Origin of the sequence: Streptoalloteichus tenebrarius, from assembly GCF_024171885.1 — a bacterium.
In the GTDB taxonomy this organism is placed as follows: domain Bacteria; phylum Actinomycetota; class Actinomycetes; order Mycobacteriales; family Pseudonocardiaceae; genus Streptoalloteichus; species Streptoalloteichus tenebrarius.
In genome coordinates this window covers 1-115,343 of record NZ_JAMTCP010000005.1, presented here as the reverse complement: position 1 = coordinate 115,343, position 115,343 = coordinate 1, and the positions used below count along the sequence as shown (strand labels likewise).

At 73.3% G+C, this 115,343-nt stretch carries 101 protein-coding genes and 1 tRNA gene; 45 read left to right on the top strand and 57 right to left on the bottom strand.

Going from position 1 to position 115,343, the window contains the following annotated elements; translation table 11 throughout:
* Positions 1-2,776: 2,776 nt before the first annotated feature.
* The 3 genes from LX15_RS07330 to LX15_RS07320 form a co-directional block, all read right to left on the bottom strand.
* Positions 2,777-4,432 (bottom strand): outer membrane protein assembly factor BamB family protein, encoded by a 1,656-nt coding sequence (locus tag LX15_RS07330; protein WP_253668734.1) that lies wholly within the window; start codon positions 4,430-4,432, stop codon positions 2,777-2,779.
* A 384-nt stretch (positions 4,433-4,816) separates the two neighbouring features.
* Complete coding sequence (locus LX15_RS07325) at positions 4,817-7,324, bottom strand: glycoside hydrolase family 31 protein (RefSeq protein WP_253668733.1); 2,508 nt, start codon at positions 7,322-7,324, stop codon at positions 4,817-4,819.
* An 82-nt stretch (positions 7,325-7,406) separates the two neighbouring features.
* On the bottom strand, positions 7,407-8,867 hold the full coding sequence (locus LX15_RS07320; RefSeq protein WP_253668732.1) for a dihydrolipoyl dehydrogenase family protein: 1,461 nt from the start codon (positions 8,865-8,867) through the stop codon (positions 7,407-7,409).
* Positions 8,868-9,044: 177 nt separating this feature from the next.
* On the opposite strand from LX15_RS07320, the gene LX15_RS07315 reads away from it, so the two are divergent.
* Positions 9,045-9,410, top strand: coding sequence for a bleomycin resistance protein (locus LX15_RS07315; protein ID WP_253668731.1), 366 nt, complete (start codon positions 9,045-9,047; stop codon positions 9,408-9,410).
* 45 nt (positions 9,411-9,455) lie between these two features.
* On the opposite strand, the gene LX15_RS07310 is transcribed toward LX15_RS07315, so the two are convergent.
* The 3 genes from LX15_RS07310 to LX15_RS07300 are packed head-to-tail and all read right to left on the bottom strand — an operon-like array spanning position 9,456 to position 12,086.
* The gene (locus LX15_RS07310) at positions 9,456-10,208 is read right to left on the bottom strand and encodes a glucose 1-dehydrogenase (protein WP_253668730.1); all 753 of its coding nucleotides are present in this window, start codon (positions 10,206-10,208) and stop codon (positions 9,456-9,458) included.
* A gap of 47 nt (positions 10,209-10,255) precedes the next feature.
* Complete coding sequence (locus tag LX15_RS07305; protein ID WP_253668729.1) at positions 10,256-11,266, bottom strand: aldo/keto reductase; 1,011 nt, start codon at positions 11,264-11,266, stop codon at positions 10,256-10,258.
* Between the two features lie 19 nt (positions 11,267-11,285).
* On the bottom strand, positions 11,286-12,086 hold the full coding sequence (locus tag LX15_RS07300) for an SDR family oxidoreductase (RefSeq protein ID WP_253668728.1): 801 nt from the start codon (positions 12,084-12,086) through the stop codon (positions 11,286-11,288).
* A gap of 154 nt (positions 12,087-12,240) precedes the next feature.
* Between LX15_RS07300 and LX15_RS07295 the strand changes: the two genes are divergently transcribed.
* Complete coding sequence (locus LX15_RS07295) at positions 12,241-13,146, top strand: helix-turn-helix transcriptional regulator (RefSeq protein WP_253668727.1); 906 nt, start codon at positions 12,241-12,243, stop codon at positions 13,144-13,146.
* A gap of 114 nt (positions 13,147-13,260) precedes the next feature.
* Here the strand turns inward: LX15_RS07295 and LX15_RS07290 are convergent, their stop codons facing one another.
* The 10 genes from LX15_RS07290 to LX15_RS07245 form a co-directional block, all read right to left on the bottom strand.
* Positions 13,261-13,602: a hypothetical protein gene (locus tag LX15_RS07290; RefSeq protein WP_253668726.1), complete on the bottom strand. Its 342-nt coding sequence runs from the start codon at positions 13,600-13,602 to the stop codon at positions 13,261-13,263.
* Between the two features lie 48 nt (positions 13,603-13,650).
* Complete coding sequence (locus tag LX15_RS07285) at positions 13,651-14,499, bottom strand: helix-turn-helix domain-containing protein (protein WP_253668725.1); 849 nt, start codon at positions 14,497-14,499, stop codon at positions 13,651-13,653.
* Positions 14,483-14,995, bottom strand: a complete 513-nt coding sequence (locus LX15_RS07280; RefSeq protein ID WP_253668724.1) for a DUF6879 family protein — start codon at positions 14,993-14,995, stop codon at positions 14,483-14,485. The genes LX15_RS07285 and LX15_RS07280 overlap by 17 nt, the downstream gene beginning before the upstream one ends.
* Positions 14,985-15,512: a DUF6879 family protein gene (locus LX15_RS07275; RefSeq protein ID WP_253668723.1), complete on the bottom strand. Its 528-nt coding sequence runs from the start codon at positions 15,510-15,512 to the stop codon at positions 14,985-14,987. The genes LX15_RS07280 and LX15_RS07275 overlap by 11 nt, the downstream gene beginning before the upstream one ends.
* Positions 15,493-16,029: a DUF6879 family protein gene (locus tag LX15_RS07270; RefSeq protein WP_253668722.1), complete on the bottom strand. Its 537-nt coding sequence runs from the start codon at positions 16,027-16,029 to the stop codon at positions 15,493-15,495. Before LX15_RS07270 ends, LX15_RS07275 begins: the two co-directional genes overlap by 20 nt.
* Before the next feature lie 363 nt (positions 16,030-16,392).
* Entirely contained in the window at positions 16,393-18,591 is a 2,199-nt protein-coding gene (locus tag LX15_RS07265; RefSeq protein WP_253668854.1) for a heavy metal translocating P-type ATPase, read from the bottom strand.
* A 154-nt stretch (positions 18,592-18,745) separates the two neighbouring features.
* On the bottom strand, positions 18,746-19,705 hold the full coding sequence (locus LX15_RS07260; RefSeq protein WP_253668721.1) for a DUF8832 domain-containing protein: 960 nt from the start codon (positions 19,703-19,705) through the stop codon (positions 18,746-18,748).
* Between the two features lie 10 nt (positions 19,706-19,715).
* On the bottom strand, positions 19,716-19,925 hold the full coding sequence (locus tag LX15_RS07255) for a heavy-metal-associated domain-containing protein (protein ID WP_253668720.1): 210 nt from the start codon (positions 19,923-19,925) through the stop codon (positions 19,716-19,718).
* Between the two features lie 72 nt (positions 19,926-19,997).
* Positions 19,998-20,279, bottom strand: a complete 282-nt coding sequence (locus LX15_RS07250) for a metal-sensitive transcriptional regulator (RefSeq protein WP_308213422.1) — start codon at positions 20,277-20,279, stop codon at positions 19,998-20,000.
* A gap of 168 nt (positions 20,280-20,447) precedes the next feature.
* On the bottom strand, positions 20,448-20,729 hold the full coding sequence (locus LX15_RS07245) for a metal-sensitive transcriptional regulator (protein ID WP_253668718.1): 282 nt from the start codon (positions 20,727-20,729) through the stop codon (positions 20,448-20,450).
* A 394-nt stretch (positions 20,730-21,123) separates the two neighbouring features.
* On the opposite strand from LX15_RS07245, the gene LX15_RS07240 reads away from it, so the two are divergent.
* The 4 genes from LX15_RS07240 to LX15_RS07225 are packed head-to-tail and all read left to right on the top strand — an operon-like array spanning position 21,124 to position 23,649.
* The gene (locus LX15_RS07240; protein WP_253668717.1) at positions 21,124-21,567 is read left to right on the top strand and encodes a YbaB/EbfC family nucleoid-associated protein; all 444 of its coding nucleotides are present in this window, start codon (positions 21,124-21,126) and stop codon (positions 21,565-21,567) included.
* Positions 21,567-21,929: a hypothetical protein gene (locus tag LX15_RS07235; RefSeq protein ID WP_253668716.1), complete on the top strand. Its 363-nt coding sequence runs from the start codon at positions 21,567-21,569 to the stop codon at positions 21,927-21,929. Before LX15_RS07240 ends, LX15_RS07235 begins: the two co-directional genes overlap by 1 nt.
* On the top strand, positions 21,926-22,948 hold the full coding sequence (locus LX15_RS07230) for a WXG100 family type VII secretion target (protein WP_253668715.1): 1,023 nt from the start codon (positions 21,926-21,928) through the stop codon (positions 22,946-22,948). Before LX15_RS07235 ends, LX15_RS07230 begins: the two co-directional genes overlap by 4 nt.
* Positions 22,942-23,649: a hypothetical protein gene (locus tag LX15_RS07225; protein ID WP_253668714.1), complete on the top strand. Its 708-nt coding sequence runs from the start codon at positions 22,942-22,944 to the stop codon at positions 23,647-23,649. Before LX15_RS07230 ends, LX15_RS07225 begins: the two co-directional genes overlap by 7 nt.
* A 183-nt stretch (positions 23,650-23,832) precedes the next feature.
* Here the strand turns inward: LX15_RS07225 and LX15_RS07220 are convergent, their stop codons facing one another.
* On the bottom strand, positions 23,833-24,846 hold the full coding sequence (locus LX15_RS07220; protein WP_253668713.1) for a phosphatase PAP2 family protein: 1,014 nt from the start codon (positions 24,844-24,846) through the stop codon (positions 23,833-23,835).
* Positions 24,847-25,133: 287 nt separating this feature from the next.
* On the opposite strand from LX15_RS07220, the gene LX15_RS07215 reads away from it, so the two are divergent.
* From LX15_RS07215 to LX15_RS07200, 4 genes are all read left to right on the top strand, one after another.
* Positions 25,134-26,000, top strand: coding sequence for a class II glutamine amidotransferase (locus LX15_RS07215; protein ID WP_253668712.1), 867 nt, complete (start codon positions 25,134-25,136; stop codon positions 25,998-26,000).
* A 22-nt stretch (positions 26,001-26,022) separates the two neighbouring features.
* Positions 26,023-26,559: a DUF6545 domain-containing protein gene (locus tag LX15_RS07210; protein WP_253668711.1), complete on the top strand. Its 537-nt coding sequence runs from the start codon at positions 26,023-26,025 to the stop codon at positions 26,557-26,559.
* 203 nt (positions 26,560-26,762) lie between these two features.
* On the top strand, positions 26,763-27,713 hold the full coding sequence (locus LX15_RS07205; RefSeq protein ID WP_253668710.1) for a universal stress protein: 951 nt from the start codon (positions 26,763-26,765) through the stop codon (positions 27,711-27,713).
* Between the two features lie 177 nt (positions 27,714-27,890).
* Positions 27,891-28,295: an ankyrin repeat domain-containing protein gene (locus LX15_RS07200; RefSeq protein WP_253668709.1), complete on the top strand. Its 405-nt coding sequence runs from the start codon at positions 27,891-27,893 to the stop codon at positions 28,293-28,295.
* A 12-nt stretch (positions 28,296-28,307) separates the two neighbouring features.
* On the opposite strand, the gene LX15_RS07195 is transcribed toward LX15_RS07200, so the two are convergent.
* The 3 genes from LX15_RS07195 to LX15_RS07185 form a co-directional block, all read right to left on the bottom strand.
* Positions 28,308-29,159, bottom strand: coding sequence for a beta/alpha barrel domain-containing protein (locus LX15_RS07195; protein WP_253668708.1), 852 nt, complete (start codon positions 29,157-29,159; stop codon positions 28,308-28,310).
* Positions 29,160-29,179: 20 nt separating this feature from the next.
* Entirely contained in the window at positions 29,180-29,860 is a 681-nt protein-coding gene (locus LX15_RS07190) for a transglutaminase-like domain-containing protein (protein ID WP_253668707.1), read from the bottom strand.
* Between the two features lie 1,751 nt (positions 29,861-31,611).
* Positions 31,612-33,072: an MFS transporter gene (locus tag LX15_RS07185; protein ID WP_253668706.1), complete on the bottom strand. Its 1,461-nt coding sequence runs from the start codon at positions 33,070-33,072 to the stop codon at positions 31,612-31,614.
* A gap of 242 nt (positions 33,073-33,314) precedes the next feature.
* Here LX15_RS07185 and LX15_RS07180 point away from each other — a divergent pair, with 242 nt between their 5' ends.
* Positions 33,315-33,971, top strand: a complete 657-nt coding sequence (locus LX15_RS07180; RefSeq protein ID WP_253668705.1) for a TetR/AcrR family transcriptional regulator — start codon at positions 33,315-33,317, stop codon at positions 33,969-33,971.
* 121 nt (positions 33,972-34,092) lie between these two features.
* On the top strand, positions 34,093-35,403 hold the full coding sequence (locus LX15_RS07175) for a GNAT family N-acetyltransferase (RefSeq protein WP_253668704.1): 1,311 nt from the start codon (positions 34,093-34,095) through the stop codon (positions 35,401-35,403).
* On the opposite strand, the gene LX15_RS07170 is transcribed toward LX15_RS07175, so the two are convergent.
* From LX15_RS07170 to LX15_RS07160, 3 genes are all read right to left on the bottom strand, one after another.
* Positions 35,363-36,286, bottom strand: a complete 924-nt coding sequence (locus tag LX15_RS07170; RefSeq protein ID WP_253668703.1) for a cobalamin-binding protein — start codon at positions 36,284-36,286, stop codon at positions 35,363-35,365. The two genes, LX15_RS07175 and LX15_RS07170, sit on opposite strands and share 41 nt — an antisense overlap.
* 2,396 nt (positions 36,287-38,682) lie before the next feature.
* A tRNA-Glu gene (locus LX15_RS07165) sits at positions 38,683-38,755 on the bottom strand.
* Positions 38,756-38,886: 131 nt separating this feature from the next.
* Positions 38,887-41,634: an ATP-binding protein gene (locus LX15_RS07160; protein WP_253668702.1), complete on the bottom strand. Its 2,748-nt coding sequence runs from the start codon at positions 41,632-41,634 to the stop codon at positions 38,887-38,889.
* 342 nt (positions 41,635-41,976) lie between these two features.
* Here LX15_RS07160 and LX15_RS07155 point away from each other — a divergent pair, with 342 nt between their 5' ends.
* Positions 41,977-43,581: an NAD(P)-dependent oxidoreductase gene (locus LX15_RS07155; RefSeq protein WP_253668701.1), complete on the top strand. Its 1,605-nt coding sequence runs from the start codon at positions 41,977-41,979 to the stop codon at positions 43,579-43,581.
* 37 nt (positions 43,582-43,618) lie between these two features.
* Positions 43,619-44,479 (top strand): class I SAM-dependent methyltransferase, encoded by an 861-nt coding sequence (locus tag LX15_RS07150; RefSeq protein ID WP_253668700.1) that lies wholly within the window; start codon positions 43,619-43,621, stop codon positions 44,477-44,479.
* Between the two features lie 535 nt (positions 44,480-45,014).
* Here LX15_RS07150 and LX15_RS07145 read toward each other — a convergent pair.
* Positions 45,015-46,028 (bottom strand): LysR family transcriptional regulator, encoded by a 1,014-nt coding sequence (locus tag LX15_RS07145; RefSeq protein WP_253668699.1) that lies wholly within the window; start codon positions 46,026-46,028, stop codon positions 45,015-45,017.
* 175 nt (positions 46,029-46,203) lie between these two features.
* On the opposite strand from LX15_RS07145, the gene LX15_RS07140 reads away from it, so the two are divergent.
* Entirely contained in the window at positions 46,204-46,737 is a 534-nt protein-coding gene (locus LX15_RS07140) for a cysteine dioxygenase family protein (protein ID WP_253668698.1), read from the top strand.
* Between the two features lie 275 nt (positions 46,738-47,012).
* Positions 47,013-47,999: a phytoene/squalene synthase family protein gene (locus LX15_RS07135; RefSeq protein WP_253668697.1), complete on the top strand. Its 987-nt coding sequence runs from the start codon at positions 47,013-47,015 to the stop codon at positions 47,997-47,999.
* A 92-nt stretch (positions 48,000-48,091) separates the two neighbouring features.
* On the opposite strand, the gene LX15_RS07130 is transcribed toward LX15_RS07135, so the two are convergent.
* Positions 48,092-48,493: a hypothetical protein gene (locus LX15_RS07130; protein WP_253668696.1), complete on the bottom strand. Its 402-nt coding sequence runs from the start codon at positions 48,491-48,493 to the stop codon at positions 48,092-48,094.
* Between the two features lie 318 nt (positions 48,494-48,811).
* Between LX15_RS07130 and idi the strand changes: the two genes are divergently transcribed.
* On the top strand, positions 48,812-49,351 hold the full coding sequence (gene idi, locus LX15_RS07125; RefSeq protein ID WP_253668695.1) for an isopentenyl-diphosphate Delta-isomerase: 540 nt from the start codon (positions 48,812-48,814) through the stop codon (positions 49,349-49,351).
* Between the two features lie 19 nt (positions 49,352-49,370).
* Here idi and LX15_RS07120 read toward each other — a convergent pair whose 3' ends face one another.
* Entirely contained in the window at positions 49,371-49,916 is a 546-nt protein-coding gene (locus LX15_RS07120) for a hypothetical protein (RefSeq protein WP_253668694.1), read from the bottom strand.
* Positions 49,917-50,445: 529 nt separating this feature from the next.
* Here LX15_RS07120 and LX15_RS07115 point away from each other — a divergent pair.
* Positions 50,446-50,715: a hypothetical protein gene (locus LX15_RS07115; protein WP_253668693.1), complete on the top strand. Its 270-nt coding sequence runs from the start codon at positions 50,446-50,448 to the stop codon at positions 50,713-50,715.
* Between the two features lie 303 nt (positions 50,716-51,018).
* Here LX15_RS07115 and LX15_RS07110 read toward each other — a convergent pair whose 3' ends face one another.
* On the bottom strand, positions 51,019-52,731 hold the full coding sequence (locus LX15_RS07110) for an ABC-ATPase domain-containing protein (RefSeq protein ID WP_253668692.1): 1,713 nt from the start codon (positions 52,729-52,731) through the stop codon (positions 51,019-51,021).
* Between the two features lie 349 nt (positions 52,732-53,080).
* Positions 53,081-54,892, bottom strand: coding sequence for a penicillin-binding transpeptidase domain-containing protein (locus LX15_RS07105; protein ID WP_253668691.1), 1,812 nt, complete (start codon positions 54,890-54,892; stop codon positions 53,081-53,083).
* A gap of 243 nt (positions 54,893-55,135) precedes the next feature.
* Here LX15_RS07105 and LX15_RS07100 point away from each other — a divergent pair, with 243 nt between their 5' ends.
* Positions 55,136-56,434: an MFS transporter gene (locus LX15_RS07100; protein WP_253668690.1), complete on the top strand. Its 1,299-nt coding sequence runs from the start codon at positions 55,136-55,138 to the stop codon at positions 56,432-56,434.
* A 22-nt stretch (positions 56,435-56,456) separates the two neighbouring features.
* Here the strand turns inward: LX15_RS07100 and LX15_RS07095 are convergent, their stop codons facing one another.
* From LX15_RS07095 to LX15_RS07085, 3 genes are all read right to left on the bottom strand, one after another.
* Positions 56,457-57,542, bottom strand: coding sequence for a LacI family DNA-binding transcriptional regulator (locus LX15_RS07095; protein WP_253668689.1), 1,086 nt, complete (start codon positions 57,540-57,542; stop codon positions 56,457-56,459).
* A 1,001-nt stretch (positions 57,543-58,543) separates the two neighbouring features.
* Positions 58,544-59,497 (bottom strand): hypothetical protein, encoded by a 954-nt coding sequence (locus tag LX15_RS07090; protein ID WP_253668688.1) that lies wholly within the window; start codon positions 59,495-59,497, stop codon positions 58,544-58,546.
* 486 nt (positions 59,498-59,983) lie between these two features.
* The gene (locus LX15_RS07085) at positions 59,984-60,307 is read right to left on the bottom strand and encodes a DUF6176 family protein (protein ID WP_253668687.1); all 324 of its coding nucleotides are present in this window, start codon (positions 60,305-60,307) and stop codon (positions 59,984-59,986) included.
* A 216-nt stretch (positions 60,308-60,523) separates the two neighbouring features.
* On the opposite strand from LX15_RS07085, the gene LX15_RS07080 reads away from it, so the two are divergent.
* Positions 60,524-61,516: a M28 family metallopeptidase gene (locus LX15_RS07080; RefSeq protein ID WP_253668686.1), complete on the top strand. Its 993-nt coding sequence runs from the start codon at positions 60,524-60,526 to the stop codon at positions 61,514-61,516.
* A 203-nt stretch (positions 61,517-61,719) separates the two neighbouring features.
* Positions 61,720-62,778, top strand: coding sequence for an XRE family transcriptional regulator (locus LX15_RS07075; protein ID WP_253668685.1), 1,059 nt, complete (start codon positions 61,720-61,722; stop codon positions 62,776-62,778).
* A gap of 1,843 nt (positions 62,779-64,621) precedes the next feature.
* On the opposite strand, the gene LX15_RS07070 is transcribed toward LX15_RS07075, so the two are convergent.
* Positions 64,622-65,899, bottom strand: a complete 1,278-nt coding sequence (locus tag LX15_RS07070) for a peptidoglycan DD-metalloendopeptidase family protein (protein WP_253668684.1) — start codon at positions 65,897-65,899, stop codon at positions 64,622-64,624.
* A 424-nt stretch (positions 65,900-66,323) separates the two neighbouring features.
* Here LX15_RS07070 and LX15_RS07065 point away from each other — a divergent pair, with 424 nt between their 5' ends.
* On the top strand, positions 66,324-67,838 hold the full coding sequence (locus tag LX15_RS07065; protein ID WP_253668683.1) for a nucleobase:cation symporter-2 family protein: 1,515 nt from the start codon (positions 66,324-66,326) through the stop codon (positions 67,836-67,838).
* 1 nt (position 67,839) lies between these two features.
* Positions 67,840-68,733 (top strand): nitroreductase/quinone reductase family protein, encoded by an 894-nt coding sequence (locus LX15_RS07060; protein ID WP_253668682.1) that lies wholly within the window; start codon positions 67,840-67,842, stop codon positions 68,731-68,733.
* Positions 68,734-68,829: 96 nt separating this feature from the next.
* Here LX15_RS07060 and LX15_RS07055 read toward each other — a convergent pair whose 3' ends face one another.
* The 3 genes from LX15_RS07055 to LX15_RS07045 form a co-directional block, all read right to left on the bottom strand.
* A complete protein-coding gene (locus LX15_RS07055; RefSeq protein WP_253668853.1) occupies positions 68,830-69,828 on the bottom strand; it encodes an LCP family protein in 999 nt (332 codons plus the stop codon).
* Positions 69,829-69,957: 129 nt separating this feature from the next.
* Positions 69,958-70,806: a MaoC/PaaZ C-terminal domain-containing protein gene (locus tag LX15_RS07050; protein WP_253668681.1), complete on the bottom strand. Its 849-nt coding sequence runs from the start codon at positions 70,804-70,806 to the stop codon at positions 69,958-69,960.
* 14 nt (positions 70,807-70,820) lie between these two features.
* A complete protein-coding gene (locus LX15_RS07045) occupies positions 70,821-71,990 on the bottom strand; it encodes an acyl-CoA dehydrogenase family protein (protein ID WP_253668680.1) in 1,170 nt (389 codons plus the stop codon).
* A 334-nt stretch (positions 71,991-72,324) separates the two neighbouring features.
* On the opposite strand from LX15_RS07045, the gene LX15_RS07040 reads away from it, so the two are divergent.
* From LX15_RS07040 to LX15_RS07030, 4 genes are all read left to right on the top strand, one after another.
* Positions 72,325-73,044 (top strand): TetR/AcrR family transcriptional regulator, encoded by a 720-nt coding sequence (locus LX15_RS07040; RefSeq protein ID WP_253668679.1) that lies wholly within the window; start codon positions 72,325-72,327, stop codon positions 73,042-73,044.
* A 48-nt stretch (positions 73,045-73,092) separates the two neighbouring features.
* A complete protein-coding gene (locus tag LX15_RS32290; RefSeq protein ID WP_301304165.1) occupies positions 73,093-73,221 on the top strand; it encodes a hypothetical protein in 129 nt (42 codons plus the stop codon).
* 817 nt (positions 73,222-74,038) lie between these two features.
* Positions 74,039-75,814 carry a serine/threonine-protein kinase gene (locus LX15_RS32285; RefSeq protein ID WP_308213421.1) on the top strand — a complete coding sequence of 592 codons (1,776 nt, stop codon included), beginning with the start codon at positions 74,039-74,041 and terminating at the stop codon, positions 75,812-75,814.
* 127 nt (positions 75,815-75,941) lie between these two features.
* Complete coding sequence (locus LX15_RS07030) at positions 75,942-76,958, top strand: PHP domain-containing protein (protein WP_253668678.1); 1,017 nt, start codon at positions 75,942-75,944, stop codon at positions 76,956-76,958.
* Here the strand turns inward: LX15_RS07030 and LX15_RS07025 are convergent.
* The 8 genes from LX15_RS07025 to LX15_RS06990 form a co-directional block, all read right to left on the bottom strand.
* The gene (locus tag LX15_RS07025) at positions 76,936-77,331 is read right to left on the bottom strand and encodes a hypothetical protein (RefSeq protein ID WP_253668677.1); all 396 of its coding nucleotides are present in this window, start codon (positions 77,329-77,331) and stop codon (positions 76,936-76,938) included. The two genes, LX15_RS07030 and LX15_RS07025, sit on opposite strands and share 23 nt — an antisense overlap.
* Before the next feature lie 105 nt (positions 77,332-77,436).
* Positions 77,437-78,147: an HNH endonuclease family protein gene (locus LX15_RS07020; protein WP_253668676.1), complete on the bottom strand. Its 711-nt coding sequence runs from the start codon at positions 78,145-78,147 to the stop codon at positions 77,437-77,439.
* Between the two features lie 245 nt (positions 78,148-78,392).
* Positions 78,393-81,365, bottom strand: coding sequence for a helix-turn-helix transcriptional regulator (locus tag LX15_RS07015; RefSeq protein WP_308213420.1), 2,973 nt, complete (start codon positions 81,363-81,365; stop codon positions 78,393-78,395).
* A gap of 19 nt (positions 81,366-81,384) precedes the next feature.
* The gene (locus LX15_RS07010) at positions 81,385-81,678 is read right to left on the bottom strand and encodes a hypothetical protein (protein ID WP_253668675.1); all 294 of its coding nucleotides are present in this window, start codon (positions 81,676-81,678) and stop codon (positions 81,385-81,387) included.
* Positions 81,679-81,833: 155 nt separating this feature from the next.
* Positions 81,834-82,160, bottom strand: a complete 327-nt coding sequence (locus LX15_RS07005; protein ID WP_253668674.1) for a DUF3817 domain-containing protein — start codon at positions 82,158-82,160, stop codon at positions 81,834-81,836.
* A 35-nt stretch (positions 82,161-82,195) separates the two neighbouring features.
* On the bottom strand, positions 82,196-82,675 hold the full coding sequence (locus LX15_RS07000; protein ID WP_253668673.1) for a hypothetical protein: 480 nt from the start codon (positions 82,673-82,675) through the stop codon (positions 82,196-82,198).
* A gap of 903 nt (positions 82,676-83,578) precedes the next feature.
* Positions 83,579-84,220, bottom strand: coding sequence for a TetR/AcrR family transcriptional regulator (locus LX15_RS06995; RefSeq protein ID WP_253668672.1), 642 nt, complete (start codon positions 84,218-84,220; stop codon positions 83,579-83,581).
* Between the two features lie 64 nt (positions 84,221-84,284).
* Entirely contained in the window at positions 84,285-85,274 is a 990-nt protein-coding gene (locus tag LX15_RS06990; RefSeq protein ID WP_253668671.1) for an LLM class F420-dependent oxidoreductase, read from the bottom strand.
* 468 nt (positions 85,275-85,742) lie between these two features.
* On the opposite strand from LX15_RS06990, the gene LX15_RS06985 reads away from it, so the two are divergent.
* From LX15_RS06985 to LX15_RS06965, 5 genes are all read left to right on the top strand, one after another.
* Positions 85,743-86,237 carry a helix-turn-helix transcriptional regulator gene (locus tag LX15_RS06985; RefSeq protein WP_253668670.1) on the top strand — a complete coding sequence of 165 codons (495 nt, stop codon included), beginning with the start codon at positions 85,743-85,745 and terminating at the stop codon, positions 86,235-86,237.
* Positions 86,238-86,311: 74 nt separating this feature from the next.
* Positions 86,312-86,617, top strand: a complete 306-nt coding sequence (locus LX15_RS06980) for a hypothetical protein (RefSeq protein ID WP_253668669.1) — start codon at positions 86,312-86,314, stop codon at positions 86,615-86,617.
* Between the two features lie 257 nt (positions 86,618-86,874).
* Positions 86,875-87,864: a sensor histidine kinase gene (locus LX15_RS33025; protein ID WP_253668668.1), complete on the top strand. Its 990-nt coding sequence runs from the start codon at positions 86,875-86,877 to the stop codon at positions 87,862-87,864.
* Positions 87,861-88,466 (top strand): response regulator transcription factor, encoded by a 606-nt coding sequence (locus LX15_RS06970; protein WP_253668667.1) that lies wholly within the window; start codon positions 87,861-87,863, stop codon positions 88,464-88,466. Before LX15_RS33025 ends, LX15_RS06970 begins: the two co-directional genes overlap by 4 nt.
* 182 nt (positions 88,467-88,648) lie before the next feature.
* Complete coding sequence (locus tag LX15_RS06965) at positions 88,649-90,103, top strand: amino acid permease (protein WP_253668666.1); 1,455 nt, start codon at positions 88,649-88,651, stop codon at positions 90,101-90,103.
* Here the strand turns inward: LX15_RS06965 and LX15_RS06960 are convergent.
* Positions 90,019-91,296, bottom strand: coding sequence for an MFS transporter (locus LX15_RS06960; RefSeq protein WP_253668665.1), 1,278 nt, complete (start codon positions 91,294-91,296; stop codon positions 90,019-90,021). The two genes, LX15_RS06965 and LX15_RS06960, sit on opposite strands and share 85 nt — an antisense overlap.
* 177 nt (positions 91,297-91,473) lie before the next feature.
* On the opposite strand from LX15_RS06960, the gene LX15_RS06955 reads away from it, so the two are divergent.
* The 3 genes from LX15_RS06955 (at position 91,474) to LX15_RS06945 (ending at position 93,209) form a co-directional block, all read left to right on the top strand.
* On the top strand, positions 91,474-92,172 hold the full coding sequence (locus tag LX15_RS06955) for a TVP38/TMEM64 family protein (RefSeq protein ID WP_253668664.1): 699 nt from the start codon (positions 91,474-91,476) through the stop codon (positions 92,170-92,172).
* A gap of 5 nt (positions 92,173-92,177) precedes the next feature.
* The gene (locus tag LX15_RS06950) at positions 92,178-92,966 is read left to right on the top strand and encodes a GntR family transcriptional regulator (RefSeq protein WP_253668663.1); all 789 of its coding nucleotides are present in this window, start codon (positions 92,178-92,180) and stop codon (positions 92,964-92,966) included.
* 105 nt (positions 92,967-93,071) lie between these two features.
* On the top strand, positions 93,072-93,209 hold the full coding sequence (locus tag LX15_RS06945) for a hypothetical protein (RefSeq protein ID WP_253668662.1): 138 nt from the start codon (positions 93,072-93,074) through the stop codon (positions 93,207-93,209).
* A 154-nt stretch (positions 93,210-93,363) separates the two neighbouring features.
* Here the strand turns inward: LX15_RS06945 and LX15_RS06940 are convergent, their stop codons facing one another.
* From LX15_RS06940 to LX15_RS06925, 4 genes are all read right to left on the bottom strand, one after another.
* Positions 93,364-93,672 carry a hypothetical protein gene (locus LX15_RS06940; RefSeq protein WP_253668661.1) on the bottom strand — a complete coding sequence of 103 codons (309 nt, stop codon included), beginning with the start codon at positions 93,670-93,672 and terminating at the stop codon, positions 93,364-93,366.
* 1 nt (position 93,673) lies between these two features.
* Positions 93,674-94,099, bottom strand: a complete 426-nt coding sequence (locus LX15_RS06935; protein ID WP_253668660.1) for a CBS domain-containing protein — start codon at positions 94,097-94,099, stop codon at positions 93,674-93,676.
* Between the two features lie 160 nt (positions 94,100-94,259).
* Positions 94,260-94,853: a hypothetical protein gene (locus tag LX15_RS06930; protein ID WP_253668659.1), complete on the bottom strand. Its 594-nt coding sequence runs from the start codon at positions 94,851-94,853 to the stop codon at positions 94,260-94,262.
* Positions 94,854-94,879: 26 nt separating this feature from the next.
* Positions 94,880-95,854 (bottom strand): TIGR03557 family F420-dependent LLM class oxidoreductase, encoded by a 975-nt coding sequence (locus LX15_RS06925; RefSeq protein WP_253668658.1) that lies wholly within the window; start codon positions 95,852-95,854, stop codon positions 94,880-94,882.
* 213 nt (positions 95,855-96,067) lie between these two features.
* Here LX15_RS06925 and LX15_RS06920 point away from each other — a divergent pair, with 213 nt between their 5' ends.
* The 6 genes from LX15_RS06920 to LX15_RS06895 all read left to right on the top strand — a co-directional run bounded on the left by LX15_RS06920 (position 96,068) and on the right by LX15_RS06895 (position 100,171).
* Entirely contained in the window at positions 96,068-96,637 is a 570-nt protein-coding gene (locus tag LX15_RS06920) for a hemerythrin domain-containing protein (protein ID WP_253668657.1), read from the top strand.
* 88 nt (positions 96,638-96,725) lie between these two features.
* The gene (locus tag LX15_RS06915) at positions 96,726-97,040 is read left to right on the top strand and encodes a hypothetical protein (protein ID WP_253668656.1); all 315 of its coding nucleotides are present in this window, start codon (positions 96,726-96,728) and stop codon (positions 97,038-97,040) included.
* Between the two features lie 41 nt (positions 97,041-97,081).
* Positions 97,082-98,251 (top strand): Rv2629 family ribosome hibernation factor, encoded by a 1,170-nt coding sequence (locus LX15_RS06910; RefSeq protein WP_253668655.1) that lies wholly within the window; start codon positions 97,082-97,084, stop codon positions 98,249-98,251.
* On the top strand, positions 98,235-98,516 hold the full coding sequence (locus LX15_RS06905) for a hypothetical protein (protein WP_253668865.1): 282 nt from the start codon (positions 98,235-98,237) through the stop codon (positions 98,514-98,516). Before LX15_RS06910 ends, LX15_RS06905 begins: the two co-directional genes overlap by 17 nt.
* 213 nt (positions 98,517-98,729) lie before the next feature.
* A complete protein-coding gene (locus LX15_RS06900; protein WP_253668654.1) occupies positions 98,730-98,948 on the top strand; it encodes a hypothetical protein in 219 nt (72 codons plus the stop codon).
* 899 nt (positions 98,949-99,847) lie between these two features.
* Positions 99,848-100,171, top strand: a complete 324-nt coding sequence (locus LX15_RS06895) for a hypothetical protein (RefSeq protein WP_253668653.1) — start codon at positions 99,848-99,850, stop codon at positions 100,169-100,171.
* A 514-nt stretch (positions 100,172-100,685) separates the two neighbouring features.
* On the opposite strand, the gene LX15_RS06890 is transcribed toward LX15_RS06895, so the two are convergent.
* From LX15_RS06890 to LX15_RS06870, 5 genes are all read right to left on the bottom strand, one after another.
* On the bottom strand, positions 100,686-102,752 hold the full coding sequence (locus LX15_RS06890) for a SpoIIE family protein phosphatase (protein ID WP_253668652.1): 2,067 nt from the start codon (positions 102,750-102,752) through the stop codon (positions 100,686-100,688).
* A gap of 264 nt (positions 102,753-103,016) precedes the next feature.
* A complete protein-coding gene (locus LX15_RS06885) occupies positions 103,017-103,295 on the bottom strand; it encodes a hypothetical protein (protein ID WP_253668651.1) in 279 nt (92 codons plus the stop codon).
* 2,023 nt (positions 103,296-105,318) lie between these two features.
* Positions 105,319-106,137 carry a glycosyltransferase family 2 protein gene (locus LX15_RS06880; RefSeq protein WP_253668650.1) on the bottom strand — a complete coding sequence of 273 codons (819 nt, stop codon included), beginning with the start codon at positions 106,135-106,137 and terminating at the stop codon, positions 105,319-105,321.
* Positions 106,134-107,645 (bottom strand): D-glycero-beta-D-manno-heptose 1-phosphate adenylyltransferase, encoded by a 1,512-nt coding sequence (gene rfaE2 / locus LX15_RS06875; RefSeq protein WP_253668649.1) that lies wholly within the window; start codon positions 107,643-107,645, stop codon positions 106,134-106,136. The genes LX15_RS06880 and rfaE2 overlap by 4 nt, the downstream gene beginning before the upstream one ends.
* Entirely contained in the window at positions 107,642-108,889 is a 1,248-nt protein-coding gene (locus tag LX15_RS06870) for a glycosyltransferase family 9 protein (protein WP_253668648.1), read from the bottom strand. The genes rfaE2 and LX15_RS06870 overlap by 4 nt, the downstream gene beginning before the upstream one ends.
* A 1,152-nt stretch (positions 108,890-110,041) precedes the next feature.
* Between LX15_RS06870 and LX15_RS06865 the strand changes: the two genes are divergently transcribed.
* Complete coding sequence (locus LX15_RS06865; protein WP_253668647.1) at positions 110,042-110,458, top strand: STAS domain-containing protein; 417 nt, start codon at positions 110,042-110,044, stop codon at positions 110,456-110,458.
* A 250-nt stretch (positions 110,459-110,708) separates the two neighbouring features.
* Here the strand turns inward: LX15_RS06865 and LX15_RS06860 are convergent, their stop codons facing one another.
* Entirely contained in the window at positions 110,709-112,178 is a 1,470-nt protein-coding gene (locus LX15_RS06860) for an aldehyde dehydrogenase family protein (RefSeq protein WP_253668646.1), read from the bottom strand.
* A 200-nt stretch (positions 112,179-112,378) separates the two neighbouring features.
* Between LX15_RS06860 and LX15_RS06855 the strand changes: the two genes are divergently transcribed.
* Both LX15_RS06855 and LX15_RS06850 read left to right on the top strand, forming a co-directional pair.
* Positions 112,379-113,578 (top strand): glycosyltransferase family 9 protein, encoded by a 1,200-nt coding sequence (locus tag LX15_RS06855; protein ID WP_253668645.1) that lies wholly within the window; start codon positions 112,379-112,381, stop codon positions 113,576-113,578.
* A 20-nt stretch (positions 113,579-113,598) separates the two neighbouring features.
* Positions 113,599-114,030 carry a ChaB family protein gene (locus LX15_RS06850; protein WP_253668644.1) on the top strand — a complete coding sequence of 144 codons (432 nt, stop codon included), beginning with the start codon at positions 113,599-113,601 and terminating at the stop codon, positions 114,028-114,030.
* 92 nt (positions 114,031-114,122) lie between these two features.
* Here the strand turns inward: LX15_RS06850 and LX15_RS06845 are convergent, their stop codons facing one another.
* Positions 114,123-114,437, bottom strand: a complete 315-nt coding sequence (locus LX15_RS06845; RefSeq protein ID WP_308213419.1) for a hypothetical protein — start codon at positions 114,435-114,437, stop codon at positions 114,123-114,125.
* 46 nt (positions 114,438-114,483) lie between these two features.
* Between LX15_RS06845 and LX15_RS33020 the strand changes: the two genes are divergently transcribed.
* Complete coding sequence (locus LX15_RS33020; protein WP_253668642.1) at positions 114,484-114,918, top strand: Scr1 family TA system antitoxin-like transcriptional regulator; 435 nt, start codon at positions 114,484-114,486, stop codon at positions 114,916-114,918.
* On the opposite strand, the gene LX15_RS06835 is transcribed toward LX15_RS33020, so the two are convergent.
* Complete coding sequence (locus LX15_RS06835) at positions 114,845-115,057, bottom strand: helix-turn-helix domain-containing protein (protein ID WP_253668851.1); 213 nt, start codon at positions 115,055-115,057, stop codon at positions 114,845-114,847. The genes LX15_RS33020 and LX15_RS06835 overlap by 74 nt on opposite strands.
* A 2-nt stretch (positions 115,058-115,059) precedes the next feature.
* Entirely contained in the window at positions 115,060-115,266 is a 207-nt protein-coding gene (locus tag LX15_RS06830; protein WP_253668641.1) for a hypothetical protein, read from the bottom strand.
* Between the last annotated feature and the right edge of the window lie 77 nt (positions 115,267-115,343).

Genomic DNA, 115,343 nt, shown 5'->3' with positions numbered 1-115,343 from the left:
TAGACTCCGCCAGTCCACTCAGGACTAATGATCAGACGAAAAGCACGCTCACCACACCTGATCCAGTCGAGCCGCTGAGAAAACAACACCCGAACTCGACAGAGACCAGTTCTCGCACCGCCCCACTCGGCGCCACACTCCCGGGGTGAACCGCTCTCACGACACCGAGAACCGCACTCCTGAATTCGAGCTACACCGTTTCGGTGAGCCGTCCCCCATCTGACGGGCACCGACCGGGCGTCGACGACGAGACCACTTCGGATTCCCCCGTGCTGACGGACACGCCGGGCCGGTCCGAACTGTCGGGGGCGTGCCCTGGCGTTGAGGGCCGAGACCGCCTGATCCTTCACGGCCGAATTACGGCGACCTCCCCGAACCCCACCGGGCAGCAGCGGCCCGTTTGGCCAGGTGAGGGCGGTAACCGTCGGACAGCGCCTCCGGGTCAGGCGGTCGCGGCACCGGCTTCTGAGGCCGGTGAGGATCGCAAGCTGGCGTGCGAGCCCGCAGCCGAAGCACGGCACGCAGGCAGAACCGGCCCCACAAGCCCCCGGAAGGAGCGGGAGGAACGCAACCCGCTGACGGGACCTGTTGACCATCCCGCTCCGCCCGCAGTGCCGGCCCTACAGACCCGGTGCCGATCACGACGTCGCCCTCGAAGGCGTCATCAGCGCCGCGAAGGTGCAGCACCGGCCTCTGAGGTCATGAGCATCGCAACATGAGCACACCGGGTGGCACATCGTTGGTCTGCGCCAGCACCGGCCCCTCAGGGCCGGCGGGGATCGCAACAGCGAGGACGTGGCGCTGGACAAGCGTCTGCCATGCTCCCCGAGCCCTCCAGGTCCGGTGAGCACCGCAACGACCACGAACAGGCGGCCGATCTCCGGGTGCCGCACGCCCTTCGCTCGCAGCGAGGATCGCGACAACGTTGGGATCTCGGGCACGACCGCTGCGGCAGGCAGCACCAACCCCCTCAGCCGGGAGAAGACCGCAACGGCGGACACCCGGGTCGCAACGGCGGCCGTGGCCGGCAGCACCGGCTCGTCAGGACCGGTAAGGAACACAACTCGCCACGGCAGATCACCGCCAGGCGGCCAGCGACGGCAGCACTGGACCCATCAGTGTCAGCGGAGAACCGCAATCGGCCGCAGGTCCCACCGAGGTGGGGTCGCTCGCCAGTAGCACCGGCCACAGGCCCGGTGAGGATCGCAACCGGGAGCCCAGGGCCGGCAGGGACTGTCGGCGTCGGGCAGCCCTGGGGCCCTCGGCCGGCAAGGATCGCAACAGATTGGCCCCGATGCGGCGGACCACCGTCTCGTGCAGCATCAGCCCCGCGGAGCCGGTGAGGATCGCGACAACAATCCGCCCTGGCCGGCCCCGGGCGCATCGCGCCGGAGCACCACCAGCCCTTCAGGTCTGGCGAGCATCGCGACCCCGTCACCGTCCCGGGCAGCTCGCCGATCGCAGCACCGGCGACCGGCCCGGTGAGGAACACAACATCCACCCCATCCCGCCTCACTGATCGCCTGCCGCAGCACCGGCCCCTCGGCCGGTGAGGATCGCAACCGCCGTGGGCACACCGGCGAGACGCCACCCCGGACAGCACCGACCCCACCGTCGAGGACGACTGTCGATCTGGCGCAGCAGCGGCCGCCTCCGTCGGCGAGAACCGCAAACCGGACGACCGGGCCGCTACAGCAGCCGTGACCATGCAGCACGGCCCCTCAGAACCGGTGATGCTCGCCACCCGCATCTCCCGGCGTTCCCCCGCGCAGGTCTCCTCGACCGCCAAGGATCGCAAAATCGCCCCCAGATGCGGCTCGCCATCGCCTCGCGCAACATCCGCCCCTCAGAGCCGGTGAGGATCGCAACTCATCGAGGCACTCCCCAACGGCACCAACCAGAAGAGCAGCATCGACCCCTCAGGCCGGTGAGGATCGCAGCGTCAGCTCCGGGTGGATCGACGAGAGTGCTGCGGCCCGGCCAGTGAGGATCGCAACCGGGAGCCCAGGGCCGGCAGGGACTGTCGGCCTCGGGCAGCCCCGGTGCCCTCGGCCAGCGAGAACCGCAACAGATCGGCCCCGATGCGGCGGACCATCGTCTCGTGCAGCACCGGCTCTTCGACATCGGTAAGCACCGCAACCCCAGCACTGACCCGGGCAGCTCGCCGATCGCAGCACCGGCGACCGGCCCGGCCAGTGAGGATCGCAACCGGGAGCCCAGGGCCGGCAAGGACTGTCGGCCTCGGGCAGCCCCGGTGCCCTCGACCGGCGAGAACCGCAAACCGGGCACTCGGACCACTACAGCAGCCGTGACCGTGCGGCCCACCCCTCAGAACCGGTGTTGATCGCGACCCTGGCGGTTCAGCAACGAGTGACATTGCGGGACAGCACCGGATCTGAGGCCCGGTCAGGGACGCGATTGGGAGCCCGAAGCCGGCGGGGACTGTCGATCTGGCGCAGCAGCGGCCCCTCGGCCGGCGAGAACCGCAACAGATCGGGCCGGATGCGGCGGGCCTCGTTTCGTTCAGCACAAGCTCCACAGGCCTGGTGGGGATTGCGGCCGCTCCTCGCGCACCAGGTGGCCGGTCTGGTCTCGGCAGCACTGGCTTCTCAGGGCCGGTGAGGGTCGCGGCGCGCAGGCGGCCGGAGGCATGCACCGCTGGCTCCTGCGCAGCAGCACCGGCCACCTCGGCCGGTGAGCAACGCGACAGCCTGTGCTGGTCCACGCGCAGAAAGGGCTCCCCGCCCGGAGGCGGGGAGCCCCAGAGGGAGTGGAGTCAGCGCAGGGAGAACGCCAACAGCACCGATCCCTTGTCCGTCGGGTAGAACTTGCCGAACTGTCCGAAGTAGCCGGAGTTGACGTAGAGCACGCCGTCGGCGACGACCGCGCCACCGCCGCCGGAGATGCCCTGCCCGTGGCCGGGCAGTCCGTTCACGCCCTGGAAGTCCCGGATCGTGTCGAACTCCCACAGGACCCGGCCGTTCTCGGCGGAGTAGGCGCGCATCTTGCCGTCGGCGCTGCCCTCGTAGACCACGCCGGGGCTGGTCGTCACGGCCGGGGTGTTCGCCAGCGCGCAGACGTCGGGGTGTCCGGCGGCTCCCCCGGTGCTGCACCCGTTGGCGGGGTGCTTGGTCTCCCACAGGGTGCGCCCGGTGGCCGGGTCCAGGGCGAACAGCGAACCCGGGTCAGCGAACCAGGTGGCGACGTAGAGCCGGTGCCCGTCGTAGCTCGCGCCCCACTGGACCCCGCCGACGCCGCCGTTGGGCCACGCCTTGCCGAGCTGGCGCTGCCAGACGACCTCGCCGGTGCGGGCGTCGAAGACGTGGTAGACACCGCTCTTCTGGCCGATGCCGACGAGCTTGCGCCCGTTGGCGGTGAAGAGGTTGGGCATCGCGCCGAAGTCGTAGTCGAGGTTGGCGCCCTCGCTGGCTCCCGGGCAGTAGCCGGGCGGCTGGGTCGGGTCGGCGCACAGCGTGCGCCAGACGTCGGGGAAGGTCATCTGCCGCTTCCAGCGCACGGCTCCGGTCGTCGCGTCCAGCGCGAGGACGGTGTCCGTCTCGCCTTCCTTGCCGGTGTAGTTCTGGCCGGTTCCGACGTAGAGCGTCCTGGTGGCCGGGTCGATGACCGGCGAGCTCCACACCCCGCCGCCGGAGGGCTCGAACCGCGCGGCGCCGCTGGGCCAGGTGCCCACCTGCTGGGGCTCTGGCACCGTGTGGTGCCGCCAGACCAGCGCGCCGGTGTCGACGTCCAGCGCGTCGATGTGCCCTCGGAACGTGCAGCAGGCGGTCTCGGGGCCGCCGGCGTTGTCCCCGCTGGACACCCCGACGTACACCCGGCCGCCGAAGACGATCGGCGAGCTGGTCACCACGGCGGCGGGATGGGTGTCGATCCGGGCGTTCCACGCCAGCTTCCCGGTCTTCTGGTCCAGCGCGTACAGGTAGCCGCGGTAGTCGCCGAAGAAGATCTTGCCGTTGGCGACGGCCGGGCTGTCGCGCACGACGGCGATCCCGGTGTCCGGGTCGACCGTGCCGAGGTCGAAGCTCCACCGCGTGGCGCCGGTCTTCGCGTCCACGGCGTAGAACTTCCCGTCGGTGCTGCCGAAGTAGGCGATCCCGCCCACGATCGCGGGCTGGCTCCTGGCGGTGAGCATCCCGGCGAGGTTCGGGTCGTTCGGTCTGGGGTGGGTGAACGCCCACCTGAGCTGGAGATCACCCACGTTCGCGGGCGTGATCCGGCGCTCCGCCCGGTTGGACCGGGAGCCGGAGAGGTCCTTCTGCCAGGTCGGCCAGTCCCGCGACGCGGCGGCGTCGCCCTCCTGACCGGTGTCGGTGGGGTCGGCCGCCGGGCTCACGCCACTGCTGAGCAGGAGCACCGCCAGCGGGGCGGCGAGACAGGCGAGGAGCCGGGTACGCCTTCGTCCGATGACATGCACGTCGTTCCCCCTGATCCCGATGTCATGCGGATCGGATATGGCTGCGGTGGTCGGCATAGCCGGCACCCACGGTGGCAGAGCGGGGTGGACCCGTCGACCCGCCATCTGGTGCGATTCACGCCCGTCGCCCTTGTGCTGCTTGGATTTCCCGTCGTCTCTTGCCGGTTTCTGTCGGCCCCGCCTCCACATTCGACCCGTCATCCTGAGGAGGGGCGCTCCCCAGCCTGGATACGTCACGGCAGATGGTGGACAGGAGTGGCGTCCGGCGCGGGAGTGGACGCGCCCCGCCGAGAATGTCGATCAGGGCAACGCGTTCCGCCCCGGATCGGATCACCGCGATCACCGCGAACGCGGCGAGCGCCGTGGCCCCGAGGACGGCGGCGATCAGTGGGCGCGGCGCGTCGGCCCCTGGTGCCGGAGCAGGGAGTCGAGCCGTTCCACGCGGGCCGGCAGCGCCTGCTCGACCGGCACCGTGATCGGCTGCGAGCACTGGGAGCAGGACAGCAGCGACGAGATCTTCCCCACGGCGAACCCGACGGTCGTGGCCCGCGCGGTGGGGACGGGGGCGGTCCGCACGGTCAGGGTCCGGCTCGCCGGGTCGTAGGAGTAGCCGGGTCCGCTCGCGCTCTGCCCGACGCCGGCCCCGTTCACCCAGACCCCGGTGGGCGGGTCCACGTCCCGGAACCGCGCCGTCCACGCGCGTTTCGCGACCTGGCCGGGGTAGTGCCCCTGCGCGGCGCCGATGGTCAGGTTCCCCGTCTGCCGGCCGTTGTCCTGGTGGTAGCGAATCGGCGTGGTCGCGTGCTGGCCGTGCCGGTAGCCCAGCCCCTCCCCCGCGTCCTCGTAGAGGTCGAACGAGCCCGAGCCGCCGGCGGCCACGTCCAGCGTCACCGCCGTCATGGGCCGCTGGTCGGAGTGGTCCACGTAGTCGGAGCGGGTCGGCAGCACCCCGCCGGCGCGGAGGAACACCGGCATCCGGGACAGGTCGGCGCTGACCGTGGCCGTGCCCGGCCCCGTGTGGCGGCGGCCGGTGAAGTAGTCGACCCACGTGCCCGGCGGGAACCACACCGGGGTGTCCACGGCGCCCGTGCCGGGGCGGGTCACCGGCGCCACGAGGACGTCGTCGCCGTACAGGAACTCGTGTTTGTGGGAGTACGCCTCGTCGTGCTCGGGATAGTTGAGGTAGAGCGGTCGCACTATGGGCAGGCCGGTGTCGTGGGCCTGCCGGGCGAGGGAGTACGAGTAGGGCACCAGACTCGACCGCAGCCGCAGGAAGGCCTCGGCCGACTCCTGCGCGGGGCCGGGGTAGTCCCACGGCAGGCGCAGCCCGTGGTTGGAGTGCAGACGCAGGATCGGTTGGAACGTGCCGAGCTGGATCCACCTGGCGTAGAGGTCGTCGGGGAGCTTCTCCGCGTTGTGCGCCCCGATGTCGTGTGTGACGTAGGGGTTCCCGGTGTTGCCGTGCGCCGCCGTGTAGAACGCGGCGAACGGCAGCAGTTCCCACGAGGAGTTGGTGTCGGCGGTGAAGTGGATGTTGTAGCGGTGTTCGGCCCAGGGTCCCTGCGGGTACTGCTGGCTCTCGCCGTACCCGGTGAACCCGCTGCCGCCGCGCGCGTAGGTGAACCCGCGGAAGCCCCGCTTCTCGTCGCGGAGGGCGTACTGCGCGTTGAGCCAGGTGTCCGGTGTGACGCCCTCGATGTCGGCCCGGCTGCCGTCGCAGCACCAGTCGTTCCACCACAGGCGCACGCCCTGGTCCTCGAAGGGCCGGTGCAGTTCGAAGTACGCGCGCAGTTGCTGCTCGTCGGCCCAGTCGAAGACGTGGCACTCCGTCGGGCAGTCCCCCTTCGGCAGGTCCTTGCCCAGCATCGCCCGCACCTGCGCGTACTTCGGGTCGCGCGGGCTGATGCTGTTGTGGATGTTCAGCGCGACCCGCAGCCCCTGTTTCCGCGCCCACGTCAGGAATCCGGCGGGGTCGGGGAAGAGCTTCCGGTTCCAGTTCCAGCCGTTCCACGGGTCGGGGCTCTTGTAGTCGGTGTCCACGACCAGGACGTCCAACGGGACGCGCCGCGCGCGGAACCGGGGCACCACGTCCTGCTGGAAGTTCGCCGCCGAGTACGGGTGGTAGCGGGAGAACCAGTTGCCGAACGCCCAGCGCGGCAACAACATCGGCGGCCCGGTGAGGTCGCGCAGGTCGCGCAGCCCCTGCCGGTAGTCGTGGCCGTACCCGAAGAAGTAGCCGTCCTGGTAGGGCCGGTCCCTGGGCGCGCGGGGCACGAGCGAGCCGTCCTCGGCCACCAGCGCCGTCCTGCTGTCGTCGAGCAGGTACCAGCCCTCGCGGGAGAGCAGGCCGTCGTGCAGCGGCACCGGGCCGGACGCCAGGTCGAGGCTGCGCCGCCAGCCGCCGAGGTTGCCAGGCGAGGGGGCGCCCGCGCCGGTGCCGTCGGCGAAGCTCGGGCGCGCGGTCACCGCGCGGTCGCCGGCCGTCAGGTCGACCGAAAGGTTGTCGGGACCGAACGGCTCCCCGTCCTGTCGGTGCCGCAGGGTGAGCCGCTCGGTGCGGATGACCCGGGTCCCGTCCTCCACCCACGTGTCGAAGGCGGCGCCGGGGAAGTCGCGGTTGACGGCGTTGAACGACGGGCGGTCCTCGAACCGGCCGTCCCGCGCGTACTCCAGCCGCACCAGGGTCGGCGACAGCACCATGAAACGGGTGGGGCCGTCGACGATCGCCTCCTCGGGCGCCCGCGCGCGCCCCGGCGGCACGGACAGCACGGACGTCGGCGTCGTCGCCGCGGTGGAGACCCCGGCCCCCGGCGATCCCGCCATGCTCAGCGGGAGCACCGTCGTCATCAGCAACGCCAGTGCCCGACCCACAGTCCCGGCGACGCGTCCCACCAGCCCATGGTGGCACCGTCGCCGACCCTCCACTCCGGACGGCCGCCTCACGTGTCGCCGGAAAGGGTTACGCCGCAGGGGATCAGCCGCGCGCATGGAGATCGTCCAGTGCGGACTCGACGGCGCGGTGGAAGGTCGGGTAGGCGTAGATCATGCGGCGCAGGCGTTCCGTCGGGACCTCGCCGTGCACGGCGACGGCGAGCGCGCCGAGCACCTCGCCACCGTACGGCCCGACGACGGTCGCCCCCACCAGCACGCCGCGCTCGGCGTCCTCGACGACCTTGACCAGTCCCGTGCCGGCGCGGTGGATCCACCCCCTGGCCGAGGCCGACAGGTCGGTGCTCCCGGTCCGCACCGTCAGCCCCCGCTCCCTGGCCTGGGCCTCGGTCATCCCGACCGAGGCGACCTCGGGGTCGGTGAAGGTCACCCTGGGCACGGCGCGGTAGTCGGCCCTCTCCCCCTCGCCGTCGCCCGCGCCGGCGTCGCCCCCGCCGCCACCGCCGTCGCCGCCGTCGCCGCCGTCGCCGCCGTCGCCGCCGGAGGCCAGGATGTCGGCGGCGGCGATCCTGGCCTGGTACATCGAGACGTGGGTGAACGCCCCGCGCCCCGTCACGTCGCCCACCGCCCACACACCGGGCGCCAGCCGCATCCGCTCGTCCACGTCCAGGGTCCTGGCGTTCTCGTCCAGCCCCAGCGCGCCCACGCCCAACGCGGCGAGGTCGGTGCGCCGGCCAGCCGCCACGAGCAGGCGTTGGGCGCTCAGCTCCTCCCCGGACTCCAGCGTCGCGGTGAAACCGCCACCGGCCCCGTCGTGGTCGAAGCGCCGCACCTGGACACCGGCCCGCACGGTGATCCCCTCGGCCTCGAAGGCCTTGGTGAGGATCTCCGACGCCTCCGGTTCCTCCCCGGCCAGCAGGCGCTCCTTCACCTCAATCACCGTCACCCGGCTGCCGAACCGGGCGAAGACCTGCGCGAACTCGCAGCCGACCGGTCCGGCGCCCAGGACCAGGAGCGACCCCGGCGCCCGCTCGGCCGCCACCGCGTCCCGGTTCGTCCAGTACGGGGTGTCGGCCAGGCCGTCGATCGGCGGCGCGGTCGGCTCGGTGCCCGGGTTGAGCACGATGGCGCGCCGCGCCCGGAACACCTGATCTCCGTCCGAGGTGGAGACGGTGACCTCGCCGGGCGCGGTGATCCGCCCACGCCCGCGCACGAACCGTCCCCCCGCGTCGGCGAACCGCCGGACCGCGACCCCGTCGTCCCAGTCGTCGGTCGCCTCCCGACGGATGCGGGTCGCGACCGGGGCGAAGTCGGGGCTGGCCTGCGCCGCGCCGGCCAGGCCGTCGACCCGGCGGGCCTCGGCGAGCACGTCGCCCGCGCGCACCATCATCTTGGTGGGGACACAGGCGTAGTACGGGCACTCGCCGCCCAGCAGCCGGGCCTCCACGCCCACGACGTCGAGGCCGGCCCCGGCCAACCGGGTCGCGACGTGCTCCCCGCCGGGTCCCATCCCGACGACCACGACGTCCACGTCCTGTGCGGGCATCGCCACTCCTCTCGGACCGGGGCACCCGCCGGACGGATCACCGGCGTGCCGGACCCCCGCGTGCAGCCCATCACAGGCGGTGCCGGTTCGCAGGGAAGACCCCCGACCGGGCGCATGCGGTGGTGACGGGGCGACGGGACCGCCGGCGTTGTCGGGGGGTGCTGGGATCCTGCCGGCATGACGGTCGTGACGATCCCGATCCTGCCCAGCCCCGACCTCGACGCCACCGCCCGCTTCTACGCCACGCTCGGCTTCACCGCCCAGGAACGGCACCCCGAGTACCTCGTCGCCAGTCGCGCGGACGGCGCCGAGCTGCACTTCTTCCCACACCCGGACATGGACCCGAAGGTCGACGCCGGCGGCTGCTACGTCCGGTTCACCACCGCCGCCGAGGCGCGGGAGCTGCACGACGAGTGGGCCGCGCTCGACCTCGGCGACGCGCGGCTGCACCCGCCGGTCGAGACCGACTACGGCCTGCTGGAGTTCGCGTTGATCGACCCGCACGGGAACCTGCTGCGGATCGGCGGCTTCCTCGGGCGTTGACGCCGGGTGGCGCGTCGCGGGCGCGCCACCCGGCGTCGGGCGGCCTCAGGCCGGGATCGCGCCGACCAGGCCGCCGTCGACCACGAGGTCCTGCCCGTTGACGTAGGCCGCGTCGTCCGAGGCGAGGAAGGCCACGGCGGCGGCGACCTCCTCGGGTCGGCCGAACCGCCGCGCCGCGACCTGGCCGCGCACCTTGGCCGCCTCCTCCGGGTCCAGCGCGTCCTCCGGGTACATCGGGGTGTCGATGTAGCCGGGGCTGACCGAGTTGACCCTGATCCGGCGGTCCGCGAGGTCGGCGGCCAGCGTCCGCGCCAGGTTGTGCGCGGCGGCCTTGGTCGCCGAGTACAGCGAGCACACCGGCAGGCCGCGGTGGAGCGTCCACGACGCGTTGATGACGATCGACCCGCCGTCCGCGAGCAGCGGCAGCGCCTTGTGGACGGTCAGGAACACGCCCCGGAAGTTGACGTCGACCACGTGGTCGAAGTCGGCCTCCGTGAGGTCGGCGAACCGCCTGAACACCCCGACGCCGGCGTTGGCGAACACCACGTCCAGCCGGCCGAACCGGTCGGCGACCCGGCGCGTCAGCTCGTCGGCGTCGGCGGAGCGGGCGACGTCGGCGCGCACCGCCAGCACGCGGTCCCCGCCGTCGAGGGACGCCACGGCGACCCGCAGGCGCTCGTCGTCCCTTCCGGTGATCACCACGTGCGCGCCCTCGTCGAGCAGGCGTCGCGCGGTGGCCAGCCCCATGCCGCTGGTGCCACCCGTGATCAATGCGATCTTGTCCGTGAAACGCTTCATGGTTCCTTCCCACGCCGCCGACGGCGGCGAGAGGCGCGGATGGTGGGTCAGTAGCGGGAGCCGACCGGCGGCGGCGCGGAGTCCAGCTCCGCCAGGTCCTCGGCGGTGAGCGCGAGGTCGACGGCGGCCAGGTTCTCCCGCAGGTGACGCGGGCTCCTCGTGCCGGGGATGGGGATCACGTGCTCGCCCCTGGCCAGCACCCAGGCGAGGGCGACCTGGGCCGGGGTCGCGTCGTGTCGGGCCGCCACCCGGCGCGCCACGTCGACGATCCGCTCGTTGGCCGCGGCCGCGTCCCGCTGGAAACGGGGGTTGGTCGCGCGGAAGTCCCCGTCCTCCAGACCGGACGCGTCCACCGTCCCGGTGAGGAATCCCCGGCCCAGCGGGGAGAAGGGCACGAAGGCCGCGCCGTGCGCCGCGCACCACCCGACGACGTCGCCGACGTCGGCGGCGTCGTCGGCCCCGGCCGCCGCGCCCGCGCCCCGCTCGCCCGGCACCCCGAGCGCGTCCCTGGTCCACAGGGACAGCTCGGACTGGATCGCGGCGACCGGGTGGATCGCGTGCGCCCGCTCCGCCTCAGCGACGGTCACCTCGGACAGGCCCAGACGCCGCGCCTTGCCCTCGGCCACCAGCTCGGCCATCGCGCCCCAGGTCTCCTCCAGCGGGACCGCCGGGTCGACGCGGTGCAGGTAGAGCAGGTCGATGGCCTCGACGCCCAACCGGCGCAGGCTCTCCTCCGCACTCGCCCGGACGTGCCGGGGCGTCCCGTCGCGCCGCATCCGCCGGGCCGCGAGGTCCTCCACGACCAGTCCGGTCTTGGTCGCGACCACCACGTCGTCCCGCAGGTCGGCGATCGCCCGCCCCACCAGGGACTCGTTGTGGCCGTCCCCGTAGACCTGCGCGGTGTCCAGGAAGGAGACGCCGCGCTCCACGGCCTCCCTGATCACCGCCAGCGAGCGGTCGTCGTCCCGCTGGGACTCGGCGTAGCCCCAGCTCATGCCCATGCAGCCCAGCCCGACCGCACCCACCTCGGGTCCGGTGGCCCCCAGTCGCCGTCGCACCGCGCCTCCCCCCGTCGGCTCAGGCCTGCCAGGTCGGCATGATCCGCAGCTTTGGCAGGTTGACCCGGCTCGGCCGGGACACCAGGAACGCCAGCACGTCGGCCAGGTCGCCGGCCTCCAGCGACGGGACCGCCTCGGCGAACTCGTCCAGCGCCGCCTTCGCCTCCGGGTCGCTGACGTTCTCCCGCAGCTCGCTGTCCACCATGCCCGGCTCGATGTTGGTCACCCGGACACCCCGGCCGCCCAGCTCCGCCCGCAGGGTGGCCGAGAACTGGGTGACGGCCGCCTTGGTCGCCGCGTAGACCGCCCAGCCGGGGTAGATGACGTCGGCCGAGACCGAGGAGATGTTCACCAGGTCGGCGGGCGCTCCGGCCTCGGCGGCCGCCAGCAGCGCGGGCACGAACGCGTGCACGACCCGCAGCACGCCGGTGACGTTCAGGTCGATCATCCGCTGCCAGTCGTCGGTCCGACCCTTGTCGATCATCGACGGCAGCGCCACGCCGGCGTTGTTCACCACGAGGTCGACCCGGCCCAGCCGCGCGGCCACCGTCTCGGCCGCCGCGCTCACCTGGTCGGCGTCGGTGACGTCCACCGCGACCGGCAGCGCCTCGCCACCCGCCGCGGCGATCTCCTCGGCCAGCGCGGACAGCCGGTCGGCGCGGCGGGCCAGCAGCGCCACCCGGGCGCCGTCGGCGGCCAGGCGGGACGCGACCGCCGCGCCGATGCCGCTGGACGCCCCGGTGACCACCGCCACCCGCCCGGCCAGCGGCGAGCCGGTCCCGGTGTGCGCGGCCACAGTGGACGAGGTGTTGTGTGCCATCGTTCTCTCCACTCCCCGAAGTCTCGGAAGTCGTTGTGTGCCACCACGATCCGCGACCGTCGCTCGTGGAGGGAGATCCGCTGACGCCTAGGTCCGCCGAGACTGGTTCCGCCAGTACCACCCTCGGCGCGAGTCCACGTTGCAGACTGGTCCCATGAACCGAGGGGACGAGTTGGGGGACTTCCTGGCGTCGCGACGCGCGCGGCTGCGGCCGGAGGACGTGGGGCTGCCGCCCGCCGGCCGCCGCCGGGTGCCCGGGCTGCGGCGCAACGAGGTCGCCCAGCTCGCCGGGGTGAGCGTCGACTACTACATCCGCCTGGAGCAGGGACGCGCCGCCCACCCCTCGTGCGAGGTGCTCAACGCGGTCGCCCGCGCGCTCCAGCTCGACCCCTCCGAACACGACCACCTGATGGCGTTGGCGCAGAACAAACCCCGGCGCCGGCCCGCCCAGCCGAGGAAGGTCCGCGCACAGGTCCAGCACCTGCTCGACGCGATGGACCCGGTTCCGGCGGTCGCCATGAACGGCAGGACCGACGTCGTGGCGTGGAACCGCATGGCCAGCGCCGTGATCGCCGACTTCGGGCGGATGCCGGCGGCCGAGCGCAACATGGCGCGCATGGTGTTCCTCGACCCCGCCGCCGGCGACCACTACCGGGAGTGGCAGAAGGTCGCCGAGGAGACGGTGGCCTACCTGCGGTACTCGGCGGGCCAGCAGCCCGACGACGCCGGCATGGCCGCGCTGGTCGGCGAACTGTCCATGAAGAGCAAGCTGTTCGGCTGCCTGTGGGCCCGGCACGACGTGCGGGACAAGGCACACGGCAGCAAACTGATCCGCCACCCCCTGGTCGGGGACATGACCCTCTTCTACGAGACGCTGGAGCTGCCCGGCGACCCGGGACTCGTGCTGTGCACCTACCACGCGGAGCCGGGCAGTGAGTCGGAGGTTTCCCTGCGCCTGCTGGACTCCCTCACCGCGCACGGGGCCGACGAGATCCGGCCGACGAGGGAACGGGTTCGCCCCGGTGCCGCCGAGACCTCCGGCGGCACCACGGCCGACTGAGGCGGATCAGTCCTCGACGATGGTGATCGAGCCGGTGTTGTCGCAGTTCCCGCATCCCTTGCCCTTGCAGTCACCACAGGTGACCGTGATGTCGGCGAGCATGACGTCCTCCTCTCACAGGCGGAACTTCGCGAGATGGTCACGTGTCCACCGGACACCGAAGAGCCGGAGCGTCTCCGCGCACCACTGCCCCTCGATCGGCACGTTCGGCCACAGGAGCAGGGACTTGGTGAGGGTGCCGTGCCGGACCTCGACCTGGCCGGCGGCCTTCGGCCACACGAAGACGAAGTGGGCGTACATGAAGAGCAGCGCCTCATACCCCTCCCAGAGACCGCGAACCGGCCCCTCGGAGGGAAAAGGCGCCCGATAGATGGTCGTGGTTCGCCCGTTCCGGTAGGTGAAGGTCTCGGCCACGACCCCGGGCGGCAGATTCAGCTCGAACTCAGGGGTGCTCACGACCACAAAGATAGGAACGGCGCGACTCGACCGAAAGGCCGAGTCGCGTCATCGCATAAAGTCGCGCGCGACCGACCGAAGGAATTCCGAGGCTTCCTCACCTCTGATGGCGTGCCCCAGGAAGAACTCGAACAACTCCAGGTGGTACGCGATCTCCTGCGGGTCCCGCAGGGCGACCTCCCCCGAGAACAGTTCGACGGTCACCAGCCGGTCGTCATACACGACGAAGATGTTCATCGGCGGTTCGAGCACCTTCGTGGACTGAAGGATGATCCCGATCTCGACACTCGGTTTCTCCACCAGATCCGCCATGTGCGATAGCTGCCTGACCATCACCTCGGAATCGGCTTGGCGCCAACGAACCGCCTGCTCGGTCATCAGGAAGAAGAAGGTACGCCGTGGATCGTCCAGAACGGCCTGCCGCTGTTGACGGGCCTGAACGATCTTCTCCACGTCACGTTCGGCCTTCAAGGAGACGACTCGGGACAGCACCGAACGGGCGTAATCAGGCACCTGCAACAAACCGGTCGGAATCGCCGGAAGAAAGTGACGGACCGTTCGCGACATCTCTGTCAGGGCACGAAGTTCGTCCTGCTTCCGCCAGAGCCCCACCTTCGCATAGCTTCGCGACGACCTGTAGTCCACGTTCGCGAGGCGAGTAAGGTTCAGAAGCTCCTGAGAAACGGAGGAGTCCACCTCCAGCGCCCTGAGGATGCGCTCAACGTCGACGACTGTGGGAAGTACGCGACCCGTCTCGATCCTGCTGATCTTCGACTGACTCATGTTGCAGCGCGCGGCGAGCCGAACCCCGGACAGGCCAGAAGCCTGGCGGAGGCTCCGGAGCGCCTCCGCCAGGCTTCGTCGCTGATCTTCCTGCCGATCAGGCTCGATACTCACCGAACGGAACTGCCTCCGCCAAGGCGAGGTCCCGCCACTTCAGGTACTGGTCAATGTCCGGCGGCGACTCCAGCAACTCGCGATCGCGCAACGTGCCGTCGGGGTTGAAGTTCAACAGGAGAACAGTGGTCTCGTCGAACAACCAGAAGTCCTGCTGAGGCAGATCCACCTCACGGTCGGTGAGGTCCAGGATGCGGTAGTCCTCACCGGCACGAACGTTCCGGGGAACACCCCACTCCATGAGGTAACGGGTGTAATCAGTGAAGGGCCGACGGACGATCTTGGCCCGGGTCATGGTCTTGCCCGCGCTGGTAGTCTCCTGTACGCGACGTCGCCACTCCAGAGACTGTTCGTCGTCCTTGGGCTGCCCAGCCAGAAACCGACGAACCCGCTCCGCCTCACTCGGAATCGTGTAGACCTGATGCGTCTCCAGCCGAAAAGCGGACTTGGTGAAGTTTTCGAAAAAGTCGCTGAATCCCGCCTTGCTAGCGGACATCGCCGACCTCCAGGACGTACCGGGCGAACGGCACGGACTCAGCCAGCGCGAGGTCCCGCCACCGCAGGTACTGGTCGATGTCTCCCGACCCGACCAACTCATTGTTGACGTGAGTCCCGTCCGGACGGTAGTTGAGCCGGACGGCGGTCTCGTCGTCGAACAACCAGAAGTCCTGCTCCGGCAGGTCAACCTCGCGATCCGTCACGTCGATGATCCGGTACTGCTCACCGGCCTCCACGTTGTCCGGAATACAGACCGACATGAGAAAGCGCGTGTAGTCGGTCAGTGGCCTCCGCACGATCTTCACCCGCGTCATGGTCTTCCCGGCCGCGAGGTTGTTCCTGATCGTCTCGTGCCACCCGTCGTTGTAGCCCTTCGGCGGGGGCTCACCCGCGAGGAACCGGCGCAGGTCCTCCGACTCGTCGGGCATCGCATAGACCTGATGGGCCTCAAGGCGGAACGCCGACTTCCGGAAGTCTCGGAAGTACGCCTCGAACTCACTGTCCGCCAGGGGCATCTGCCACCTCCGCCTGGTACTCCGCGAACGGCACGGACTCGGCCAGCGCGAGGTCCCGCCACCGCAGGTACTGCGTGATGTCTCCCGACTCCACCAGTTCGCGGTTGATCTGGGTTCCGTCGGGACGGTAGTTGAGCCGGACGACGGTCTCGTCGTCGAACAACCAGAAGTCCTGCTCCGGCAGGTCGACCTCGCGCTCGGTCACGTCGATGATCCGGTACTGCTCGCCAGCCGCGACGTTGTCCGGGATGCACCAACTCAGGAGGAACCGCGTGTAGTCCGTCAACGGTCGGCGGATGATCTTCACGCGGGTCATGGTCTTCCCCGCGCTGATGTTGTTCCTGATCGTCTGGTGCCACGGCGAGTTGTGGGCCTCGGGCATCGGCTCACCCGCGAGGAACCGTTGCAGGTCCTCAGCCTCGGCCGGCATCGTGTAAACCTGGTGCGTCTCCAACCGGAAAGCGGACTTCCGGAAGTCACGGAAGTACGCCTGCCACACGTCACCGTCCAAGAACATCAGTAGCCTCCCAGAACAACGCCCGCGGAATCTCCACGGCTCCCTCTCCAACTCCCAACCGCAGCCCCTCGGCCTGGTGAACCAAGTCACCCTGGATCACGATCGTCCCGCGGTCCGACTCGAAGACGGCAGGACAGTCGTTCTCTCGACACGTCCCGGACACCCTTGTCAGCTTCACGTCGCCCCCTTTTCGAAGCAGTGACCGAGAGACTACGCAGCGTGGTCAGCGCGGGGCAAGATCGGGGCGGGGGCTAGTCGCGTGTTCGCATAGACGTCGCCCGACCGGGTGAGTGGTTGCCAGGGTGGGCAGAAGGGGACGCCCGGTGCGATGCGCACCGGGCGTCCCCTTCTGTGGAGCTTTGTTCAGTGGGCGATGGCGCGGAAACCCCGCAGCCGCAAGCTGTTCGTCACCACGAAGACCGACGAGAAGGCCATCGCGGCGCCCGCGATCATCGGGTTGAGAAGGCCGGTGGCGGCCAGCGGCAGAGCGGCCACGTTGTAGGCGAAGGCCCAGAAGAGATTGCCCTTGATGGTGGCGAGGGTCCGGCGGGACAGGCGGATCGCGTCCACGGCCGCGCGCAGGTCGCCCCGCACCAGGGTGAGGTCGCTGGCCTCGATCGCGACATCGGTTCCGGTGCCCATGGCCAGACCGAGGTCGGCCTGGGCGAGCGCGGCGGCGTCGTTCACGCCGTCGCCGACCATGGCGACCACGCGCCCCTCGGACTGCAACCGCTTCACCACGTCGACCTTGTCGGCCGGCAGCACCTCGGCGATCACCTCGTCGATGCCGACGGTCGCGGCGACCGAGCGGGCCACGGCCTCGTTGTCTCCGGTCAGCAGCACCGGGGTCAGGCCGAGCGCCCTGAGCTGGCGCACCGCCTCGGCGGAGGTGGGCTTGACGGTGTCGGCCACCACGAGCACACCGCGCGCCGCGCCGTCCCAGCCGACCAGGACGGCGGTCCGCCCCTCGGCCTCGGCCGCGTCCTTGGCCGCCGTCAACGCGTCGGGCAGCCGCAGGCTCCACTGCTCCAGCAGGGCGGCGCGGCCGACCACCACGGCGTGCCCGTCGACCACGCCCTGCACGCCCAGGCCCTCGACGTTGCCGAACTCCGCCACGCCGGGCAGCTCGCCGACCCGCTCGGCCGCGCCCTCGGCGATGGCCCTGGCGATCGGGTGCTCTGAGGCGTGCTCCAGAGCCCCGGCCAGCCGCAGCACGGTCTCCGCGTCGGTCGACGGGTCGGCCACCACGTCGACCAGGGCCATCTGGCCGGTGGTCACCGTGCCGGTCTTGTCCAGCACCACGGTGTCCACGCGCCGGGTCGACTCCAGCACCTCCGGCCCCTTGATGAGGATGCCGAGCTGGGCGCCGCGCCCGGTGCCGACGAGCAGCGCGGTGGGCGTGGCCAGGCCGAGGGCGCACGGGCAGGCGATGATCAGCACCGCCACGGCCGCGGTGAAGGCGGTGGCCGCCGGAGCGCCGCCGCCGAGCCAGAAGCCGAGGGTGCCCACGGCCAACGCGATCACGACGGGCACGAACACCGCCGAGACGCGGTCGGCGAGCCGCTGGATCTCCGCCTTGCCGTTCTGCGCGTCCTCGACGAGCCTGGCCATCTGCGCGAGCCGCGTGTCCGCGCCGATCCTGGTCGCCAGCACGACCAGCCGGCCGCCCGCGTTCACCGTCGCGCCGACCACCTCGTCGCCCGGACCGACCTCCACCGGCACCGACTCGCCGGTGAGCATGCTCAGGTCGACGGCCGAGCCGCCCTCCTCGACCACGCCGTCGGTGGCGATCTTCTCGCCGGGCCGGACCACGAACCGGTCGCCGACCCGGAGCTGGTCGACCGGCACCCGCTGTTCCCGCCCGTCGCGCAGCACCGCGACGTCCTTGGCCCCCAGTTCCAGCAGCGCCCGCAGGGCGGCGCCCGCCCGGCGCTTGGACCTGGCCTCGAAGTAGCGGCCGGCCAGGATGAAGGTGGTGACGCCGGCGGCCACCTCCAGGTAGATGTTGCCGTCACCGGACATCCGCTGGACGGTCAGGTCGAAGCCGTGCCGCATGCCGGGTCGTCCGGCGCTGCCGAGGAACAGGGCGTAGAGCGACCACAGGAACGCGGCCAGCGTGCCCATGCTGATCAGGGTGTCCATCGTGGCCGCGCCGTGCCGCAGGTTCACCCACGCGGCGCGGTGGAACGGCCACGCTCCCCAGAGGATCACCGGCGCGGCCAGGGTCAGCGACAGCCACTGCCAGTAGGTGAACTGGAGGGCCGGCACCATGGCCAGCACGATCACGGGGACCGAGAGGGCAGCGGAGATCAGCAGCCGGGTGCGCAGCGCGCGGGTCGGGTCCTCCTCCGCCTCGGCCGGTTCCGCGCCGCCGGCGGGTTCGTCCACCTTGGGCGTCGCGGTGTAGCCGGCGGACTCCACTGTGGCCACCAGTTCGCCGGGGTCCATCCCCTTCGGGAAGGACACCCGCGCCTTCTCGGTGGCGAAGTTGACGGTCGCGGTGACGCCGTCCATCTTGTTGAGTTTGCGCTCGACGCGGGCGGCACAGGACGCGCAGGTCATGCCACCGATCGCCAGCTCGATGCTGTCCGTCGCGCCGGTTCGCTGGTCCAGTGCCGAACTCACCGCGTCCTCCCTGTCCGTCCGTGTCGTTGGTGTCGTGGGTGCCGTCGGTGTCGAGGCGCTGCTGAGAGGTGTCCCCTGGTGTCCCCTCGGGCTACCCGTGGCCGCCATGCTCGTCACCGCGCTGGTCGGAGTGTTGGCCACCGTCGCCGTCCGCGCCGGCCGGCGGCGGGGGTGTCGCGCTCTCCTCCCGCGTCGCCACGGTGAACTCGGCCGTCCGCACTGCGTCACCGTGACGGAAGTCGAGGAACAGTCGGTAGGTGCCGGCGGTCGGCACCTCGGCGGAGAAGACCACCCGAGGTCCGGGCGCCGTGCGGCCGTCGCCAGGAGCGCCGTCCGGGCGCACGCGCACGTAGGCGAGGTCGCCCTGGCGGAGGGCGACGAGGTGCCCGTACGCGCCGAGGTGGGGCTGGAGGTCGGTCACTGGCCGGCCGTCCCTGCTCACGTCCACGGTGAGCTGGGAGGTCTGTCCGGGGCGCAGGTCGCCGGTGAGTTCCACGCGGTAGCCGTCGACCTGCGCGGTCCTGGTCGGGAACGGCACGATCGGGTTGTAGGGGCCGGGCGCCTGGAGGTCGACACCCAGGACGACGGCACGCCCGCCGCGCGGCACGAAGTCCGCGAAGGCCCGGTAACTGCCGGCGGCGGGCAGCGTGACCGACACGCGCCAGACACCGTCGGCGGAGAGCTGGGGGTGGAGGTACTGGTAGGCGGTGCCGTCCCGCCGGACGACGACCACGTGCATGCGCTGCCCGTCCTTCTCGTCGAAGGACGTGACGGCCGCGCCGTCGGATCCGGTGACGCGGAACGCGAACTCCTCGGCGACGCCGGGCGTGAAGGTCGTGCGCTCGGGGGACAGGGTGTGACCGTCCCGGCTGGACGCGAGCCCGTCGGGCTCGGTGTCGGCCCTGGGCGCGGCGTCGCCGGGGGCGTGGGAGCCGGGCTCGTGCCCGGCCCCCACGGTGAGCGGTCCGGCGGCGGCGCCCGCCGCCCACGCTCCGGCGAACACGAGCACGAGCGCCGCGCCGTAGGCGGACAGCTTCGTCGCGGTGTTCATCGCCGTGGTCTCAGCTCGCGGCCAGCGCGTAGCCGGCTTCCTCGACCGCGGCGCGCACGTCCTCCACGTTCAGCGGCGCCTCGCTGGTGACGGTCACCCGGCCGCTGGCCACGTCCACCGCGACGTCGCTGACGCCCGGGATGCCGCGCACCTCCTCGCTGACCGAGCTGGCGCAGTGACCGCAGGTCATCCCGGTCACGGTGTAGGTGGTCTCGCACATGGTCGCCTCCAGGAAAGGTGCTGTGAAGGTGGTGTGACGGAGCGGGGTCGGTCGTGGGGCGGAACGCGGGGTTCAGGAGCGGACCAGCCGGGCGATGGCGTCGCTGGCCTCACGCACCTTCGCGTCAGCCACCTCACCACCCTCGGCGATCGCCTGAGCCACACAGTGCCGAAGGTGCTCGTCCACCAAACCCAACGACACCGCCTGCAACGCCTTCGTCGCCGCCGAGATCTGCGTCAACACATCGATGCAGTACTCGTCGTTCTCGATCATCCGCTGCAAGCCACGCACCTGACCCTCGATGCGCCGCAACCGCTTCAGGTAGTCGTCCTTCTCCTTGCTGTAGCCGCGCACGCCCGCCTCCCCTCCGTCGTCGCCCGGTCCGTCCGGACACGACATTTATACCCCTGGGGGGTACAGGTAGGTCAAGTACCCCCCAGGGGTTACCCGGACCACACCGGCCGGGAACGACGACGGGGCTCCGGCCCACCTGGGTCGGAGCCCCGTCGGGACCGTTTCGCGTCAGGACCGCACAAGGCGGGCGATGGCGTCGCTGGCCTCACGCACCTTCGCGTCAGCCACCTCACCACCCTCGGCGATCGCCTGAGCCACACAGTGCCGAAGGTGCTCGTCCACCAAACCCAACGACACCGCCTGCAACGCCTTCGTCGCCGCCGAGATCTGCGTCAACACATCGATGCAGTACTCGTCGTTCTCGATCATCCGCTGCAAGCCACGCACCTGACCCTCGATGCGCCGCAACCGCTTCAGGTAGTCGTCCTTGCGCCCCGTGTAACCGTGCATGTCCCGGCTCCTGTCCTCCCCTGGTCCTGCGTCCGTACGGTACGCGGGTACCGCTCCCGTGGGCACCCTCCGAGAACCAGGACACCGGGAACGACCACCTCCCACCAAACATCCACAGTGGACACAAATCGGACCGGAGAGAGGTCGGAGCGAACCGAACCGACCCACCCCCGCTCCACCCCCGACGCGCCGACCCCCGTGCCTCGGAGCCAGAAGACGGTCACGGAGCGAGACGGAGCACACAGCCGAGACTGGTCCATCTGGACCAAACGGACACCCCCGACCGGGATATCGATGCGAAAGCACACAGTCTCCCGGCTCTCCCCCATCCGGACGCCGCGCTCTGCCAAGCTGCTGGCGCAGGCCCGAGACCACTGATGATGGGGGAAGGACGATGAGCAGCGCCGACGAGTGGTTGCGGAGCGCTTTCGAGGAGAACGAACGCATGCTCCAGCAGGCGACCACTCTCCAGGAGGCGATCAGTGGGGCGCGCGGCACCGCCCGCAGCGCGGACGGCATGGTGAGCGCCACCGTCGCCCCGGGGGGCGCGTTGGTGTCCCTCGATCTGCACGAGCGCGCGGTGGAGATGGGGTCGCGCCGGTTGCAGGCCGCGATCGTCGAGACGATCCACCGCGCCAACGCCGACGCCGCCGCCAAGCTGGAGGAGTTGGTGCGCCCGGTCGTGGGTGACCGGTTCGACGACGCCATGGCCGCGGCCCAGGCCCAGATGCCGCCGGTCCCCGGCCTGCCCGAGCGGCCGGCGGCCCCCCGGCGCGGCGCCGAGCACGCCGAGGACGACGACCTGAGCGAGCAGACCGTCCTGAGGAGCGACTTCTGATGGACTTCACCCTCAAGCCCGCCGCGCTGCGGGCGAAGGCCCGGTACGAGCGGGAGCGGGCCGACGTGATCGAGGCGCTGGCCGAGCAGGTGCAGCAGGCGAGGGCCACCGAGGACTGCTTCGGGCTCATCGGCCAGCACGCCGGGTTCTTCAGCGGCTACGACGACATGGTCAACAAGGTCGAGGAGAACATCCGCAAGGCCGCGGAGTTCCTGCGCACCGCCGCGGACCGACTGGAGGACAGCACCGAGACCTACACCAGCGTCGACAAGGGCTTCGCCGAGCTGTTCGGCAAGGGCGCGGAGGGCGGCGACTTCGACATCCGCAACCACGGCGTGATCGGACCGGGGGCACAACAGTGACGAGTGGACAGCAGTTCTTCGAGCGCGCGGACCCGTGGAAGTCCGACGGCGCCAAGATGGACGTCGTCGACACCTACGACAGCGCCAAGGAGAGCATCAGCAACTTCCAGGACGCGTCGTCGCTGCCCCAGGTGTTCGTGGCCGGCGTCGCGGTCAAGCGGGACGTCGACGACCTGTTGTCCCACCCCATGAAGAGCTTCTGGGACAACGGACTCGGCTTCCTCGTCGAGTGGTGCATGATCCCGTTCCGGCCGCTGTTCGAGCAGGTGACCGGCGACCCCGACCAGATGCGCACCACCGGGGCCGGCTGGGAGCGGATGGCCACCTTCCTCAACCAGCTCGCCGACCAGGACGGGCGGGAGCAGCAGGGCCTGGCCGCGCACTGGGAGGGGCCGGCCGCCCAGGCGCAGGCCAAGCAGAAGGAGGAGTTCCAGCAGGGACTGCGGTCCCTCGCCGACTGCTGCAAGCAGCTCAAGGAGCACCTCGACCAGGTCGCCGACTTCTTCGAGGGCCTGTGGGACATGCTCGTGGACATCGTCCGCGAGTTCGTCGAGAACCTGATCGTCACGTGGCTCGCCGCCCTGGCGACCAGCGCCATCTCGTTCGGCGCGTCCGTGGCCGCCGCGTGGGCCACCTCGGCCGCGCGGATCAGCATCACCCTGTCCCGCATCCTCATGGCCATCAGCAAGGCGCTCCACTGGCTGGTGCGGGCGTTGAAGATACTCAAGCGGATCTCCGGCCGCGTCGAGCAACTGATCAAGGAGCGGAACATCTGGGTCCGCGCGGCATCGCGCGTCTCCGGTGTGACCGCGGCGGTCGGCAGGTACGGCGACCCGATGAAGATGGCCGTCAGGGCCGTCACCGGGCTGACCGGGATGAAGGCCGACAAGGCCGCGATGGCGAGCGGCGCGGAGCTGGCGACGGACCAGGCCGTGCAGGAGGCGGGTGAGTACGCTACCGGCAAGGTGCAACGCAACAACCGCAACCAGGGCAACATGGAGCGTGGATTCACGTGGTGATCCCGACGGAGGCGGAGGCCGGCCTCGTCCGCGACCTGGCGACCCGGACGTGGCTGCGGGGCGACACCCTGCTCGCGACAGCCGGGTGCTGTGAGATCGAGAACGAGCGCTTCCGGGTCCGCGGCCTCGACGCCAGGGGGATCGAGCGGTCGGTCGGCGGCCGGATGGTAGAGGGGTTCATGGACGCCTTCATGGACGACAACACACCTGTGCGCAGCGTGGCCGTCCACGGGGAGCACCCCCGGTGTCTGGCCGTCGGCTGCTACCGGGCGGTGAGCGAGAAGAACGCGTGGCTCGTCGTGACCTCCCACCGGGTCGCCGTCCTCCGGCTGCGTGACCTCCAGGGGGACAGCGGCGACGTGATGAAGGAGTTCTCCGACAGCGTGCGGAACCCCGAGTCCGTGCGCGGGGTGCAGGGGCTGCGCAAGCTGGGCAAGTTCCTGAAGGACGTCGCCGTGGAGTCCGTCCGCGAGGTCCGCCGCCCCCCGCTGACGGAGCGGCCGCAGGACGCGGCCCTGGTCTCCGAGTTCGAGATCAGCCGCGCGGACCTGGTGCGGATCGAGCGGTGGAAGCCCACCCTGATCCCGAACTTCTCGATGGGGCCGCGGCACCTCCAGCTCCACTTCCGGGACGGGTCGTGGGCCAGGGTCCAGACCGACGTGGCCGGCGCGATCGCCATGGCCGGTCCGGAGACCTCCTGAAACCTCGAATCCGCCGCACGGGTGCGGCGCCGTCGGTGTCGTCGCACCTCGGCGCCGCACCCGTGCGGCGTTCGGCGCTCTCCCCGCCTTCCTTCTTCCCCTGACGGCGAGCGTTTTTCCGTGGCGGGGAACGGAATCCATCGGGCACCGTGAGGCCCGGCGCTCCTCATGGAGCGCCGGGCCTCAGGGCTCCCGGGAGAGGATGCCGGGAATGTCGTCGTGCTCCTGCGCGGTCGGCCAGTTCGGCTCGACCCGGTCCGCCGCGCCCCACCCGGTCGCCCCGCGCTTCGTCGGGACGTCCAGTTCGAGTCCCTCCACGACCAACAGGAACCCGAAGCCGACGAGGGCGGCGCCCGCGACCGCCACACTGTGGCCCGCCGCGAGCGCGAGCGTCACGGCGCTCGACGGCGGGGTCTGGTGGTCTCCCAGCACCTCCAGCGCCGCGACCCCGAGGCCGGTCCCGAGCACCAACGCGCCCAGCGCCAGGAGCCCCAGCGGGGCGAGGGCGACGCTGTTCCAGACGACCCGCTCCCGTCGCGACAGCTCCACCCTGGCCGAGGGGCGGCGCGCGAGCAGCAGCAGGACCACGCCGCAGGCCAGGGTCAGCGCGAGCAGGTCGCCGACGAGGACGTCGCCGGGGCGGTGCCACCGGCTGCCGACCGTCTGGACCCCGACGCCGGCGGCCCAGCAGGACGTCACCAGGGCCGTGGCCACGCGGTGGCGTTGCGGGACGACCATCGTGAGGGCGCAGCAGATCGCCGTGGCGACCGCGGCCTGACCACTGGGGAGGCTGTTGTCGTCCCAGGCGCGCCCGGCCGCGGGGTCCAGGTGTGGACGGTCGAGCACGAGGCGCAGGGCCTCGGCCGCCACCGCGGAGCCGACGACCACCGAGGCCGAGGCGACCCCCAGTGCCATACGGCCGCGCAGGACCCCGATCGTGAGCGCGAGCCCCACGGCGAGGCCGAGGGTCAGGACCGTGAGGCCCTCCATCGCGTGCAGCGCGGCGACCCGCGTCCCCACCGGCGGCGAGACCGGGCCGACCAGGGGGAGGTTCTCCAGGCGCTGGCCCGCGCCCGTCCAGACCGAGACCAGGTAGCCGCACACCGCCGCGGCGGCCCCCGCCACCGCGCCCCAGACCGCGCGCACGGCCAACGGCTGGGCCCCGAGCCCCCGGACCGGGGCCGTCTCCACCAGCACCGCCATCACCCCCTGGCCCCCGCCTGACCGGCAGGCTAACCACGACCGGCCGCGCCCGCGTCCACGAAGGACGGTGACCACGCCGACAACCAACCTGTCGAGCGACAGCGGCGGTCAGCGCCTCCCCGGCGTGCCGACGCGCGCCGACGCGCGGGCTGGGTGGGCGCCGACCAGACTGGACCGGGACCGCGGGACCACGGGACGACGGAGATCGGCGGAGTCGGTCGGGTCCGTCGCGTCGCGGGTCGTCAGCCGAGTCCGCTCCTGGGGAGACGAGGAGGCGTGGAATGTGCCGCTGGCTGGCCTACTCGGGAGAACCGATCTTCCTGGACACCCTCGTCGTCCGCCCCAACCACTCGCTGATCGACCAGAGCATGTTCGCCAGGGAGAACTACGTGCCGCACTCCCCGACCACGCGCATGTTCCGGGACGAGGCGCTGCCGACCAACGGGGACGGGTTCGGGCTGGGCTGGTACGGGGATCGCGAGCATCCCGGCCTGTACCGGGACATCCGCCCCGCCTGGAACGACGACAACCTGCACCGCATCGCCGAACAGGTGCGCTCGCCGCTGTTCCTCGCGCACGTGCGCGCGGCGTTCGGCGGGACGATCTCGCGCGAGAACTGCCACCCCTTCACGTGCCAACGGTGGTTGTGGCAGTACAACGGGGAGATCGAGGGGTTCAACCACGTGGCGCGGGACCTCCGGTTCGACGTCGATCCCGCGCTCTACCCGCAGATCCAGGGCGACGCCGACACCGAGACGGCCTTCTTCCTCGCCCTGACCTACGGCCTGGCCGAGGACCCGCCGGCCGCGCTGGGCAGGATGATCGCGCGGGTGGAACGCGCGCAGCGCGAGCACGGTGTGGACGGCGTGTTCCGGTGCACCGGGGCGACCACCGACGGGGAGACGATCTACGCGTGGCGGTACGCCACCGACGACACCGCCAAGACCCTCTACTACAACGCGGGAGCCGCCGCGCTGCGCGCGGCCGGCGGGGACGAGATCCCCATGCCGGAGCACGCCACGATCGTCGTGTCGGAGCCGCTGGAACTGCACTACAGCCACCAGTGGGTGGAGGTTCCGCCGAACACGCTGGTGATCGTGCGTCGCGGGGGCGTCGTCCACACGCGACCGCTGGAGATCCCCCGCTGACCCCCGAACGTCCTGGGCGGCGTTGTTTCGGCCGTTCGTCGCGCTGGCGGCGTTGTTCGAGCCGCGGCCGTTGTGGCGCGACATCACGGCGGCGGTGCCCACCGTGGTCATGGTCGAGGCGCACCGGGGCGTCACCCTGCTCACGGCGCCGAGCCTGCGGGTCTACCGGACCATCATCGAGATCCGGGACGGCCTGCTGTTCCTGCGCAACTACGTGTCGCCCGCGACGCTGGAGGCGGCGCGGGAGCACGTGGTGGCACACGGCGTCGCCGACGACCTGCTGGACGCGACGGTGACGGCGTGTTGGCTCGTCGCGGCGCTCGACGCCCGCCGGCGGGGCGAGGAGCCCCAGCCAGAACCGCCGAACCTGGTCAGCCAGGGCGGGACCCAGCTCGACACCGAGCTGCACTTCCTCCGTCAGCACTCTCCACTCTGCGCATCAGGCCGACGAACAAGGCTTCAGCGAAGGCAGCATGAGGCTGACCGCTCTGGCAGCGTAGAGCGCGACGTCCCGCCGCCCGTCGTACTCCATCTGCTGGCCTCTGGAACAACTCACTGAGCGGCGGACGCCCGACACCGGGGCCGGCGCGGACCGGCGTGGTCCATGCCACGCCGGCGCCGGCCTGCGCGCCGACGCGAGCGGCGCGACCATGGACCCACGGATGATCCCCGGCCGGTCGCGCGCGGGCGCGAGCGGTGGGTCCGGGACGGCCGGGCCGCCCGGGCGGTCGCGGGGACGAGATGGGTCGGATGGAGGTCGCCATGTCCGCTCCGGCGCACGGGGCCGTGGTCGTGGGGTTCGACGGCTCGGAGGTCTCGCGGCAGGCCGCGCTGTGGGCCGCCGCCGAGGCGGACAGCCGGCGCCGCCCGCTGCACCTGCTGCACGCCTTCCACTGGCCCGTCGTCGAGCTGATGCGGCTGCGGCTGCCGGCCGGGGTCGTCGCCGAGGAGCCGGTCCGCGAGTGGGTGGAGGGCGCCGTCGCGGACGTCGCCGACCAGTGCCGGCTCGCCAGGCCGGGCCTGGAGGTGACCACCGGGATCGTGCCCGGCGACCCGGTCGAGGTCCTGGCCGCCGCCAGCGCGCACGCCGAGCTGGTCGTCGTCGGCCACACCGGGCTGACCGCGGCCGAGCGGGTGCTGCTCGGCTCGACCGCGGCGGAGCTGGTGCGGCACGCGACCTGCCCGGTGATCGTGCTGCGCCCGGGGACCACCCCGCCCACCGAGGTGCCGGGGCAGCGGGTGGTGGTGGGCGTGGACGGCTCCGAGGTGAGCCAGCGCGCCATCGAGTTCGGTTTCGACTTCGCCTCGCGGCACGGCCACGAGCTGGTGGCCGTGCACGCGTGGGCCGACCTGCCGCTCGACGCGTTGGCCCCGGTGCGGGTGTGGGACTTCAACTGGGAGGAGGTGCGCTCGGAGGCCCAGGAGCTGCTGTCCACGTCGCTGGCGGGCTTCCAGGAGCGCTACCCCGACGTCCCGCTGCGGCGGCTGGTCACCACGGAACGCCCGGTGGACGCGCTGCTGGAGGCCGCCCACGGCGCCCACGGCCCCCTCGACGCGGAGGGGGCCGAAGGCATCGGCGCCGCCGGGGGCGCCGCCCTGCTGGTCGTGGGCAGCCACGGCCGGGGCGCCCTGGGCAGGGCGTTGCTCGGGTCCGTGAGCCACGCCGTGCTCAACCGCGCGGACTGCCCGGTCGCCGTGCTCCGGCACACCTGAGGCCCTCCCGCCGATCCCCGTCGGGCTCCTCTCTCTTGCTCCTCCCTTCTCGCTTCTCCCCTCTCGCTCCTCCCTTCCTCGTTCCTCGTCTTCGACGCCTTCCCCCGTCACCTCGGCCGACCTCGACCGACACGCGTGCGCGGTTGCCCTGTCAGTGCTGTGTGCGAGGCTGGGGACATGGCGACGACGGACCCTGCCGAGGACCCCGAGGTGCTGGAGCTCGCGGCGAAGCTGTTCGGGCTGGCCCGCACCGGGGACACGGCCACGCTCGCGGCCTACGTGGACGCGGGCGTGCCGGCGAACCTCACCAACGACAAGGGCGACTCCCTGGTGATGCTCGCCGCCTACCACGGTCACGCCGAGACCGTGGCCGCCCTGCTGGCCAGGGGGGCCGACCCGAACCGCGCCAACGACCGGGGGCAGACCCCGCTGGCCGGGGCGACCTTCAAGGGCGAGGTGGACGTGGTGCGGGCGCTGCTCGACGGCGGAGCCGACCCGTGGGCCGGTCAGCCCTCCGCTGTGGACACCGCCCGGATGTTCGGTCGCGCCGACCTGCTCGGGCTGTTCGGCGTGGAGGGCTGACGCCCGGCTCGGCTACACGGCGGGACGGGCGCATCCCCTGGGCAGGAAGGGAACGCGCGCGCCATAGGGCAGCGGGACCGGGGACGCCGCCACCGGGGCGTACGCGCCGCGACGGCCGGAGGGGGTCCGGCGGCGCGGTGTCATCCACTCCTTGACCCAGTGGGTCCGCCAGGCGTGGTGGACCGCCTCAAGCCTGTCCGGATGCAGCCGGCCGTTGCCGACCCGGGTCTCGGCGTCCACGTCGATCCCGTAGAACAGCGGGTGCCGGACGATCGGCGCGATCTCGGCGTCCCTGCGCGCCGAGGCGCCACCCGCCAGCAGGAACGGCCGGCTGAGCCGGTCGGCGACCCTGGCGACGGCCTCCGACGCGCCCTGGTGGCCCTGACCGCCCTGATGCCCGTTGCCGGACTCGGCGTCGATCAGGAACAGGTCCACGCCGGCCCGTTCGTAGGCGGGGACCAGTGACCGCTCCACACAGTCCCCGCCGCGCACGCGGAGGACCTTGACCACGGTCACCGGCTCCTCCCACGGGGGTAACGCGGTCTTGAGCGCGCGGACCGCGCCGGGGCCCTGGTGGCCGTGGAGCTGCACCCAGCGCACGCCGGAGCGCGTGAGGACGTCGCGTAGCCAGCCGACGTCGTCGACCGCCGTGACCAGGACGGGCCGCAGCCGCCGGGTCGCCATGGCGAACGCGGCCAGCCGGAGGAACGCCTCGGCGGACAGCTCCGACCGTCCAGGGTGGACGGTGCGGAGGGCTCCCCTGCCCCCCGCCACGCCGTGCCGCAGGCCGACCAGGTCGACCTCCATCCCGGCGAGCAGCTCGACGTCCGAGGTCCGGACGGCGCCGCAGATCTTGATGCGCATGACCTCACCCCGTCCCTCGGTCAGTCCCGCCCCGCGGCGGCGTCCACCGCCAGCGGGCGCGCCAGGACGGGTCGGGGCTCACCGAACAGCAGCGGGTGCTCGGCGCGCAGCCCCTCGATGACCATGCGGTAGGGCAGGTCGACGAACTCCCCGTAGAACCGCAGGAACTCCATGTGCTGGCGGCCCCGCGCGTCGTAGGGGTGGGGCAGGCCGTCCGACCAGCCGTCAAAGTCCGGCGGGGTGATGCCGAACAGGCGACAGGTCACCCGGTCGAACGCCGGTGAGGCCTTGATCCAGCGGCCGTCCAGCCACATCGAGGTGAGGCAGTGGTAGTGCAGGACGTCGCCGCCCAGGATCGCGCGTAATCGCGGGCTGCTCTGGTGGTTGCGGACGTCGGTGAGGACCAACCGGCTCGGCACGCCCACCGCGCGCAGCACCGCCGCGTACAGGACCGCCTTGTGGACGCACATCCCCCTGCCCCTGCGCAGGACCGCGCTCGCGCGCAGGCCCCTGCGGGACAGGTCCACGTCCTCCAGGTCGTACCGGACGCCGTCCCTGACCGCGTGGAACAGGCGCACGGCCCGCTCCCTCGGGCTCGCGTGGTCCGGCACGACGTCCCTGACGAACCGCCGCACCTCCCGCGACTCGAAGTCCAGGAACTCGGTCGGCTGGGACGCGTTGGCGAATCTTCTCTCCCTCATGGCTCTCCTCCACATCGGACGGCTCGGCTTCCTGCGCCACACCCGCACCGGAGCCGGGGCCGAGGACTCTCGCGATGCGGTCGCACCGGATCCGCCGGGCGTCTCGGTGAGGGGTGGGTGGCGGTGCCCCCTCGGGGTGCCGCCGCCACCGAGGACGCGCACTGCGGACAGCGCTGAGAACACGGTACTCCCGAACACCCGTAGCTTGGCTATAGGCAAATTGGTCGTCTTCTCCTTGTGGCAGAAGAGTTTTCGCGCTCCTCGGTCCCGAACGACGCCCAGTGGACGGGGGTTCGCGGCGTCGCGGAGGGGACGTACATAGTGGGCAGAAGATCAATCCCAGCCTCGTCCTCCGGCTTGGAGGAGGCCCGACGACACGGTTCGGGCGCGACGTTCCCGACGACACACGAGCCCGAATCCGCCTCCCCTCAGGGAGATGCGCGACGGGCGGACGAGCGCCACGACGCCCCGGGAACGGCGATCGCCGAACCGTTGTCGCGCCGGCCGGTTCGGCGGATCCGACAACGCTCGCGCGAACGCCCCTCCCGACGTCCGTCGGAGTCGTTCCGGCTCGCTGGGGGCTCCACCGCCAGGGCGAACGGCCTGCCCCACTCGACGCCGTTTTCCCCGTGCGGGAAAGCGCGTCACGACCGCCCTCCCGCTTGTTTCCGACGCAACGACCTGGAGGTGAGGGCACGCGACAGACCGTCCATCTAGGACAGTTCTCCGGGCCGAAGTGCGCAGGTCGGGTCGCTTTCGCCGATATGGCGACGGTGTTCCGACGCGTGGCTGCCGCCGCGTGTCCCGCACCGCGCGGCGAGGCGGACGGCCCGACGCTCGGCGGGTCCGGAGGGCGAGGAGTGACCCGGCGGTCATCTCCGTGATTCCTCCTGCGCCCTCCACCCGCGCCACTGGTGCGAATCTCCAACCAGTTTCCGCCAACGCCTCCACCGACCGTGCCTGCCGTGGTCCGTGCTCCGGGGGGGCGATGGGAACGCGGCGGAAGCCGTGTCGCCACGGGCATCCAGCTCGCTTCGACTCTGGCGAACCATGCTGCCCATCGAGGGTGGCGGTGCCCGAATGTCGTAGGAGTGGAACCAGGAAGACTCCAGCGCGGGAGCCCTGTCGCCTCACGGGGTTCTTCGCGAAGTCGCCGGCCTCCAGGGCATCTCCGTGAGGCCCGTTGGGTGGCCCGGATCGCGGGGACTCCCTCGCTGCGGCCGCCCCACGCCAGGGGTGGCTCCGGCCCCGGACCGCTCGTCCGGAGTACTGGACCGTCACCGTTCCCACGGCCAGGAGAGCCCAGGAGTGTGGCGATCAGGCGGACCGAACGGATCCGCCGCCCCCGCATGTGAACGGCCATGGTGGACAACGGGGTTGTCCTGATCTCGCGCATATGTTCGATCGCACGGCCCTGTGTGCCTTCCCCTCCGCGCTCAGGAACCCACCCACGCGTCGCCGTCCCTCGCCTGCCGCCTAACGCGTCCGGGGCCGTGAAGGATGGGCCTCGCCAGGAGCTGGCACAGCCATGTGAGGAGCGAACGAGCGCCGCTTCCCACCTCGCCCGCGCGCCCGAGGAGAACACCGCTCCCACCGCGTTCCGGCAAGGCCGAGGGGCTTCCCTCCCCTTCCCGCCTGACCCCACGGGACTACGGCGGCAGCCCCAGAAAAGCGGGGTCCCCGCCCTGGAGAGCGGGGACCCCACTGTCTTGTGTGGACGGCACCGGACGTGCGGCGCGCCCGTTCCGATGTCAACTCACCTCGGACGCCTGACGGGGCTCGGCACCGGGCGGCTCGGTGGCCTCGCTGGCGACCTCGGCGGGGACCTGGGTGGGCCGCCGTCCGGGAAGGACCAGGGAGCAGAGCGCCGCCACCACGAGCAGACATCCGGCCACGGACAGCCCTCTGGCGTAGCCGGCGTCCACGGCCGTGCGCGTCTCCTCCCCGCGCTCGACGAGCCCGGTGGCGCACGCGGTCGAGACCGTCACCAACGCGGCGAGGCCGAGGGAACCGCCGATCTGGCTGGAGCTGTTGAGCAGTCCGGCCGCCAGCCCGGCGTCCTCGGCCGGCACGTCACCGGTCGCCGCCGCCGCGAGCGGGACGTAGCACACGCCGATCCCGACGCTGGCGAGCAGGCTCGGCACGAGGATCTCCACCGGGTAGGCGCCATCCGGTGTGATCAGACCGAACCACAGCAGACCCGCCGCGCCCACCAACGCCCCCGCGCCGACCAGGACACGCGGTCCGAGCCGACCGACCAGGCGGGACGCGAGCCGCGCGCTGACCGCGAATCCGGCCGAGAACGGCAGGAACACCAGCCCGGCCACCGCCGCTCCGCGGTGCTGGATCTGTTGGACGTGCAGCGAGAGGAAGTAGAACGACGCGTACTGTCCGGAGCAGAGCAGCAGCATCACGAGGTTCGCGCCGGCCACCGGGCGGCGCGCGAGGATTCCCCACCGCACCAGCGGATGCCGGGCGATCCTCGCCTCATACCCGACGAAACCGACGAGCAGCACGGCCGCGACCGCGAACGCGCCCACCGTGGCCGCCGAGAGCCACCCGTGCTGGTCGGTGCGCGCGACGGCGAGCGCGAAGACCACGAGTCCCGACGTGGCGAGCACGGCCCCCACCACGTCCAGCCTCCGCCCACCGGTTCCCGCGGGCTCGCGCGGGACGAACCTGGCCGCCAGCACGGGGAACGCCATGATCGGCACGTTGATCAACAGAACCCAGCGCCAACTGAGGAACTCGGTGAGCAGACCGCCCACCAGGACGCCCGCCGCGCCGCCGCCGGCCGCGCACGCGCTCCACGTCGCCAGGGCGCGAGCCCGCCGCACGCCAGGGGGGAACGTCGTGTTGAGGATCGTCAACGCGCAGGGGGCGAGCGCGGCGGCGGCCAGGCCCTGCGCCGCGCGCGCCACCACCAGGTGCACCGCCTCCTGCGCGAGACCTCCGACGAGGCTGGCCACCCCGAACAGCGCCGATCCCGCGACGAGCACGCGTCTCCGGCCGTAGAGGTCGGCGAACCGCCCGCCCAGCAACAGGAAACCCCCGAACGCCAGGCCGTAGGCGTTGATCACCCACTGGAGCGCGGAGTCGTCGAAGCCCAGCGCGTCGCGCATCGCGGGCAGCGCGACGTTGGCGACGGAGCCGTCGAGCGCCACAGTGAACTGGACGGTGCCGACGACCGCCAGCACCCATCCCAGTCTCAAGGGGCTTCCTGTCGCCGCCCCGGTCGAGTCCATCCCGATCACCGCTCCCTTCCCCGCGTCCCCTGGCGCTCGTGGACGGCGGCGCGCCAGGAACGGCTGCGCACCGCGGCCCCGCGCCGCTGTCGGTGGTCCCGTCCGCCGGGGCGCCCACCGAGGCGAGAACTATACGCGTATATTTAGGCCACCCTCACCCGAGGAGGAGACCCTGCGATCCCGACCGCGACGCCGGCGAGAATGGGCCGATGAGCACGCGGTCCAGCACTCCGGGACGCCAGCGGGGCCTCTCCCGCCGGCGGATCGTCGCCCTCGCGCACGAGATCATCGCCAGGGAGGGCGTCGAGGCCCTGTCCATGCGACGGCTCGCCCGCGAGGTGGGCACCACGCCCATGGCGCTCTACCACCACGTGCGGGACAAGGACGAGCTGCTGGCGCTGGTGATGGAGGCGGTGGCGGAGGACCTGCCCCGCCCACCGCTGCCCGAGGACCCCAGGGAGCGGCTCGTCGCCGTCTGCGAGCTGATGCGCGAGGCGTTCCTCCAGCACCCGTGGGTCGTGGCGATCCTGGCCAGGGGCCGCCTCGTCGGCCCGTCCGCGGTGTGGATGACCGAGGAGATCCTCGGTTCCCTGGTGGCCTGCGGCATGACGGTCGAGGAGGCGTTCACCGCCCACCGGACGATCTGGAACTTCACCGCGGGCGACGTGATGGTGACCGCCGCGCTGCGCACCGAGCCGGAGGACCGCTCCCCCACCCACTTCGTCGAGAGCCAGGTCGCCCGGCAGGGGGCCGAGACCCTGCCGCACCTGGGTGCGCTCGTCGGCCGCTCCCGGGAACTGGAGGCCCGATACACCTACCGCGCGGGACTGGAGCAGGTCCTGGACGGCGTGCTGCCCCGACGCTGAACACGCCCGGGTGCGCCACCCCACTGTTGTTTCGGTGAGGTGACACCGCCGCTGGATCGATTTACCCCGTTGTCACCGCGCGCCGCATCGCACGCAACACCGCTCCCCCACGCTCGTCGTCATGGCAGCGCGCACCCCCGCCCACGACGTCACCGCGTCCCACGGCACCCCCGCCCACACCTCCTGGCGACGGGAGATCGTCGAACTCGCGGCCCTGTTCGTCACCGCCGGCGTGGCCCACCTGTTCGCCACCGGTGTCGGCCTGCACGCCTGGGGACCGATCAGCCTGGTCGGGCTCGGCGTGGCGATGGTGGTGGCGACCGTCGTCCACCGCACCTGGCTGGCCCGCCGGGGCCGGCGGCGCGGGACCGCCGAGGGCGCGGTGCTCTGGCGGCTGCGCGCCGCCGTGGACGACACCCCGGGACGGCTGGCCGTGCTCGCCGACAGCCTCGCCCAGCTCCACGTCAACATCCGCACGATGCAGGTCCACCCCACCTACACCGGGACCGTGGACGAGTTCCTCGTGCACGCGCCGGCGACGGTGACCGCCGACGACCTGGCGCACGCCGTCGGCAGGGCCGGCGCCAGGGACGCGCTGGTCACGCCCGCCGACGTGCACGACCTGAACGACACCCCCACCAGGACCCTCACCCTCGCCACGCGGCTGGCCCGCGCGCCGCACGAGCTGCCCGACGTGCTGGCCGCGTTGCTGGGAGCCGACGAGGCGCACCGCAGGAGCCCGGAGGAGGTCGGGCTGCTCGACCCCGCCACCCAGCCGGGCGGCGTCGTGGGGAGCACGATGTACCTGACAGTGCCGGAGCACGGGGTGTTGGTGTTGTCCAGGGCCGGGGTGCCGTTCACCCCCGCCGAGTTCGCCAGGGCCAGGGCCATGGCGGACCTGGCCGTGGCACTGGCACCCGTGCCCCGCCCCGCGACCGACCCGCTGCGCGTCGAGGAGAAGATGATCACGGTCCGCCCGGCGCGACGCGACGACCTCGCCGGCGTGCGCGAGCTGCACTCGCGGTGCTCGGCCGAGACGTTGTACCGGCGGTACCGCCAGGGCGGCCCGCCGCCGGACCGGGAGCTGCGCCGCCTGCTCACGCCCGAGCTGGGGCACGCCCTCGTGGGGGTCGACGACGCCGGCGAGGTGGTCGCGTTGGCCAACCTGATGTGGGACGGCGACCGAGGGGAGATCGCCCTGCTCGTGCGCGACGACCTGCACGGGCGCGGGTTGGGCGGGGACCTGGCCCGACGGCTGGTCGCCGAGGCCAGGGCCGCCGGCCTGCGCGAGGTCTACGCCTGCACGTCCGCCGAGAACACCGCCATGATCCGAACGATGAGGTCCCTCGGCCTGCCCGTGGAGAGCCGGGACGACGGCGGCCAGCTCGTGCTCACGGCGCGGTGGGCAGGCGTCGCGCCTCGGCGGTGGTGACCGCCGGCTCCACCGGCAGGTCGTGCAGGACGTGCGCGAGCACCTCGACGCCGCGCGCCACCCGGGGACCCGGGCGGTTGAAGTAGGCGGGACCGTCCAGCACCCACACCCGTCCCGCCCGGACCGCCGGCAGGTCCGCCCAGCCCGGCCGTTCGGTCAACGACCGCAGCTCGGCCATGGTGCGGTCGGGAGCGAACCCGCACGGCTGGATCACCACCACCTCCGGCCGCGCCTCGACCACCCGGGTCCACTCGATCCGGTCAGTGTGCTCACCGCTGCCGGCCAACAGCGACACCCCGCCGGCCGCCTCGATCTGGTCGGGCACCCAGTGCCCCGCGGGCCACACCGGGTCCAGCCACTCGATCGCGGCGACCGTCGGGCGGGGACGTCCCGCCACCCGCCGGCGCACCGCGTCCACCCTGGCCCGGAGGCGCGCGGCCACCTCCCGGCCCACCTCGGCCACACCCAACGTGGCGGCCACGCTCTCCACGCAGCCGAACACCTCGTCCAACGTCCTCGGCTCCAGGCTGACCACGCGCGTGTCACCCTCCAGCACGCGCACCGCCCGCGCCACGCTCCGGTACGACATCGCGCAGACGTCGCACAGGTCCTGGGTCAGCACCACGTCGGGCCGAAGCTCGGCGAGACGCCCGGTGTCCAGCGTGTACAGCGAGGAGCCGCCGTGCCGGGCTCCGCCGACCGCGTCGGAGATCTCCCGGCTGCCCATCCGCTCGGCGTCGATCCCGCTCGCCGTCACCACCGGGACCGACTCCACCGCGCCCGGCGGCCAGTCACACTCGTGGGTGCGCCCCACGAGCGCGGGCAACAACCCCAGCTCCGCCACGATGTCGGTGGCCGCCGGCAACAACGACACGACGCGCATTCCCCCACCCTAGGCCCCGGAGCGACCGCCGCACAGGCCACCGCCGACCGCTCCCACGGCCCACAGTCCACAGAGCACTCTCCCACCTTGCCCTGTTCTATCCCTTGTGGACACTCCACACTCTCTTCTTCTTCCACACCACCACACCTGACTTCTTGTCCTCACAGGACTGTCCATCCACCACGCCGGCTCCTCCTCGGTATCGACCCGAGGGGGCACGACGGGATGAAGATCATCTGAATGACTGCGGGTGAAGGCGCTTCGGGCCATTCCCAGGCCCACGCGATCGCTCAGGCCGGGGGTTGGCAGGTGGTTGGCGCGAGGAGCCGAAAGCGGGTAGTTATCCACAGGCCGTCGAGTTGTCCACAGCTCGGGCTTTCCCCGCTGCGGCAGCCGGGTCATGCCCGCTAGGCTGGTCGTGGGGTCGCCCCCCAGGGCGGGTGGGGGCTGTCCAGAGAGAGCAGGAACAACATGGCGGACGAGCCCCGCCCATCCGAGCAGCCCCGAGCGGGGCATCCCCATCGGAATGCCGAACACCCGCCACACCCCGACCCCGGGCAACCCTACGGCCCCAGCACGGCCACGCCATTCCCAGAACCACACAAGGCGAAAGCAAAAAAGCCCACGCCCCGTGACCCCGCGAGGCCCCGACCAACACCCAGACCCAGAGCAAGGCGAGCAGCCGACGCCCAGGCCTCAAGCGAAGCCCCAAGGCCCCACCCATGCTCCAGTCCAAATCACCCGCTGCCACAGCCTCGCGCGAAGCACCAAAGCCCCCATGCTCCCGACGAAGGCACGGTGAGCAGGTCCATGGCCAAGGCCCAAGAACGACGTGGTACCCAGGCCTCAAGCGAAGCCCCAAGGCCCCCAGTGCTCCAGAGCAGAGCAAGGTGAGCAGGTCGTACGACAGCCTTACGCGAAGCGCCCGGACCCAAGAACGACGTAGTGCGCAGGCCTCACGCCAACGCCAAAACCCCCAATGTTCCAGAGCAGATCACCGTGAGCAGGCCGCTGCCACAGCCTCGTGCGAAGCGCCAAGGCCCCCAATGTTCCAGGGCACAGCAACGTGAGCAGGTCGTACGACAGCCTTGCGCAAAGCAAGCGCAGAGCAAGGTGACCACGCGATGCGCAGGCCTCGCGCGAAAGCGGAGGCCCCACCCATGCTCCAGGCCAAATCACCCGCTGCCACAGCCTCGTGCGAAGCACCGAGGCCCCGAGGAAGCGCGTGGCCCACAGGCCTTGCGCGAAGCACCAAAGCCCATAGTGCCCAGGCCTCGCGCGAAAGCCGAGGCCCCCAGTGCCCCAGGGCACAGCAAGGTGAGTAGGCCGTGCGACAGCCTCGCGCAAAGCGCCAAGGCACCAAGAAAGTGCGCGGTGCACAGGCCTCACGCGAAGCACCAAAGCCCCCAATGCTTCAGGGCACAGCAACGTGAGCAGGCGGGTGCGACAGCCTCGCGCGAAAGCGGAGGCCCCACCCATGCTCCAGACCAAATCACCCGCTGCCACAGCCTCGTGCGAAGCACCGAGGCCCAAGAACGAGGCGGTGCGCAGGCCTCACGCCAACGCCAAAGCCCCCAATGTCCAAGCAGATCACCGTGAGCAGGCGAGTGCGACAGCCTCGCACGAAGCGCCAAGGCCCCGAGAAAGCGCGTGGCGCGCAGGCCTCACGCGAAGCACCAAAGCCCATAGTGCCCAGGCCTCGCGCGAAAGCCGAGGCCCCCAGTGCCCCAGGGCAGAGCAAGGTGAGTGGGTTGTGCGGCAGCCTTGCGCGAAGCGCCAAGGCCCCACCCATGCTCCAGACCAAATCACCCGCTACCACAGCCTCGTGCGAAGCACCGAGGCCCCCAATGCTCCAGGGCACAGCAAGGTGAGTGGGTTGTGCGACGGCCTTGCGCGAAGCGCCAAGGCCCCCGATGTTCCAGGGCACAGCAACGTGAGTAGACCGTGCGGCAGCCTTGCGCGAAGCGCCAAGGCCCCCAGTGCCCCAGGGCACAGCAAGGTGAGTAGGCCGTGCGACAGCCTCGCGCGAAAGCCGAGGCCCCACCCATGCTCCAGAGCAAATCACCCGCTGCCACAGCCTCGTGCGAAGCACCGAGGCCCCCAATGCTCCAGGGCACAGCAAGGTGAGTGGGTTGTGCGGCAGCCTTGCGCGAAGCGCCAAGGCCCCGAAGAAGCGCGTAGCGCAGGCCTTGCGCGAAGCGCCAAGGCCCACGGTGCAGCAGGCCTCGCGCGAAGCGCCGAGGCCCCGAAAAGGAAAAGGCAACAGGCCCGAGCGAAGCGAAGGGCCAAAAGAAAAGCAACCAGCGGTTCGTGGGGGGTATGGGGGGCTCGGCCCCCCAAAATCATGGCGAAAGGGCCGCGTGCCGAAACCTCGGCACACGGCCCTCCCAGCCCTGTAGCCCCGACGGGATTTGAACCCGCGCTACCGCCTTGAGAGGGCGGCGTCCTAGGCCGCTAGACGACGGGGCCTTGCTCGCTGACGAGGAGAACCGTAACAGATCGCGTCGCCGTGCTCCAAATCGGGGATCACCGGCCGGGGATCGGCGGAGTGGACCGGGGTGGCCGGCGGCCGGGGAAGCCGTTGCGGCGCACGGTGATCCTCAGGATTCGGGCCGGTCGAGGTCGAGGTCGCGGAGCTGGCCCCGGGAGGTGACGCCGAGCTTGGGGAAGACCTTGTAGAGGTGGTAGCCGACGGTGCGGGGGCTGAGGAAGAGCTGGGCGGCGATCTGCTGGTTGGTCATGCCCTGGGCCGCGAAGCGGACGATCTGGAGTTCGCGTGGGGTGAGTTGCGACACGGTGGCGGTGGTGTCGACCGGTTCCGCGCCTCGGTGGCCGGCCGCGCGGAGTTCGGCGGTGGCGCGTTCGGCCCACGGGGTCGCGCCGAGGAGGCGGAAGTGGGTCAGCGCGGTGTGCAGGTGTTCGCGCCCCGCCTTGACGCGGCGGCTGCGGCGGAGCCACTCGCCGAACAGCAGGTGGGTGCGGCCGACTTCGAACGGGGAGGGCGGGGGTTCCTCCAGGGCCTGGCGGAAGAGCCGTTCCGCGGTGGCCCCGGTGGCGACGAGCGCGGCGCTGCGCCGGAGCAGTCCCCGTTGTCGCGGCAGGTCGAGGTCGGCGACCCGGTCCTCGAACTGTTGCAGCGCGGCCCGCGCCTTGGCGTGGTCGCCGGCGCGGGACCAGGCTTCGACGAGGTCGGGCAGCACCAGCCAGGAGACCATGAAGTGTTCGGCGGGCTGGCCGGGCGCGAGGACCTCGCGGAGCAGGGCGGCGGCGCGCGCGGGCTCGCCCTCGCCGAGCGCGCACATGCCCAGAGCCCAGTGCGTGGTGGCGACGGCGCAGGCGATGCGCCGGGGCACGGCGCCGCGCAGCGCCGCGTCGGCCAGCTCGCGGCAGCGGGCGAAGTCCCCGCGCGCGGCGGCCAGCCAGGCGAGCTGGGCCCTGAGCTGGCAGGCGACGGCGAGCTGGCCGGTGTCGTCGGCCAGGGCGAGCGCCTCGGTGGCGTTGGCGATCGCGCTGGTCCAGCGCCCCGTGGTGAGCTGGAGGGCGGCCAGCGGCGCGACGGCCATGGGCAGCGCGCCGGCCTCTCCCCTGGTCCGCAGCAGCACGACCGCGCGCTCGTGCCCGTCCAGCGCCGTCTCGGCGTCGTCGACCAGGTGGGGCAGGAAGGTGGGCGGCCACACCCAGGGCTTGGGGTCGGTGCCCCGCAACCAGGCCAGGAGGCCGGCGTGGGGCGCGCCCTTCCCCTCGGGGGGTGCGCCGCCCTCGGTGGCGCGGGGCTGGCCCAGCCAGCCGAGGTGCTGGCGCAGTTCGCCGGCGGGGCCGACGCCCTCCGGGTCGATCTGGCCGACCAACCCGGCGATCTCGGTCAGCGTGGCCGGGTCGTTGCCCACCCACGCCGCCCTGGCCGCCATCACGAGCATCTCGCCGGCGAGCATGGCGTCGGCGCGCAGGACCAGGCGCGCGCCCTCCAACAGGACACGGCAGGCGGTGGCCGGTGAGCTGCTGGCGTGGGTGATCGCGCCCCGGACGCGGGCCGCGCGGCCGCGCAGCTCGGGTTCGGTGGTCATCGACTCGGCCCGGTCGAGCAGCATGCTGGCCCGGCCGGCCTCGGCGGCCGACCAGGCGCACTCGGCGGCCTGGATCAGCCAGCAGGCGCGGGCCCTGGGGCTGGAGGCGAGGGCGGCGGCGCGTTCGAGGGCGCTGGTGGCCACGGCCACGCCGCCGGTCCGGCGGGCGCGGCCGGCGACCTCGGCGAGTTCCTGGGCCACGCCGTCGTCGCTGCCGACCACGGCGGCGGCCCGGTGCCAGACCCGGCGGTCGTCGCCCTCGCCGAGGGCGGCGGCCAGGGCGAGGTGCGCGGACTGCCGTTCGGGGAAGCTGGCCGCCTGGTAGAGCGCGGAGCGCACGAGGGGGTGGCGGAAGCGCAGCTCCCTGCCGTCGACGGAGATCAGCCCGACGTCCACGGCCGGGGACAGGGCCTCCATGCCGCCGGCCGAGGAGCCGCCGGCGGCCAGCACGGTCGCCAGGTCGCCGCCGTCCTCGGCCGCGGCGAGCAGGAGCATCCAGCGGGTGCGCGCGGGCAGCCGGGTGGCGCGGTGCAGGAACAGCCGGTGCAGCCGTTCGCTGAGGGGCAGGTGTTCGGGGAGCGGCGCGCTGCCCTGCAACTGCTCCGCGGTGAGCGCGGTGGGCAGTTCGAGCAGCGCGAGGGGGTTGCCGGCCGCCTCGTGGAGCAGGCGTTCCCTGGCGGCCGCCGCGGTGCCGGGCATGGTCTGGGCGAGCAGGCGCTGGGCCGCGGCGGTGGTCAGCGGACCGAGCCGCAGCTCGGGCAGGCCGGGGGCGGGGAACGGCCGGGCGTCGTCGTCCCTGGCGGCGAGGACGAGCGCGATGCCGTCGGCGTCCAACCTCCTGGCGAGGAACAGCAGGGCGTCGGCCGAGGCGCCGTCGAGCCAGTGGGCGTCGTCGACCAGCACCAGCAACGGCCGGTCCTCCGCCGCGTCAGCCAACAGGCTGAGCACGGCCAGGGCCACCAGGAACCGGTCGGCGGGGGCGCTCTCCAGCCCGAACGTGGCGCGCAGCGCGGCGGCCTGCGGGCCGGGCAGCCGGTCGAGGCGGCCGAGCAGGGGGCGCAGCAACTGGTGCAGCGCCGCGAACGGCAGGTTGACCTCGGTCTCGACGCCGGACGCGCGCAGCACGTCGACCCGGGACGCCGCCTGGCGGGCGAGGTCGGCGAGGAGCGCGCTCTTGCCGATCCCGGCCGCGCCGCGGAGGACGAGCGCCCCGCTGCGCCCGTTGACCGCCCTGGTGACGAGTTCGGCCAGTTCCCGCTGCTCCCGTTCCCGTCCGACCAGCACGTTTCGTAGTTTATCCACTACAGCGTGAAAGCCAGTCGAGTGACTGATGACAGGGGACGCGATGTGCTCCGTTCAGCCCCGCCCGCCACTGCACGGCTGGGCACGGATGTCCTATCCCAAGACTCGTCAACAGCCAGATGCTGGCAACAACTGTCACGCGAAGACTGGTGCCGTCACGCGCGCACCGAAGGAGGCGGGACGAGCAGTGCCGACAGTCCTGGCGTGCCCCGCGTGCCCACCGACGGCCGGACCGCCGGGTGGCGGGAGCACGCCCCACGCCCCCCGCACCGCCCCCACCGTCGGCACCACCAGCGACGTCGCCCGATCCGGAGGTCGACACCCGTGAGCCTGGACGCCCTGATCCCTCCTCCGCGCACGCCCGGCTGGGGGAATCCCGGGCCGCAGTGTCCGCCTCGGGTCGACGTGCTCACCGGTCCGTACCCGCCGCACGAGGTCGAGCGGATCGTCAACGACTCCGCCGGCGAGTTCGGGGCGCCGCCCGCCCAGGCGTGGCGGGACCGCGCCGCGCCGGGGCCGTCGGCGTCACGGTTCGTCCTGGACGTCGAGGGCGAGCAGGTGGAGGTGCACGTCGCGCCGTTGCCGGCCGGCGCGCCGGAGACCGTGCAGCCGGTCGTGCCGCCGGTCTCCCGCTGGCAGGTCGTGATCACCGCGTCGGGCCGGCCAGGGGGCCGGGCGGAGGCGGTGGCCCGGTGGCTGGGCGCCGAGCTGCGCCAGCGGGGCGCGAGCTTCACCGACGCCGAACTCAGGGCGTTGTGGTCGGCCATGCCGTTGCTGGCCCGGTACGCGACACCGGATCCGGCGCTGGCCGACTGGGCGTTGGTGTTCCGGGACGCCTACACGGAGAACAGCGTCGGGTTCCTGCTCGCGGCGGAGCGCGCCGGGCTGCGCCGCGAGTGGATCTACGCGTTGTCCACCGGTGACCAGACGCTGCGCAGGGACCGGGTGCACGCGTGGTTCCTGCGGCGCGGCTACCACAGTGACGTGCTCGACGAGCGGGTGACGTTGGGCTCCCTGCCCAGCACCGCCGACAACCGGCACGCCAGGGCGGTGCGCGCCGACGTGGAGGAGTTCGTCCGCAGGGCGCACGCCGCGGGCCGGCGCGTGCTGGTCATCGACCACGGCGGCGCGTTCTGCCCCAACCCGGGACTGACCGAGGAACACCCGGACGCGGCCGTGGAACTCACCGAAGCCGGTCTGGCCCGCCTCACCCGCGTCGCTCCCGGGTTCCCCGTGTTCGACATGGCGCGCTCCCGGCTGCGCACGCAGTTGGGCCACAGCGAGATCGCCGACGCGTGCCTGCGGCGGCTGCGCACGCTGTTGCCCGGCGAGAAGTTCGTCGGCCGCCGGGTCCTGCTGGTGGGCTACGGCCCTCTCGGTTCCCGCCTCGCCGAGCAGTTGCGGGCCACGGGCTGCCGCGTGATCGTCGTCGACCCGGATGTGGGGACGCTGATCCAGGCGGCGGAGCGGGGCTTCGAGACGGCGCGGACCGCGCGGGCGGCGTTGGAGCGTTCCCGACCGTTCCTGGTGGTGGGTTGCCTGGGCAGGCCGGTGTTGGAGGCGGAGGAGCTGTCCTCGCTTCCGGACGGGGTGCTGCTGGCCGGGTTCACGCCGCGGGACTTCGCCCCGCTGTCCGACGGGCGTGGCGAGGCGGCGGCCACCCCCGTGCCCGGGGTGGGGGTGCGGTACACGCTGCCCGACGGCACGGCCGTGCTCCTGCTCGGCGACGGGCGGTGGCTGGGGCTGTTCGAGGACGAGGGCGTCCCGAACCGGGGTTCGGACGTGTTGCGGGCGGGCCTGTTGGTGGTGGCCAAGGAGGTGTGCCGGCGGGCCGCGCAGTTGCCGGCCGGCGTCCACGTGCGGCTGGTCGACGAGACGCTGGACGCGGCGGGCCTGTTCGACGCCTACTACGACGAGTACCTCGCCTGATCCGCCAGCGTCCCTGAGGAAGGTCCGCGGAGCGCCGATGCCCGCCAGCGCGGTCCCGTCCGCCCACGACCGCGCGCGTCGCCTCGCCGCCGTGCTGGACCGCTGCGCGCCCTGGTGGGAGCGCACGGGGGTGCGGCACTTCGCGGAGCTGGCCGGGCGCCTGGTCCGACACGGCACGCCGCGGCCGGGCGAGCGCGTTCTGGTGGTCTCCTGCGCGGCGGGCGAGGCGCTGGCGCCGGCCTCGGCCGCCGTCGGGCCGTCCGGCCTGGTGGTCGGGATGGACGTGTCGGCGGGGATGACGCGACGGGCCGCGCTGACGGTGGTCGACGACGGGTTGGACAACTGCTGGGTGGCGACCGGGGATGTGGCTGAGGGGCCGCCGTATCCGGTGGCGTTGGTCGAGGGCACGTTCGACCTCGCGCTGGCCGGGATCGCCACCTGTCTGTCGCCCTGGCCGGAGCGTGTGGCGGCGCGGTGCGCGGAGCTGTTGCGGCCGGGCGGGCGCTTCGTGGTGCCGTGGTGGGGGATGCCGGACCCGCGGTGGGTGGAGGTGTTCGACGCGAACGTGCGGCCCCACGGCGGCGGGCCGGGCGGCTGGCTGGCGACGGACAGTCCATGTTGGACGGTGGACTGGGTGCACGCGATGCTGCGCCGGGCGGGTTTCGCCTTCGCCCACACCAGGGAGGAGCCGGTGGTGACCCGCTTCTCCGGGCCCGAGCAGTGGTGGGCGTGGATCTGGTCGACGCCGGCGCGCGAGTACTTCGAGGGTGTGCCGCACTTCCTCGTGCCGATCGTCCGTCGGGAGGTCGGCGCGGCGCTGGAGGCCCTGCGGGAGCCGGACGGGAGCCTGGTGATCCGGTCGATCGCGCGGTTCACCGTCGCCACCACGCCCTACTGAGCGCAGTGCCCCGCTGCTTGGGAGGCGGGTGCGGGTCTGGCCTCGCGGTGCCACTGTTCGTGTGAGTGCGCGGTTTTCGAGAGCGCGAAACCTTTCTAGAAATATGAACCGTTTCTGGGAGCACGAACCGTTTCTCGACGCACGAGGAACGGGACGGCGGCCAACGTCATGGCGGCCATGACGATCATGGTCACGCCGGGTGACGGCACCGCGAGGGGGGAAGGAGGCTCGCTCCTCCGTCCTGTCAGGGCCTTGTCGGGGCCCATGTCAAGGCTTTCGCCCGTGCGAGGGACAGAGTTATCCACAGGCGCTGTGGTTGTCCACAGGGCGCCGGCTTGTCCTTGGGGCCGGGTGGTGGAGCCGATAGGCTGGAGCAGGGCTCGCCCCCCAGGGCGGGTGGGGGCTGTCCTGGGTGTTCTGGACAGGCGGCGGATGACGGTGTCGGGTCTGCGGCGGCACCGGGGCTTCCCTGACGTGTCCGGCCTGTCCGGGGCGGTGCGGCGGCCAGCCAGACGAGCCGGAGCGCCACCGGGCCTTATTCGTCCACTTCGGACAGTTCGGTCACCTCGGCCGCCTCGGCCACCCCGGGCGCCTGGGAGCCGGCGACCGCGGAGGAGGCGGAGGCGGTGAACTCGTCGTACCACGGGCCGTGCGCCCTGGCAGCCCGCGCGGCCTCGCGCAGCGCGTCGATCGTGGCCCTGATCGCCGGCACCCGGACGTGGTCCGGCCAGGTGACCACCGCGATCTCCCGGTAGGTGGTCGGTTCCAGCGGCCGCACCGCCAGGTCCGTCCGCCGCACGCAGCTCAGCACGAGCCCGGGGGACGCCGCGACGCCCAGCCCCTTGGCGACCAGGCTCTGCACGGCGAGGTTGTCGTCGGTGGAGAAGGCGATGTCCGGGGTGAAGCCGGTCTCCCCACACACCTGCACCAGGTGCTGGCTGCACCGGGGGCAGCCGGCGATCCACGACTCCCCCGCCAGGTCGGTGAGCCGCACGACGGTCTGTTCCGCCAGCGGATGGCCCCCTGGCAGCAACGCCACGAGCGGGTCGGACACCAACGGGATGCGCACCAGGTCGACCGCGTCGTCGTCGTCCTCCGGGTAGGAGAAGGTCAGCGCCAGGTCGCACTCGCCCTCCCTGACCATGCGCACCGACTCCGGCGGCTCGGCCTCGGTCAGCGACAGCCGGACGCCGGGGTGCCGGCGTCGCATCGTCGCGGCCGTGCCCGGCACCAGGCTCGCGCTCCCGCTGGGGAACGAGACCAGCCGGACCGTCCCCGACCGGAGGTTGGCCAGCGCGGTCAGCGTCGCCTCGGCGGCGGCCACGCTGCTGAGGATCGTCCTGGCGTGCCGGACCAGCTCCCGCCCCGCCTCCGTGAACGCGATCCGCCGGCCGGTCCGCACCACCAGCGGCGTGCCGTAGGCCCGTTCGAGGGCCTTCATCTGCTGGCTGATCGCCGGCTGGGTGTAGCCGAGGTTCCGCGCGGCCGCCGAGTAGGACCCGGTGCGGGAGATCTCCCGCAGCACCCGCAGATGGCGCAGTTCCAACATCCGTCAACCATTACCACGACTTGGGTTCCCGCGAACCGCCCGTAACCCGGCTAATGGTCGGCCACCTGCTCCTATAAGCGGCGCTTGGGGTCGGAGCGACGAACGGTGATTGGACCGGGGGATGGCGCGCCGCCATGCTCGGTCGCAGGAAACCCCCACCGAACCGGAGGCCGATATGTTGACCTCAGCGATGCGGGACTTCGTGGCCGATCTGGAGCGAATGCATTCCGCGGACATCGGTCCGGAAACGCGGGCGGAACAGGCGGCGCGGCGCCTGGAGAAACTGTTGCGGAGCGGGGACGTGCTCGACGCGCGCCACATGGAGCCCGATCCCGAGGCCTACCGGCAGCACCTCGTGCACGTGGACCCCGAGGGCCGGTTCTCGGTCGTGTCGCTGGTGTGGCTGCCGGGTCAGGAGACGCCCGTGCACAGCCACGTCTGCTGGTGCGTGGTGGGGGTGCTCACCGGCCAGGAGGAGGAGATCCGCTACCACTTCGACGCCGACGAGCGCGTGCTCGTCGAGACCGGGACGGAGCGGAACGCGCCGGGCGAGGTCTGCTGGCTGGTGCCGCCGGAGGAGGACATCCACAAGGTGCGCAACTGCGGCGACACGCTGGCCGTGTCGATCCACGTCTACGGCGCGAACATCGCTGAGCTGGGCACGAGCATCAACCGGGTTTACACGGAGCCGGTCAGGGCCGTGGTCTGAGGCCGGTCCGGAACGGGTCCGGAACGGGTCCGGAACGGGTCAGGAACCGAGCTGACACGCGGGCCTCGCCGGCCTGCCCCTGGCCACACACCTCCGCCCCGACCAGCTCACCGCTTCGGTCGAGACCGGTCCCCTCGACGGCGCAGCGCCGTCACGGGGTCGTCACCCACCGTCCGGCAGATGACCCGGAAATGGGGACAAGTCACTCGTGGTGTCGTCCGCCGTCAGGCGGATAGAGTCGGGCCTTCCGGATCTGGCGCACGGAAGGTGAACCGGTGGTCAGGCGTTGTCTGGACGCGGCGGGGCTGCGGGACCCCCGGCTGCGGTCCGCCTACGCGGAATGTTTCCGCACGGGCAGGGAACGCGCCGGTGGATACCACGCGCTGTTGTTCTGGCTGCCACCGGCGAAACGTCCGTACTATTCCGCGCTCGGCGCGTTCATCACCTATACCGACGACATTCTGGACGACCTCGGGTCCGGTGTCGACGAACGCGCCGAGCGCTACGACCGCTGGCTGCGCCGGCTGGGCGCGGTGCTCGCCGGCGAGCCCGCCGAGCCGGCCCGCTCCGCGCACGAACGGCGGGGCGAGCTGGTGGCGCGGGCCTGGGCGCACACCATGCGGACCTGGGACATCCCGGGCGACGCGGTCACCGCGACGCTGCGCGCGTGGAGCACGGACCTCGGGGCCACCGAGTTCGCCACCTACGGGGAGTTCGAGCGGTACGTGCACGCGGTGGCCACGAGCACGGCCGCGTGGGCCAACGTCATCCTGGAGCCCAGGAGCGAGGAGGCCGAACGGCTGCTGGCGCCGATCACCGTGGCGTTGCAGCTCGTCGACTGCGTGCACGACCTCGTCGAGGACCTCGCGCTGGGCCGCCTCTACCTCCCGCTGGAGGACCTGTACCGGTTCGACCTGGAACGCATCGACCTGGAACGGGCGGCGCGCCAGGGCCGCTGCTCGCCGGAGGTCCGGCAGCTCTTCCGCTTCCAGGCGGCGCGCGCCCGCCGGCTCTTCGAGCAGGGATGGGGTTACTGGGACCACCTGCACCCCACGAGTCGCGAGTTCCCCCGGTTGTTCACGCGCCTGGCGTTGCTGGTCCTCGACGAGTGGGAGCACGTCGACTTCGACGTGTTCGCCCCGCCGCACTGGCGCGACACCGCCCTGCGCGTCCGCGTGATCGTCCGGTCCTACGTGAGGGCGGTGTGGTCGTGGCGCGCCAGTCCGCTCGGACCGCGCGCCTCAGCGGCGACGGGGCCCTGAGCGCCCCCAGTCCACTGTGGAGCGTCCACGCCCGTCGGCGCTGACGTCGCGGGCCGCGCGGGCCGCGCGGGCCGGGGAACGGACCCGCCGGGTCAGGGGCCGGCGAGGTGGGTCGGGTCGTCGCAGGTGACCGGCGTGCGCGCCTCGGCGCGGAGGGTGACGGCGGGACCGGCCTTCGTGCGCACCGTCTGCCAGATGGAGTCGCCCCTGCTGGCCACGATCAGGTTCGTGACGTGCCAGTACTCCAGGGCGTCCTCGTCGTCGAAGTCCACGACCTCGCGGTCGTTCGGCGGCACGACGGGCAGGTCGGCCGCGCGGGCCTCCAGCTCGCCGCCCAGCCAGTTGGCGACCTCGTCCGGGCTGTGCAGCACGACGTACCGGCGGCTCCCCTCGACGAATCCGTGCCAGTGCACGCAGTCCTCGATCCAGGTCGACTCGATCGCGCGGGTGTGCAGCGGGGGCCACGGCGGAACGAACTCGGGATATCCGTCCACCGTCGTTGCATCGGCGGCCGGTTCGGCGGGGTGAAGCCCGGCCCGGTGAAGATCGCCCGGCTGTCGGCGTCGCCGGCGGGGAGGACGGCGAGCGCGCGCCGCGCCCGGCTCCTCCGACCCCCGCGCCCGGCTCGTCCTCGGCGCGCGCCGCGACGCCCCCGCGCCACCAAGGTCCACTGTGGACGAGGTCCGTGACCGGCCCCGCCGTGGCGATCACCCGGTCATCGGCCCGGTGTCCGCCGAGTGGCATGAGGGCCGCCACGCGGCGTAACCTCCGCCCGCGGGGTCGCCCCGGTCCGTCGACGTCGAGGAGGACACGTGTCCGCTGCCACCCCACCCGAACGGGTGGTGCTGCTGGACGAGCACCGTCGTCCGGTCGGCACGGCGGACAAGCGCACCGTCCACCACGCGCACACCCCGCTGCACCTGGCCTTCTCCTGCTACGTGTTCGACGGGCGCGGCAACGTGCTGGTCACCCGCAGGGCGCTGGCGAAGCGGACCTGGCCAGGGGTGTGGACGAACTCGTTCTGCGGCCACCCCGCCCCCGGCGAGGAGCTGGCCGACGCGGTGCGGCGCAGGGCCGGGCACGAGCTGGGGCTCGACCTCGTCGACGTCGAGCTGGTGCTGCCCGACTTCGCCTACCGCGCCACCGCCCCGGACGGGACCGTGGAGAACGAGGTCTGCCCGGTCTTCCGCGCCACCGCCGCCGGCGAGCCGGTCCCCAACCCGGACGAGGTCGTCGAGTGGCGGTGGGCGCCCTGGTCGGAGCTGGCCGAGCTGGGCAGGGTGGCGCCGTGGGCGATCAGCCCGTGGGCCGCCGAGCAGCTCCCGCTGCTGGCCGAGGTGTTCGGCGACTGACGCGCCGCCCCCGAAAGGGTCACGGCCGCACGAGGTCGTCCAACGCCGAGCGCCACAGGAACTCCGACAGGTCCGCCTCGGTCGGCGTCCCGGAGCCCACCAGGTCCCACAGGCACGCGCACGAGGACAGTCCGCCGTCGAGCGCGCACAGCACGATGCCCATCGCCCGCACCGCTCCTGCCGTGGCCACCACGCCCTCCGCTCCCGGCACCGCGATGCGCTCGGCCACCCGTGCCACCGCGAAGCGCTCCAGCGTGGAGTTGCGGCGCAGTCGCAACGCCTGGCGCACCACCGTCGCCACCGCGACCCGTCGACGGGGCCGCAGCCCCACGAGCAGGCGGGCGATCAACGCGAGCCGGCGGCAGCACGGCGTGCTCGGCCCGGCACGCAGGGTCTCCCAGATCGGAGCGCCCACCACCTCGGCGAAGCGCTGCTGCGCGGCCCGACGCCACGCCGCGCTCGCGGCGCGCTCGGCCACGCTGACGATCCGGAACCGTCGCAGGTCGACCACGCCGTCCGGCTGGCCCGCGTCGTGCGGCGGACCCGCGCCGTTCCCGGACGCCACGACGTCGGGGGGCGGTCCGGGGGACGCCCCGTCGAGGTCGGCGTGTAAGTGACAACGGCCCGTCGCCAGCGTCACTCGCCGGCGGCAAGGCCAACCCTTTCGGGTCGGGGCCTCGCACAGGTGCACGAACGCATCGTCGCACCGCGCCGCTCCGTCGTCATGTGCCGAACGTCGTCGCCCCGCAGAGCAATTCGGCCGTACCTCTCCGGAACTACTCCTCCGCCGCGTCCCACTGGGCGCGCCCGTCCCGCGCGCCCCACCGGACCAGCGCGGGTGTCGAGGCCGGTGGAGACGTCCTCGTCCGCGCTCTCCGAGCGGCGTGAGGAGCCGTCCCGCCACGTGCGGCGACCAGTGGTGCCCTGGTCAGGGCACGTCCCGCTCACCCCTTCTCGTGTCGCCACCCTGAGTAATCAACTGTGCGCACATGGTTGAGAATGTGATTCGCGTCGCTTCGTGGAGCTGTGCGGCGCGGTGGCGGTGACCGGCCCCGGGGGTGGGGCGGTCCGACGAGAAGGGATGCAACCAGGCCATGTCCGGTCAGCAGTGGTCGACCCGGTGGTACGCGTTCGACGCCCGCTCCGTGGGACTGACGGGTGAGCCACGGCGCGGGTGGGAGCCGGTCGCGGTGCGGGACACCGTGGACCCGGTGACCCAGTGGGTGAGCCGGACCGCCACGGACGCCGCGGCCGTCGCCGAGGACGTGACCGGGGTGTGGCAGACCCGGAACGCCTTCTTCGCCGCGTGGGCGCGCACGAACGCGTGGGGCGGCTTCACCACCGCCTCCGCGCCGCGGCGCTGAACCAGCCGGAGCTGAGCCAGCCGGCGCTGAACCAGCCGCAGGAGCGGGCCGGAGCCGACGCGTCGGGAGCGCGAGGGCCGCGCGCCCTGCCTTCGACGAGCGGGAGCACGTCATGACGTCCCGATCGGCCCACTCCCCCGTCGCCTCAGTCACCTCGATCACCCAGTGATCGGACTCCCGACGGGCACGCGACGAAGCGTCCACAGTGGACTCTCAGTGGGATCTCAGTGGACGCTCGCTGTGCCGGTCGAGGACGACGCGGCCCGTCCCGGCTCCCCGCGGGGAGCCGGGACGGGCCGTCGCTCAGACCAACTCGCGGACGCGCAGCGTGCGCAGGCGGTTCAGCGCCGCCGCGACCTCGTGCCGGCGCGGCACCACGAAGTCGTCCAGGGACCGTTCGCCCAGCAGCACCGACACGCCGTCCGCGCCCAGGTCCTCGTCGAGCCGGTCGAGGACCTCCGCCACCGTGGCCGCGCCGTCGAGGTGCCCGGCCCGCAGGCAGCGCAGGACCGCCAGCCCGATGCCGGTGACCTGGCTGGGGTCCACGATCTGCTCGACCGCGCGCAGGTCCACTTCGGACTCGCCCAGCACCAGCGCGTCGGCTCCCCGGTTGCGGATCCGGACGCGGCCGCCCGACTCCGCCTCGACCGACCCCGGGTCGGGCACGCGGCGGCGGGGGCTGTCGAACCCGGAGCCCTCCACGTGCCGTCCGGTCGGGGTGGCGGCCAGCTCGCGGGCGCGCGCGGTGACCTCGACCGGGCGGTAGGCGTCCATCATGACCACCCTGTCGGCCACGTCGAGGTAGTCGCCGGAGCCGCCCACCACGAGCACGGTCGACACGCCGTGCCGGCGGTGCAACGGCCGCACCAGGTCCACGAACGGCGTGAGCGGCTCCTTGTCCTTGGCCACCAGCGCCTGCATCCGCGCGTCCCTGATCATCAGGTTGGTCGCGGCGGTGTCCTCGTCCACCAGCAACACCCCGGCGCCCGCCTCCAACGCCTCCATGATGGACGCGGCCTGCGAGGTCGAGCCCGACGCGTTGTCGGTGGAGAAGTCGGTGGTGTCCGCGCCCGTGGGCAGGTGCGCGACGAACGGGCTGACGTCCACCCTGGTCACCCGGCGGCCGTCCTCGGCCCTGATCTTCACCGTGTCCGGCCGGGAGACCACCAGTTCGCGCCCGTCACCGGGCACGTGGTCGTAGACGCCCTTCTCCAGCGCCCGCAGCAGGGTGGACTTGCCGTGGAATCCCCCGCCGACGACGAGCGTGACGCCCTCCGGCACGCCCATTCCGGTCACCCGCCCCCGGTGCGGCAGGTCCACCGCGACCCGCAGCGACTCGGGCGACTCGAACGGCACCCCGCCGCCGGGCAGCGGCCGGTCGTCGACCCCGCTGCGCCGGGGCAGGACCGCGCCGTCGGCGACGAACGCCACCAAACCCAGCTCGGGCAGGGCCCTGCGCAGCGCGTCGGTGTCCTCGACCGAGTCGACGAACGCCCGCGCCTCCTCCTGGTCCAGCGCGGCCCAGCGCGCGCCGGCGGAGACCGCCGCCGGCAGCTCGCGGCACAGCATCCGCTCGGCGGCCCTGCCGTCGATCACCCGGCCCCTGCCCGGCAGGTCCATGCCCAGGCGCAGGACCACGCGGCCGTCCTCGACCCGGCAGGAGGAGCGGTCCAGCACCTCCTGGCCGCCCACGTCGAGCCGGAAGCCGTGCTCGGGCAGCCGACGGCCGACCTGGCGGACGAGGTAGCCGGCCAGCGCCCTGGCCCTGACCGGCGTGTCCCACAGGTCGCGGGGCAGCTCGGCGACCTCGGCCGGCACGGTGACGACGAGTCTGCTGGGCGGGGCGTAGGGGTCGGCCTGGACACGGGCCACCTCCAGCACGTGGCCGGGGAAGCGCCACCGCCCGCCCAGGCCCCGGTACTGCCCGTAGCGGCCGCCGTCGAGCCGCCGCAGTTCGTCGACCAGCGCCGCGTCGTCCCGGTCGCGGTGTTCCCCGGTCGTCGGTCGTTCCGGCATGTCACGTCGGGGCGCGCCGGGCCGGCGGCCGCGCGTTCCCCAGCCACGATTCGTCACGCCCCAGTAGTACTCGATGGCCGGGGCCGACCGCTCGGCCGGCCGGGCGGCGGACCCCCGACGCGTCCCCCCGACGCGTGTTCTCCCGCCGACCGGCCGGCCGTCCGACGAACGACCGCTGGTGGCGCCGGGATCCCCCGTCGGCGTCCTGGCCGTCGTCGTCGCGGGCGAGACTAGGAGATGGTGGGGCGCCCCACCGAAAGTGGAGGGTGCCCACCCCCGCCGATCGGCGGGGGTGGGGACGACCGGCGGCGGGGACTCTCACCGCCCCTTCACCGCCCCGCCACGGCGCTCAGCCGACCGCGTTGAGGAAGTCCCCCGCGATGCGCACCGCCGGCTTGGACGATCCGCCGTCCATGACGAGCACGGCGAACGCCACGTCGCCCCGGAAACCCACGAACCAGCCGTGTGAGCGGCCGTCGTCCTGGTACTCCGCGGTGCCCGTCTTGCCGTGCAGCCCGGCGATCCCGGCGAGTTCCTTCGCGGTTCCCGAGGTCACGACCTCGCGCATCATGCCGCGCAGCGCCGGGAGGGCGGTGGCGGGCGGCGGGGCGATCGCACCGGAGACCGACGTCCGCCGTCCGCGCAACAGGACCGGGGAGACGTTCCGGCCGGCCGCGACCGTCGCGGCGGCCACGGCCATGCCGAACGGGCTGGTCTCCACCCTGCCCTGCCCGATCGCGTCCTCCACGCGCTGCGCGTCCTCCGGCGAGGTCGGGACCGACCCCGCGAGGGTGGTGATTCCCGGGACGTCGTAGTCGGCGACCAGACCCAACTGCGCGGCGGCCGTGGGCAGGGCGTCGGCGGGGAGCTTCGCCGCCAACTCGGCGAACGTGGTGTTGCACGACGCGGCGAACGCGGTGCGCAGCGGCACCGTGCCGAGGTCGAACCTGTTCTCGTTGGGCAGCGTCCTCGCGCCCACGCGCGTGGTTCCTGGGCAGGGCAACGGGGTGTCCGGTGTGGCCAGTCCGTTCTGGAGCACCGCCGAGGCGGTGACCATCTTGAACGTGGAGCCGGGCGGGACCCGCTTCTGGAGCGCCACGTCGCCGAGCTGGTCGGCCGCCGCGTTCTGCGCCGCGGCGAGGATCTCGCCGGAGGAGGGGGCGATCGCCACGAGCGCGGCGGCCTTCGGCTGGGCCGCCAGGGCCCTCTGCGCCGCCTTCTGGATCTCCGATCGGAGCGTCGCGGTGATCGGAGTGGTCGCCTTGCCCTCCTGCTGGTGCAGCACGGTCTCGCCGCCGGAGGCGTCGTCCACGGCCACCACGCGCCATCCCCGGCTGCCGGCGTCCTTGCCCTCCAGGGCCTTGTGCATGCTGCCCATCAGGTAGGAGCGCAGCTCGGGGTCCACGCCGCGCAGGGCGCTCCTGCTCTGGAACGACACCCCGGGGAGGTTGTAGATCTGCGGCTTGATCCGCTGGTACTCCGCCTCCGGCAGCGTCGCCACCTCGTAGGGCTGCCCGGACATGACCGTGGCCAATCCGTCCACAATGGACTGCTTCGTGACCTTGGCGTCGACCGGGGAGATCGCGGTGGACAGCTTCGTCACCACGTCGTCGAGGTTGGTCGCCTGCCGCCGGTCCAGCAGCACGGCGACACCGACGTCCCAGGCGAGCAGCGGCTGCCCCGCCGGGTCCACCACGGCCGGGCCGATCTGGTCGACGCGCAGGGCGAGCTTCTGGTTCGCCGCGAGCTTCGGGTGCACCACGCCCGGCGCCCAGCGGACGCGCCAGCGGTCGGTGCGGACCACCTCCATCGAGCCCTCGTAGGCCCAGGTCCGCTCGCCGCCGAGCTGCCAGGTGACCGAGTAGCCCGCCGTGGCCGACGCCGCCGCGTCCTTGACCGAGACCGAGGTGACCGAGGTCAGGACCGAGGCCGGCCGCAGCGCCTCGCGGGTGTCCCTGAGCGCGGCCTCGGCCGTGTCCGGGGCGTCGGTCAGCGACGCGGCGGTGCGGGCGTCGCCGTTGGCGAACGCCGTGAGGAACTGCCGCGCGGCGGACTCGGCGGTCACCCCCTGCTCCGCCGTGCTCGTCGCGGCGGCGCTCGGAGGCGGGCCCTTCTTGTCGGACGGCCATAAGACGCTGATGCCGGCGACGACGACGCCCACGGTCAGGACTCCCCCCGTGACCAGGACCCCGCGTCTCCACCCCTTCTTCGACATGGTCAGCGAACCCCCAAACCGGCGGTGATCTCCTCACCGCGTTTCCCGGATCGTACGGACCGGTCGCCCTCCGGGTTTCCGGCGAACGGGTGTGACGCCGGCCGCTCACGTGACCCGTCCTGGGGATCTCGTCAGGGGCGTGGCGTCCGCCATGCTGGTCCGCTCGGAGCCTTCGGTCGGGGGTGCGCGTTGGTCTCGTCGCGGACCGCGGTGACGTCGGTCTTCCTGCTGAACGGGGTGGTCCACGGGTCGTGGGCGGGCCGGGTGCCCGCCCTGGCCGAGCGGGCGGGGGCCGACCCGGGCGCGCTCGGGTTCGCGCTGCTGGGCATGATGCTCGGCCTCGTGGTCGGCGCGCCGCTGGCCGGTCGCGTGACGGCCCGGTTCGGGGCGCGGCGCGTGGTCGCGCTCTCCGGCACGGCCGCGCCCCTGCTGTTGCCGGTCCTCGGGCTCGCGACCTCCCCGGCGCGGCTCGGGGCCTCGTGGTTCGCCCTCGGGGTGTCGGCCGGGTTCCTCGACGTCGCCATGAACGTGGCCGCGGTGGTCGCGGTGCGGGAGCTGGGCCGGCCGCTGATGCCGTTCTTCCACGCGGGGTTCAGCGCGGGCGGCCTGCTGGGCTCGGGCGGGGCGGCGCTGGCCGCCGGGGCCGGGTTGCCGCCCAGCCTCCACTTCCCGCTCGTGACGGCGCTGGGACTGCTCCTGCTGGCGTCGGTGGCGCGGTCGGTGCCGGGCGCGCCCACCGCGCCCGCGGCTCGCCGACTGCCCCTGGTCGGGCCGTCCCCGGTGCGGCGGCCGGTCCTGTGGCTGCTGGGCCTGGTGACGTTGTGCGCGGCGGTCGGCGAGGGCTCCTCGTCCGACTGGGCGGCCCTGTTCCTGGTGCGGGAGCGGGGAACCAGCGAGTCCGCCGGGGCCGTCGCCTACGCGGTGTTCTCGGTCGCGATGGTCCTCACCCGACTGTTCGGGGAGCGGGTCGAACGCCGCTGGGGCCCCACCCGGCTGCTGGCCGCCAGCGGCGTCCTCGCGGCGACCGGGCTGCTGACCGCCGTCGCTCTTCCGTGGGCGCCCGCCGCCTACCTCGGCTTCGGCCTCGCGGGAACCGGCCTCGCCGGCGTGTTCCCGGTGGCGCTGGGGCTGGCGGGGCAGGTCGGCCACGCCACGGGCCGGGGCGGCGCGCGGGAGATCGGGTTCGTGACGACGGTGTCCTACAGCGGTTTCCTCGGCGGCCCGCCCCTGGTCGGCGCGATCGCCCAGGCGACGTCGCTGGCGGTCGCCCTCGGGGCGGTGGCCGGGTTGGTCGCCCTCATGGTCCCGGCCGCCCTGCTCGTCGCCCGCGTCACGCCGCCGGCGCCGCCGCCTCTGTCGCCTCCGTCGCCTCCGTCGCCCTCACGTCCGTCGCCATCGCCTCCGTCGTCGTCACCTCCGTCGTCGGGGCCACCGTTGTCGGGGCCACCGTTGTCGGGGCCACCGCCGCCCGGGCCACCGGCGGCGTAGTCGACGCGGGAGTGAGAGCGCGTCAGCGCGGAGGCGCGGTGGAGGACCGGACGACGAGGTGGGTGGGGAGCCGCACCGGAGGGCCGGGCGGGTCGCCGGCGAGGAGACCCAGGGCGATCTCCCCCGCGCGGCGGCCCTTCTCGGCCAGCGGCTGGTGGATCGTGGTCAGCGGCGGGTCGCTGGCCGCGGCGGCGCGCGTGTCGTCGAAGCCCACCACCGACACGTCCCCCGGGACCGACAGCCCGAGGTCGCCGGCCGCCCGGACCGCGCCCAGCGCCAGCTCGTCGGACATGCACAGCAGCGCGGTCGGTCGTGGTCGCCGGCCGAGCAACCACCGCCCGCCGCGCCGTCCCGCCTCCCGGTCCGAACTGGTCGCCTCCCACACGGGCGGAGCGTCCGGGTCCGCGCCGACCGCGCCCAGCGTCCGCAGGTAGCCGGCCAGCCGGTCCCGGCTGACGCGGTACCGGGCGGTGGCGCGCCGGGCCTCTCCGGCGGGTCCCTCGGTGTGGTCGGGGGCGAAGGGGAGGGCCAGCACCCCGACCCGCCGGTGGCCGAGCCGGAGCAGGTGCTCGGCGGCGGCCGCCGCCCCGCCCTCGTCGTCGATCTCCACCCTGGCCGCCGTCGGCACGACGGGCTGGTCGATGACCAGCAGCGGCAACCGGCGGTGGCCGGCGGCGCGCAGGGCCGGCACGTCGTCGGCGAGCGAGTGCAGGACGATGACGTCGGCCTGCGCCCTGGCCACCGCCTCGGGGCGCGGACCGGCGTCGGCCGTGCCCGGCACGAGCAGCAGACCGTGCCCATGTTCGTCCACAGTGGACGCGAGTCCGTCGAGCGCGGTGGTGAGGGCGGGATCGGAGAAGGCCGTGGACAGCGGCGTCGCCAGCACGAACGCGACGGCCGCGCTGCGGCGGGTGGCCAGGCTGCGCGCGACCGGGTCGGGACCCGGATAGCCGAGCTGGTCGGCCACCGCCAGGATCCGCGCCCGCAGCGGGGCGGAGAGCTGGTCCGGCCGGTTGTAGGCGTTGGAGACGGTCGCGCGGGAGACGCCGACGGCGCGGGCCACCGTGTCCAGCGTGGGCCGGCGTCGCGGGCCGGGAACGGCGGGCATGGGGGTAGAGCTTGCCCGTTCGACCGGGCGCGCGGTAGGCCCGAGACGTGGTTTCCCCGACCCGCCGAACGGTCGGGAGGAGGGTGCGGCGACGGGAGGACGCCCTTCGGCTCCTCTCCCGGTGACCGGCGGTGTTCCGCGCCGGCGCTCCCGCCGCCCCGCGGATCACCGTGCCACGAGGAGAGAATCGCGCGGTCATCCATCGTGGGTGGTGCGGTGCTGGGCCGTTCGGGTGTGGCGCACAAACGGTATGTCACCCGACTCGCGCGATGTGCCAGCCCACACCGGGTCACTTATGTCCGTGCTCGGCGCGTCGGTCCTGTCGTGAGCGCGGGACGCGGACCGTGTCGGCGGATGGCGACGGCCCCAACGTCTCCGTCATCGCACCACAGTGGATTCACATGTCCGACAGCGTGTGGGGTGGAGTTCTCCGGCTTCCCCTCGGCGACGTCGACTGGTCGGTTGCTGCCCCACGGCGGCGGGAACCGGTCGCGGGACCACCAGCAAGTGATCAACGGTAGTGCGCGGCAGACAGAGGAGATCGGGGTGTGCGGCTGCTCCTGGTCGTTGATGAGGTGATCGGCCGGTCTCGGGGCGAGCTGTCAGCCGAGATCCACCTGGCGGTCGACGAGCACGACCGTTGGTTGCTGTCCTTGTCACGCCGGGCCATGCCGGTCACGCCCCTCCGCCTGTCCCGTTGCTCGCGTTCCCATACCAGCGCTGGCACTGAAGGCCTCCAATCGCATCGGGCTTCCGCGATCGACCGGCCAGGACGGAGACGGCCCGTCCCCCGCCTCGGCCGGCCGTGCGGTCCGGGGTTCGAGATCCACTGTGGACTGTTGTGGCTCACCTCTGCCGGACCTGTTGCCCGGCACCTGCCCAGATCGGCCCGGAACGAACTCTCACCACCATTCCCGGTCCGGGCCCTGGCCGGGCGTTCGACCCACAGACGGGGCCGGCGGCGGTGTCGCGGGACGCCGCCGCCGGCCCTCGCGCTCAGGTCAGCGGACGTCCCACGGGTTGGCCGGCTGGTCGTTGATGGCCACCCACATCCGGGACACGTTGCCCGAGGCCCACCACCCCCAGCCACCGCCGCCGTCGTGGTGCTCGCCCATCCGCCACCCCGCGCCGAAGTGCAGCGAGCAGTAGGAGTCGGCCGCCGCGCGGGAGGTCAACGAGCTGCCGGCGATCGCGGGGGCCAACCGGGCCTCGCCCGCCGCCCACCCGTTGTAGTAGTCGAACGGGGTGAGCCCGCCCGGGTTCGCCCTGCCGTCCTGGCGCAGACACAGCACGGGAAGCCGCGTGCCGACGGGCGTGTCGCCCACGTAGCCCTCGGTGCGCTGGTCGGCGTGCACGTTGACCAGGTCCCTGTCGGGGTCCTGCTTGGCGACGACCCACGTCACGGCCTTGCCCGTCGTGGTGTTCCACGGGCTCGACGGCTGGTCGTTCACCGTTGCCCAGAACCGGTTGAGGTTGCCGTTGGCCCACCAGCTCCAGCCACCGCCACCGTCGTGGAACTCGGCCATCCGGTAGCCCGCGCCGAACTGGCGGGCGCACAGGGCGTCGGCCGCCGCGCGGGAGGTGAGCGCCCACCCGGAGACGGGGCTCGTGATCCGCACGGTGCCGCCGCTCCATCCCGCGTAGAAGTCGGGGGTGATGCCCGGCGGGACGGGCAGGTTCCGCTTCACCAGGCACAGCACGGGGAGTTCGGTGTCGCAGGGGGTGTCGCCCCGGTAGGGGTCGCTGTGCCGGTCGTTGCCGACGTGGACCAGGTCGGCCGTCCACCGCTGCTGGCGGATGGACCAGGTCAGGCCGAGGCAGTTCGCCGGACGCGCGGCGGACGGCGCGCCGGGTTCCGCCGCCACCGCCCCCTGCGGTGTCGTCACGGCGAGCGCGGCGACCCAGGCGAGCACGACGAGGGCGGCGCTGAGAGCGCTGACGGGTCTTCGGGTCACGGGTGCTCCTTCGACGCTCGGGGCACGAAGGCACGGCGGACCACGACGGAGGGGCGCCTCCCGTCGCGGGTCGGCACACCGGACCCCCACGTCCGGCGAGTCCCCGACCGGTGCGACGGGACATCGCGAAGGTCGTGCCATGGACCCGACACACGGTAGCGGGCGTGGAGCAATGCGAAACCGCTGATCAGCAGCCCGCCGAGCGGCCGCGTCCCGGGGTGCGGGGAGCGGACCCGCCTCGACGCGTCCGGCCGGTCCGGTTCCTCCCGCCGGCCCCGTGGCCGGCCGGGCCATCACCTCACGGCCACCGCCCGACAGCCACGCCCCACGACACGGCCGGGACAGGCGTCGACAACAGCCGCGTCGAGGACCGGGACAGCCGAGACGGCCACAACGATGGAGACCGCGGAGGCGACGGCGAAGACCGGAACGACCAGAGCGACCGGAGCGACCGGAGCGATCGGGACGCCGTGACGACTGGTGCGCTCAGTCCTCGGCGAGGTCGTGGTGCGCGAGCAGCTCGATCGCGATCGCGTGCTCGGTGACCTCGGTGAGCAGGCGTCGTTTCTCCGCGGCGAGGGGCAACGCGGAGGTGGCGAACCGCTCCGCGGCCAGGTTCAGGTCCCGCCCGGTCTGGACGAGGAGGAGGTAGTCGCCCTCCCCGGTGTGTTCGAGGAACACGCTCTCCCGCACGAGTCCCTCGTCCCGCAACGACTCCAGCGCCTCGTCCCGTCGCAGGGACCATCCCGCGACCGCGCCGCGCACGCGGTCGGCCGTTCCGGCCCGGAGTCTGACGCGAACACACCGCACCTGCATGAGGCTCCCCTCTCACCGGCGTTGCCCAGCCTGCCGCATCCGGGACGCGTCCTCACGGCCGACCCGCGCGCTCGTCCGGACTTCCGACCACCGCCGCCGTTGTCTGTTGATTTCACAGACTGCCCGTCGCCTTGTGGCCACCCACCGGCAACGGAGATGTTGAGCCGTGCTCACCCGACCGTTCCCCCTGCACGGAAAGGGAAGGCACCCATGTCCCGTGTGCTCCCCGCGCGCCTGCTGCGCGCCGCCACCACCCTGGCCGGCGTCGCCGCGCTCGCGCTGGCCGCTCCGGCCGCCGCCAGCCCGGCTCCCCTGGCCGCTCCGGACATCCCCGTCGCCAACGTCAAGGCCCACCTGCAACAACTCCAGTCCATCGCCACCGCCAACGGCGGCAACCGGGCCCACGGGCGACCCGGGTTCAAGGCGTCGCTGGACTACGTGAAGGCGAAGCTGGACGCCGCCGGCTACCGCACGACGGTCCAACAGTTCACCACCAGCGGCGCGGTTGGCTACAACCTGCTGGCCGACTGGCCGGGCGGCGACGCCAACGCGGTGCTGATGGTCGGCGCGCACCTCGACAGCGTCGGCGCCGGTCCCGGCATCAACGACAACGGCTCGGGCTCCGCCGCGATCCTGGAGACCGCGCTGGCCGTCGCGCGCGCCAACCTCCAGCCCCGCCAACACCTGCGGTTCGCCTGGTGGGGCGCCGAGGAGCTGGGCCTGCGCGGCTCGCGGTACTACGTGAACAACCTGCCGTCCGCCGAGCGGTCGAAGATCAAGGGATACCTGAACTTCGACATGGTGGGCTCACCGAACGCCGGCTACTTCGTCTACGACGGCGACAACTCCGACGGCGTCGGCGCGGGGCCGGGGCCGGCCGGGTCGGCCCAGATCGAGAAGGTGATCCAGGACTACTTCCGCTCGATCAACGTGCCCACCGAGGGGACCGACTTCGACGGCCGCTCGGACTACGGCCCGTTCATCTCGGTGGGCATCCCCGCCGGCGGCACGTTCACCGGCGCGGAGGGCCGCAAGACCAGCGCCCAGGCGCAGAAGTGGGGCGGACAGGCCAACGTGGCCTTCGACCGGTGCTACCACCGGTCCTGCGACACCACGAGCAACATCAACGACACCGCGCTGGACCGGCACACCGACGCCATCGCGCATGCCGTGTGGACGCTCGCGGCGGCGCCCAGGGCCTGACCGAGGCCCGTGACGCCGGCTGCCGGACGCCGACCCCTCGGCCAGGAGGGGTTCTCGTCAGGACAGTGGTTCGTGGAGGGGGTCGCACCCCTCCACGAACCACTGGCGCGCGTCGAGGAGTAGGCCGATCAGCCCTACCTCGGCGCGGGCCGCGCCGGTCATCCTCGACGTGCCGCCGTCACGCACCAGATCGAGGAGAGACGATGGGTGGCGCTCCAGGCGGCGCGGTCGACGTCGGCGGCGGGCGTGGCCGACCCGGTTCCCCCGCCGGCGGGCACCCGCCCGGCGGCGACGCGCTCCGGCCCGCCACCGCCGCCGACGGGTTCGTCCGCGCGCGGACCCTGGCGGAGGTGCGGGACCGGGAGCTGGCGCGCGCGCTGCGCCACGGCCCCTTCCCCGACGCGCTGCGCATCGCGATCAGGAACCGGGGGTTGGCGCTGGAGCGCATCCAGCACCGGCTGCGCCAGCACGGCGTCCAGGTCAGCCTCACGACGCTGAGCTACTGGCAGCGGGGGCGCAGCCGGCCCGAGCGCGCCGAGTCCCTGCGGGCGGTCCGGGTGCTGGAGGGCGTGCTCGGCCTGCCGCAGGACTCGCTGATCAGCCTGCTCGGCCCGCGCCGGCCGAGGGGGCGCTGGGTGGCCGTGGCGGCGCTGGACGACGCCCGGCTGTGGGACGCGGGCCTCGCCGGCCTGGTCGCGGCGGTCGGGCCGGACCACTCCCGCCGGATCCGCTCGATCAGCCTGCGGGACCACTACGTCCTCGGCCCCGACCGCGCCGAGCGGCGCCTCGTGGTCAGCCACGTGCTCCGGGCCGAGGCGGACGGGGTGGACCGCTGGCTGGCGGTGTACCGGGCGGACGAGCCGGCGCGCGCCGCGCCGGTCGACGTCCTGGTCCGCTACGGCCGCCTCGGCCGGGTCCACGCCTGTCCCGACTCCGGGTACTGCGTCATCGAGCTGATCCTCGACCGGGTGCTCAACGCCGGGGAGACCGCGATCATCGAGTACGAGCTGCGGTTCGCCGACAGCGACGTACCGACCGAGAGCTACGACCGGCGGCTGCGGGGCAACGTGCACCAGTACGTGCTCCAGGTGACCTTCGACCCGCACGCGCTCCCCGTGCGGTGCGAGCAGTTCCAGCAGCGGGACGCGAACGCGCCGCGCCAGCTTGTCCGTCCACTGTGGATTGGAAGTTCGCACAGCGCCCACATGGTCCTCACCGCATGCGCTCCCGGAGTGCACGGCATGTGCTGGGAATGGCGGTAGGCCATGTCCTCAAGGCCAGATGACCTGGATGGCCAGGTCAATCACGCCTCGGGAGGAGATGGCGGTCATGTCCTCGCGGGTGGCGAGAACGGGCCACCTGGCTCACGGTGCCCGCCGCATGATCCGCCCTCCCCTGTGTGGGGGCCATGCCATTCCGGTGGGTCGAGCCATGCCCGTCTTCGCCCTGACCAGCATCCGCTGATCACACGGATGCTTCGTCCTCCGTGGACGCCCCTTCGGCCTGTCCTCAAAGCCAGATGAGCAGGGTGGCCAGATCATCCCTCGGTAGGAGATGACGGTTTTGTCGTCGCGAGTGGCGAGAGGGCGGGTCCGCGTGAGCCCGGTTGAAGCGGCGTTCGACCACGGTGCGGTGTGGGTAGGCGGCGGGTTGAGAGTCGCGGGAGCGGCCGAGGGCGTGTTCATCTGGCTCCCGTGCCCGCCGCACGATCCGCCCTCCCCCGTGTGGGACGGGATGCGGGCGCCGCGGCGTGCTGGTAGGCGCGAACGGTGCTGAAGACCGGGACCTCCCGGTCGGATTCGTTGATCGCTCGGCGATCACTCCGCACCCCTGTCATCGGGGTGGTCAGGATTCCGGTGGGACGACCACCGCCAGAACCGGTTGTCGACACCTCTCCCAGGGCTGGCCTACGCCGTTCCGGAAGGCCACGCCACACCCGTCTTCGCCCGGAACAGCCATCCCATTGATCACGCGACGCCTCATCTAGGTGTCTCTTCGCGACGGAGGCGGGTGGTAGCAGCTCGATCACCTGCCCTGCTCGCCGGTCAACTCGTGCCTGCGTAACACGCCCCGGCATCAAACAGATCAGCCACACCAGACTTGAGGACGGACCCTCGGGGCTGCCCTCAAAGCCGGTGAGCAGCGTTGCCAGATCAATCATCCCTCGGAGGACAAGGCGATCATGTCGTCGCGAGCAGCGATGGCGCGGAACTACTTCAACCGGTTGAAACGGCGATCGACCACGGTGCGGCGTCGGTAGGCGGCGGAAGCGAAAGCGCCGGGAGCGGCCGACGGCCTGATCACCTGACTCACGTTGGCCGCCGCACGATCCGCCCTCCCTGTGCGGGGACTCGGAGGCGCGGCGGTGCCGGAGGTGGGTCGGTGGGCGCGAACGGTGCTGGAGACCGGGACCTCCCGGTCACGTTCGTCAATCGCCTCGGCGGTCATCCGCATCCGCGTCACCAGATGGTCAAGGTTGGGGCCATGCCATTCCGGTAGGTCGAGCCATGCCCGTCTTCGCCCTGACCAGCACCCTCTTGATCACGCCACGCCTCATCCACTCGTAGGCGTCCCTTCGCACCGAAGGGCGGGCAACAGCGGCTCGATCGCGTGTCACTGCTCGCCGGTGCAGGATCCAGATGAGCCACACCAGCATTGAGAACGGACCCTGAGGGCTGCCCGCAAAAAGCCGGTGAGCAGCGTTGCCAGATCGATCACCCCTAGCTAGGACAAGTTGACCACGGTGCGGCGTGGGTAGGCGGCGGGAGCGAAAGCCGGGGACGGCCGACAGCGTGATCACCTTGGCGCCCGGTGCCCGCCAGCAGGTCACGCCATGCCACCCCCGTCTTCGCCTTGAGCAGCCATCCCGTTGATCACACGGATGCCTCATCCACACGGGCGTCCCGTTACGCCGGAGACGGGCAACAGCGGCTCCATTGGCTGCCACTGCTCGCCGGTCAACTCCTGCCTGCGCAACACGCCCCGGCATCAAACAGATCAGCCACACCAGACTTGAGGACAGGCTCTAGCGCGGACATGGCGGATGCCCGTACGGCGTGCCGCGACCGCTACGCGCGGCGGCCGTACGGGCATCCTCGCCCCTCGTCAGCTACAGGCTGGTGCCACCGGCTCATTCGTGCCGGTGTCGACGAACGCGTCAGAGATCCACCTGCCGTTGGTCAGCCGGTCCCAGACGTTGTTCCTGTTGCCCCACGGGCCGGTCAGCTCGTCGCCCCGCGCGGTGCAGACGATCTGCACGACGTCGCCGTCGCGGACGGTGCCCACGACGTCGTAGGAGGTGCCGGGACCGCTCCGCAGGTTCACGGTCCCCCCGTTGTTGCGCACGGTCGCGCTCGGCGTGGTGTCGTTGTCCGCGCCGTAGTTGACGATCCCGCCGCCGGGCAGGTTGATGCGCCTGCCGTTGCGCTCGGCGTAGCCGGAGTACGGGCGCGAGCCCTCGTAGAAGGTCCAGCCGCCGATCGTCTTGCCGTTCACCGAGACCGGGCGGTTGCCCTGCCACAGCGTGAAGTGGACGTGGGCGCCGGTGGAGCTGCCGCCGCAGGGCAGCTCGTTGCCGGTCTGGCCGAGGTATTCACCCGCCGCGACCTGGGCGCCCTCGCCCTTCGAGGTCTGGTTGCGGGTGTGGTAGTAGCCGGTGGTCCAACCGTTGTCGTGCACCAGCTTCATCAGCGGCCAGCGCGCGTTGGTGCAGAACCGGTAGAGCTTGCCGGCCCTGGCGGCCAGCACCCGGCCGTCGCCGCCGCTGAAGTCGATCGCGTTGAACGGCCGGGAGGTGCCGGAGTCGCCGTGCACGCCGGCCGACCCCCACGCCTGTCCCCGCGTCCACGGCAGGGCCAGGCCGAGACCGGCGGCCTCGGCGGCGGGCGCCGCGGTGCGCGCCAGGGTCTCCCGCTCGTCGGCGCGCACCACCTCGGCGGGAGCCGAGCGCACCAGCGCGGCGAAGCCGGGGTTGCCCTCCAGCTCGACCTGCCACCGGCCGTCGACGCGGTGGCCCACGAACAACGCGGTGACCGGGGAGGCGTGCGTGGTGCTGGGCACGCGGACGACGCTGCCGCCGAACACCCACGAGCGGTCCCGGGACGTGCGCTTGCCCTCGACGAGCACGTCACCGGAGGCGGCCTGGAAGCCGGGCGCGCCGTAGGTCGTCGCGATCTGGGCGCCCTGCTCGGCGAGCAGCTTCCCGCTCACCACCGAGGCGAGGGCGGGTTCGACGCCGCCCGTCGCGGTGGCGGGCTCGGCCGCCGCCGGCGCGGCGCCGGCCAGCAGGCCGGTGGTGGCGCCGAGCAGCACCGCCGCGGCAACGCCGGCCGCGGCCGTGCGGCCGCGTCGGCCGGCGGGTCTGTCGAACCGCGGCGACGACACCGGTGACGCCGTCGGTGACGACGCCGGTGACAACTGTCCAGCCATGAGTCACTCCAACAGGGGGAAACAGGGTCCGACCGGGTGACAGCCCGGCTGGCGGCGACGCTAGATCGAGTGATGCCGCCGGCCCAAGATGAACGGAAAGGAAACGGAAAGACCGGGAAAGCTCCCCTGTCGTGTTTGTCCGACTCCCCCGGTCCGACCTGCGGAGAATCCCCGTCGCCTGCTGGCGGATCCGCCGACTCTGTGGATGCCGGGATGTTGGAGCTTCACACGAATCGCTTCCGCGACTCGGAAGAAATATTCCACTTCACCAGTCACAGTGGTTCACTGCCGGAACCCGGGCGGCCAGGGGCCCCTGCCCCGCCGCCCGGAGCCGCACCCGCGACGCACGGGCGTCGCGTCACCCCATCGGGAGGTCGGCGTGAGGCGAGGCAGGACCACGAGCACGGCAGCGGACACGGACGGCGACGCGGCGTCCCGACCCCCGGTCCACCCGGTCGACGAGGTGCTTCCCCCGGGGCGGACCCTGACCCTCGGGCTCCAGCACATCCTGTCCATGTACGCCGGCGTGGTCGCCCCGCCGCTCGTCGTCGGCGCGGCGGCCGGCCTGCGCGGCCCCGACCTCGCCTACCTGGTCAGCGCGGCGCTCGTGATGGCCGGCGTGGCGACCCTCGTCCAGACGCTGGGCGTGTGGCGGTTCGGGATCAGGATGCCGTTCGTCAACGGCCCCACGTTCGCCGCGGTCACGCCGATGGTGCTCGTCGTGCACGGCGGAGGCGGACTGCCGGCGGTGTTCGGGGCCGCCCTGGTGTCGTCGCTGGTCGGGCTGGCCATCGCCGGGCGGTTCAGCCGGCTGGTGCGGTTCTTCCCTCCCCTGGTCACCGGCACGGTGATCACCCTGATCGGCCTGTCGATCCTCAAGGTGGGCGTGCAGTGGAGCGCGGGCGGCGCCGGCGCGCCCGACTTCGGCTCGCCGAGGAACCTCGCCGTCGCGTTCGGCGTGCTGCTGTTCATCGTGCTGGTGCAACGGTTCGCTCGGGGCTTCGTCGGCCGGATCTCCGTGTTGCTCGGCCTGCTCGTCGGCACCGTCGTCGCGGTCCCGCTGGGCATGGCGGACCTGTCCGAGGTCACGCGCGTGGACCTGGTCGGGATCACCACGCCGTTCCACTTCGGCGCGCCCCGCTTCGAGCTGGCGGCCATCGTGTCGATGCTCATCGTGCAGCTCGTCATCCTCGCCGAGTGCACGGCCGACGCCCTGGCGATCGGCGAGGTCGTCGGCCGCCCCGTGGGGCCGCGCGAGCTGGCCAGGGCGTTGCGCGCCGACACCGCCGCCTCCGCGCTCTCCAGCGTCCTCAACGCCTTCCCGTGCAGCGCCTTCGCGCAGAACATCGGCCTGGTCCAGCTCACCGGTGTCCGCAGCCGGTTCGTGGTCGCGGTCGGCGGTGGCGTGCTCGTGCTGCTCGGCCTGCTGCCGCCGCTGGGCGCCCTGGTGGCGGCCATCCCGTCGCCGGTGCTCGGCGGCGCGGGCATCGCGTTGTTCGGGACCGTGGCGGCCAGCGGTGTCCGCACCCTCGGCCGGTCGGGCTTCCGGGGGCCGCACGACCTGCTCGTGGTCGGCGTGGCGCTGGGCGTGGGCATGATCCCCCTCGCCGCGCCGACCTTCTGGGAGCAGCTCCCCGACGCCGCGCGGACGGTCCTGGACTCCGGGATCTCGGTCGGCACCGTGGCGGCCATCGCGTTGAACCTGCTGTTCAACGGCAGACCCTCCGCCGACCCCCACCAGGACGCCCGGGCCGCCATCGACGCGGGCGACGTTCCGCCGCTGCCCGCACCACGCACCCCGAACGCCGACCAGCCGCCCCCGCGCCGCTCGGTTCGCCAGGGCGCGCGACGTACCCTGCTCTGGAGGGGGCGCACCGAGCGCGAGGAAGGCTGACATGCCCACGGCCGAAGCCTCCGTCGTCGTCCCACTCGACCTCGACCGCACGTGGGACCTGTTCTACGGCGACGCCCTGCGCGGCTACGTCGCGTTGTCCGACATCACCCTGGCCGTCGAGGACCATGAGCTGCGCCCCGACGGGACACCCCGCTACACCCTCGTCCGCAAGATCGGGCCGGTGCTGCTGCGGCACACCGCCGACCACATCGTCTACGAGCCGCCGCACCGCGCCGTCCACCGCGTCCAGGACAGCCCGCTCGGGGGCGTCTACCACGTCGAGCACGAGTCGACGGCCGGCGGAACGCTGGTCCGCCACCGGTGGGAGGTCGAGGCCGCACACCCCGCCCTCGCGCAGATCCTGCCCGCCGTGGCGCCCCTGCTCGGGCGGCTCCTGCGCGAGGACCTCCAGCTCGTGGCGCGCCGCGCGGTCAGCCGCCGGCCGACGGGCTACCAGCCGCCGCCGTGGTGGGAGCGCGCCGTGCTGACGCCCCTGGCCCGGCTGCTCGTCGGGCGGCTCGGCCGCGGGTTCGCCGACACCCAGCTCCTGTGCGTGCCGGGACGCCACACCGGCCGACTGCGGTCCACGCCGCTGAAGGTGCTGTGGGTGGGCGAGAACCGGTACGTGGTGTCCCGGCGCGGCGAGTCCGACTGGGCGCGCAACCTGCGGGCCGAGCCGGAGGCGGAACTGCGCGTGGGCAACCACATCGAACACGTGCACGCCGTGGAGGTGCCGGCGCGGGAGGCGGTTCCGGTGCTCCGCGAGTACGTGCGCCGGTCGATGCTGGCGAACACGCCCGCCCTGTTGGGCGTGGCCTCGGCCGACGCGCCGGAGGAGGACTTCCTGCGCAGCGCGGCCGACCACCCGGTCTTCCGCCTCGATCCCCGCCGCTGAGCCGACACAAAATCCAGCGCCGAACCAGCGCCGAACCGTCGACGCCCCATCGCCGAGCCGGCGACGGGGCGTCGGTCCCTCGGTCCCTCCTGCGGCCTACTTCAGCAGGTCCGCCGGCACGGGCTGGTCCTGGCGCAGCAGCTCGAAGAGCTGGCTCGCGCGCGCCTTGTCCCAGTAGACGACCGAGCCCGCGTTGGGCGCGTTGCCGGTGCTGCCGATCGGGACGGTGCCGGTCACCGGCGAGCCGCTGAGGGCCCACCCCATCGCGGCGACGTGGTGCAGGTGGTCGCCGTCGTTGAGCGACACCGCGCCGGGAACGCTGGTGACCAGTGGGATCATCCGGAACGGGTTCACCAGCGTGCCGACGCTGGTCGCCTTCGACACCAACGCGGACAGGAACTCCCGCTGCCGCTGCACGCGGTCGAGGTCCGCGCGGGCGCTCGCCCTGGTGCGGACGTAGCCGAGGGCCTGCGCGCCGTCGAGTTCCTGGCACCCCGCCGGCAGGTCGAGGCCGGCCAACGGGTCCTTCATCGGCTCCTTGACGCACATCTCCACGCCGCCCACGGCGTCGACGATGTCCCGGAAGCCGCCGAAGCCGATCTCGGCGTAGTGGTCCATGCGCAGCCCGGTGGCCTCCTCGACCGTGCGCACGAGAAGCTGTGGGCCTCCCCAGGCGAACGCCGCGTTGAGCTTGTTGCGCCCGTTGCCCTGGATGGGCACGTAGGAGTCGCGGGGAAGGCTGACGAGCGTGGCCGGCCCGCCGCCGTCGGGCAGGTGCAGCAACATGATCGTGTCGGTGCGCTGGCCGGCGGCGCCGCCGGTGCTCAACGCGTCGCGGTCCTCCTCGCTGAGGCCCTCCCTGCTGTCGGAGCCGACCAGCAGCCAGTTGGTCCCCGCGCCCTTGGCCGGCCGGTTCGGGTAGTCGGGCAGGGCCGACACGCGCCGCAGGGAGCTGTCGAGGTAGATCCAGCCGCCCGCGACGAGCAGGAGCAACAACACGACCAGCACGCCGATGACCCGTCCGACGCGGCGCTTCCGTCGGGGCGCGCGCCCCCGCGCCGGCTGGTGGTACGCCTGGTAGCTGCCCGCCGCCATCTTCACCGTTCCGTGTGTTCGTCCGTGATCGACCATCCGGGAAGGCCGACACCCCGCGACGCGGAACGCGGCACCCCGACCACCATACGCAGACCCGTGGTGTGATCCGGGCGACACACTCCCGCATCGTTACCGGACGGCGAACCACCCCCGGTCCAGCACGGTCTCGCCGGAGCCGTTGGCGGTGCGGAAGACGGCGGTCCCGTCCTCCGCCTCCCACACCGAGACCACCAGTTCCTCGCCGGGCCAGACCGGACGGGTGAACCGGCCGGACATTCCGGTGACGCGCGTGGGGTCCCCGCCGCAGAGGGCGTTGACCAACAGGCGGCAGGTGATCCCGTAGGTGCACAGACCGTGCAGGATGGGGCGGTCGAACCCGCCCCGCCGCGCGAACGCCGGGTCGGAGTGCAGCGGGTTGCGGTCGCCGGTCAGCCGGTACACCAACGCCTGGTTCACGGCGGTGCGGAACCGGAGCACCGCGTCGGGTTCCCGTTCCGGCGCGGACCACCGCGCGCTCTCGCCGCGCGGGCCGCCGAACCCGCCCTGTCCCCTGACGAACACCGACGACCTGGCCGTCACCAGTGGACCGTCCACATCGGACCCTTCCGTCTCCACGACGACCAACGCGCCCGACCCCTTGTCGAACACGTCGACGATCCTGCGCCGCAGGGACATCCGTCCGGACACCGGCAGCGGGCGGTGCGCCGTGAGCGACTGCTCGGCGTGCACGACGAACGCGCGGTCGACGTCGCCGAGCGGGATCTCCTGCGGCCCACCGAACTGGGCGAGCACCACGCCGAACGTCGGCAGGGCGCGTTGCTCGACCCCGGCGGTGTTCTCGGTGGTCACCGCGAGTTCGGCCACCGGGTCGTCCTGGCCCGCGCCCACCGCCACCGCGTACAGCAACGCGTCGTCGGCGGTCCAGCTCCGCTCCCACGGCCCCTCGGACCATCCGACCAGGTTCGGGTCCAACGCCATCTCCTCGCCCCTCCTCAGCCGAGCGCGCCGCCCACGGACACGTGTCCCCGCAACAGGTTCCTGGCGATCGTGCGCCGCTGGATCTCGTCGGTCCCCTCGTAGATCCGCAGCAGCCGCAGCTCGCGGTACCACCGCTCGACCGGCAGCTCCCTGGTGTAGCCCATGCCGCCGTGGATCTGGAGCACCCGGTCGACGATCTCGTTCGCCTTCACGCCGCCGTAGAGCTTGGCGACCGACTGCGCGTGCCGGGAGTCCATGCCCGCGTCGACCTGCCACGCGGCGTGCAACACCAGCCACCGCAACGCCTCGATCTCCACGGCGGAGTCGGCGATCATCCACTGGATGGCCTGGCGTTCGGCGATCGGGGCGCCGAAGGTGTGCCGGTTCCTGGCGTGGTCCATCGCCATCTCCAGCAGGCGCTCGCACGCGCCCAACGCCCGCGCGGGCAACAGGTAGCGGCCGCGCCCGATCCACCGCATCGCCAGCGCGAAGCCCTGTCCGACCTCGCCGAGGACGTTGCCGGCCGGCACGCGCACGCCGTCGAACACCAGTGAGGCCGGGCCCCACTCGCCCATCGTCGCGATGGGTTCGGAGGTCCACCCCATCTCCCGGTCCACCAGGAAACAGGTGATGCCGCCGTCGGCGCCCCGCTCCCGGTCGGTCACCGCGAACACCATGGCGAAGTCGGCCTCGTCGCCGTGGGTGATGAACGTCTTCTCGCCGTCGATCACCCAGTGGTCCCCGTCGCGTCGGGCGCTGGTGCGGATCGCCTTGGCATCCGACCCGGCGCCCGGCTCGGTGAGCGCGAAGCACGACACCCGCTCGCCGGCGATCGTCGGCAGCAGGTACCGCTGGCGCTGCTCCTCGTCGCAGGCGTAGAGGATGTTGTCGGCGGCCCCGCCGAACGAGAACGGCACGAAGGTGCGGCCCAGTTCCACCTCGACCAACGCGGTCAACACCGCGCCGAGGCCCATGCCGCCGTACTCCGTGGGTGTCTGCACGCCCCAGAAACCCGCCTCGCGCGCGACCTCGCGGAGCCGGCGGAGTTTCTCCTCTGGCAGGCCGGGCAGGCCGCGCCGCTCCCTGCGCAGCACCTCCGGTTCCCACGGGAGCAGCTCACGCCGGACGAACGTGCGCACCCAGTCCCGGACGTCGCGTTCGGTGTCGGTCAACCCGAAGTCCACAGTGGACCCTCCTGTTCGCTTCGACGGCGCGCCGCCGGCAGGGGCGGCGGGTCGCGGTGCTGACGGGACGAACTGGGCAGTGCGCAAGAAAGGCGATGGCAGAAGAAGGGCGGCGGCACGGGGAACGCGGTGGCCGGAGAAGAAGACCGGCGGGACGAACGCAGGGGGTCGCTGGCGCTGCGGTGACGGGCTGGGCGCGGCATGGCGACCTCACTAAACTAACGACGTTAGTTTTGTGGGCACCCTAGGCCGGTCCGCCCGCTCGGGACAAGAGCCGAACGCGCGACCGGGACGCGACGGCCGACGCCGGCGCCGCGAGGTCACGGAGGACGCGATGCCCCGCCCCAGCACGCCCCGGCTCTCGCCGGACCGCATCCGCGCGGCGGCGCTCCGGATCCTCGACGAGGAGGGGCTGGCCGCGCTGTCCATGCGCCGGCTCGCCGAGGCGCTGGGCGTGCGCGCGGCCTCGCTCTACAACCACGTTCGCACCAAGGAAGCGCTGCTCAACGAGGTGGCCAACGCGATCGTCGCCGAGGTGGACCCTCGGGTCCTCGACGCCGACGACTGGCGCGACGCGGTGCTCGGGTGGGCCCGCGCCTACCGCGCCGCGCTGGCCGCGCACCCCAACATCGTGCCGTTCCTGGCGCGGGAGCCGCTCGACCGCGAGGCGTCCCTGCGGCTGGCCGACGCGGTGCACGGCACGCTGGTCAGGGCGGGGTGGCCGCCCCGGCAGGCGACGATGATCGGAGCGGCCGTGCGGTACCTCGTCCTCGGCGCGGCGCTGGGGTCGTTCGCGGGGGGCTTCGTCGACGACGAGGGCGTGTACGCCGAGCGGTTCCCGAACCTCGGCCAGGCGCACCGGCTGCGGGCCCACGCCGACGAGATCGACAGGGACAGCTTCGAGCTGGCCCTGCGGGCGCTGGTGGACGGCCTCGCCGCGCGGCACCCGTCCTCACCGGACGCGAGGGCGGAGGGCAGCACGGCGCGCGCTGGTTCGGACGGCGAGCCGAGGTCCGCGGCGACGGGAGAACCTGGGCGAACACCGCCGTCCTGAGGGGCAACCTGGTCTGCCCCGGCCGACCCGACGATCGAGGAGCGGCAGGTGCCCATGGCGATCCGCGACCACGAGCCCGGTCTGCTCGCCGACCGCCCCGGTCTGCCGATCACCGCCGACAAGGCCCGCGTCTCCCGCGATCTGGGCCGTTCCTCGCCGAACGCGGCGCCTGGTTGATCCGCCCCTCCTACCACCAACCGCGCACCGCATGCCGGCTGGAGGGGTGGCCTGGGGAGTGCCGAGCAGCGAGGGCGTGCCGCCGCCTCACGAGCACGGTGTCGGCCTCACTCCGACAACACGCGGATGACGCTGCTCGCACCCCCAGAAGATCGCCGTCACTTCAAAGGTGCAGCCACTAGCATTTTGGCGCGACTACACGCTTCTGCGGGCCATGGGTTCACGACGGGCAGAGCGCCACCCCGGCCACCTCGTGGTCCACAGTGGACGGTCCCCTCAGCCGAACCCGACCCCGAGCCGGTTGACACAGCGTTCGACCTCGTCGCGCTCGCTCGCTCGCCGAGACGCCCTTGACCCACCTGCCAGCGGGCGTGACGGGACGTCTCCCGTTCGTCAGATCGGACGGAAGGACCAGTCGTGAGCACCCCGCCGGGCGAACAACACCCGCCGGGAGGACCGCACCCGAACGGTCAGCCCCGGGAAAGGCGAGCGGCGGGTGGCCCGGTCTGGGGGTCGCCGGGCCACCCGCCGCTCACGGGGACGTCCGCGGCGGGCGTGAGGGGGGAAACCGCCGATCGGCACGCGGACGCGCCTACTATGCAGCCTGGTAGTTGAAGCCGCAACCCCTTCGGGCGAATCCGTCATCCGGCCCATCCCGGGCACTCCGTTCCGCGCACAGACCCTTACTCCCCGTTCCCGGCGGTGGCGGTGTGAGCTGGCCAGGGCCGGTCAGGCCCCTCGGCCGACCCCGAGATCGACTCAGGGTCGGCATCAGGGACGCCGAGGCCCCCGACTGGTTCTCTAAGCTCGGGGTCGGGTGGACGTGGGGAGGAAGCAGCTCGTGCAACCGCTGTCGGCGGACGACCCGGACCGCGTGGGAGGCTACGCACTGCTCGGGCGGCTGGGCCGGGGCGCGATGGGCGCGGTGTACCTCGCCCGGTCCCGGGGCGGCCGGCCGGTCGCCGTGAAGGTGGTCAAGGCCGAACTGGCCGAGGACCCCACCTTCCGCGAACGGTTCCGGCGCGAGGTGGCCAGCGCGCGGGCCGTCGGCGGGTTCTGGACCGCCGCGGTGGTCGACGCCGACACCGAGGCCCCGCGCCCCTGGTTCGCCAGCGAGTACGTGGCCGGCCCCACCCTGCACGAGGCCGTGACCCGGCACGGGCCGCTGCCGGAGCACGCGGTGCGCCTGCTCGGCGCGGGCCTGGCCGAGGCCCTGGTCGCCATCCACGGCGCCGGCCTGGTGCACCGGGACCTCAAGCCGGGCAACGTCCTGCTCGGCGCGGACGGCCCCCGCGTGATCGACTTCGGCATCTCCCGGGCGCTGGAGCGCGCCGGCCTGACCATGACCGGGATGTTCTTCGGCACCCCCGGCTTCTTCTCCCCCGAGCAGACCACCGGGGACGAGATCGGGCCGCCCAGCGACGTGTTCTCCCTCGGCGCGGTCCTGGTGTTCGCCGCGACCGGCGTCGGCCCGTTCGGCGACGGCCACACCACCGCGATGCTCTACCGCGTCGTGCACGCGGAGCCGGACCTCAGCCGGCTCACCCCCGGCCTGCGGGCGTTGGTCGGGCCGTGCCTGGCCAAGAACCCCGCCGCCCGCCCCACGGCCGAGCAACTGCTGACCGCGATCGGTGACGTCGGCGGGTCGACCAGGGACGCGACGCGGTGGCTGCCGGCCGCGGTCACCACGCTCATCGACGAACGCACCGCGCTCGTCGCCGCGCCACCGCCACCGCGCCTGCCCGCCCCGACGCGGGCGGCGCCCCCACCGCCCCGACCCGCCCCCACCAGGGTCGCGCCGCCGGTGGGACAGCCCACCCTGGTCGCCGCGGCCGACGCGCCGGCTCCCGCTCCGCCCGCGCCGCTCCCCCCGCCCCCGTCGGCCAAACCGCCGACGCAGGTCATGCCCGCGTCGACCGAGCAGCCGCCCGACGAGCCCCCTGGCCCGTCGCTGCCCGTCGCCGCCGCGCAGGCGGTGTCCCGGGCGGTGGAGAAGGCCAGGGCGAGCCGGCTCGCGCGGCAGCGCGCGAAGGCCGCCACCCAGGCGGCCGCGCAGCGCCTGGAACAGGCGATGGCCCAGGGCGTGCGGTTCGCGGCGGCCGCCGGGGGCTCGGTGTTCTTCGGCCTGCTCGGCCTCACCCTGGCCGCCGGACTCGGCTACCTGCTGAACACCCGGGGGACGGCGGGGGACCGGGGCGTGGAGCTGCTGGCCGTGCTGGCGTTCGCCTACTTCGCGGGCAGCGGCGTGCTCTCCCTGGTCAGGGCGGCGCTGCCCCGGCTGGAGCTGGTGGTCAGCCCGGTCGGCGTGACCCTCTGCCAGGGTCGGCGTCGCCGACACCTGGACTGGCACCACATCACCCGGATCGGTGTGGTTGGCCGGGGGCGGCGGCAGTACGTGGTGGCGTGGCTCGCGTCCGGTGTGGACGTTCCCGCCGCGCTGGTCGGCCACAGGTTCCGGCCCCAGCAGGGCGGCATCCGGCTGTACCCGCTGGGCGGGGGCAACCGGTCGCGCCGCGAGGTCAGGGAGCACGCCAGGGTCGTGCGGGCCGCGCTGGCCCACTACGCCAGGGGCTGTTACGACCCTCAGCTCTGAGGGCGGCTCTGAGCACTCTGGCGCGCCCGACGCGCCGAACGCCTCCGGCGCCTCCCGTCTGGTGCGCGACGCGCACGCCACGGGTCCTCGCCCTGCCGGGCGTCGACGCGTGGGGTAGACAGGCGGTGTGGACCCCGCGCGGGCGCTCCGCCTGATCGCCTACCACCTGGAGCGCACCGGAGCCGCCACCTACCGGGTGCGGGCGTTCCGGCGGGCCGCCGCCGTCGCCGAGGAGGCCGGTATCGACGAGCTGCGCCGGCGCGCCGCCGTCGGCGCGCTCACCGACCTGCCGGGCATCGGCCGGACCACGGCCGAGGTGATCGGCCAGGCCCTGGCGGACCGGGACCCCGACTACCTGGTGGAGCTGACCGAGCGGGACGCCCCGGAGCTGACGCGCGGGCAGCGGCTGCGCGCGGCGCTGCGCGGGGACTGCCACACCCACTCCGACTGGTCCGACGGCGGCAGCCCGATCGAGGAGATGGCGGCCACCGCGGCGGAACTGGGCCACGAGTGGATCGTGCTCACCGACCACTCGCCCCGGCTGACGATCGCCAACGGGCTGTCGGCCGAGCGGCTGCGGGCCCAGCTCGCGGTGCTCGCCGAGCTGAACCGCCGGGTGGCGCCGTTCCGCGTGCTCAGCGGCATCGAGGTGGACATCCTCGCCGACGGCCGGCTGGACCAGCGCGAGGACCTGCTCGCCGAGCTGGACGTGGTCGTGGCCAGCGTGCACTCGGTGCTGCGGATGCCGGAGCGGGAGATGACCGACCGGATGGTCACCGCCGTCGCCAATCCGCACGTGGACGTGTTGGGCCACTGCACGGGGCGGATCGTCACCGGTCGGGGGCGGCCCGAGTCGACCTTCGACGCCAAGGAGGTCTTCCAGGCGTGCGCCGAGCACGGGGTCGCGGTGGAGATCAACTCACGGCCGGAGCGGCTGGACCCGCCGCGCCGGCTGCTGCGGCTGGCGGTGGAGCTGGGCTGTCGGTTCGCGATCGACAGCGACGCCCACGCCCCCGGCCAGCTCTCCTGGTTGGGGTACGGGTGCCAGCGGGCGGAGGAGTGCGGGGTGTCGGCGGACCAGGTGATCAACACCCGGTCCGCCGACGACCTGCTGGCCCTGCTCAGCCCGTCCGGTCGCCGCTGAGGTGCCGGGCGAGCTGGTCCTCGGCCCACGCCGCCCAGTCCTCGTCCGGCGAGAGCACCTCGACGGGGCAGCCGAACAGCCGGCGGCCCTCCTCGGCGTGCGCCTGGCGTTGCGCGGGCAGCTCGACGTCCACGACGTACCCGATGCCGGCGCACCGCTGGGTGAGTTCGTCCCGCAACGCCGTCATGCGCTCCGGCTCCCGGCCGGCGCGCCCCGCCTCCTGGGGCACGCGGGGCGGGAACGCCACCACGACGAAGTGGCCGTCGTCGCGGACCTGCCGCTCCAGGGCGTGGCGCATGACCTCGGGCCACGGCCTGGGGTCCTCACCCCGGCGGTTGTCCACCCTGGCGATGCGTGCGACACGCGCGTCCATGCGGTTTCCCTCCTCCCGACCCCGACCGACCCGAGCTTAGGGACGCCTTCCCTGACCACCCAGTGTGATCTTGTTCAACCACTCGTTCGGCCGGGCAGCAATCCCCTATCGGGTGGAAGGGGTCGTGCCGCAGGTGCCGAGCATCTCGCGCAGCGCCGCCTTCTCCTCCTGGGTGACCCACAGCCCGTACTCGTGCTTGACCGTGATCCACCGGGTCGCGTACTCGCACCAGTACGACCGCGCCGGCGGCTTCCACTGGGACGGGTCCTGGTCGCCCTTCCCCCGGTTGGTGCTCGCGGTCACCGCGAGCAACTGCGGGCCCTTGAGGTCGTTGGCGAACTGGCTGCGCCGCTCGTCGGTCCAGTCGGCCGCGCCCGTGCGCCAGGCGTTGGCCAGCGGCACGACGTGGTCGATGTCCAGCTCCTCGGCCTTCTCGACGGTCTTGCCGTCGTACACGCTGACCCAGGTGCCGGACGTGGCGCGGCACTCCTTGTCGGTCCGCACGTCCTTGCCGTCCCGCTTGAGCACCGTCTCCCGGGTGTCGCAGCCCTCCCCCTGGGAGACCCAGTGCTTGAACTTCTCCCGGGAGTAGCCCGTCATGGCGTGCCACGGGGCCACCTTGAGTTTGTCCAGATTGGCCGCCGCCTCTCCCGAGGCAGGCACAGCGGGCACGGCGGGGGACCCGGTCGCGGCCGACGGCGCTCCGGACGACGGGACCTCGGTCAGCTCGCCGTACTTCGCACCCCAGAGGGCCCCGGCCACCACCAGGACCAGGACCACCACCCCGAGCAGCACCTGAAGCTGCTTCTTGCCCACGCCCGCTCCCCAACTCCGACGATCACTCCAACGGGTGATCATCGCGGAGCGCGTGGCGGCGGCGACAGAGCCGGACGGGCGGTGTCGGTCACGTCCACCCGGACGCCCGGCATCTCGTCGCGTGGCGCGTCAGGGCGACACCGTCAGGGCGACAGGCGTCAGGGCGACACCGTCACGGCGACACCGACACGGCGAGGCCGCCCCGACCGGGGGCCGGCGGCGGGATCGTCGACGGGACCGGCGGCTCAGCCGGCCTTCGCGGTGACGAGGAGGTCCCGGTCGTAGGCGAGGGCGACCGCCTCCGCGCGGCTGGTCGCGCCGAGCTTGGCCATCACGCGCGACAGGTGGACACTGACCGTCTTCTCGCTGATGTAGAGCTCGTCCCCGATCTGCCGGTTCGTGCGCCCCTGGGCGACGAGGTCGAGGACGGCGCGCTCGCGGGGCGTGAGCGGGTCGAGCGCCTGACGGGGCTCCGGCTCCTCGCTCCCCGGCTGGGCCAGGGAGACCCTGGCCCGCCGCGCCAGCGCGCGGACCGCGTCGGCCAGCGGGACCGCCCGCAGTTCCTCGGCGGTGTCGAGGGCCAGCCGGAGCTGCCGGACGCCCTCCTCGCGGTCGCCGGCCCCGAACAGCGCCGACGCCCAGCGCCAGCGCGCCACCGCCTGGAGATAGCCGTTGTACTCGCCGAACAACTCGACCACCGGGCGCCACGCCTCCGGCCGGTCCCGCCCCAGCAACCGCCCGAACTCGGCCTCGGCGCGGGCGATCCACGCGCGCCCCTCCGGGCCGAGCATCCCGATCCGGGGCCGGACGCGCTCGGCGACCCGCCGCAGCCGCGTCATCATCTCCTCGCCCTCGGCCACCGCCGACCGCTCCCCCGCGCAGTCCCTGCGCTGCCGGGCGCGGCGGGCCAGCTCGGCGTACGCCGTGACGCCCATGGCCGCCAGGCGCAGGCCGGCCGCCGCGTTCTCCTGCAACCCGTCGACGTTCTGGAGGGCCTCGACCGCGCGCCGCGCCGCGTCCCTGGGCCGGTCACGCCACAGCGCCATCTCGACACCGCACGCCCCGGTGATCGACGCGACGTGCAGGTCGCGGGGAGCCAGCGGCCGCAGTTGCCGAAGCAGCTCCCCCGCCGCCTCGAACTCGCCCCGCGCCACCTTCACGTACAGGCCGGAGGCCGGCACCCGCGCCGACACGATGCCCGGGACCGAGTCCGGCCCCAGCTCGGCCGCGGCGACGCTGCCGTCCCAGTCGCCCAGGGCGTAGCGGGCGACCACCAGCAGCCCCCGCACCTCCAGGCCGTAGTTGCTCCACACCATGCCGATGCTCTCGGCCCGCCGCACGCCCTCCTCCAGCACGGCGAGGGCCTCGGCCACCCTGCCCTGCTCGTAGCGGTTGGCGGCGAGGTTGAACCAGGCCCGCAGCTCCACCGACCACGCGCCGGTCTCCGCGGCCCTGTCCCTGGCCACCACGAGGCGCTCGCACGCGGCGTCGACGTCGCCCCTGCACTGGTCCAGCACGGCGAGCGTGATCAGCGCGTCCACCTCCGCGCCGGCGACGCCACTGGCCCTGGCGTCCAGCACGGCGGACTCGGCGAGGGGCCGCGCGACCTCGTCGGCGTACAGCGAGCACAGCACCCGCGCCCGCACCGCCAGCACCCACGCCCGTGCCGAGCTGGCCGGCCGGTCCTCGACGAGCCGCCAGGCGTGCTCGATCATGTCCACGGCGTGGGCCGGGCGGCCCTCCGGGCTGGCCAGCACCTCCTGCGCGTAGCGACGCCGCAGGTCGGCGGCCAGCTCGGGGTCGGACCGCTCGTCGACCAGGTCGATGGCCGCGCGGGCCAGCGCGAGCGCGCGCTCCGGCTCGCCGGAGACGCCGGCGTGGTACGCGGCCCTGCGCAGCAGCGCGACCTCGTCGGTGCCGGTGACCTCCTCGGCGTCCGGCACCCTTCTCCACAACTTCAACGCCCGTTCGAGGTGGCGCAGCGCCTCCGCGGGCGCGCAGCCCCTGGCCGCCTCGGTCGCGGCGCGCAGCGAGGCGGTGAGCGCGGTGGTCAGGTCGTGGCTCTCCATGCTGTGGTGGGCCAGCTCGGCCGCGACGCCCCGCACGCCCTCCTCGCGGGCCAGCAACCCCGCGTAGGCCGCGTGCCACCGCGCCCGCTCGCCGGGCAGCAGGTCAGCGTAGACGGCCTCGCGCAGCAGGGAGTGCCGGAACCGGTAGTGGTCGCCGCTGGCGTCGAGCACCAGCACGTGGTGGGTGACCGCCTCCCGCAGGGCCTCGTCGAGCGCGGCGTCCTCCAGGTCGGACAGGGCGCGCAGCCGGTGGTGGCAGACGATCCGGCCGGCCACGGAGGCGAGGCGGATGACGCGCTGGGCGGGCGGGCTCAGCCGCTCGATCCTGGCCAGCAGCACGTCGGCCAGCGCGGTGGGCACGCCGCACTCGGCGCAGGCGGCGAGGAGTTCCTCGGCGAAGAACGGGATGCCCTCGCAGCGCCGGGCGATCTCCCGTTCGACGTCGTCGGGCAGGGTCTCGTCGGCCAGCGCCCTGACGAACTCCAGGGTCTGGGCCGGGCCGAACGGGCGCAGGTCCAGCCGCTCCACCGCCGGCAGCCGGACCAGCTCGGCCAGCACGGGGCGCAACGGGTGCGTGCGGTGCACATCGTCGCTGCGGTAGGTGGCCACGACCAGCAGGCGCTGCCCCCGCAGCCGGGAGACCAGGAAGGACAGCAGGTAGCGGGTGGAGGCGTCCGCCCAGTGCAGGTCCTCCAGGGCCAGCAGCACGCAGCCTTCGTGGGACAGCTCGGTCAGCACGCGGCGGACCGCCTCGAAGAGCTGGAGCTGGCCCATGTCCTCGCCGCCCCTGCCCCCCGGCGGTTCGAGCGGCTCGTCGTCGGCGGCGCCCGGCAGCAGGCGGGCCAGGGCCGGCCGCGACCTGACCTCGGCCAGCACCTCCTCGGGCAACTGGCCGAGGGCCTCCACGAACGGCAGGTAGGGCAGTCCGGCCTGACCCACGTCCAGGCAGCGCCCGGTCAGCACGCGCGCCCCGTCGGCCCTGGCGATCTCGCTCAGCTCGTCGAGCAGGCGGGACTTGCCGACCCCCGCCTCCCCCGCGACGAGCACCGCGCCCGCCGTGCCCGCCCGCGCCCGGTCGAGCGCCTGCCGGAGCACGCGCATCTCGTCGCGGCGAGCGACCAACGGAATCCCGGACCCCAGACGTGGCACGAACCGATGTTCGCACACGTCAGGCGGTGCAGGCCCGCTTGCCGGCGGTGGCGGCGGTGGCGGCGGGGCGGGTCCGGCGGGCGAACCAGGTGGCGAGCCGGCGCCGCGCCGGCCTGGCGTGCTCCGGCCCCAGCTCCGGTTCCTCGTCGTCGGTGACCAGGTCGGCCAGCCCCGCCTCGGCGCGCTGGAGCGTGACCCACGACTCGTCGGGCCGGTGCAGGTGGGCGGTGGCGGCCACCGCCATCAGCAGCTCCCGGCGGTAGTTGACCTCGGCGTTGGCGCCCTCGGCGGTCCAGGCGGTCCAGTCGTTCATGTCGCGTCCTCTCGGTTCCCGTGTCCGTCTCTCCCTGACGAGAACCAAGACTCGCGCTGAGGTGCGCCCCCGGACATCGGGCGATCACGCACCCCTGCCCGGCCCGACCCCTTACCCGGAGCCGCCCACCCTCCCCCTCAGCGGGGGTAAGGGGCTCAGGCGGCGGTGGCCTCCTGGGCCTCCCCCGCCTCCTCCCTGGTCTGGCGCACGACCATCCGCTCGACCACGAACGACACGAACGGGATGGTGCCCGCCACCAGCACGCCCAGCGTCCTCGGCACCGGCCACTTGGACCGCACCGCGAGGTCGAAGGTGACGAGCAGGTAAACGGCGTAGAGGAAGCCGTGCACCGGGCCGACGACCTGCACCATCAACGGCTGGTCGGCGAAGTATTTCAGGGGCATCGCCACCAGCACCAGAGCCAACAGGCCGACGCCGACCACGTAGGCGGCGATCCGGAACCGGGTCAGGGCACCATTCATCGCGACTCGTCCAGCCTTCTCACACGTCGAACGGCCTAGCGGCGGCCGTCGGGGTCCTGGGCACGGGCGTTCAGCTCGGCGAGGTAGCGGTTGTAGGCCGCCAGCTCGTCGTCGGGCTCCTCGTCGACGGGCGCCGGCCGCACGGGGCGGCGCGCCCGCGCCGCGACCACGGAGCCGCCCGCCGGCTTCCTGGCGGCGTCGCCGCCGACCTGCGCGGCCTCCGCGCTCTCCACGCCGCCGGTCGGGTCGGTGGCCACGACGCCCTCCGCCCGCTCCTGCTCGCCACCCTCCTCGGCCAGCCGGCGCGCCTCCAGCCGCATCATCCGCCACCACATGTAGACGAAGAACACGGCGAACGAGGGCCACTGCAACGCGTAGCCGTAGTTCTGGAGGCTTCCACCCGCCGACGTGGCCCGGTCCCACTGCCACCTGCCGAGGATCAGGCAGGTGACGACGGCGGCCACGAGCAGGGCATGCAACACCAGCCACCGAGGGGTGAACAGGTAGCGGGGCACGCCCCGACGCTAGCACTGCCCGACGCGCCGTCCGGCACCGACCCGTAGTGAGCCTACCCATCCGAAGGACGGCGGCCACCGTGGCGCGCGACGGCGACCCGATCCGACTCCCGAACCCTTTCCGCGCCAGCCCCGTCGGACCATGGGTTCGGCCTGTTCGCGACCCAGCGGCGCTCTCAGGCCGTGCTTCTGGGTCGCGTGCTGGCCGGCCAGCTTGCCGGCGCCGGTCACGACTGGGACCGGGCGAACGCGCCTCGTGTCCGCGCGCGGTCAGGTGGTCACCTTCCCGAGAGGAGTGGGGAGCCAGGCACCTGCTCAGGTGATCTTGCTCTTCGGGGGCAACGCGCGACAGCCGCGCGGAAGGCTTGGAGCACGCAGCGGCCCGGCGCTGTCGGCCGGCGGCCGCCGCTTGTTCACGTACCGTGACCCCGACGATCTCGCACCGGGCCCTGACCGTCCACATTGGACAGAGCGGGGTCTCCGTTCGAGGAGCTGCGCGCCGCCCCGCCGACGTTGGCGCTCCTCGGCCGGCACGGTCGCTGGACCCCACCGTGCCGGTCCAAGCCAGCGCCAGAAGCCGCGCCCTGAAATGGGGTGTGACGTGCTGAAACACTGGCTTCCCCCGGCAGCGCGCGCGTTGACCACCCGCCCGCCCCGTCAGGTCCCCCGGCCGACCCGCCGTTGGTGGTGGTCGCCGTGCCGCACACCGAGCGCGGATCGCGCCAGATCGTGTGCGCGGCGGCCGTGGACGCCGCCACGCTGGACGGCGACGGCAGCCTGGCGGGGCGGTCCCCGGCCGACGTGATCACTGATCCCGCCACCGAGACGGCCGCCCCGGGGTCGCCCCCCCGGCCCCGGGGCGGCCGGCGAACGGGCCGCCAGCCGCACCCGCGCCGCCGCTCCTCAGGCCTCCCTGGGGCCGGACCCGGCCTCGGGACGCAGCCCGGCCAGCACGAAGTCGGCGATCTCCGCGCCGAGCTGGCGCGGCGGCTTCCTGCCGGACGGCCGGTACCACGTCGGCAACTGGTTGATCACGCCGAAGGCGACCAGCGTGACCGTCTCGGCCGGCGTCTCCGCCCGGAACACGCCCTCCCGCTGCCCGCGCTCCACGACCGCCAGGAACGCCTCGTGGTAGCGCCGGCGGTCGGCGCGCACGGCGGCCATCCGCTCCGCGCCCAGCTTGTGCATCTCCCTGCCGAAGACGGCCGCCTCGTCCACGTGCGCGGCCGTCGTCTCCACCAGGTCAACCACCATCGCGCGCACGGTCTCGGCCGGGCCCGCGCCCGAGGCCAGGATGCGCTCCAGGCCGGCGAGCTGGACGCCGATCAGCGAGTGGTAGATCTCGTAGAGCAGGTCGTCCTTGGACTCGAAGTAGTGGTAGAGCGCGCCCTTGGTGACCTCGGCCGCGTCCACGACCTGCTGCACCGTCGTGCCGTCGAAGCCCTGTTCGGCGAACAGCCGCACGGCGGCCCGCATGATGCGGGCCTCCACCGGGGTCAGCTCGCCGGCGGCCCGTCTGGTCCGCCCCTCCTCGGCACGCGTCATCTGGTTCCCGTCCCCCTTGTTCGGCGACGCAGTCAACTGCGCGGTCAGCGGGGCCGATTGTCCGTCACGCCGGCGAGGGCCATCGCGTCGCCGCGCCGTCGGGGGACAACGCGTGGACCGCCCCGACCTGGTCGACCTGGCCGGGGCCGGTGGGCACCAGCATGATCACCGGCGTGTCGACCCCGGCGGCGACGTACTCCCGCACCCGGTCGCGACACCGGTCAGGGCTTCCGTGCACCACCAGGTCGTCGACCACCTCGTCGGGGACCGCGGCAGCGGCGGCGCGGCGGTCGCCGGCCGCCCACGCCTCCCGCATCGCGCGCAACGCCGGCCCCCTGCCGAGCCACTCGTGGAACGCCGCGTACGCCGGCACCGTGAGGTACGCGGCGACCAGCGACCGCCCGACCTTCCTGGCCAGCTCCACATCCTCGGTCGGGCACACGAAGATCCGCGCCACCAGCTCGACCCCCGCGCCCAGCTCCGCGCGCACCTTCGGCACGTCCGCCGCGCCGAGCCAGTTCGTGATCGCGCCGTCGGCCTCGCGCGCCGCGAGGCGGAGCATGCCGGGTCGGAGCGCGGCGAGCAGCACGCGCGGCGGCCGGGCCGGCGGCCGTTCGAGCCGGAACCGCCGCACGGCGAAGGTCTCGTAGCGCTCGTCGACCTTCTCGCCGGCGAACGCCCTGCGCAGGAACCGCAGGGTGTCGCGGACGCGGGCGTACGGCCGGTCGAACGGCACGGCGTTCCACTGCTCCACGATGACCGGGGAGGACGCGCCGATGCCGAGCGCGAAGCGCCCGGGGGCCAGCTCGGCGAGGGTGGCGGCGCTCATGGCGAGCAGGCCGGGTCCCCTGGTCTGGACCGGCGCGATCGCCGTGCCCAGCCGCAGGTCCGGCGCCCACTCCGCGGCCAGCGCGAGCGGGGTGAACGCGTCGGCGCCCGCGGTCTCCGCGGTCCACAGGTCGGTCCAGCCGAGGTCGGGCAGGGCGCGGACGAGGTCGCGGTGGGCGGCCAGCGGCACCCCCGGGAGCGGCACGGTCAGTCCCCATCGACGCATCGGCGCCACCTCCTGGTCGTCCCGGGGCCGTCCGGGTCTCCGCGCCCCGGCGGGGGGCGGGACCCGGCCGGCGCCCGGCCATGGTCGGCGAACCCGGGCCGCCGCGCCGGGTCGCGGCGTCCCCCGGTTCGGTGTCGCTTGACCGTAGCGCAGCGACCGACCAGTCGGTATGCGTGCGGCCCCCGCACGTTCGTCCGGAAGCCCCGTCGAGCGGCGCCCGCGCCGCGTTACGCCGTCCCACCTCCGGCGATGCCGGCCGAACCGCCCGCGAGCGCCCGGAGCAGGCCGACGCGACCCTTCGGTCCAACCCACCCCGACACCTGGTGGCGTGACGTCCACCCGAGTGAATCCGGACGGCGGAACCGAAGGTCACGGACAGATATCGCCTGGCGGGGTCTAGCGCGAAGCGTGCACGCACCAATACGGTGCGAAACCGTCCGTGATCATCAGCCGTGATGGGAGGAGCGGATGGTCGGGGACTCCGAGATCGACCAGATCATCCGGGAGTGGACCGCCGAGCGGTCGGGCGACCCGGAACTCCGCGAGGCGGACCGCATCCGGTCCGCGTGGCTGTCGGAGGCGCCGCCAACGCCGCCGACGCCGCCACGGATCCCGGCCCAACGCCGTTCCCCCGGCGGGCCGTTGGCCGTGGCCGAACCCGCCGACCCGGCCTACGTGGCCGCGATGCGGCGGCGGCTGCCGGAGGCTCCCCCCGAGCTGCTGGCCGCCGCGGCGAGCTGGTGGCAGCTCGTCGGGGACGTGACCGAGGCCGAGGGGTGGTGGGACGCCGGGGTGAGCCCCCTGGACCAACGCGCCCTGGACTGGCGGGCCGCGGGGCTCAAGCCGGCCGACCTGGGTCGCCGACTGGGCCCGCTGACCGTCCTGGAGCACCTGCGCCGGGGCAGCGCGCCGGCCTGGTGCGTGGCCCGGTTGCAGCGGCAGCGCCGTGACGGCGCCGCCTGACCCGGTCTCCCCGGACCCAAGCGCGGCCGGTCCTGGTCGCCGGGGCGACCAGGACCGGCCGCGGCGGAGGCCCCGTGGCTGACCAGCACCCGCCGTCCCGACCCCCGTCACCGGGGAACAACCGCCTGCGGGCGGTGTTCGTCGGACGCCTGCACCGGTGGCGCTACCCGGCTCCCGCGTGGGCCCGGCAGAGCGCGCGCATGGTCGACGACATCGTCGACGCCGTGGTGGCCAGGATGGACGAGGTGCCGGAGGTCCAGCGCGCGGAGGTGGCCGAGCACCTGGCGGCCATGGTGTGCCGGGCGCAGATCTACCACGACTACGGCAACGGCCGGATCACTCGGTGGGAGTACAGCCGGCGTCTGCGCGCGCTCGACTGACCCCGGGCGCGTCGCCGGCCGGGTGACAGTGCCGGAACCCGAGCCGTGGTGGTGCCACGCCCTCGTCCCGGCGGGTCACAGGACCGTCGGCGGTGCGGGCATGGGGACACCGGACACCGGCGTGCGGGCGGTCGCACGGGCCGGCACAGGACCCGCACGGGCGCGCCGAGCTGGGCACACCGGAAATGACCGGGTGGTCACCGGCATCGCCCACGAGAGTTACCCTGCTGCTGTTTCCGCACGCTGGAAGGGCGGTCGTGCAGCGGGTCAAGGGAGTTCGTCCGAACGTCGTCTCCGGCATCGTGCTGACCATCGCCACCGCGACGCTCACGACGAACGTGCTGGTCATGATGGTGCAGCCGCTCCCACTGCCCGGTGCGGCCCCGACCGGCGCACCACCGTCCGGCCCCGCCGCGTTGGGCGCGGCCGCCCTGATCGCGCTGCACACCGACGTGCTGGGCGCGGCGATCAGGGGGAGGGTCCGGCCCCGGCACCACGCCGAGCTGGCGGGCGTCGTCGTGCTGGCCTTCCTGTTGCCACTCTCCGGCCCCACCTGCGCGACGGTGCCCGTCGTCGCGATCGGCGCGTGCGCCGTCGTGCTCCCCCGGCGGTGGGCGGTCGTCGTGGTCACGCTCGCGGCCGTCGCCGAGTACGCGACGGTGTGGTCCTTCGGGGCGTCCCACGGCAACGCGTTGTTCTACGCCGCGATGGTGCCGCTCTACGCGTCGTGGACCTTCGGCACGGTCTGGGTGACGTGGGTGGTGCGGGACCTGCACGACACCCGCGCCCAGCTCGCCCGCGCCGCCGTCGACGAGGAGCGGCTGCGGTTCGCCCGCGACCTGCACGACGTGCTCGGCCACGGCCTCCAGGTGGTGGCGTTGCGGGCGGAGCTGGCCAGCCGGCTGCTGCCCTCGGCGCCCGAGCGGGCCGGCGACGCGCTCCGCGAGATCCGCGCGACCACGACGACCGCGATACGGGAGGTCCGCGAGGTCGTGCGGGGCTACCGCAGGGCGTCGCTGGACTCGGAGCTGGCCGGGGTCACGGCGGTGCTGCGGGCCGCCGGCGTCCACGTCGAGGCGCCGAGCGAGCGGGGCGGGCTCGCCGGCCTCGCGGAACGACTGTCCCGTGTGGACGGCGCCGTGTCGGCCGGCCCCACGGGGACCGGCGAGTTCCGGCTGGTCGCCACGGCGCCGCGCGACCCCCTCGGCGAGCCGGGGACCGGAGGGCCCGTGAAGGAGGCTTCGTGATCGACGTGTTGTTGGCCGAGGACCACGAGATGGTTCGCGAGGCGCTGGCCTCGCTGCTGGACCTGGAGCCGGACCTGCGGGTGGTGGGCAGCGCCGGCTGCGGGGCCGAGGCCCTGGCCATGGCCGGCCGGCTCCGGCCGGACGTGGCCGTGCTCGACGTGGCCATGCCGGCGCCGGACGGCATCGAGGTGGTCGAGCGGCTGCCCAGGGTCGCGCCCGACTGCCGCGCCGTGCTGGTGACCGGGCACGGGCGGCCCGGCCAGGTGCGCAGGGCGTTGCGGGCCGGCGCCCACGGCTTCCTGCGGAAGGAGTCGCCGGCCGCGGCGCTGGCGCACGCCATCCGCGTCGTGCACGGCGGCCGCACGTGGGTGGAGCCGGAGCTGCTGGCCGACACCCTCGGCTCCGAGCGGTGCCCGCTGACGCCCAGGGAGCTGGAGGCGTTGCGGCTCGCCGCCGACGCCGAGTCGGTCACGGCGATCGCGCGCCGGATGGGGCTGTCGGTCGGCACGGTCCGCAACCACCTGTCCTCGGCCATCGGCAAACTGGGCGCGGCGAACCGGCACGTCGCCGTGCGGATCGCCACAGACCGGGGATGGTTGTGAGGTCAATTGTTACCCTCTTCGCCATGTTCGACCGGTGTGCGTCGTGGTGGTGGCCGTCCTCGCAGGCGGCTCGCTGACCCGCGCCCATCCGGACGTGACCGACGGCCGCCTCACCGAGGCGGCCGTCGTCGTGTTCGGCGCGGTCGGCGGTCGGTGAGCGGCGACTCTCGAGGAGGAAGTCCATGACCGGCGACGCCCCCGCGCCCGCCGAGCACGCGCCACCCGGCAGGGCCGGGCTGCGGCGCGAGCTGACCGGCCGCCAGGTCGGCATGATCGCCATCGGTGGGGCCATCGGCACCGGCCTGTTCCTCGGCTCAGGACTGGCGATCTCGCTGGCCGGGCCCTCGGTGATCGTGGCCTACGTGGTGGCGGCCATGGCCGCCCTCGTGGTGGCCTACACGTTGGCCGAGATGACGGTGGTGCACCCGGAGGCCGGCGGGTTCGGCGCGATCGCGCACCGCTACCTCGGTCCCGCCGCCGGGTTCGTGCAGCGGTGGATCTACTGGACCGCACAGGTGGTCAACGTGGGCAGCGAGGTGGTCGCCGCCGGGCTGTACGTGCGGTTCTGGTGGCCGCAGCTCCCGCTGTGGCTGCCGGTGGTGGTGTTCTCCGTGGTCATGCTCGCGGTGAACGCGGTGTCGGTGCGGTTCTTCGGCGAGTTCGAGTACTGGTTCGCGATGATCAAGGTCGTCACGATCGTCGTGTTCGTGCTGATCGGCGTGCTCGCGGTGACCGTGGGGCTGCCGGGAAGGCCGGCGACGGGCCTGTCCGCGCTGACCGAGCACGGCGGGTTCGCGCCCAACGGCATGAGCGGGGTCTGGCTCGCCCTGACCGTGGTGACCTTCAGCTACCTGGGCACCGAGGCGGTCGCGGTGACCGCCGCCGAGTCCAGGAACCCCGCCCGCGACCTGCCCAGGGCCGCCCGCAGGATGGTGCTGCGCCTGGCGTTGTTCTACGTGCTGGGCATGGCCGTGGTGGTGTCGGTCGTGCCGTGGCGGGAGGCGGCCAGCTCGGAGGGGCTCCAGTCAAGCCCGTTCGTGCGGCTGTTCGCCGCGGCCGGGGTCCCCGCCGCTGCCGGGCTGATGAACTTCGTGGTCCTGACGGCCGCCCTGTCGGCGATGAACACCAACCTCTACGTGACCGCGCGGATGGCGCACTCGCTGGCGCAGGACGGCTACGCGCCCCGCTGGATGGGCAGGGTCAACCGCCAGGGCGTCCCGCGCAACGCGCTGGCGTTGTCCGCGACCGGCCTGGTGCTGGCGGCGGTGGTGTCGGTGGCGGCGCCGGAGAGCGCGTTCCCGGTGATGCTGGGGATCGCGTTGTTCGGGGCGCTGGTGACCTGGCTGATCATCTTCGCCACGCACGCGGCGTTCCGCCGGCACCGGGCGCGGGCGGGGCTGCCCGCCTCCCCGATCCGCCTGCCCGGCGCGCCCGTCACCACCGCGCTCGCCGCGTTGTTCGTGCTCGCGGTGCTGGTGACCACGGCGTTCACCGAGCAGTTCTCGGTGGCGTGGAAGGCAGGGCTGCCCTACCTCGCGCTGCTCGGGCTCGCCTACGTGGTGGTGAGGCGGTTGCGGAAGAGCCCGACCGCGCCGACCGCCACCAGCACGACCACGGGCACGAACGCCCAGCGGTAGCCGGTCGGGCCGGCGGCCTGGAGCACCCAGCCGACGGCGAGCTGCGCGAGCACCGCGCAGGTGAACCCGCCGAGGTTGACCACGCCGGCGGCGGTGCCGGAGCGGTGCTCGGGGTTGGCGGAGCGGGCGGTGTCGAAGGCCAGCAGGGCCGACGCGCCGCCGACCCCGAGCACCACCAGCACCGTGACGACCACCGGCAGGGGCAGCGCCCCCGGCCACAGCACGACGGTCAGCCACCCGACCAGCACGACCACGGCGAGGACCTCGCTGAACAGGCGGGTGCGGGCGGGGTTGCCGGCGGCGACCCTGCCGATGACCGGCGAGCTGAGGGTGAAGGCCAGCACGCAGACCATGAGCAGCGTGGCGGCCTCCGCCGCGGAGTGCCCCTGGCCGGTGGTCAGCCACGGCGCGCCCCACAGGGCGGTCAGCGCCACGAACTGGCCCATGAAGACGAAGTGCGACCAGAAGGCGTGCCGGGTGCCGCGCTGGGCGACGACGCCCCGCAGCGCGGTGCGGACCCGCTCGACGGGTGCGGCAGCGGCGGCGTGAACCGGCTCCGGCGCGGCGGCGCGGTCCCTGACCAGCGCGAGCGCGGCGACCGCGAGGACGACGGTGGCGGCGCCGGCGGCCAGGAAGGTGCCGGTCCAGCCGAGGTTGTGCAGCGAGGTGGTCAGCGGCACCGTGGCGACGAGCTGGCCGGCGCCGCCGGCCAGGCCGGTCAGGGAGACGACCAGGCCGTAGCGCCGGGGCGTGAACCAGTGGGCGGCCAGGCGCAGCACGTTCGTGAACATGAAGGCGTCGCCGGCGCCCACCAGGACGCGCGCGGCGATGCCGGCGGGCAGGGCGGTGCTCACCGCGAACAGCACGGCGCCCACGGCCATCGCCATGGTGCCGCCGGTGAGGACGCGCCGGGGTCCCCAGCGGTCGGCGAGCACGCCGGCGGGCACCTGGAGGACGAGGTAGACGCCGAGCTGGAGCGCGGTGAACAGGGCGAGCACGGCGGGGCCGGTGGCGAACCGGTCCAACGCCTCCTGGGCGGCCACTCCCAGGCTCATCCGGTGGAACAGGGCCGCGACGTAGCAGGCCACGCCGGCGCCCCAGACCAGCCAGGCCCTGCCGGTGTCCTGGTGCCCGGGTCCCGTGCCCACCACCTCGGGGCGGGACGACGTGGCGCTTGCTTCCGCGATCGACATGCGCACCTCCGCGGCGAGCTTAGATACAAGTTGTATCTAAGCTCGAATTCTGTGACGGCCCGCACAGACGTACCGGCTATTCGGGACGTTTCCGGCTTTCCGTCACCGCTCCCCGGTCCCCTGGATGACGGGCACTCCCCGCGGGGCGCGGCCGAGGGATGACCTAACGTCTCGCCGATGACACCGGACCCCGCGCCCTCCCGTCCCGTCACCGGCCAACGGCTCCGCGTCGCGGGGTTGGTCGCGGTCGCGGCGGCGCTCGGCGCGCTGGCCCTCACCGTTCCCCTCCCCACGCCCGAACAGGTCAGGGAGTGGGTGCTGGGGACGGGGCCGTTCGCCCCGCTCGCCTACGTGGCGGTGTACGTCGCGGCGGCACTCGTGCTCGTGCCGCGCCCCCTGCTCAGCCTGGCCGGCGGGACCCTGTTCGGCGCCGTGGCCGGCAGCGCCCTGGCCGTGGTGGGCGCGACGGCGGCGGCGCTCGCCTCGTTCTTCGTGGCCAGGGCGCTGGGGCGCGATCTCGTGGCCGCCAGGCTCGAACGCGGCGCGCTGGGCAGGGTGGACGGGCTGTTGCGCCGGCACGGCTGGCTCGCGGTGCTCCAGCTCCGGCTGTTGCCGGTGGTGCCGTTCAGCGCGGTGAACTACGCCTGCGGCGTGACGTCGCTGCGGCCCGCGCACTTCGCGCTCGGCACGGCCGTGGGGAGCGTGCCGGCGACCGTGCTCGTGGTGCTCGCGGGCGCCTCGCTCGACGACCCCACCTCGCCGGGTTTCCTGGTCCCGTTGGTCCTCGCGGTCGTCCTGTGCGCCGGCGCCGCCCTCGTCGCGCGGCGCCGCGCCCGTGACCACGCGGCCACCGGACCCGGGGGAACAGGACAATGAAACACATGACCCACAACGGGGTGGAGGCCGCGCCGGCCGGGACGGCGGGGACGGCGGCGGGCGTGTCGGCGACCGAGCGGGCGTACGCCCACGTGAAGGGCTGCCTGCTCGACGGCAGTTACGCGGACGGGGAACTGCTGTCCGAGGGCGAGGTGGCCGCCGCCCTGGCGATGTCGCGAACACCGGTCAGGGAGGCGTTCCTGCGGTTGCAGGCCGAGGGCTTCCTCCGCCTGTACCCGAAGCGGGGGGCGTGGGTGGTGCCGGTGAGCGCGGCGGAGGCGCAGGCCCTGCTGGAGGCGCGCCTGGTGATGGAGAGCTTCGCCATCGACAAGCTCGCCGCCAGGGGCCGGGACGCGCTGCGCGCCGTCGGCGCGGACCTGGCCGCGCACCCGGCCGCGTTCCACGGCAGGCCGATGGACGAGGGCGAGCGGCACGCGGCCGACAGGGACTTCCACGCCCGCCTGGTCGCGGCCGGGGACAACCCGCTCATCAGCGACCAGTACGACGCCCTGCGCGACCGGCAGGTGCGGCTGACCGCGATCGCCCGGCGGGTCGACCCCGACCACGCCGCCAAGGTGGGCGACGAGCACGTCGCGATCGCGGCCGCGCTGCGCGAGGGTGACCCGGAGCGCGCGAAGCGCCTGCTGCGGGCGCACCTGCGGGGGTCGCTCCTGCGACTGGGCATCACGCCGGGGCCGCTGTTCGCGGAGTCGTCCGGTGCGGCTGGTCCCGCCGGTGCCGCCGGTGCCGCCGGTGCCGATGCTGACGCCGATGCCACCGGCCGCGCCGACTGACGACACCTCCGTCGCCCCGCTCCCCCGTCACTCATTCGAGATCCTGTGTCACACCTTCGAGGGATAGACCCGGGCTCACCCCGTACCTCACCGTGACGAGGACCGGTGGCCGAGCCGTCGGGCGCCGGGAACCAGGGACGTCGACTCTGGGGGGACCACATGCGCATCCGTCGACACTGGCCGAGGCTCGCCGACTTCCTCGCGGGGCCGTTCTGCGCCCCGCTGGCCGCCGCGCTCGGCTGAGCGGGTTGACACCCGTTCCACGAGAGAGAGCACGACACGACCGCGAGAGACCGTGAGACGGCACGGCCCCGACCGCTCCGGTCAGGGCCGTGCCGTCGTCAGGGGACCGGAAGCCCGGGGACCGCGCGCACGCGCGCGGGTCCCGGGAGTCCGGTCAGTGCCCGCAGATCCGCGAGGCGAGGTGGTCCAGGTAGTCGTGCTCCGCCCTGACCAGGCGGTCCACCTCGATCACCTCGGGCAGCGGGCGGTCGGGGTGCACCTCGACCAGCGCCCGCACGGCGGCGTCCACCGCCTTCGGCCCGTCCAGCTCGTCCTGGCAGTACTCCCGCGCCACCAGCTTGGCGAGCAGCCAGTGCGGCAACAGCACCCGGTGCTCCTCACCGTCCACTGTGGCCACGTACTCGTCCTGGCTCACGCTCCGGATCGGGCCCACCGCGATCCGCGTGGCGTGCTCGGTGCTCACGTCATCGCTCCTGGGAGATCTCGCCGACGACCGCGCCGGCCTTCTTCTCCGGCAGCGCCCGCGCCACGTCGGCCTGCGAGATGATGCCCACCAGCCGCCTGTTCTCCAGCACGGGAACGCGTCGGACCTGGTTGTCGGACATAGTCTGCACCACCTCGTCCACGGACGCGTCCGCGTCCACCCAGACGAGGTCGCCCTCGCCCTGCGCGAGCTGCCCGACCGTGGTGTTGCGGGCGTCCACCGCCTCGGCGACGCACCGGACCACGATGTCGCGGTCGGTGAGAACGCCCTTCAGGCGGTCGTCCGTGCCGCAGATCGGCAGGGCGCCGACGTCGAGGTCCCGCATCTTCCTGGCGGCGTCGACGAGGGTCTCCTGCTCGCCCACGCACTGACAGTCCGGGGTCATGATGTCCCGCGCGGTCGCCATCCCGTGTCTCCTTCCGCGTCGGCCGCCTCGCCTCGCCCGACGACACCGCCGACGCCTCGGTTCGCCTCGGTCCTCGGCGAGGGCGGACGTCCCGCCCACGCCGGGCGGCCGCCGCGTCCACGACGGCCGCCCCTCCCTCTCGGGTCACACGCCTTCTGGATCACATGTCTTCCGACTGCTCGGACGGGGTCGTGCCGGGCGGGGCCCGGTGCTCCTCCTCGTCCGAGCCGGCCAGCTCGGGGTCGAAGCCCTCCTCGTCCGAGCCGGCCAGCTCGGGGTCGAAGCCCTCCTCGGCCACGACTCCCCCGGTGTCCCCAGCGCCTGGCGCGCCCTCCGCGTCCTCCTCAAGCCCCTCCTCGGCAAGATCGAGGTTGGGCTCGTCGCGCACGGTCAGGCCCTCCGGCGAGCCGCCGGGGCTGGCGTACCGGTAGGCGCCGCCCTGGCGGTCCTCCTCGGGCTCCTCGCGCCGGTCGCTGGGCCGGCGCTCCCCGAAGTCCGGCTCCTCCTCGGCCAGCCGCTGGTCCAGCGTCTCCCCACGCGTCTCCTCGAACGGGGTGAGGCCGGGCTTGGTCGCGCCGCTCCAGCCCTCGGCCGGGTCGCGCCCCTCCTCCAACGGGTCCATGCCGAGCCGGTCCTCGTCGAGGTCCTCCGCGCTCTGGAGGTTCAGCGCGTCCTCCGGCTCCTCGGCCGACGGCGGAGCCTCGTCGCCGGGTGGGCTGGTCGGCTCCCTGCCGTGCTCGTCGGGACGGGTCATCGTCTTCTCGTCTCCTCCCCCTCGCCTCAGCGCGCCGCCACGGCCGACTCGCGGACCCTCGGCAGCACCTCGTCGCGCCACAGCTCGAAGAACCGCTCCTGGTCCGGCCCGACCTGCTGCACGTACACCTCGTCGAAGCCGGCCTCGGCGAACGCGCGGACCTGGGCGAGCTGGCGCTCCAGGTCCGGCCCGCACGGCACGGCCTGGCGCAGCGCGTCGTCGGTGACGAGCTGGCTCGCCTGCTCGAAGTGCCTCGGCTCCGGCAGGACCTGCGACAGCTCCCCGGGCAGCGCCTCGGTGGGCCACAACCGGCGGACGGTGGCCACGGCCTGCTCCTCGGTCGGCGCCCAGCACACCTTGAACCCGGCCTGCGCCGGCAGGCCCTCGCCGCCGCACTCGCGGAACCTCCTGACGAGGTCGCGGTCCGGTTTGGTGCAGATGTAGCCGTCGCCGATCCGCCCGGCGAGCTGCGCGGACTTCGGCCCGAAACCGGAGACGTAGATCGGGACGGGCTCCTCGGGCAGCGTGTAGATCCGGGCGTTCTCCACCTCGTAGTACTCCCCGCGGTAGGTGACCCGGTCTCCCCGGTGCAACGCGCGGATCAGCTCGACGGCCTCCTCCAGCATCGCCAGGCGCACGTCGGCCGGGGGCCAGTGGTCGCCGAGGACGTGCTCGTTGAGGTACTCGCCGCTGCCCACGCCCAGCACGAACCGGCCCTCGCACTGCACCGCGGCCGTGGCGGCGGCCTGGGCGACCACGGCCGGGTGAACGCGCACCGTGGGGCAGGTGACCGCCGTCGTGATCGGCAACCGGGTGACCTGCGACAGCGCCCCGATCACTCCCCAGACGAACGGGCTGTTGCCCTGCGCGTCGGTCCAGGGGTGGAAGTGGTCGGAGATCCACAGCCGCTCGAAGCCGGCCTCCTCGGCCCACCGGGCCTGCCGCACCAGATCGTGCGGGCCCCATGTCTCGCACGCCAGGAAGTAGCCCACGCTGACCATGCCTGGGGACTACCCGGGCAGGGGGTCGGGAAACCCGGACGGCGGGTGGCTCGCCCCCGTCCGGCCGCGCCGGGTTGAGCGCCGTCCGGCTGGGTAAGCCGGGGGTGTGACACGTGTCGACGCGTGCCACACGGACGAACGACGGCCGGGCGACGCCGTGCCCCAGCCGGACCCCCGGACGGGCGACGACGGCGCCTGGCGGCGGGAGGAGACGTGACGAGCCCGACCAACGCCGACCTGGTCGCCGAACTCACCGCCGACCACCGCGCGGTGGAGCGGGTGTTCGAGGAGCTGGAGTCCGGGCGGGGCGCGCCCCGGCACCGGAGGGAACTGGCCGACCACGTGATCACGGTGCTCGTCCGGCACTTCGTCGCCGAGGAGACGCACCTCTACCCGGCGGTGCGCCGGGCGCTGCCGGACGGCGACGCGGTCGCCGACCGCGAGCTGGGCGAGCACGCCGAGGCCGAGCGGACGATGCGGCAGCTCGACGGCGTGGACCCGGTGGACCCCCGGTTCGACGAGCTGTGCCGGAAGCTGGTCGGCGAGGTCCGCAACCACCTCCACGAGGAGGAGCGGGAGCTGCTGCCCCGCCTGGTCGAGCACTGCGGCCAGGACGAGCTGGACGCGCTGGGCGCGCGGGTCCGGCGGGCCAGGGAGGTCGCGCCGACCAGGCCGCACCCCTCGGCGCCCGACCGGCCGCCGCTGGACCGCCTGCTCGCGCCGGGCGTCGCGCTCGTGGACCGCATGCGCGACGCGGCGACCGGGCGCGGCGGCGCGCCCTGACGGCCGCGGCCCGACCGGCGAGCCAGGCCGCCAGGGCGACAGGGCGACAGGGGCCGCCGACGGCGAGAACGCGAAGGACGTGAACCTCATGGCTGAGGACGAACAACGGGAAGAGCACCCCGGCCAGAGCCTGACGACGAGGGACCACGACGTGATCCGCCGGTGGGCGGAGGAGCGGGAGGCCACGCCCGCCACGGTCCCCGGCACCGAGCACGGCGACCACCTCGGCGTGCTGCGGTTCGACTTCCCCGGCTACGGCGGGGAGACGTTGCAGGAGGTGAGCTGGGACGAGTGGTTCAGGACGTTCGACGAGCGCGACCTGGAGTTCCTGTACCAGGAGCACCTGAGGAGCGGCGAGCAGAGCAACTTCTTCAAGCTCCGCCGGCGCGGCGGCAGTGAGTGACGGACGAGTGACGGACGAGTGACGACTGAGGAGGGGATGGCATGGACTTCGCCGCACTGACCGAGGTTGTCCGCCGACCAGGCCCGTTCGCGTCGGTCTACTACGACGCCTCGCACGACACCGAGGACGCCGAGCACGCCATCGAGCTGCGGTGGCGGGACCTGCGGGGCCAGCTCGCCGAGCAGGGCGCCGACGAGGACACGCTGCGGGCGCTGGACCTCGCCGCCGACACCGGCATCCCCGCCGTGGGCCGCGCGGGCAGGGCGCTCGTCGCGACCGGGGGCGAGGTGGTGCTGGACGCCGAGCTGCCCGACCCGCCGGTCCGGCAGGAGGCCCGGTTCGGCCCCCTGCCCCACCTGATGCCCCTGCTGGCCCAGATGCCGCCGACCGTGCCGCACGTGGTGGTCGTCGTCGACCGGGTCGGAGCAGAGATCCGCGGCTACCGCGTGGTCGGCGAGTCGGTGATGTCGCGGGAGGTGCGGGGCGAGGAACACCCCGCGCACAAGGGCGGCGACGGGGGGTGGTCCCACCGCAAGATGCAGCAGCGGGTGGAGAACCTGGCCGAGCACAACGCCGCGCGGATCGCCGGCGACGTCGACCGCATGGTGCGGGACATGGGCGCCCGCCTCCTCGTCGTGGCCGGCGAGGTGCAGGCGCGCAAGGCGGTGTGCGCCCGGCTGAGCCCGGCCTGCCGGGCGATCGCGGTCGAGGCCGAGGCGGGCGGGCTCGCCGAGGGCATGGACCCGGAGGCGCTGGCCACCGAGGTGCGGCGGCTGGTGGCCGAGCGGGTCGACCGGGAGCAGGCGGAGAGCATGGACCGGTTCGTCGCCGAGTCGGGCCGCGCCCGCTCGGGTGCGACGGGGCGGGCGGTGGCCACGCTGCGCGAGGTGGCCTCGGCGCTGCGCGACGGACAGGTGGACACGCTCCTGCTGCTGGGAGACGCTACGGAGGACCGCGAGCTGTGGGTCGGGCCGGAGCCGGCGCAGGTGGCCGTCGACGAGTCCGAGCTGCGCGAGCGCGGGGTGTCGCGCCCGGTGCGGGACCGCGCCGACGCGGCGTTGCTCCGCGCGGCGCTGGACACCGGCGCCACGGTTCGCGTGGTCACGGAGGACCGGCCGGAGCTGCCGGAGGGCGTCGGCGCGCTGCTGCGCTACGCGACCGCGCCGGCCGGGGCTGGCACGGGAGGTGGTCGTCGTGCACCGCGGCAGTGACAAGCACGGGGCCCGGCAGGACGACAAGCTCAAGCACGACGTCGAGGGGCTGGTGCGGTCGAACCGGCCGTCGCGGATCGAGGAGGGGCGCGACCCCGAGCCGCCGGCCGACGACGACCCGGAGATCGGCTTCGAGCGCCGCCTGGACACCGGCGAGGCCGGGGCCGCCGGGAGCGGGGAGGGCTCCGAGCGGTCGGCGGGGGACGAGTCCGGAGGGTCGGCGGGGTCGGCGGAGGAGCGGACGCCGCGCCGGGAGGGCGGGTGAACGCGGTGGCGCCCCGTCCCGCCCGACGCTACGGAGCGTGGAACACGCGCCGGGGCCCGCGCGCACCGTGGATCGGTCCACGAATCGATCAGGAGTCGAGCCGGCGTCGATCCGGCTCGGCTCTCCTCGGTGTGACGGGAATCATGGTCGTGCCGGCGTCGTTGGCCGACGGGCCAGCCCGGGTCGCCGGCGGACGCACAGGAGGTGGTCGCCGTGCAACGGGGAAGTGACCAGCGCACCCCCCGACAGGACGAGCAGGTGTCGGACGGTCCGCCGTCCGTCCCGCTGACGGACGGTGTCGTCACGGGCTTCCGTCCGTCCTGGATCATGCGGGACTGGATGCCCCGGCCCCGCCTCCGTGACGACCTGTTGGCGTTCCACTCCCATGCGGAGCCCCTGGAGGGCGAGGCCCAGCTTCCCGAGACCGACTGACCAGGACCGCACCGGACGCCTCGCCGTCCCCGCCGGACGCGGGGCGGTCGAGGTCCCCGGGCCCGCGCGCACCTGAGCGACGGCGGCGCGCCGACAGCGTGGCGGCGGGTGTGGGACGACTCTGAAGCGACGCCGTCGGGGCCGACGCACGTGCGGCCCCGACGGCGTCGTGCTTTCTCGTCTTTCTCGGGTGCCCGCGCTGGCCGTGTCGGAGGTCGGCTCTGCTGGCCGTGCGGCGGGTTCCAGGACGGTCCCCGCGGTACCCGGAGCGCTCGATGCTGGCCGTGCGGCCGACCGTCCCAACGCCGACGACCGAACCTCGTCCGAATGGTCTGTTTCCGAACTCTGTTGGGATCCTGTACCCCACAAGGGAAACACCCCCGACCGCAGGAGAAATTGCTCCGACCGTGGCCATTCACCCTGCCAGCACAGGGAAAACGTGACGCCCCGTGGCGATCGGGTCGGCATTCGAGGGTATCCCGGTTCACACGCGCTCTTCCCACCATGTGAACACCTCCACCCCGGGCGCGCCCGCGCGGCGCCGGAACAGCGAATGTCCATTGTGGACTGAAATGGAGGGCCGGCCGATCCGGCCGATGGGCCGGTCGCCCGGCGCGCGCCCCGAGCGCGCTTCCCCCGGACGCGCACGGAATCACCCGCCGTACCGCCGTTCGGCGGACTTGGGAAACTCATCGGCCCCCTCGCGCGATGGAGGGAGGGTCGGGCCCGTCGCGCGGCACGCATCGCCCCGGCCCTCCCGGTCGTTGGCAGGGTGTCCGAGCACGGGTGGTGGGTTCGCCGTCGAACCACCGTCGGTTCGCCGTCGGGACGCGCCGGTCCCGCCGGGTCCGGCGGGGTCGACGACACCGTCCTGGCCCAACGCTGAGAGGATCTTGGTCGTGCCGTGGAGCTACTGGCACCGGATCGAGCTGTACCGGATCGATCGCGGGCAACGGGTGCTGATGCGCTCTCAGGAGGTCGACGACCACGGACCCTACGTGTGCCGTGGTGTCGAGGAGTGGGCGCAGATCGTCGCCGAGGACTACCTGTGGCGATGGGAGCTGCCCCACGGCCGGTGGCTGGTCGTGGTGTGGCGGCTGGGCTCGGACCAGGGCGGGCGCGGGACGCCGGAGAAGCTCTGCGAGGTGCAGTTCACCTGGAGCGGCCCGCCCGAGGACCCCGCCACGCGGCAGGGGCTGTCCGAGGCGCGCGAGAGGAGCTAGGGCGTGTCTTGTCTGTTCGGTGCTATTCGGTGGCTGGCCAGACCATCATGCTGGCGATCGTGAGGGCGGCCGGGTAGGACCGGGAGGTCTCGTCTGTATCGGGTGGCCAGGCTGCGCCACTGCTGGAGGCGGTCGATGCGGCCTTCCACGGTATTGCGGCCGTGGCTGCCCTGGGCCAGCCAGTTGCGGACCCGGTCGCCCCGCCTGCGCCGATCGTGGCCGTGACGCCGGCGGCGCAGGTGTTCGTGGATCGCGCGGGTGTCGTGGGCCGTGTCGGTGAGCACCCGGGTCTAGGGCGGGTGCGGATGCGCCTAGACCGGGTGTGACAGCGGATGCCGGCCATCAGAGACCGGCGCCGCGCCGCGCTTCCACGGCACCCCGTTGATCGTCAGCCGATGGTCCCGCCCACGGGCGACTACGACGTCAACCGCTGGGCGGCAACGGCTTGGTCCGCGTCCACGCCTGTTCGGTCAGCTCACCACGACGCACCACAAGATCAACAACCAGACACGGCCTAGCCGAGCACGCGGACGGCCAGCAGCACGACGTCGTCCTGCCGCAGGTCGCTGTGCATCGCCGTGAGGACGCGGTCGCAGACCTCCTCCACGGGGCATTCCGCGTCCAGGCTCATGACGACCTCGCGCAACCGCGCCGTCCGCTCGTCGGGGTCGGCGCCCCGGAGTTCGATGATGCCGTCGGTGTAGAGCAGCAGCAGGGACCCGTCGGGGCAGTCCACCTGGTCCTCGCCCCGGTCGCCGCCGAGCACCGCGCCGAGCAGCGGCGACCGCCGCCCGGTCAACCACGAGGTCTCCCCGTCCGGCGTGCGCAGCAGCGGCGCGGGGTGGCCCGCGTTGGCGTAGCGCAGCCGGCGCATCCCCGAGCCGTCCCTCGGCTCCAGCCGCAGGCACACCGCCGTCGCCATCGCGCCGACGCCCAGCGCCTGCACCATCTCGTCCGAGCGGTCCAGCACCACGCCGGGCGGCGAGCCCTCCCAGGCACAGGCCCGCAGCAGGCCCCGGATCTGCCCCATCGCGGCGGCGGCCCGCAGGTCGTGGCCGACCACGTCTCCGGCGACCAGCCCCACCGCGCCGTCCGGCAGCGGCAGCACGTCGTACCAGTCGCCGCCGACCTCGGCCTCGCCGGCGCCCACCAGGTACCGGGCGGCCACGGCCAGGCCGGGCACGGGCGGCGGGGCCGGCAGCAGGCTCTGTTGCAGCGTCAGCGCCGCCTCGTGCTCCCTGGCGTACAGCCGCGCGTTGTCCACGGCGAGCGCGACCCGGCTGGCCAGGTCGGACGCCACGTCCAGGTCGCTGTCGGCGTACCGGCGGCCGTAGGGCCGCTCGGTGCAGAGGGTGAGCGCGCCGAGCACCCGCCCCCTGGCGCGCAGCGGCACGATGATCATCGACAGTGGGCGGAGCTGGAGGTCCAGCTCGGCCAGCTCGGCCGCGCACCGGGCCTCGCCGGTCTCGCCGCAGACGTCCGGCAGCAGCACCGCGCGCCCGCCGGACAGCACCCGCGACACCCGGTCGGCCCCGCCGATCCTCGGGGCGACCAGCTCGCCCTGGCGGTGCAGGAGCGAGACCCGGTCGCCCCGGCGGTGGCTGGCCGCGACCCGGGTGGCGGCGCCGGCGCCGGGCTCGTCCAGCAGGTCGACGCAGCAGTAGTCGGCCAGGGCCGGCACCACGAGCTGGGCCAGCCGGCGGGCGGCGTCACTGGTGTCGAGGGTGGCGCTGAGGGCGGCGGTCGCCTCGGTGAGCAACCGCAGGTGGTGCCGGTCCTCCTCGGCGGCGGCCAGCGCGGCCTGCCGCTGGTGTTCGAGCAGGACCCGTTCGGTCACGTCGGCCTGCACCGCGACGAAGTTCGTGAGCTGGCCGGTGGCGTCCTGCACCGGGCTGATGGTCAGCTCGTTCCAGAACGCCACGCCGTCCTTGCGGTAGTTGAGCAGCACCTCGGTCACCGGCCGGCGCTCGCGCAGCGCCCGGCGCATCCGATCGACCGCCTGCACGTCGGTGTGCCGCCCCTGGAGCACGTTCGCGCTCCTCCCGATGACCTCGTGCGGCTCGTAGCCGGTCATCCTGGTGAAGGCGGGGTTGACCCAGACGACGGGGTAGTCCCGCCGCCGGGCGTCGCAGATCATCACGGAGACGTCGGTCCCAGCCAGCGCCCTGCCCCTGACCAGCTCCAGCCGCCGGTCGGCCAAGCCCTCGGACTCGGCGAGCCGCAGCAGCAGCACCATGGCCGCGCCCAGCGGCCCCACCTGGCTCGGCAGCGGGACCGAGGTCAGCCACAGCACGTCCCGCTCCGACCCGCCCAGCGTCACCGCCTCCCCGGCGACCCGCTGACCGCCGGCCGCGCGGTGCAGCGGGGACCACGGGTCGTCCAGCGGGCGCCCCTCGACGTCGGTCAGGCCGGCGGCCTTGCCCCAGGCGTCGACGTCCACCGGGAGCCGGAGCCCGGGCGCGAGCGCGGCGGCGGCCTGGTTCGTCTCGACCACGGTGCGCGTCGCCAGGTCCACCAGCAGCACCGGGGTCGGGCAGGACTCGATGCCGTCGGACAGTGCCGCCAGGCCGGGACTGCTCATCGGGGTCCCTCGGGTCAGGTCGTCCTGGATGGACGTGCTGATCAGCAGCTTAGGCCCGGAAGCGGGGGAAGGCAGCCCCGCATCAGGTGGCGCATGCACGGTCAAGGAGTTGGTCTCACCCGGCCGGAGCGCCCGGTGTCACACCGCTCGCGGGCGCCCCTCCCTCCCCTGCCGTTTCCCCACCGCGTCCCGGTATGTGGGCCGGGGGCCGAGGCTGTCCGTCGCCTCGCGCGGGGCCGGCCATGACCCGACGACCGCGACGGGTCAGGGCCGCGCGACGCCTCCCGCGGCTCCCGGCGGGAGCGGGAGGCCGGACGACGGCGAGAGCGGGGTGGAGGTCGGCGGCGCGGCCGGCGCTGAGGGCGGTCGGATGTCGCCGAGCTGGACCAACGGCGCGTCGTCCTCGAACGCGGCGACGAGCGTGGCGGACAGGGCGACGATCGCCATCGTCCCGATCACCGGCTCCAGCCAGTGCCCCGCGCGGCCAGCGCCGCCGTCGCCACTGGAGCCCCGTCCGCGCCGCGAGCTGTCGTGCCTCCCCATGTCCGGCCTCACCTCCGAGCGTCGGCCTCTCCCCTTCCGACGATCGGAAGACGCGGCCACGAAGGGCGCGTTGTCCGCCTGCGATTCACCTCACCTGGGCATCTGGTCCCCCGGTCCCGCGACACACCGCGGGCTGACCCGCGCTCGGCCAGCGCCCGGAGAAGCGCTCGCGGCCTCAGGGCCTGTCCTCAAAGCTGGTGTGGCTGATCTGTTTGATCCCGGGGCGTCGTACGCGGGCACGAGTTGACCGACGAGCAGTGGCAGCCAATCGAGGGGCTGTTGCCCGCCTCCGCCGCGAAGCGACGACACCCACAGGTGGACGCCGGGTGATCAACGGGATGGCTGTTCCAGACGAAGACGGGTGTGGCGTGGCCTTCCGGAACGGCGTAGGCCAGCCCTGGGAGAGGTGTCGACAACCGGTTCTGGCGGTGGTCGTCCCACCGGAATCCTGTTCACCCTGATGACAGGGGTGCGGGGTGATCGCCGAGCGATCAACGAACGCGACCGGGAGGTGCCGGTCTCCGGCACCGTTCGCGCCCACCAGCACGGCGACCGCACCCCGTCCCACACGGGGAGGGCGGATCGTGCGGCGCGCACCAGGAGCCAGATGATCACGCCCTCGGCCCCGCTCCCGCGACTCTCGACCCGCCGCCTACCCACACCGCACCGTGGTCGAACGCCGCTTCAACCGGGCTCATCAACGCTGGTGTGGCTGATCTGTTTGATCCTGAAGCGTGCTCCGCAGGCACAAGTTGACCGGCGAGCAGGGCAGGTGATCGAGCTGCTACCGCCCGCCTCCGGCGCGAAGGGACACCCACAGGTAGATGAGACGTCGCATGATCAACGGGATGCTGCTCACGGCGAAGACGGGTGCGGTGTGACCTACCGGCACGGCACAGGCCCTCTGGCGAAGCAGGTGCGAGTGGTCGCCGAGGTGATCAACGAATCCGACCGGGAGGTCCCGGCCTCCAGCACCGTTCGCGCCCACCAGCACGGCGACCGCACCCCGTCCCACACGGGGAAGGGCGGATCGTGCGGCGGGCACGGGAGCCAGATGAACACGCCCTCGGCCGCCCCCCGCGACTCTCAACCCGCCGCCTACCCACGCCGCACCGTGGTCGAACGCCGCTTCGACCGGGCTCGCCAAAGTTGGTGTGGCTGATCTTTGATCCCGGAGCGTCGTCCGCGAGCACGAGTTGACCGACGAGCAGTGGCAGCCAATCGAGGGGCTGTTGTCCGCCTCCGGCGCGAAGAGGCACCCACAGGTGGACGAGGCATCCTGTGATCAACGGGATGGCTGTTCCAGGCGAAGACGGGTGCGGTGTGACCTACCGGCACGGCACAGGCCCTCTGGCGAAGCAGGTGCGAGTGGTCGCCGAGGTGATCAACGAACCCGCCCCAGAGGTGGCGGTCGACCCCAGTACTGTGCGCGAGCACTGTGCACGCCCACGAGCACACCGCGCAGGCCCGGGGCAGTAGCGCCCGCCGCACCTCCACGTCCCGCACAGGGACGGCGGATCGTGCGGCGGGCACCAGGAGCCAGGTGATCACGCCCTCGGCCGCTCCCGCGACTCTCGACCCGCCGCCTACCCACGCCGCACCGTGGTCGAACGCCGCTTCAACCGGGCTCACGCGGTCCCGCGCGATCGCCCCGCTACGGCAGGGCCGCCGTCTCCCACCGAGGCGTGATCAACCTGGCAACCAGCTCATCTGGCCTTGAGGACAGACCATGGCGTGACCCGCCGGAACGGTATGGGTCCTGGAAGACGTGACGACAACCCGCTCCGGCGGTGGTCACGCACCCGAACCCTGGCTCTGGCGATTCGGGTGCGAGTGGTCGCCGAGGTGATCAACGAATCCGACCGGGAGGTGGCGGTCGACCCCAGCACCGTTCGCGCCCACCAGCACACCGCCAGCGCGAACCGGTTGATCACGTCATCGGCCGCTTCCGCAGCGGGCCGTCCACCAAGACCCGTCCGGCGGGTGGCGGGCACGGTCGACCAGCGGCCCACCCGCACTGGGCTCAGGTCCGCCCGGCCACGACGTCGTACGCCTGCACCCGCCGGTCGGGCACGGTCGTGGGCGACTCCAGGTGCACCGCGCCGCTGGGGAGGATTCCCGCGCCGCCGCGCTCCGCCATCACGCGCCACTGCGCGAGCACGTCCTCCCCCGCGTGGTCCGGCGGCAGGTCCCGCCAGAAGTCGAAGCCGCCGACGGACTCCAGCGCCTCGCGGTCGTACAGGACGCATCCCCCGACCCACGCGACCTTGTAGGCCCGCCACTCCCCGGGCCGCAACGCCAGCCGCTGCGCGAGATGGGTCGGGTTGGCCGCGTTGTGCAGGGTCCAGCGCCGCCACTCCGGCGACCCGGGCCGCACGCGTTCCGGCTCCGGCGGCCCCGACCACTCCTCGTACGGCTCCAGCTCCCCCGGCCGCACATCGTCCACATAGGACAGTCCCTGCACGGCGGCCCCGACGAAACCGCACCCCAGCACCCGGATCGCCCGGTGCAGCCTGGCCAGCGTCCCCGGCTCCAGCCACACGTCGTCGTCCAGGAACAACACGTACGGCGACCGGGCCAGGGACAGCAGGTGCGCCCGGTGCTCGGCGAGCCCCCTGCGCGGCAGGTGCCGGTCGAAGGTCACGGGCCGGCCCCGCATCCGCAGCACCCTGGCCATCGACCGCGCCGGCTGCGTGGCGTAGGAGGGGGCGCCGTCCGACTGGTCGCTCACCAGCACCCGGAACGACGGCCCGTCCTGCGCGGCGAGCCCGGCCAGCGCGGTGGCCAGCTCGGTCGGCCGGTCGCGGGTCGGGATGAGCACGTCGACCTCGTGACCGGTCATCGCACCGCCTCCCCCGCCCTGATCCGGGCGATCACCGCCGACGTGGAGTGGTCCGGCACGTAGTCGAGGATGCGCACCTCGCCCCCGAGCCGGCGCACGAGCCCGGCCTCGGCCAGCATCTCCGGCGTGTAGTCCCCGCCCTTGACGTAGACGTCGGGCCGCAGCCGCTCCAGCAGCGCGGCCGGGGTGTCCTCGGGGAACACCACCACGTGGTCCACGCAGCTCAACGCCGCGAGCACGGCCGCGCGGTCCACGGCCGGGTTGACCGGGCGGTCCGGCCCCTTCAGCCGCGCCACGCCCTCGTCGTCGTTGACCGCGACCACCAGCACGTCCCCCAGCCGCTTGGCCTGGTTGAGGTAGGCGACGTGCCCCCGGTGCAGCACGTCGAAGCAGCCGTTGGTGAACACGATCCGCCGGCCCGCGGCCCGGTGCTCGGCCACCAGCCGCGCCAGGTGCTCCGGGTCGACCGGGCCGTTGCGGCCCAGCCGCTCGGCCAGCTCGGCGGCGGTGCAGACCGAGGTCGCCGGGCGGCGCACCACCACGTCCGCCGCGAGCTGGGCCAGCTCCACGGCCGTGGCCAGCGGCAGCCCCGCCGCCACCGCCGCGGTCATGGCGGACACGAAGGTGTCACCCGCGCCGTTGGCGTGGCTCTCCGGCGCGGGCTCGGCCCACGTGCGGTGCGCGGGGTGCTCCTCGGGGTCCGGGCCGACCAGCAGCACCGCGCCGACCCGGTCCAGCGTGACCACGGCGGCGCCGGCGCCGCAGGCCAGCAGCAGCTCGGCCCTGGCCCGCTCCACCGCGGCCACCCGGCGTTCGGCCTGGTGCGGGTCGGTCGAGGGCGCCAGGTCCTCCCCCGTGCCGTCGCCGAGCAGCGCGGCGGCCTCGCTCGCGTTCGGCGTGACCAGGTCGGGGCGCACCCGCGCCCACGGCCGCAGGTCGTGCGCGTCCACCACGAGCGGGGGCAACTCGTCCCGGTGGTCCCGCAGGGCGTCGAGGACCTCCTGGCAGCACACGCCCAGCCCGTAGTCGGCGACCAGGATCGCGTCGGCCTCGGCGGCCCGGCGCAGGACGAGGTCCACCAGCTCCCGCGTCCGCCGGCGGGGCGGTCCCACGTCGCCCTCGTCCAGCCGCGCCACGAGCTGCTCCCCGGCCACGAGCCGGCGCTTGGCCACCGTGCGCCGCCCCGGCTCGACCAGGACGCCGGAGGTGGACACCCCGCAGTCGCGCAGGGCCGCCGTCAGCCGGCGTCCGTCCTCGTCGTCCCCGACCACGGTGACCAGGTCGGCGACGGCGCCCAGCGCCGCCAGGTTCGCCGCGCTGTTGCCGGCCCCGCCGGGGGCGCACGCGTCGCTGCGGACCTCCAGCACCGGAGCCGGGGCCTCCCGGCACAACCTCCGGCACTCGCCGGACAACCACCCGTCGAGGATCGCGTCGCCGAGCACCACCACGCGCGGCCGGCGCTCGGCCAACCGCAGCGGCAGGTCGGCGGTCAGCGGGGTCGTGCTCATCCGCTCCTCCCCTCCCCGGCCGACACCGGTTCCGGTTCCCGCTCCCCACGCCCGTCACGTTCGTCGCGTGCGTCGCCCACGAGCCGCAACGCCTCGACCGCCAGCTCGTCCGGCCCGATGTCGAGGCACTCCAACGCGTAGGGACATCGGAACTGCCGACAGGGGGAGCACGGGACGGACCGCCGCAGCAGCGCGGCGGGCACACCGCGCGGCCGCATGTCGCCCAGCCGTTCCGAGCCCGAGTACGCCACCACCACGGGTGTGCCCAGGGCGTCGGCGAGGTGCATGCAGCCGGAGTTGTTGCACAGCACGACCCGCGCGCTGGCCACGACGGCCGCGAGCACCGGCACGCCCACCTGCTCCAGCGGGCGCACACCGGGGTGCCCCGCCTCGGACACCACCCGCGCGACGAGCGCGTCCTCGCGGTGCGACCCGGTGACCACGGTCGGCAGGCCCGCCTCGGCCAGGTGCCGGGCGACGGCCGCGAAGCGGTCGGCGGGGTACCGGCGCGTCGCGCAGGACGCGCCGGGGGCGAGCAGGGCGAAGGGCGCGCCCGGCGGCAGGCCCGCCCTGCCGAGCGCCGCCGTCGCGGCCACCTCCGCCTCGGGCGGCACCCGCAGGTCCAGCTCCCGGCCGGCGTCAGGGACGCCGAGGGCGCCCAACAGGTGCAGGCACCGGTCGACCTGGTGGGTGCGCTCCGAGGGCGGGGTCACCCAGTGCGTGGCGACCGCGCCGCCGAACTCCGTGGAGTGCACCGCCCGCACCCCGATGCCGGCGAGCATCCCGACGTGCGCGGCCGGCCACGGTGACTGGCGCGCGGAGGTGAACACCAGCATCGCGTCGTAGTCCCGCGCCGCCACCATCTTCACGAGCGCGTGCTCCCGCCACGCCGCGCGCACCGGGTCCGCCTCCGCCCGGCCGGAGGCGTCCTGCCAGGACGGGGACACCACGAGCATCCCGTCGACGTCGGGCAGGAGCTGGCGGGCGGCGGCCCCGGCCGGGGAGGCGAGCAGGTCGATCCTGGCCTCCACCGGCAGCGCCCGGCGCAGGGCGCGGAGCGCGGGGGTGAGCATGACGACGTCGCCGAGGTTGTCCGGCCGGACGGCGAGCACCCGACGCAGTCGCGACCAGGGCACGGGGCCGCCCTGGTCGGCGGCGGGATGCCGGTGGGGCCTGGCTCGTCGCCTGGCCACCCCGCGCACCGCCGTCGACGGCGGTGCGGGCACGCGCTGTCCGGGGATCACGGCTCACCTCCGTGCTGGTCGTGGCTGGTCGTGGCTGGTCATGACTGGTCGTGCTGTCGCGGCTGTCTCGATCGGTCTCGATCGGTGTCGAGTGGTGTGTCAGGTGGTGTCGAGCTGGGGGCGGAGTCGGGCTGGTGGCCGCTGTTGGCGCGCACGGCCGCCGGCGGTCGCGGGGCGAGTCGCGGGCCAACGGTCGAGGCCGGTCGGCACGGACGACGCCCACCCCCGGGTCCGCCCGCCTCGACCAACGCGACGACCCCGGACCCGCCCCGTCCGGCCCCTGTCGTCCCTTGTCGACCCTTGTCGACACCGCCCGAGTCCCGTCCCACGGCTGTCGATCTCGTAGTGGTCACCGGGTGTCACGAACACCGTCACCCGCGTCAGGAACGCACTTCTGCGGTGCCCCCTTTTCCGGCGAGTGAAACCCGCTCGCACGTCGCAGCGTCGTGCGCCGGCCGGGGAGCAGCAACCCGGAAGAGCGGTTGTCACCCTCGTCCCGCCTCCGTACCGTGGGCAGCGCGGCGGCGGGGTGGACCACCCAGCGTCGGATCGACGAGATCGGTGGCGCGGCGCCGACGGCGACGGCGGGAGCGCCCGCCGAGATCGCGGACGTCGTCCTCCACGGCGGCTTCCCCAGCGGCGTCGGCCTTCTCGGCGGCGTCCGCGTCGCCAGACGCTCCACGGCCCGCCCGGTCCCGCGGCGGAAGGAGCGCGCCGCGCTCACGAGCACCCGAGGCGGTGGGTGGGAGCACCGGACGGTGCGGACGAGGAGCGGGCGGCCCCCGAACGACGCCAACGACGACGCGTCGGGGACGGCGCCCGCCGGACACCGGGTGCGGGGTCGGACGGGCCGGGTCGTTCCCCAGGTCGTACCGTCGGGTCGGACGGAGGCTCGGACGGCGGGCCGGACGTGACGGTCCGGCCGCGCGTGTCGGACCGGAGACGCCCACGGCGCCCCCGGTGGCGAGCGGAACGAGCGGAACAAGTGGAGCGGACACGGAGTCGACGCCCACGGCGGGCGGACGGGAGGTCCAGATCGGTGACGGCGCCCCACGGCGGCCGGCGAACGGAGTCCACGCGGCCGGCGAGCACGGTCCACCGCACGGAGAACACGGAGGGCCACGACCGCACGGAGGACACGGAGGAGTCGAGATGAACCCGGACCAGCACCCCGCGCCCCCGTCCGACGGTCCCACCGGCGACGCGGCGCCAGAACAGGTCATCGACCTCAGCGTCCGCCATCTCGACGGCGCCAGGGTGGTCGCGGTGAGCGGCGAGGTCGACATGCTCACCACACCGACCCTGCGCACCCATCTCCAGCACCACCTCGACGCCCGCCCCGACCTGCTGGTCGTCGACCTGTCCGGCGTGACGTTCCTCGGTTCCAGCGGGCTGGCCGTCCTGGTGGCCGCCGCGCAGCGCGCCAGGGAGTCGGGGGTGCCGTTCCGGCTGGTCTGCACGACCAGGGCGGTGATCCGCCCGCTGACCGCGACCGGGCTGGTCGACGTGCTCGACATCCGGGCGACGGTGCGGGAGGCGCTGGGCGACGCCGCCCCCACCGGCGGCTGACCCGCCAGCGCCCCGCGCGCCCGCTGTCCCGGCCACCGCCGGCCCGGCCACCGACGTCCGGGTCACCCATGCCCGGGTCACCCGTGTCCCGGTGGGCGACGTCCCGGTCACCCATGCCCGGGTGACCCATACCCGGGTCGGCGACGCCCCGGTCACCCATGCCCGGGTCACCCGTGTCCCGGTGGGCGACGTCCCGGTCACCCATGCCCGGGTGACCCATACCCGGGTCGGCGACGCCCCGGTCACGTCGTCATCCCCGCCGGCCACGCGTGGGCGGTCCGACGTGGACGACCTTGACCCTGGTCATCTCGTCCAGCAGCTCGGGCCCGTACCCGAACCCGGTCCCGCTGGCACCCCTGGGCTGCGCGGCCCCGCCCGGCGCGCCGCCGAAGACCGCGTTGACCTTGACGGTGCCCACCGGGAGCTCCCGCCACGCGGCCTGCGCGTGCTCCATCGACGGGGTCAGCACGGTCGCCGCCAGGCCGTAGCGCCCCTCGGCCGCCTCGGCGAGCCCCTGCGCGAAGTCGTCGACCACGCGGACGGGGGCGACCGGCCCGAAGGTCTCCTCCCGCATCACGAGCATGTCCGGCGCGCAATCCACGAGGACGGTGGCGGGATAGTGCGCGCCGGGACCCTCCGGCACCTCTCCCCCGACCAAGGCCCTGGCCCCGGAGCGCACGGCGTCGGCAACGTGGGCGTGGACCCGCTCCCGCTGGCCGACGTCCACCAGCGGCCCCATCTCGATCTCCTCCGGCCCCGACGGCCGCGCGACGCGACGCCGGGCCTGCGCCACCAGCGCCTCGACGAATTCGTCGGCCACCCCTCGGTGCACGTAGATCCGCTCGACGGAGGTGCAGAGCTGGCCGGCGTTGGTGAAGGCTCCCACCGCGGCCTGCTCCGCCGCCCACACCGGGTCGACGCCCTCGTCCACCAGCAGCGGGTCGTTGCCGCCGTTCTCCAGCAGCACCTTCGCCCCGGTCCGCGCGGCGGCCTCGGCGATCGCCCTGCCGGTCGCCGTGCTGCCGACGTGCGCGACGAGCTGGACGTCGCGGTGGCCGGCGAGCTGCGCGCCGACCAGGCCGTCACCGCACACCGACACCAGCACGCCCCTGGGCAACACCTCGCGGATCAGCTCGTTGAGCGCCAAGCCCGTCTGCGGGCACTTCTCGCTGGGCTTGTGGACCACGGTGTTGCCGGTGACCACCGCCGCGCCGACCAACCCGCAGGCGATGGCGACCGGGTCGTTCCACGGGGTGAGGGCCACGACGACGCCGTAGGGCTCGGGGACCATGAGATCCGTCGCCGTCCAGGCGCCCATGAGCGAGCGACCGCGGTGCACCGGCCCCAGTTCGGCGTACTGGGCCAACGTCGACGCGCCCGCCCTGGCGCCCGCCAGCGCCTCCGCCAGCGGCCGGCCCGTCTCGCGGTGCTGGATCTCGGCGAGCCGCTGGGCCGCGTCCGCCACCGCGGCCGCGGCCTCGTGCAGCAGACGCCCGCGCTCGCCCGGGTCGATGCGCGCCCACCCCGGCCACGCGGCGCGGGCCGTCGCGACCGCGGCGTCCACCTCCTCGGCGCCCGCGATCGGCACCCGCCCCACCTCGCTGCCGTCGGCCGGGTTGGTCACCCGCAGGACCTCCCTGCCCCCGCTGGCCGAACGCACGGCCTCCGCGTCGGCGGTTCCGGCGACCGTCGCGGGACGGGCGGCGAACGTGCTGGTCATGGCACCTCCGATGATCATGGGGCGCCCCGGCCGGGGCGCCCGCGCCGAAGCTGTGCGGCCACACGCGACGCCGGCCGGCTGGCGCACGGGCGCGCCGACGTCGCAGCGGCGGAGTACCCCGTCCCGCGGCCGCCATGCGGCGACGGCGCCGGTTTGACGCCTGTGGGCGGGGGAACCCGCCTCGCAGGAGGTGGTCAGCCGTGCCCGTGACCCCGTACGAGATCACGTCGAGGACCGAGACCGGCTGGTCGCCGGAACCAGCCAGGGCGGTGGGCCGACTGGGCCCGCCGGTGCCCGGTGTCGAGCGGATCGCGGTGCTGCGCGGCGGCGGACTGGGCGATCTCGTGTTCGCCCTGCCGGCGATGCACGCCCTGCGCGAGACGTACCCGGACGCGGAGATGGTGCTCTACGGCCCCGCGTGGCAACGGGAGTTGCTGGCGTCGCGGCCGGGTCCGGTGGACCGCACCGTCACCCTGCCGCCCGTGAAGGGCGTGCACGATCCGGGACCGGACGTGCGCGGCGATCCCCTGACCCTGCGCCGGTTCTTCGCCGCCACCAGGGCGGAGCGGTTCGACCTCGGCGTGCAGCTCCACGGCGGGGGACGGTGGTCCAACCCGTTCCTCCAGCGGTTCGGGGTCCGCTGCGCGGTGGGAGCCCGCACGCCCGACGCGGCGCCGCTCGACCGGTGGCTGCCGTTCAGCTACTACCAGCACGAGGTGCTGCGGATGCTGGAGATCGTCGGGCTGGTGGGGGCCGCGCCCACGGTCCTCCAGCCGTGGCTGTCGGTCACGGAGCAGGACCTGACCGAGGCCGACGAGGCGTTGCGGGGCCTGCCCCGGCCGCTGCTCGTGGTGCACCCGAGCGCCGGGGACACGCGGCGGTGGTGGCCGGCGGCGCACTTCGCGCGGGTGGCGGCCGTGGCGGCGCAGGAGGGCGCCGGGGTCGCGGTGATCGGCACCGACGCGGACGCCGCGCCGGCGGCCGAGGTGGTCCGCGAGTGCCTGGCGATGCTGCCCGTCGGCCGGCACGGCGCGGTGCGCTCGCTGGTCGGCCGGCTGAGCATGTCCGGGCTCGTCGGGGTGTTGGCCAGGGCCACGGCGGTGCTGGCCAACGACAGCGGGCCGCGACACGTCGCGCAGGCCGTGGGCACGCCGACGGTCTCGGTCTACTGGTGCGGCAACGTGATCAACGCGGGGCCGTTCGGCAGGGGCGAGCACCGGGTGCACATCTCCTGGACCACGAGGTGCCCGGAGTGCGGTGTCGCGTGCACGGACCCCACGGGGCCGCGCTGCCCGCACGACGTGTCGTTCGTGGCGGACGTCGACCCGGTGGCGGTCTCGGCCGACGTGCTGGAGCTGCTGGGCGACGGCGGCCCGTCCGCCCCGCGCGGCACGGGATGACGGCGAGGAGGAGAGGAACCATGCCAGGCCGCGAGGAACTCCCGTCCACTGTGGAGCGCTCGCCCAAGAAGGCCCAACGGACCTGGATCAAGGCGCACGACTCGGCTGTCGAGACCTACGGCGAGGGGCAACGCGCCCACCGCGTCGCGTTCGCGGCGCTCAAGCACTCCTTCGAGAAGGTCGGCGACCACTGGGAGCCCAAGAAGGAGAAGGGTCCCTCCGACCCGCAGGCCGCGCGCGGCGCGAAGCGGAAGGGCGGCGCCAAGCCGGGACAGGCCGAGGTCCCGCGCCAACGCACCGAGCAGGGCGTGGACGCCAACGCCAGCAGGGACCACCTCTACAAGATCGCGCAGAAGCTGGACATCCGCGGCCGGTCCACCATGTCCAAGGACCAGCTCGTCGAGGCGATCAAGAAGGCCAACGCGCGCGAGACCGCGAAGGCGCGCTCCTGACCACGCTCCCACCGCGGGCCCAGGGGGACCCCGACCCGTTGTTCCCCCTGGGCCTTTCCCTGCCCGCAGGCCACTTCCCCGCGATCCGCCCCTCACCCCTCACCCGGCGGCGTCGCCGCGTCCGGGTTGAACCACACCAACCGAGCGCGGATGTGACGACCGCACCGGAAGGCGCGTAGCGCCTTCTCCGGATCCCGCGAACTCATCCACAGTTTCGACTCCGCCGATACGACCTCCGCGTGGTCCGCGAAGGCCAACCCCCACGCGGCGACGTGGGCGTCCACCCGCTCGCCGTACTCCAACACCACCGCGAACAACCGGGGCGCGTCATCCGCGACCATGTTCTTCAGGAGTGCGGCGAACTCCGGTTCGCCGCACAGGGGTGTCCTCCCGGACGGGTCAGGCACCACCGAGTCCCACAGGTGCCCGTTCCCCGTTCGTCCACCCTGGGGGGTGGAGCACGCGAGCCTCCGCGCATGGCTTCTCGACCTCGCGTCCACGACCAGGGAACGCGGGTACTGGCGGGCGATACGCAAGGACCTTCCCGAGGACTTCCACGAGTTCGTCACCATCGAGGCGGCGCTCGTGGCGTACCGCCAGTTCGAGACCATGCTCGTCCCCGGACTGTTGCAGACAGCCGACCACACGCGAGCCCTGATCAACGGCGCACGTCCTGGCCTCGCACCCGACGTAGTGGAACGTCGTGTCCTGGCCCGCTTGGCGCGTCAGCGTGTCCTCACCAGAGCGACCCCCTTGCAGTACCACGTAATTCTGGAGGAGGTGATCCTCGAACGGCCGGTCGGCAACTCCCTCGTCATGCACAACCAATGCGGGTGGTCTTTCGCCTGGCGCCACCGCGTCCGCGGAGCTGGACTCCGGCCTCGATGAGGATGCGGTGCACGAATCCGTAAGAGCGGCCCGTGGACCTCGCCAGGGAACGGATGCTCGCTCCTTTCTCGTATTTCTTCTTCAGGTCGGCGGCGATCTGTTGGCGGAGCCGTCCGGTGATCCGGGCGGCCGGTTGCATCTTCAACGCGCGCTCCTCGTGGCCTGCGTCGTCGGGGTCGTGGGTGGCTCGTCCCTGTGTTGTCGGCGTTCTCGGTTCCAGCGGCGGATGTCCCTGCGGACCCGACGGAACAACTGCGCGGCCCGGCGGAACACGGGTGGCAGCAGCACGCAGGACATGATGATGACGTCGACGGCGATCGCGGCCAGGTTGATCACGAACGTGGTCACCGGCCTCGCCTCCACCATCGGCGTCGAGCCTGGCCGTGTTTGCGCTGGCTGACGTTTTCCTGTCGGAGTTCGCGCTG

What these genes read in the sequence shown, in the direction of transcription:
- LX15_RS07320 (WP_253668732.1), bottom strand. Translation starts at nt 8,867, where the DNA reads ATGCCCGCACAGGACGTGGACGTCGTGGTCGTCGGGATGGGACCCGGC.
- LX15_RS07315 (WP_253668731.1), top strand. Translation starts at nt 9,045, where the DNA reads ATGACGGTCGTGACGATCCCGATCCTGCCCAGCCCCGACCTCGACGCC.
- LX15_RS07310 (WP_253668730.1), bottom strand. Translation starts at nt 10,208, where the DNA reads ATGAAGCGTTTCACGGACAAGATCGCATTGATCACGGGTGGCACCAGC.
- LX15_RS07300 (WP_253668728.1), bottom strand. Translation starts at nt 12,086, where the DNA reads ATGGCACACAACACCTCGTCCACTGTGGCCGCGCACACCGGGACCGGC.
- LX15_RS07295 (WP_253668727.1), top strand. Translation starts at nt 12,241, where the DNA reads ATGAACCGAGGGGACGAGTTGGGGGACTTCCTGGCGTCGCGACGCGCG.
- LX15_RS07280 (WP_253668724.1), bottom strand. Translation starts at nt 14,995, where the DNA reads ATGTCCGCTAGCAAGGCGGGATTCAGCGACTTTTTCGAAAACTTCACC.
- LX15_RS07275 (WP_253668723.1), bottom strand. Translation starts at nt 15,512, where the DNA reads ATGCCCCTGGCGGACAGTGAGTTCGAGGCGTACTTCCGAGACTTCCGG.
- LX15_RS07270 (WP_253668722.1), bottom strand. Translation starts at nt 16,029, where the DNA reads ATGTTCTTGGACGGTGACGTGTGGCAGGCGTACTTCCGTGACTTCCGG.
- LX15_RS07265 (WP_253668854.1), bottom strand. Translation starts at nt 18,591, where the DNA reads ATGACCTGCGCGTCCTGTGCCGCCCGCGTCGAGCGCAAACTCAACAAG.
- LX15_RS07260 (WP_253668721.1), bottom strand. Translation starts at nt 19,705, where the DNA reads ATGAACACCGCGACGAAGCTGTCCGCCTACGGCGCGGCGCTCGTGCTC.
- LX15_RS07255 (WP_253668720.1), bottom strand. Translation starts at nt 19,925, where the DNA reads ATGTGCGAGACCACCTACACCGTGACCGGGATGACCTGCGGTCACTGC.
- LX15_RS07245 (WP_253668718.1), bottom strand. Translation starts at nt 20,729, where the DNA reads ATGCACGGTTACACGGGGCGCAAGGACGACTACCTGAAGCGGTTGCGG.
- LX15_RS07240 (WP_253668717.1), top strand. Translation starts at nt 21,124, where the DNA reads ATGAGCAGCGCCGACGAGTGGTTGCGGAGCGCTTTCGAGGAGAACGAA.
- LX15_RS07235 (WP_253668716.1), top strand. Translation starts at nt 21,567, where the DNA reads ATGGACTTCACCCTCAAGCCCGCCGCGCTGCGGGCGAAGGCCCGGTAC.
- LX15_RS07215 (WP_253668712.1), top strand. Translation starts at nt 25,134, where the DNA reads ATGTGCCGCTGGCTGGCCTACTCGGGAGAACCGATCTTCCTGGACACC.
- LX15_RS07205 (WP_253668710.1), top strand. Translation starts at nt 26,763, where the DNA reads ATGTCCGCTCCGGCGCACGGGGCCGTGGTCGTGGGGTTCGACGGCTCG.
- LX15_RS07200 (WP_253668709.1), top strand. Translation starts at nt 27,891, where the DNA reads ATGGCGACGACGGACCCTGCCGAGGACCCCGAGGTGCTGGAGCTCGCG.
- LX15_RS07195 (WP_253668708.1), bottom strand. Translation starts at nt 29,159, where the DNA reads ATGCGCATCAAGATCTGCGGCGCCGTCCGGACCTCGGACGTCGAGCTG.
- LX15_RS07190 (WP_253668707.1), bottom strand. Translation starts at nt 29,860, where the DNA reads ATGAGGGAGAGAAGATTCGCCAACGCGTCCCAGCCGACCGAGTTCCTG.
- LX15_RS07180 (WP_253668705.1), top strand. Translation starts at nt 33,315, where the DNA reads ATGAGCACGCGGTCCAGCACTCCGGGACGCCAGCGGGGCCTCTCCCGC.
- LX15_RS07175 (WP_253668704.1), top strand. Translation starts at nt 34,093, where the DNA reads ATGGCAGCGCGCACCCCCGCCCACGACGTCACCGCGTCCCACGGCACC.
- LX15_RS07170 (WP_253668703.1), bottom strand. Translation starts at nt 36,286, where the DNA reads ATGCGCGTCGTGTCGTTGTTGCCGGCGGCCACCGACATCGTGGCGGAG.
- LX15_RS07150 (WP_253668700.1), top strand. Translation starts at nt 43,619, where the DNA reads ATGCCCGCCAGCGCGGTCCCGTCCGCCCACGACCGCGCGCGTCGCCTC.
- LX15_RS07145 (WP_253668699.1), bottom strand. Translation starts at nt 46,028, where the DNA reads ATGTTGGAACTGCGCCATCTGCGGGTGCTGCGGGAGATCTCCCGCACC.
- LX15_RS07140 (WP_253668698.1), top strand. Translation starts at nt 46,204, where the DNA reads ATGTTGACCTCAGCGATGCGGGACTTCGTGGCCGATCTGGAGCGAATG.
- LX15_RS07115 (WP_253668693.1), top strand. Translation starts at nt 50,446, where the DNA reads ATGTCCGGTCAGCAGTGGTCGACCCGGTGGTACGCGTTCGACGCCCGC.
- LX15_RS07110 (WP_253668692.1), bottom strand. Translation starts at nt 52,731, where the DNA reads ATGCCGGAACGACCGACGACCGGGGAACACCGCGACCGGGACGACGCG.
- LX15_RS07095 (WP_253668689.1), bottom strand. Translation starts at nt 57,542, where the DNA reads ATGCCCGCCGTTCCCGGCCCGCGACGCCGGCCCACGCTGGACACGGTG.
- LX15_RS07080 (WP_253668686.1), top strand. Translation starts at nt 60,524, where the DNA reads ATGTCCCGTGTGCTCCCCGCGCGCCTGCTGCGCGCCGCCACCACCCTG.
- LX15_RS07075 (WP_253668685.1), top strand. Translation starts at nt 61,720, where the DNA reads ATGGGTGGCGCTCCAGGCGGCGCGGTCGACGTCGGCGGCGGGCGTGGC.
- LX15_RS07060 (WP_253668682.1), top strand. Translation starts at nt 67,840, where the DNA reads ATGCCCACGGCCGAAGCCTCCGTCGTCGTCCCACTCGACCTCGACCGC.
- LX15_RS07055 (WP_253668853.1), bottom strand. Translation starts at nt 69,828, where the DNA reads ATGGCGGCGGGCAGCTACCAGGCGTACCACCAGCCGGCGCGGGGGCGC.
- LX15_RS07050 (WP_253668681.1), bottom strand. Translation starts at nt 70,806, where the DNA reads ATGGCGTTGGACCCGAACCTGGTCGGATGGTCCGAGGGGCCGTGGGAG.
- LX15_RS07040 (WP_253668679.1), top strand. Translation starts at nt 72,325, where the DNA reads ATGCCCCGCCCCAGCACGCCCCGGCTCTCGCCGGACCGCATCCGCGCG.
- LX15_RS07025 (WP_253668677.1), bottom strand. Translation starts at nt 77,331, where the DNA reads ATGGACGCGCGTGTCGCACGCATCGCCAGGGTGGACAACCGCCGGGGT.
- LX15_RS07010 (WP_253668675.1), bottom strand. Translation starts at nt 81,678, where the DNA reads ATGAACGACTGGACCGCCTGGACCGCCGAGGGCGCCAACGCCGAGGTC.
- LX15_RS07005 (WP_253668674.1), bottom strand. Translation starts at nt 82,160, where the DNA reads ATGAATGGTGCCCTGACCCGGTTCCGGATCGCCGCCTACGTGGTCGGC.
- LX15_RS06995 (WP_253668672.1), bottom strand. Translation starts at nt 84,220, where the DNA reads ATGACGCGTGCCGAGGAGGGGCGGACCAGACGGGCCGCCGGCGAGCTG.
- LX15_RS06990 (WP_253668671.1), bottom strand. Translation starts at nt 85,274, where the DNA reads ATGCGTCGATGGGGACTGACCGTGCCGCTCCCGGGGGTGCCGCTGGCC.
- LX15_RS06985 (WP_253668670.1), top strand. Translation starts at nt 85,743, where the DNA reads ATGGTCGGGGACTCCGAGATCGACCAGATCATCCGGGAGTGGACCGCC.
- LX15_RS06965 (WP_253668666.1), top strand. Translation starts at nt 88,649, where the DNA reads ATGACCGGCGACGCCCCCGCGCCCGCCGAGCACGCGCCACCCGGCAGG.
- LX15_RS06960 (WP_253668665.1), bottom strand. Translation starts at nt 91,296, where the DNA reads ATGTCGATCGCGGAAGCAAGCGCCACGTCGTCCCGCCCCGAGGTGGTG.
- LX15_RS06955 (WP_253668664.1), top strand. Translation starts at nt 91,474, where the DNA reads ATGACACCGGACCCCGCGCCCTCCCGTCCCGTCACCGGCCAACGGCTC.
- LX15_RS06950 (WP_253668663.1), top strand. Translation starts at nt 92,178, where the DNA reads ATGACCCACAACGGGGTGGAGGCCGCGCCGGCCGGGACGGCGGGGACG.
- LX15_RS06935 (WP_253668660.1), bottom strand. Translation starts at nt 94,099, where the DNA reads ATGGCGACCGCGCGGGACATCATGACCCCGGACTGTCAGTGCGTGGGC.
- LX15_RS06930 (WP_253668659.1), bottom strand. Translation starts at nt 94,853, where the DNA reads ATGACCCGTCCCGACGAGCACGGCAGGGAGCCGACCAGCCCACCCGGC.
- LX15_RS06925 (WP_253668658.1), bottom strand. Translation starts at nt 95,854, where the DNA reads ATGGTCAGCGTGGGCTACTTCCTGGCGTGCGAGACATGGGGCCCGCAC.
- LX15_RS06915 (WP_253668656.1), top strand. Translation starts at nt 96,726, where the DNA reads ATGGCTGAGGACGAACAACGGGAAGAGCACCCCGGCCAGAGCCTGACG.
- LX15_RS06910 (WP_253668655.1), top strand. Translation starts at nt 97,082, where the DNA reads ATGGACTTCGCCGCACTGACCGAGGTTGTCCGCCGACCAGGCCCGTTC.
- LX15_RS06890 (WP_253668652.1), bottom strand. Translation starts at nt 102,752, where the DNA reads ATGAGCAGTCCCGGCCTGGCGGCACTGTCCGACGGCATCGAGTCCTGC.
- LX15_RS06885 (WP_253668651.1), bottom strand. Translation starts at nt 103,295, where the DNA reads ATGGGGAGGCACGACAGCTCGCGGCGCGGACGGGGCTCCAGTGGCGAC.
- LX15_RS06880 (WP_253668650.1), bottom strand. Translation starts at nt 106,137, where the DNA reads ATGACCGGTCACGAGGTCGACGTGCTCATCCCGACCCGCGACCGGCCG.
- rfaE2 (WP_253668649.1), bottom strand. Translation starts at nt 107,645, where the DNA reads ATGAGCACGACCCCGCTGACCGCCGACCTGCCGCTGCGGTTGGCCGAG.
- LX15_RS06865 (WP_253668647.1), top strand. Translation starts at nt 110,042, where the DNA reads ATGAACCCGGACCAGCACCCCGCGCCCCCGTCCGACGGTCCCACCGGC.
- LX15_RS06860 (WP_253668646.1), bottom strand. Translation starts at nt 112,178, where the DNA reads ATGACCAGCACGTTCGCCGCCCGTCCCGCGACGGTCGCCGGAACCGCC.
- LX15_RS06850 (WP_253668644.1), top strand. Translation starts at nt 113,599, where the DNA reads ATGCCAGGCCGCGAGGAACTCCCGTCCACTGTGGAGCGCTCGCCCAAG.
- LX15_RS06835 (WP_253668851.1), bottom strand. Translation starts at nt 115,057, where the DNA reads ATGCAACCGGCCGCCCGGATCACCGGACGGCTCCGCCAACAGATCGCC.